The organism is Kibdelosporangium philippinense (assembly GCF_021390435.2).
Lineage (GTDB): Bacteria > Actinomycetota > Actinomycetes > Mycobacteriales > Pseudonocardiaceae > Kibdelosporangium > Kibdelosporangium philippinense.
The window spans coordinates 286,407-382,500 of sequence record NZ_JAJVCN010000005.1 but is presented as its reverse complement, the minus strand read 5'-3'; the positions used below and the strand labels follow the sequence as shown (position 1 = coordinate 382,500).

Here is a 96,094-nt window from a genome sequence, read left to right as displayed (position 1 = left end):
TGTACAGGCATTGGATCGTGACGGGGTCCTGGAGCCAGCTCATTGCTTCGGCTCCTTTGCCTTGAACATGCCGAGCATTCGGTCCGTCACCAGGAAGCCGCCGACGACGTTGATCGTGCCGAACGCGATCGCGATCACCAGCAGGATCTGGTCCAGGGTTCCGGTCGCGCCGAGGCCGAGCACGATCAGCGCGCCGAGCAGCACGATGCCGTGGATCGCGTTCGTCCCGGACATCAACGGGGTGTGCAGGGTGTTGGGCACCTTCGAGATCACCGCGAATCCCACGAAACCGGCGAGCACGAGAATGGCCAGGTTCTGGACGAGCATCACGACCTCCTCGTCACGCAGGCGGCCGCGACGATCTCGTCGTCGAAGTCGAGCATCAGCCGTCCGTCGGTGATCAGAAGTTCAAGCAGGGCTTGGATATTGCGCGAGTACAGCTCGCTCGCGGACTCCGGCATCGACGCTGGCAGGTTCAGCGGCGCCACGATCGTCACGTCATGCCGTACGACAACTTCGCCGGGCACGCTCAGCTCGCAGTTGCCACCGGTTTCGCCAGCGAGGTCGACCACAACGCTGCCCGCCCGCATCGCGGTCACGGAATCCTCAGTCACCAGGACCGGCGCTTTCCGGCCAGGCACCTGCGCGGTCGTGATGACGACGTCGTAGCCGATCACGGCTTCGTTCAGCCGCTTCAACTGCTCGGCGCGTTCCTCCTCGGACAACGCACGTGCGTATCCGCCCTCGCCGACAGCTTCGATGCCGAGGTCCAGCCATCTGGAGCCGACGGACCGTACTTGTTCTGCGACCTCAGGGCGGACGTCGTATCCCGTGGTCTGCGCGCCGAGACGACGTGCCGTCGCCAACGCCTGCAGGCCCGCGACACCTGCGCCGAGAACCAGGGTTTTCGCCGGAGGGACGGTTCCCGCGGCTGTCGTGAGCATCGGATAGAAGCGCGTCAGGTGTTGCGCGCCAAGCAAGGCAGCGAGGTAACCGGCAACGCTGCTCTGCGATGACAACGCGTCCATTGACTGCGCGCGGGAGATGCGGGGAATGGCTTCCATGGCCATGCCGTGCACATCCCGGTTGATCAGCGCGTCGGCCAATCGATTTTCTTGTGGGTTCGTGCCGAGGAAGCCGATCAGCACGCTGCCAGGTTTCAGACGGCCGATTTCCTCGTCCGTCGGGGCCGCGACTTTGACGACCACGTCGCAGGCCCATGGATCGCCGAGGGTGGCCCCGGCTTCCTCGTAGAGCCAGTCGGACATCAACGCCCCACCACCGGCGCCGGGTTCGACCACGATGTTCAGCCCTGCGGACCGCAGGCGTCCCACGACTTTGGGGACGAGCGCAACCCGTCGTTCTCCAGGGGCCGATTCGCGCGGCACACCGACAACGATGTTCTGGGTATCCGCCATTGGAGACCCTCCCATGGAAACAGAACGTACGTCTTCGGTTGTACCACCGTGTGGCTTGCGCCACACCCACCGAAGGACGGCGTTTCAGTCTCGAACGAGAGTCTTTTTCTGTTCCTGCGGCTCACGGGCGCGCGGGACGACAACCTTCGGCGGTCGCGTGACATACGGACGGACCAACCGGACTACGACCAACCCCAAGGTCAGCACGGGCACCAACGCGGCAATGACCGCCGCGGTCACCCCGGCGCGGATGACGTCACGCGGGACGAGCGTGACGCGGTTGTTCATCACTGAGACCTTGCCTGGCAACGACAGCAGCCACAGGATCGCGATGAACACGGCCATGGCGATGATCGCGCGGAAAATCGCCGGGTGATACCCGATGCCTTCCGCCGCGGCCATCACGATCAGCCAGCCGTACAGGGCCGTGAGCTGGGCACGTTCCGTTGTCGCGGACCACAGCAGGCCACCACACACCGCAAGTACGGAGAACACCCACCAGCGCGACGGGTCACGCGCCCAAGCTTCGGCCGCCTCCAGCCACCCGACCGGCGCGCCCGCCCAGTCCAGGAGTGCTTTCGGCACTTCGAGGGGAGACATGGGTGGCGCGATGCCCTGGCCGACTACCCATGCCAGGGTCCACGCCGAGACGACGCACGCGAACACCAGTTGCCATCGTGGCCGGTCTGTCACGACTGCCCAGATCCGCGCCAGTTCCCGCCGCAAGGACCGCATCGCTACAACACTCCCTCGCCGGCACCTCTCCCACCTAAAATGATCTTTGATCGACTTCGCCGCGTCCAGTGCCGGTCGAGTTGATCACTCGACCGGGGTTCATGATTCCGCGTGGGTCCAGCGCTTGTTTGATCTGGTGGTGTGACCACAGTGCGGCTTCGTCCAGCTCGCGGGCCAGCCAGTCGCGCTTGAGCAGGCCGACTCCGTGCTCGCCGGTGATGGTGCCGCCGAGCTCAAGGCCGAGCCGCATGACCTCGTCGAACGCTTTCTGCGCCGCCTCGGCCTGCGAATGGTCGAACAGCACCGCTGGGTGCATGTTTCCGTCGCCCGCGTGGCCACACGTGGCGATCATGACCCCGTTCTCCGAGGCGATCCGCTCGATTCCGTCAACCAACGCTGCCAGGTTGCGACGGGGTACGCACACGTCGTCGACCAGGGAAGCCGGGTATTCCTCGAACGACAACCCGACCAGCCTCCGGCCCTGCATCAGCAGGTCGGCTTCGGCCGGGTCGTCGGACACGACCACCTCCGTTGCCGCGCATTTACGCGCCGACAGTTCGAAGGCCGCGAGCTCCTCGGGGGCCTTGGTGCCCGCGTCGGACTGGGCGATCAGGACCGCGCCGGTACCGGGCGGGAATCCCAGGTCACGCAGTTTGCTGACGGCTTCAATGGTCGCGGCGTCCATGAACTCGAGCGCGGCCGGACGGAACCCGGCGCCTAAATGGTCAGCGACCGCCCGGCACGCGTCGGCCGTGGTGTCGAAGAACGCGACGGCAGCCAACGGCCTCGCCACGGCGGGTCGTAGAGCGACTGTCACCTCGGTGACCACGCCAAGGGTGCCTTCGGAGCCCACGAACAGATGGGTCAGGTCATAGCCCGCGACGCCTTTGGCGGTACGACGGCCCGTACGCATCACGCGGCCGTCGGCGAGGACAACCTGAAGAGCACGGACGAAGTCGCCAGTCACGCCGTACTTCAGGCAGCACATACCGCCCGCGTTGGTCGCGACGTTGCCGCCGAGCGACGAAATGTCCTTCGATCCTGGGTCTGGCGGGTAGTAGAGGCCCTTTTCGGCGACTGCCGCGGCCAGTGTCGCGTTGATGACGCCTGGCTGGACGACCGCGATCTGTTCCTCGACGTCGATCTCCAGGATCTGGTCGAGCTTCTCCAGATTCAGCAGGACGCAGCCGTCGAGCGCGTTCGCGCCGCCGGACTGCCCGGTTCGGGCGCCTTGGGGCACGACGGGAACGTTGTTCGCGTACGCCCACTTGAGGGTTTGCACGACGTCATCGAGTGACCTTGCCCTGACCAACGCCCTGGGAGTGCCGCTGGGGCAGAAGGTTGCCCGGTCCGTGCTGTACGCGGCAAGAACGTCCGGGTCGTCGATCGTGGCGCTGGCAGGAAGCGAGGTCACTCTTGCGAGATTACTTCAGACCGAAGACCAACAGTACGTTCGCGAAATCACTTAGGTACCAGGTCCGGCGTGCCGTCGTCGTACAGAAGGAGGCACGTGCGGATCGCTCATCCGCACGTGCCGCATTGAAGCCGTGCTCAGAACAGGGTCGGGACGACCGCTTCGATGACGTGTGGTCCTGGCTTGGCCTGGGCCTCGCGGAACTGCTCGGCCAGTTCCTCAGCGGTGGTGGCACGAGTGGCCGCAACGCCCATTCCCGTTGCCAGCGCGACGAAATCGAGGTTCGGCCGGGACAAGTCGAGCCAGTCCAACGCCTTGGGCCCGGTGCTTTCCGCGCCGACCCGCTGCAGCTCCAGCTTCAGGATCGCGTACGAACGGTTCGACAGGATCACGGTCGTGACGTTCAGGTTCTCGCGAGCCATCGTGTACAACGCCGACGCGGTGTACATGGCGCTGCCGTCGGCCTGCAGACAGATGACCGGCCGGTCCGGGCACGCGACCGCGGCGCCGACCGCGTTCGGCAGGCCGAAACCGATCGAGCCACCGGTCAACGTCAACACGTCGTGCTTGGGCGCGCCCGCGGTCGCCATCGGCAACAACAGACCCGAGGTGTTCGACTCGTCGACGATCACCGCGTTCTCCGGCAGTAGCGCGCCGATCACGTCGACCCAGTTCTGCGGGGTCAGGTCACCGGACGGCAATTCGGGCCGCTTCGCCTCCTGCACCACGGGCTCCACGTCCGGCGCGACGATGTCCGCGACGGCTTCCAGGGCCGCGGCGATGTCGTCGGCAGGCTCGGCGAGCGCGTGCACCTTGCAGTTGTCCGGGACCAGATCGCTTGCCTTGCCTGGGTAGGCGAAGAACGACACGGGCGACTTGGCGCCCGCGAGCACAAGGTGGCGCACATCGGTCAGCTGCCACGTGGCCTGCTCAGCCAAATATCCCAGGCGTTCAAGGGCAGGCACGCCCGCGCCGCGCTCGATCCGCGTCGGGAAGGTCTCGGCGAACAACTTCGCCCCGGTCGCCTGGGAAATCCGGTTGGCCGCGCGGATCGCACGCTCCCGCGTCCCCACGTTGCCCAGCAGGATCACGGTCGATTCACCGGACTTGAGCACATCGACGATCGCCTGCACGGTGTTCTCGGCGACGGTCGGGCGCACAGGCGGAGGCAGCGCGGCCGCGGCGATGCCACCGTCGCCCCACGACACGTCCGCCGGCAGGATCAACGTGGCGATCTGACCGGACTGCGCGACCTTCACGGCCTCGGCGGCGTCTGTCGCGAGCGCCTCGGTCGAACCGCTCGTACGTGTCCAGCCGACCGTGTTGGACAGCGACTCGATGTCCGACTCAAGCGGTGCGTCGTACTGCTTGTGGTACGTCGCGTGGTCGCCGACGACGTTGACGATCCCGGTTCGCGCGCGACGAGCGTTGTGCAGGTTGGCCAAACCGTTGGCCAACCCCGGGCCCAGGTGCAGCAGGGTCGCGGCTGGTTTGTCGGCCATCCGGGCGTAGCCGTCGGCCGCGCCGGTGACCGCGCCTTCGAACAGCCCGAGGATGCCGCGCATCTCCGGCACGGCGTCCAGTGCGGCGACGAAATGCATCTCGGAGGTGCCCGGGTTGCCGAAGCAGACGTTCACACCCGCGTCGACGAGCGTGCGGAGGAGGGCCTGTGCGCCGTTCATCTTGTTCAAGAACTCCAACTCAGTCGAAAAGAACACCGGGGTTGAGAATGCCTGCCGGGTCGAACGCGGTCTTGATCCGCCGCATCAGGTCCACTTTGGCCGGATCGGTCAGCGCGAGGAAGCGCTCGGTGTGCTTGCGGCCGATGCCGTGCTCACCGGAGATCGCGCCGCCGAGGTTGATCCCGGCCTCGAACAGGTCGTGCAGCACGCGGTCGCGCACTTCGTGGTCCTTCTGCAGCACCGCCAGGTGCACGTTGCCGTCGCCCGCGTGCCCGCAGCCGATCACGAACGTGTTGTTCTCCTGCGCGATCGCCCGTACGCGCTCCATGAACTGTGGCAACGCGGCGCGCGGCATCACGGTGTCGATGATGTCGTCGGCACCGGCTTCCTTGGCCGCCCAGAACGCTTTTTCGCGCGCGTCGATCAGCTTGTTCGCGGCCGTGCCTTCCAGGACGTAGACGTCCATCGCGCCCAGTTCGGACAGCAGCTCGCCGACATCGGCGATGTCCTCTTCGAGCCGGTCGACGCTGCGGTTTTCCAGCTGGACAACCAAGTAAGCGTGCGCCTTCTCCTTGACCTCGTCCGGAACGCCGAGCTGCAACTGCGCGCGGTAGGTGATCGCGCCCATGGTCAGGCCGTCGATGTATTCGAGGATCAACGGGCCGACGCCACTGGCCACCACCTTCGGCACCGCCCGCACCACCTCGTCGAGGTCGACGAACGGCGCCAGCACGGTGCCCTGGTGCGGCATCCGCGGCTGGACCTTCAAGATCGCCTCGGTCGCCAGCGCCAGGGTGCCTTCCGAGCCGATGATCAGCTGGGTCAGGTCGTAGCCGGTGCTCGACTTGACGAACTTGCCGCCGGTCCTGATCAGCTCGCCGGTCGGCAGCGCGGCTTGCAGGCCAAGGACGTTGTTGCGGGTCACGCCATACTTGATGGCACGCATGCCGCCCGCGTTCGTGCCGACGTTGCCGCCGATGCTCGCACTGAGCTCGCCGGGGTACACGGGATAGACGAGACCGTGCTTGGCCAGCTCGGCGTCCAGGTCTTCCAGGCTCACGCCCGGCTGAACGACGGCGACATGGTTCTCGGTGTCGATCTCGAGGATCGCGGCCATCCGCTCGAACGAGATCAACAGGCCGTTCTCCCGTGGCCGCGCGGCACCGGACATGCCGGAGCCGGATCCACGGGCGGTGACTGGAATCCCGTGCTCGGACGCGGCTTTCAGCAAACCGGCGACCTGCTCGGCGGTGTCCGGGCGGGCCACGAACGCCGGTTTCACCGGCTCGCTGCTCAACGCCTCGTCATGCGCGTAGTCCTCGCCGATCGCGTCCCCTGCGAGCAAATACTCGGCACCGACGATCTCGGACAGCTTGGCTGCGGTGTCCGCCACTGGACGCTCCCTTCGTACCCGGGGGTAACCCTAGTCCGTTGGCAGAAAATTCGATTGTGCCCGGTTGATAACGTCAGCGCCGTGGGATGTCTCTTCGGCGTGGGCCGGCTGCGCAGCCTGTGAGGCGCGCGGCCCGGTTGACCTGCTGATCTTTAGCTGAGTCCGTTTTATCGGGCTTGGCTGGCCGTTGTCGCCTCCAAACAACAGCGCTCATCTGAACCTTCTGTTCCGCGCTGGAGCCGACACATGCATGCCAACCCTTCTGTGCCAATGCTCGACCCTGCAAGCAGGTCTTCGGGCGTCCATTTTCTGTCCGCACACGCCGTGATCCGCCAGTTGATCCGTTCGTCCGGAGTGGGGCCGGGTGATTTGGTGATCGATTTCGGGGCGGGCCCCGGCACGATCACCGCTCCCCTTGCCGCGACCGGGTCACGCATCCTCGCCATCGAGCGGGACGCGGCGTTCGTGCGCAAACTCAACCGCCGGTTCGCCGATCGACCGCTGGTCAAAGTGGTGCACGCGGATCTACGCACGGTCCCGTTGCCCAGCAAAGATTTCTTTGTGGTGGCAAGCATTCCGTTCGCAGTGTCCACAGTGCTGCTGCGACGGCTGCTGTCCCGACGCTCCCTTGTGGGCGCTGACCTTGTGGTGGAGTGGGGATTCGCGCGCCGGGTCGTCGCCGCGCGCACCGCGGAGACCGCCAAGTGGGCCAGGAAATACGAGCTGCGAGTCGCAAGACGGATCCCGGCGAGCTGTTTCCGGCCCGCACCACGGGTTGACGCGGCTCATCTCGTGATCAGAAAACGCCGTTGAACCGGTACGCACCATTCGCTCGTACGGGTAGTGAAGGACTTCCCGCCGAGAGGGCTTCACCATGCGCAAAGCACACAGGAAGATCACCCGCAAAAAGGCGATCATCGCGGCCGCGGGTGTCGCCGTAGCGGCCACAGCCGCCTTCGCGATTCCCCAGGCCAGCGCGCACAATTCGCGCCCAGCCGCGCCGAACCTCACCGAGATGCGCGGCATGGTCGGCACCGCCTGGTCAACCGACCCGGAGACCGGCCAAACCCTGGTCACGGCCGACAGCACGGTCAACACCGAGCAGTGGAACAACTTGCTGACCACGCGTAGCGACAAGGTCCAGGTGGTGCGGGCGCCCGGCCAGTTCCGGTTGCTCGCCGAGGGCGGCGACGCGATCTTCGCGGGCCAGAGCCGGTGTTCGTTGGGCTTCAACGTGACCATGAGCAACGGCGCCCCCGGCATTCTCACCGCCGGGCACTGCACGGCCGCCGGTCGCCAATGGTCGGTGCAGCAGGGCGGCAGAGCTGTCGCGACCGTCCAGCAGTCGACGTTCCCTGGCAACGGCGACTTCGCTTTGCTGTCGTACAACAACGCCAACACCAATGCACCGAGCACTGTGGACACTGGCAACGGCAGGACAGTGCAGATCCAGCGCGCCGCGAACCCGCGTGTGAACCAGAACGTTCTGCGGATGGGCAGCACGACCGGGCTGCGTAGTGGCCGCGTGACCGGGTTGAACGCGACCGTGAACTATCCGGAAGGCCGTGTCACCGGGCTGATCCAGACCACGGTGTGTGCCGAGGGCGGCGACAGCGGCGGTCCACTGTTCACACAGGACGGCACCGCGCTTGGCCTGACGTCAGGCGGTTCGGGCGACTGCAGGCAGGGTGGGGTCACGTTCTTCCAGCCGGTAACTGAGGCCTTGCAGGTCTTTGGGGCCAGGTTGGGTCAATAGGTTGGTCGTGAGTGGTTATCCGTGTTCTAACGTGGATAACCACTCACGAGGGTTCCTTCAGTCCAGGACTTCGGCCACGGTGCCCGCGGCGACGGTGATCCCGCCTTCACGGATGGCGAAGCCCTGCCCCTTGCTCATCGCGACCGCCTTACCGAGCTCCACCACGAATTCCGTGCTGTCACCCGGCATGACCATCGGGACGTCGACGGTCAAGGTGCCCGGCACGTCACTGGTCCGGAAGTGGAACTGCGGCCGGTAGTTGTCGTGAATCGGCTTACGCCTGCCGCCTTCCTGCTCGGTCAGCACGTACGTGTCCGCACGGAACTTCCGGTGTGGCGTAACACTTCCCGGCAGAGCCAGCACCTGGCCACGCCGGATCTGGTCACGCTTGACCCCACGCAGCAGGATCGCCGCGTTGTCACCCGCCTCGGCTCGCTCAAGGGACTTGCCGAACATCTCAAGTCCGGTCACGACACTGGTGAACGTCTCCTCGAGACCGACCACCTCGACGGTGTCGCCGAGCTTGATCGTGCCCTGCTCCACCGCGCCGGTCACGACCGTGCCGCGACCGGTGATGGTCATGACGTTCTCCACCGGCATGAGGAACGGCAGGTCGAGCCGTCGTACCGGGGTCGGCACGTACTCGTCGACCGCCGCGAGCAGCGCCACGATCTGCTGCTCCCACACCGGGTCGCCCTCAAGCGCCTTGAGGCCCGACACCCGCACGACCGGGACCACGTCGCCGTCGAAGCCATAGCGGCTCAGCAGCTCGCGGACCTCCAGCTCGACCAGGTCGAGCAGGTCGCTGTCGGCCACCAGGTCCGCCTTGTTCAGTGCGACGACGATGTGCTCGACGCCTATTCGACGCGCGAGCACAACATGCTCACGGGTCTGCGGCATCGAGCCGTCCTCGGCCGAGACGACCAGGATCGCGCCGTCGAGCTGGGCCGCGCCGGTGATCATGTTCTTCACGTAGTCGGCGTGCCCCGGCATGTCGACGTGGGCGTAGTGCCTGGTCGGCGTCTCGTACTCGACGTGCGAGATGTTGATCGTGATCCCGCGCTCGATCTCCTCAGGCGCACGGTCGATCTTGTCGAAGGCCACGTACTTGGTGCCGTTGCTTTGCGCCGCGAGCACCTTCGTAATCGCCGCGGTGAGCGTGGTCTTGCCGTGGTCGACGTGACCCATCGTGCCGATGTTGACGTGCGGCTTGGTACGCACGTAAGTCTGCTTGCTCATTGTTCGTTGGATTTCTGGAAGCTGGGAGCGCGGAACCCGCGAACCGACAACCCTCCTCCTCGGGCTCCGCGGAGGAAGTGCGGAAGGGAGGAGGGTCAGCTATCCAGGGATGCCGACAGCACGCTCAGCAGGTTCAAGCCTGCCAGCGTCGCCACGTCGATCATCCGGAACATAGCGAAGGACTGTAGCTCGCTGACAGCCCTTCGCCAAATGGTTTTCTACCAGCGGATTTTGGCGATCCGGCCCTTCTCGCCGGACGCCCAGCAGGACGCGTCCCAGCCACAGTCGACGGTGTCGAAGCTGCCGGAGTCGAACTGGTACCAGTGGTTGCCGCCGTCGATGCTGATATCGCTGCCGCTCGGGCCGACAGCCAGGATCCCGGTCGGCACGTACGGGATGTAGGTCGCGCCGGAACGGTATCCCTTGGGCGCCTGCGGCGGCTTCTTCCAGGTCTTGCCGCTGTCGCCGGTGCGTGCCACGGCGTCCTTGGTCGGGTTCTGCGGGTTGAAGTCGCCGCCGATCGCGATCCCGGTCCTGGTGTCACGGAACGCCACCGAGAACACGCCCGCACTCGCGCCACTCTGGATCGGGGTGTCGCTGACGGTCCAGTTGAGGCCACGGTCCTTCGTGTGGAACACGCGGGCCTTGGCGTCGCCGCCGCTCGCGATCCACGCGTCCTTGTGGCCCGAGGTGACCAGGCACTGGCCGCTCGCGGCGAAGGCGAACTCCGCTGGTTGCGCTGCGGGCATGCCGTCGGTCGGCAGGACCTTCCAGCTCTTGCCGCCGTCGCTGGTGGACAGCAGGCGGAACTTGCCGTCGACCGGGTCGCTCAGCGCCAGGCCGTTGCGACGGTCGAAGAAGGCGATGCAGTCGTAGAACGCCTTCGCGTCGGGGTTGCGGAACGACTCGGTCCAGGACTTTCCGCCGTCGGTGGTGGTGTAGATCCGGGAGTCCTCGCCGCTGCCGATGGACAACGCGACGGCCGTGTTCGCGTCGAAGGCTTCGATGTCACGGAACTGCAGCGTCGCGGTGTCCGGCGGGCCGACACTTGCCCACGTCTGGCCGCCGTCCGTGGTCCGCAGCACGGTGCCGAGGCTGCCGCTCGCCCACGCGGTCTTGCCGTCCACAACGGACAGACCACGCAACTGGGCTGTCGTTCCGGTCTGCAGCAGCTGCCACTGGGGTCCATGGGACGCGTTCGCTGGTGTCGCACCCGCTGTGACAATGCCACTGAGCAGGGCGATCACGGATAAACCGGCAATCAACCTCATGCGGCCGCAAGCTACCGGATCGGCGGCACACCGGCCACCGCCAAGAGTCGTAAGGACCCGGTAAGGGCGTTTCCTCGCCTTTTGCCGGTCTAATGGACACATGCGAGCACTGTTTCGACGGAAGGTGACGTGGGCGGTCCTTGCCGTCCTCGCGGTCGCGGGCGCCTTCGCGCTGTGGGCGTTCCAGCCGTGGAAGTTGTTCACCAGCAGCACGATCGACGAGGCCCTGCCAGTCGCGGAAACCCAAGCCGCGCCAACGGCCACCAACGCCACCTCGGCGACACCTGCACCACCGAGAGAGCCGAAGGAACTGACTTCCGGCACGTTCGTCTCGCAGGAACACGCCACGTCCGGCCAGGCGACTGTGCTCGAACTTCCGGACGGGCAACGGGTACTGCGGTTCACCGGACTGTCCTCATCAGACGGACCCGACTTGCACGTCTGGCTGACCGACGCGACCGCTGGCGGCGACTGGTTCAAGTACGACGACGGCCGGGCGGTCAAACTCGGCGAACTCAAAGCCACCCACGGAAACCAGAACTACGTGATCCCGCCTGGCACCTCGCTCGACGGCCTGCGCAGCGTGGTCATCTGGTGCGACCGGTTCAACGTGGCCTTCGGCTCGGCGCCACTTCAGCTGTAGACCAGGGTGTCGCCGCGCTCGAAGTCCAGCAGGAACCGCTTGCGCTCGATCCCGCCACCGTAACCGGTGAGGTCGCCCGTCGAGCCGACAACACGGTGACACGGCACGATGATGCTGATCGGGTTCTTGCCGTTCGCCAGGCCAACGGCTCGTGAAGCCGCCAACGTCTTGCCGAGCCGCAACGCCAGCTCGCCGTAGGAAATCGTTTCGCCGTAAGGGATATCGCACAGGGCCTGCCAGACAGTGCGCTGAAACTCCGTGCCCTCGAACGTCAGCGGCAGGTCGAACGTGGTCCGCTTGCCCGCGAAGTACTCGGTCAGCTGCTCGATGACCGGCCCGAACGGCGAAGGGTCGGGGTGGCCGAACGTCTCGAACGGCGGCAGGTGACGCTGCTTCTCCATGTACAGGCCGCTCAGCACACCATCGGTGGCAACCAGCGTCAGCTGACCGATCGGCGTGTCCATAATCGTGTGGCACTTCATGGGACCAGTGTGGCCCTTCGCTGCCAGCGGGACTGGCGGTATTCGGACATCACCATCCCGGGTACTGACCGGTCAACGCCCACGCTGCCTGACGCGCCGCACCCAGGGCCACGTACTCGGCGGTGGCCGGGACCTCGACCGGAACACCGAAGATCTCCGGCGCGATCGCCCGCACGGCAGCCGACCGAGCGCCACCGCCGATCAGCAGGATCCGTTGCGCCTCAAGGCCAACCGCACGCACCGCATCGAGTCCCGCGCCGAGGCCGCCGAGCATGCCCTCGACCGCGGCACGGGCCACGTTCTGGGGAGTCATGTTGTCGCGCCGCATGTTCAGCAGGGAACCGGTGGCGTCCGGCAGGTTCGGCGTGCGTTCACCGTCCAGATAGGGCACGAACTCCAAGCCGCCCGAGTCCCGCACGGACAACGCCAGTTCGTCCAGTTCGGACAGTTCGACGCCGAGCATCTTCGCGGTCGCCGAGAGCACGCGAGCGGCGTTCAACGTGGCCACCAGGGGCAGAAATCTGCCTGTGGCGTCGGCGAATCCGGCGACCGCGCCGGAGATGTCGGGCGTGAAGTTGTCCGTCACACCGAAGACCGTGCCGCTTGTGCCGATGGACACGACTACGTCGCCGACTTCGAGACCGAGCCCGAGCGCGGCCGCCATGTTGTCGCCCGTACCTGCCGAAACCAGCATTCCATCCGGCGTTCGACCCGCGGCGTCGTCGGGCGCGAGCACCCGTGGCAGGTGTGGGACTCGACCGAAAGCCTTCTGCAGCAGGTCTTCCCGGTAGACGCCATCGGTCGCGGAGTAGTAGGCCGTGCCGGACGCGTCGCCGCGGTCGGTAACCATTTCGCCGGTGAGCTTCCAGGTCAGCCAGTCGTGCGGGAGCATTGCGGTCGCCACGCGCGAGGCGAGTTCGGGTTCGTGCTCGGCCAGCCAGCGCAGCTTGGTCACGGTGAAGCTGGCGACCGGGACCGATCCGACGGCATTCGCCCATTCGGCCGGACCGCCGAGTTCACGGATCAGGTCCTCGGCGGCTTTCGCTGAGCGCGTGTCGTTCCACAACAACGCGGGCCGGACGACTTCGCCGTCCGCGTCGAGGGTGACCATACCGTGCTGCTGGCCACCGATTCCGAGCGAGGCGACGCCGTCGAGCAGGCCGTCGGACGTGGCCTCCTGGTACGCCCGCCACCACTCATCCGGGTGAATTTCGGTGCCGTCCGGATGTGTCGCCCTGCCCTGGCGGACCACCTGCCCGGACTCCGCGTCACACACCACGACCTTTGTGGACTGCGTGGACGAATCCACGCCCGCGACCAACGCCATCCGCCCATCCTAGGGCCAAATTCGTTTACCGACTGAACTGATTGCGGGTCATTGACACCGGGTGTGAGCGCAGTCACCATCGGTATTCCTACTCCCGAGTAGATAACGGAGATCCCTGTGCGTCCAGCTCTCCTCGGCAGCGTGGCCGTGGTGCTGGCACTGGCCCTGCTTTCTCCCAGTGCCGCCGCGGACCAGAAGTATCCCGTCTCCTACGGCGTCGCCGGACTGGCCAAAGCCGCCGAAGCCCAGCTGACCAGGCCAGGCTCGGCACCGCCCGGCGCGAACAACTTCTCGTGCAAGCCGTCGGCCGCGCATCCCGACCCGGTCGTGCTCGTGCACGGCGCCAGCGCGAACATGACCGCGAACTGGCAGACGATCTCTCCCCTGCTGAAGAACAACGGCTACTGCGTCTTCGCGCTGACCTACGGCGTTCCCGCGGGCACCCCGTTCCCGATCAACCAGATCGGCGGCCGTAACCCGATGGAACAGAGCGCCGTCGAGCTCAGCGCGTTCGTCGACCGCGTGCTGGCTGCCACCGGTGCGCGCAAGGTCGACATCGTCGGCCACTCCGAGGGCAGCCTGATGCCCAACTACTACGTGAAGTTCCTTGGCGGAGGGGCGAAAGTCAGCGACTACGTCGGCCTGACTCCGCTGTGGAGCGGCAGCAACGTCGCCAACCTGGCGAACTTCTACAGCCTGGCCCGGATGTTCGGCCTCGGCCCAGTGGTCGATCAGTTGGTCGACGCCGTTTTCCCTGCCGCACGGCAGTTCCTGCGTGGGTCGGACTTCCTGGCCAAGATGGCTGAAGGCGGCGTGGCCCACCCGAGCGTGAAGTACACGACGATCATGACCAAGTACGACGAAGCCGTGGTCCCGTATTCCAGCGGGTACCTCAAGACGCCCAACGCGACCGATGTCGTGCTGCAGAATCTGTGCCCGCAGGACTACGCCGGGCACGGCATGGTCGCGTTCGACCCGAACGCCACCCAGGTCATCCTGAACGCACTCGACCCGGCCAATGCCAAACCGGTGCGCTGCCACTTCGTGCCGGTCAGTCCGTAACCCGATTCCGCCGAGGGGCCTGGTGGCTCCTCGGCGGAACGTGTGAACATCCGAACTTTGGGAACTCACATGACATGACCGAACAGGACAAAGCCACGCCGATCACGACCGACCCGCCGCATTCCCCTGGCACGCCCGAAGTTCCGGATTTAGACGTCGACGCCAAGAAACTCATGCGCAAGGTCAACCGCGAATACGACGAACACGTTGACGACGAAGGCAAGGAACAGACAGGCTAGGCGGCCGCCCAGCCCGCCAGCCGCGGTGCGATCGCCCGGTAGAACGCCGGAGCCACACCCATTCCGACGTGGTTGGACTGGATCTCGGTCCAGTCTGCGTACGGATCAAGGCACAACTGCCACGGCACAACACCATCGGTCTTGGAATACACCGACACCGCCTGGATCCCCGATGGCAGCGGCGCGTCCAGCGCGGCCTTCGAAGTTCGGAAACACCGTCCGGTAAAGCAATCCTCGCTGAGCAAGCCGGGCAACCCGAGCGCCGAGAGCCGGGTCAGCATTCGCGCGGTCCGTACCGCTTCCGGCTTCGCACCAAGTGGATCCAGCACGGGCGTGCCGAACATGATCAGTCCACGGACCAATCCGGGCAGCCGCGACGCGACTAACCGCGCAAGCCAACCACCGCGGCTCTGGCCAAGCAGGATCACCTTGCCGCCGGTCTCGGCCGCGTGCCGCGTCAAGCCACGCGCCAACCGATCAACCAGATCCGTTGTACAGCCGAGATTGAACCCGATCCGCGAGCCAACTGGACGGTACCCGCGCGCTGCGAGCCAACTGCTTGTCAGCGCCAGACTCCAGTCCGGGAAACCGAATCCAGGAACAAGAAGAACGCCAACCCCACGGCCTTCGCCTGGATCGGCGCTATGCCACACCGGATCACGCAACAGTCCGCGTGCACCCGCCAACGCTCTCAAAACGCTTTCCCCCGAACGGGATCGCGGCTGCAGCAGTGTCCACATTGCTAGGTAATACCCGGGTGGCGGCACTGCAAACGCGTGCCAGCGGCGAAGTCGGGTACCCGGTGAGGGTGAACCATTTTCTAGGCGTGTACCTCAACGACCAACTCGCGATGGGCGTGTTGTGGCGCGACCTGGCCAGGCGCGCCCAACAGGAGAACAGGGACACCGAGTTCGGTGAACCCCTTGCCGAAGTCGCACAGCAGATCGGCGAGGATGTCGAGACGTTCCGTGAGCTCATGCGGCGGGTCGGCGTTCCGATGAACCCGCTCAAGGTCGGCATGGCCGCGGCCGCGGAGCGACTGGGCCGGTTGAAGCTCAACGGCCGCTTGTCGGCGTATTCGCCCTTGAGCCGGTTCGTGGAGCTCGAATTCCTCGCGATGGGCATCGACGGCAAGAAACAGATGTGGGCCACCCTGCGTGACCAGGCTGAGCTGGGCAAGCGGGTACCGGAGGTGGACTTCGACGGGCTGATCGAGCGCGCTGACACCCAACGCAAGCTGCTCGAACCGTTCCGGGCCCGCGCCGGGACCGAAGCGCTGGGCGGGGCGTCATGAGCGAGGTCCGGATGACGATGCCGGTCGCCCGCGAGCACGTCTGGGATGTGCTCGCCGACGGCTGGATGTACGTCTGTTGGGTGGTCGGCGCGTCACACATCCGCGACGTGGACGACAAATGGCCAGCCGAAGGGACGCGGCTACATCACAGCGTGGGCATCTGGCCGCTGGTCGCGCACGACATCACAGTGGTGCGTGCCGTCGAACCGCCTGCCCTGCTTGAACTGCAAGCGCGGCTGTGGCCGCTTGGCACCGCCCGGATCCGCTTGGACCTCAACGAGATCGCACCCAGTCAGACCGAGGTGGTGATGACCGAGCACGGCACGAGTGGTGTCGGCAAGCTCATTCCCGATCTGATCGAGTCGGCTGTGCTTGTGCCCCGTAACCGTGAGTCGCTCAGCCGCTTGTGCGACATCGCCGTCGGCAGGGTCACCCGTACAGCATCCGGTTGAGTGCCTTATTCATCGTGAGGTACGCGCCGCCGGTCCACTTGCTACGCGCCAACGCCGCGCGGGCCGCGTTTCCACCGGCGGCGCCGTGTACCGCACCGCCGGGATGAGCCGACGCGCCCGCGAGGAAAAGACGGTCGATGGGAGTGTCCGCGCGTCCAGTTCCTGGCACTGGGCGGAAGATCAGCTCTTGATGGATTGCCGTGGTGCCCTGGTTGATCGCGCCGTCCACCAGGCTCGGGTTGAGTTCTTGCAGCTCCGCCGGACCGGCCACGACCCGCGCGGTGATCAGGTCACGGAAGCCCGGCGCGTGTTTCTCGATAACTTGCTCGATCCGGTCCGCACGACGTTTGAGCCGGTCAGGGGTCCACTGACCAGCGGGCACGTGCGTGTAAGCCCACATCGCCTCGGTTCCCGCTGGTGAACGGGTCGGATCGGTTGTGGTCATCTGGCCGATCAGCAGGAACGGGTTGCGTGGCACGCGGTTGCAGGCCAGGTCGTTGCTGATCCCGGCGAGCCCGTCGACGTCGCCGCCAAGGTGGATGGTCCCGGCAAGGACGGCTTCCTGCGCGATCCACGGCACAGGCCCGGACAACGCCCAGTCCACCTTGATGGTCGCGTCGTCCCATTCGAACCGTTGCAGGTCAGTCAGCAGCCGGTCCGGCAGGTGCTCCTCGCCGACCAAATCCAAGTACAGCAACGGAGCCGGGACATCGGCGAGCACAGCACGAGTGGCCCTTACCAACTCGCCGTGCACATCACGCACGCCAACAGCTGTCCCAGAGGCTGTGAGCACTTTGGTTACGCGCCTGCCGCATTCAACCCGGCCGCCACGTGCTGTGAGCCGATTGACCAACGCGTCGGTCAGGCATCCCGCGCCACCCTCCGGAACCGGGAAGCCGATGTCCTGGCCAAGCATGGTCAGCAGCCAGCCGAACATGCCGCTCGCCGCCTGGTCAGGGCCGAGGTCGGTGTGCATCGCGTTGCCCGCGAGCAGAACCCTCCCGCCTTCGCCCTTGAACCACTCCTCGCCAAGTTTGCGCACAGGCAGCGTGGCCATCCGCATGAACCGGAGCATGTCGGCCGCGCCAAGCGTGCGTGCCAGGCCGCCAGCCGCGCGGACCGGCGGGAACGGGCCCGTGATGGCGTTCAGGAGATGATCACGGATCCGTTGCCACTTGGCGAACTCGGCTCGCCAGACGTCGCCGTCCTTGGGCGCGAACGTCTCCAGCGACTTGGCGGTGGTGTTCAGGTCACGGGACAGCAAAACCGCGCGGTCATCAGGCAGGACGTGCGCCAGGACTTCGGGGGCGTGCCGCCAGCGCAGTCCGTATCGCTCGAGGTCGAGTCCGGCGATCACGGGTGATCCGGCGCCGAGCGGGTAGAAGGCGCTGAACAGGTCGTTTCGGAAACCGGGAGCCGTGATCTCGCCGGTGCGCACGGCGCCGCCGGGTTCGTCGGCCGCCTCCAGTACCAGCACCGACCAGCCCGCGTCGGCCAGAATGTTGGCCGCGACCAGACCGTTCGGCCCCGCGCCGATGACTACCGCGTCTACCGCCTCGACGTCCCGCATGATTCTGGGTACCACAGGAGCGCGGTTCAATGCCGGTTTGCACGGTTTCCGCCTCACTCCCCTTCGATCCGGGCACGGTCCACTATTGGTTTCCGCCACCCCGACTCCGGACTATCCACATTGGACTCAACGGCCACCGCCTGCCGCACACCCCCCGTCGATCATCCAGCGAGGATCGAATTTCGCGCCGATGACAACCATTCGGTCATCACGGACATTCAGGACAGTTGCTCACCGGCTTCGGTGTTGTAGTGTTCGACCACCGGCCCGCTCGACCGCCGGAGAACCGCAGTCCCTTTGACAAGTCAACATGTTCGGTGGTGATCCCCACCGGATCGGGGTGCCAGCCCGGCCCGGTGTTCACCACCAGCGAGACCCGGCCTTCGGCCCCATCGTCCGATGGTCGCGGTCAAGCCGTGATGCCCGCTCACTCCTCCGCGACCCCTGCGAGCAGGCATCTGAGGCTCCCCAGCTTCAGAACGGACTACACATCCGATGTTCACACGTTCAAAGTGGCTCGGTCCCGGTGCGAACCGAGCGAAGGTCGGAGGGCAGCGCCGCCAGCTCCGACGAAGAGGCGCCTTGGCGATCGGCTCGGCTATAGCCGCGGTCGCCATGGTCAGTGCCGCGTGTACGCAGGCCAGCGAGGGCAAACCGGTCAAGATCCCGACCTTCGGCGGGGTTCCGACCTCGGTCGATCCCACCCCGACCGAGACGACGCCGTCCTGGACACCCACGTGGGAAGCGAGCATCCCGGCGCCGGTGATCAAGCCGACCACCAAAACCACCACCCCACCGCCGACCAAGAAGACGGTCACCCCGACTCCCACCGAACCGACGATCACCATCCCGACGTTGCCCGGCATCCCGTTCGTCAGGGAAGGCGCGCGCTGCGATCAGGAAGGCGCGGTCGGCATCAGCCGTTCCGGCGACCCGCTTGTGTGTATGAACAGCCGCGGCGGTCTGCGCTGGCGCCGCCCCTGAACCGGGCGTCACTCACGTAGCGGTACGTGCATGAATACCTCGTGGCTACCGTGAAAACGTGGGTGCGGCCTGGAAAGGAGGAGCGATGCAAGGTACATGCGGATGTTGCGGTTCGTGCAGCGGTCCCGGATGTGGTTGCTGCTCCAGCTGCTCGTAGGTTCCTGCTACCGCGGCCCCTTGTTCCGATCATCGGGACCAGGGGCCGTCTTTGTTGACTCGCACCCAGTCGATGCATAACGTCCTACCTGTCCGCCGCCAACGGACCATGTCCTTTCACGGAAGTTGGCGATGATGCGACACAGTGTTGTGTCTTTTTTTGGGCCTGTGTTCCTCACCCTGCTCGCCGGTCTGACTGTTTTCCCTGGTGAAGCCGCTGCCGCGACCATCAGAGTGACCAGTTTGACCGCACTGCAGAACGCGTTGAACTCGGCGAATCCAGGCGACCGGATCGAGCTCGCGGACGGCTCGTACAACGCCACGAGCGCGATACAGATCCGACGTTCCGGCACTTCGTCCGCGCCCGTCACGGTGACAGCGGCCAACACCGGCCGCGCCGAGATCCGGGGCTCCACCGGATTCTTGTTCGCCGGTGGCGTGAACAACGTTGTCCTGCAAGGGTTCAATCTGCGGCACGGCGGCTCGCTGTCGGTCCCCTCGGACGCGCACCACATCCGCCTGACCCGCAACACTGTCCAGCTCAGCGGTGGCGGGAACTGGGTGACCATCAACGGAAACGACGTCGAAGTCGACCGGAACACCTTCCAGAACCGCAGTACCGAAGGAGTGTTCCTACAGATCGCCGGGCCGAGCACGGACGTGGCGAAGCGAACCCGGATCCACCACAACTACTTCTACAACCACACCTTCAGCGGCGCCAACGGCGGCGAGTCGATCCGCCTTGGCTACAGCCACAAGCAGTCGTACTCCGCGAACGCGGTCGTGGAGTACAACCTGTTCGAACGCGCGAACGGCGATCCCGAGGCGATCTCGGTGAAGGCGTCCGACAACATCGTGCGCTACAACACCATTCGCGACAGCCGAGGCTTCATCGTGTTGCGCCACGGCCATCGCACGACGGTCGAAGGCAACGTCATCTTCGGCAACTCCGGGATCCGCTTCCACGGCAACGACCACAGGATCATCAACAACTACGTGGCCGCCTCGGGTGGCCGCGCGATCGTGTTCGGCTCAGGTTCCGAGGCGGACAGCGGCCCGACCAGCACCGGTCATGACCGACCAGACCGGGTCACGGTGGCCTACAACACAGTTCTGGGCACGAGCGCTGTGATCGACAGCGACGGCGGAGCATTCAGCCCCAAGGACTGCGTGGTGGCCAACAACATCATCATCGGCACCGGCGGCACACTCGTGGACATGGTCAGCGGTTCGACCGTGCGCTACGAGGGCAACATCGCTTGGGGCGGCAGCGCCGGGATGCCGAACGGGTACCGCTCGGTCGATCCCCGGCTGGTCCGCGACTCGCACGGGATCTCGCGACTGGCCGCGGGCAGCCCGGCCATCGACACCTCTTCGGGCACGTACTCGTACGTGACCTCGGACATAGACCTGCAGACCCGCTCGGGCCGGTTCGACGTCGGCGCGGACGAACTCGGCGGTTCCCGCAAGCCGCTGACCACCGCCGACGTCGGCCCCACCTCGTGAGTGGTTAGCCGCGTTCTAACCCTGCTAACCACTCACGAGGGGTGAGCTGGGGTTTTAGTCGCGTTCGATGATGTGGCCGATGACGTCCGGGCCTGGGTGCGCGTGACCCGAGCCGTCGCGGCGCTCGTCTGGTTCAGGCAGTTCCACGGCTGAGCCGGTGCTGGACGCACCGGCCGGTCGTGGGCCGACCCATGCCAGCACGAGCTTCGTCTCTCCCTTGAGGAACCGGTGCGTACGGACGCCGCCTGTGGCACGGCCCTTCGGCGGGTACTGCGAGAACGGCGTGACCTTGACGCTCATCCCAGTCGACGTCACGACCATGGGCTTGCCGTGCTCGTCGTCATTGGTACGAACCGCCGCGAAGAAGATGGCCTCGGCTTCCTTGCCCAGGTTGATGCCTTGCATCCCGCCGCCCTTCAAGCCCTGCGGCCTGACCAGGGTCGAGGAGAAGCGCAGCAGCGACGAGTCGGACGCGACGAACGCGAAAGTCTCGGTGCCGTCTGTAAGCCAGGTGGCGCCGACGATCTCGTCGCCGTCCTTGAGCGTGATGACGTCGAATTCGTCGGACCGTACCGGCCATTCCGGCGCGACGATCTTGACCACGCCGTGCCGCGTGCCGACGGCCAGACCCGGCGATCCGGCGGCCTGCTCGCCGAGCGGCGCGATGCCGACGACCTTCTCGCCCTTTTCCAGCGGCACAAGTTCTCTGGTCGGCATGCCGCCACCAAGCGACACTGTGCCGGATGCTTCGGGCAGCACGGGCAACGGCAGCACAGCGGTCTTGAACGCGCGGCCTCTGTTGGTCACCAACAAGACCTGGCCACGCGCAGTCGAATGCACGATCGCAGCAACCGTGTCATGCCTGGCTCGGCCGTTGCGGCGCCTCGCCTCGCTTGCCTCTTCGGACTCGGCCGCGGTCCGGGCCACGAGACCGGTCGCGGACAGGATCACCTGGCACGGGTCGTCGGCGACCTCCAGCGGACCGGCGGGCACGGATGCCGCCAGCACCTCCTTGAGATCACCGTCGATCAGCGCGGTCCGGCGCTCGCTCGTCAGGTCCTTGGCGACCTTGCCCAGCTCGTTGGACACCGTGCGGCGCAGCACCGCCGGGTCGTCGAGGATCTTGGACAGCTCGGCGATCTCCGCGTTCAGCTTGTCCTGCTCGCCTTCGAGCTCGATCCGGTCGAACTTGGTCAGCCTGCGCAGCGGGGTGTCCAAAATGTACTGAGCCTGGATCTCGGACAGCTTGAACTGCTTCATCAAGCCGTCTTTGGCGGCCGCGGCGTCCTCACTGTTGCGGATCAGCCTGATCACCTTGTCGATGTTGATCAGGGCCTTGAGCAGACCCTCGACCAGGTGCAGGCGTTCCTCGCGCTTACGGCGGCGATACTTGGTCCGCCGGGTGACGACCTCGTAGCGGTGCTTGAGGAAGACGTCGAGCAAAGCCTTGAGCCCCAACGTCTGCGGCTGACCGTCCACAAGCACCAGGTTGTTGATGCCGAACGACTGCTCCATCGGCGTGAGCCGGTAGAGATCGGCAAGCAGCGCCTGCGGGTTCACGCCGACCTTGCACTCAATGACCAGCCGGGTGCCGTTCTCCCGGTCGGTCAGGTCCTTGACGTCCGCGATCCCGGTGAGCCGCTTGGACTTGTTCACCTCATCGGTGATCTTCTCGATGATCCGCTCGGTGCCAACGCCGTACGGCAGCTCCGTCACCGTGATCGCCTGACGGCCGCGGCTCCCCTCCAACAGACCCGTCTCCGCGCGAGCCCGCATACGGACAACCCCGCGACCGGTCTCGTAGGCCTTACGAACCTCGTCGAGCCCCAGCAACATGCCGCCCGTAGGCAGGTCCGGTCCCGGCACGAACTCCATAAGCTTGTCCAGCGACGCGTCCGGATGGTTGATCAGCCACCGCGCTGCCGCGACGACCTCACCCAGGTTGTGCGGGATCATGTTGGTGGCCATACCAACCGCGATACCCGAGGTCCCGTTCACCAACAGGTTCGGGAAAGCCGCGGGCAGCACGGACGGCTCCTGCAACGAACCGTCGTAGTTCTGCCGGAAGTCGACGGTCTCCTCGCCAAGCTCGCCGACCAGCAGCATCGCCTCCGGCGACATGCGCGCCTCGGTGTACCGGGAGGCAGCCGGGCCGTCGTCGGGCGAACCGAAGTTTCCGTGGCCGTCGATCAGCGGCGAGTTGAGCGAGAAGTCCTGCGCCATCCGCACCATGGCGTCATAAATCGCCGAGTCACCGTGCGGGTGGTACTTACCCATGCAGTTGTGGACGACGAAACCCTCAACGACGAAGGCATGTTCTTCGGTACCGACCTGGATGTCGTACGTCGTGTCCGGCGCGACCGGTTCCACCGACTCGACTGCGAGGAACGACAGCCCGGACAACTCGTCGAACCGCTCCGCGAGGTCGGACCCTATCCGGCGCAGCTTGAGATTCCAGCCATCGGTTTCGGCCCGAGACAACGAGAACGAACGATCAGCGAGTGCTGTGCCGTGCCTGTCCTTGCCGTATCGCACTGGCGCACCACTGTTGGCGGACAATGAAGTGCGGAACGCGGTTCCATCACCATCACGGAACCATCCGCCACCGACATGAGCGGCGGAGAACTCAGCCATGACTGCCCGGTTCGGCAGCCGGTCGTTGCCTTGTTTCCCGCCATAGCGAAGGTCGATCTCAGTAAGCCTGCGGAGCCCTTCGACCTTGTGCGACACCGAACTCCAGTGCAGCAGGGCCTCGGCAAGCACCGCGGCATCCTGTCCGGACACGGACAAGCCCAGCAGCGTCTTGTGGCTGCCAGCACCGGCACGTGACCAGTGATGTCCGTGAATACCGAGATCCGCGAGCATGGAATAGACCTGACGCACCAGCTGCTCGCTCGTGCTGACGAAGACGATCTCGCGATTGTTCTTCCGGACGTAGCCGTCGCCGTCGAACAGTCCGGCGAGGAATGGCATCCATTCGGACCGGTCTTCGATGACGCTGCGCGGAACACTCTTGTGCTCGCTGTGCGGAGTGCCAGCCTCCAACAAACCGTAGTTCCGCGCGAACGTGAGAACGTGCTGGTCACGATGCGCTGGCTGCTGAGCCTGCCTGACTGTCCGTGTGACCTTCACGCCGTTCTCGATGGCCCAGCCATGAGCGACGTCAATGGGCTCCTGGTCGCACATGTGGATGCGCACGCGACCGTCAGCCTGCCTCGCCCGATCCACCGCGAAACCTTCGGCCACGATCAGACCGAGTACATAGCTGCCCATGTCACCGCCGTGCAGCGGCAGGTTCCACTGTCGTTTCTGGCCGAAGCCGACAGTGAGCTGTCCGGTCAGGTCCCTGGCGTCAGTCCAGTCAACTGTCAGATCCTCGGTGACGGTACGGAACCGCTGCCCGGGGGTCACCAGCATGGTGTGCCCGTTGGTCCACTTGATACGGACCAGGTCCGATACCGGGTTCTCGTACACCGCCGTGACGGGGACGTACTGTCCCTTGCCGTCGAGCACGAGGTCACCGACTTCGATGTCCTCGATCGGCATCAGGCCCTCTGGTGTGGACACCAGTGCGCCACGGACGAAGCAGTCGCCTACGACACGTGACGACTTCACGTACGGCGTGCCGGGGCGCTGGCCGTTCTCCTGCATCGAGTACAGGATGCGGCGGTGCACCGGCTTGAGGCCGTCCCGCGCGTCCGGCAGGGCCCGCGAGTGGATGACCGAGTAGGCGTACTCCAGGTAGGAGTCCTCGATCTCGGTCTTCAACGAGTTGTCGATGACGTTGGCGCCCGCGCTGTCGAACGCGCTCGGATCGACCCGGGTGGTCGTGGTGCCTTTGCGGCGTGCCATTGGTCAGTGCTCTTCTCTGTGTCAGACGTCGATCGCTTCACGGTCAACCCGGCTGGACGACTCGACCAGCCAGTTGCGCCGCGGTTCGACTTTCTCGCCCATCAGCAGTTCGAGTGCGTCCTCGGCTGCTTGCACGTCATTGATGCTGATCCGGCGGACCGACCGGGTCGACGGGTTCATCGTGGTCTCCCACAACTCGTCCGCGTCCATCTCGCCGAGACCTTTGAACCGGGGCACCGGGGTGACGACCTGTTTGCCCGCCTTCTCCAGCGCGGCGACCGTGGTCTCCATCTCGCGCTGGGTGAAGGTGAACTTGGTCTGCGGGTTGCGGCCCTTGGTGACGACCTTGTGCAATGGCGGCATCGCGGCGTACAGCCTGCCGTCCTCGATCACCGGCCGCATGTACTTGGCGAACAAGGTGATCAGCAGGGTCCGGATGTGCGAGCCGTCCACATCGGCGTCGGCCATCAGGATCACGCGGCCGTAGCGCATCTGCGTCAGGTCGAACGTGCGGCCCGAGCCAGCGCCGAGCACCTGCACGATCGAGGCGATCTCGGCGTTGCGCAGGGTGTCGGCCAGGCTGGCCTTCTGCACGTTGAGGATCTTGCCGCGCAACGGCAACAGCGCCTGGTACTCCGAAACCCGCGCCATCCGGGCCGAACCGAGCGCGCTGTCACCCTCGACGAGGAACAGTTCGCTGCGGGACACGCCCGTTGTCCGGCAGTCGACCAGTTTCGGCGGCATGGCCGCGCCTTCCAGCGCGGTCTTGCGCCGGGCGGCGTCCTTCTGCTGCTTCTGGGTCAGCCGCACACGCGCCGCGTCGACGATCTTCTGCAGCACGATCTTGGCTTCGGACTTGGTTTTGCGGTCCTCGGTCCACGCCTTGATGTGCCGCTCGACGATGCCCTGGATGACCTTGGTGATACCGGCGGTGGACAGCTCGTCCTTGGTCTGCGAGGTGAACTGCGGCTCGGGGATGCGCACGTGGATGACCGCGGTCATACCTTCGAGCACGTCGTCGAGCTGCGGCGGGTCCTCTTTGGGCTTGAGCAGGCCACGGGTCTTGGAAATGGCCTCCTGCAACGACTTCAGCGCGGCCCGCTCGAAACCCTTGCGGTGCGTGCCGCCGTGCACGTTGCGGATCGTGTTGGTGAAGCACTCGACGACCCGGTCATAGCCGGTGCCCCAGCGGAACGCGACCTCGACCTCGGCCTGACGCTCCACTTTGGAGCGCATCACGCCGTTCTCGTCGGCAGCGTTCTCGAAGTACGTGCCCGTCCCGTTGATCACCATCGTCGCGGTGACCGGCTTCTCGCTGTCCGGAGCGAGAAACTCGACCATGTCGGTCAGGCCCTTGGGGAAGTGGAACGTCTCTTCCTCGATCGCGCCTTGCGTCGCGTCACGCAATACATAGGTGACACCGGGGACGAGGAACGCGGTGTTGCGCAGCTTGGCCCGGACCGCCTCATGGTCAAGCGCGGCGCCGTTCTCGAAGTACCGCGAGTCGTACCAGTACCGAGTGGACGTTCCGGTCTTCTCGCCGCGCTTCATCCGGCCGGTGACAACGAGGCCGGGCTGCTTGGTGAACTTCGCCTTCGGCCCTGGACCGTCGAACACACCGGCAAGGCCCTGTGCGAACGAGATCTCGTGGACCTTGCCCTCACGCTTGACCACGACGTCGTACCGCAGGGACAACGCGTTCACCGCCGAGGCGCCGACACCGTGCAGACCACCGGAGGCCTTGTAGCCCGACCCACCGAACTTGCCACCGGCGTGCAGCCTGGTCAGGACGAGCTCGACACCGGACAGACCAGACTTTTTGTGCACACCGGTCGGGATGCCACGGCCGTCGTCATCGACCTGCACGCTGCCGTCGGCGTGCAGGGTGACGACGATCCGCTTGGCGAACCCGGCGATGCCCTCGTCGGTCGAGTTGTCCACGATCTCGGTGAAGAGGTGGTTGATGCCACGGCTGTCGGTCGACCCGATGTACATCCCCGGGCGCTTGCGGACAGCCTCAAGCCCTTCGAGGTGCGTCAGGTCGTCGGCCCCGTAGATGGTCTCGGCTGTCACGACGTCGCTCTCCCCAAGAGTCGTTTGCTAGGTGCGGCGAGTAGAGAGAGTATCCGTACCCACCGACAGTCTGTTCGAAGACTCTCAGCCTGTCGCGACACTGAGGGGCAGGAACAGACGTTTCCGGTCACCGGGCAGTGACGCTCCGTGCACCATCACCTCGGTCCGCATCCCTCGTGCGATGCCCAGCCCCTCCACCCATTCCCGCAGTTCAGGGTGGGTATCGTCGAGGTCGAGCCGGACCGTGGTGCTGATCCCGGCGGCCAGATCGGAGATCAGGTTCTTCGCCATGGTTTCGTTATCGGCGACAACCGGTCCGATCACCGTGTCGTCAACGTTACGCCAGGCAGCCGCGTATCCACGAATGCCTTCCGTGCCCTCGATCACACGCAGCTGTTCGGTGAATACCGGCAGCCTGCCGAGCACCTCGGGCCGCGGCGCGCCGAAGACCTCGGCATCCAGCGCCGCGATCGCCGCCATGTCCTTTGTGGACGCTGGACGGGAGGCGCCGGACGCGGGTGGCCGGAACTCGCCGCGATAGATGTAGGAATCCCCGATCGAGCGGAACCCGAGTTTCTCGTAGAGCGGCTGGCCGTAGGTGGTCGCGGTCAGCCACGTCGACTCGGTCCCGGCTTCGGCCATCGCGTGCTTCATCAGCTGCCCGCCAAGGCCCTGCCTGCCGAACTTCTCGGCGACGAGCATCATGCCGATACCGGACAACCGTGTTCCGTAGCTGGTACAGACCACGCAGCCGGCCAGTCCGCCGTCGGGATCGTCGATCCCGTAGACGTCGCCGATCTCGAACAACAACCCCCATTTGTGCGGCTCCGCGGACCACTTGCGCCCCGCGGCCAGCGCGAGACAGTCATCCAGCCTTGTCGCGTCGATACGCCTGATCAGCATGGGGGCACCGTACGTAAGGCACGGTGGATTAGCGACTGACTATCAGCCGGAACCCCGCGTCGTACTCGTCGAGTTCCAGCAGGTCCGCGTGCCGTCTCTGCCACGTGCCGTCGATCAGGTCCGCATGGAGCTTGATCAATCCGCGTTGGACCGCGACCTTCGGGGTCTGCGCAAGAGCGGAACACGTGACCCGTGCGGTCAGATAAGCCTCAGGACGCCGCCAGTACGCGGGAAACACCCCATCGGTGAAATCCCACGGCACCGGCAACGGAATCATGTAGTCCGCGCCGAGTTCCTCGGCGATGTCCGGCGCCGACGGCCGGGCCAGCTCCAGTTCGGCGATCTGCGGCACGTACTCCTGGACGAACCAGAACTCGGAGTGCAGCCGGGTGTCGTAGGCCAGCACGACCTGCTGGGACGCGACGCGCTTGAGCTCGGCGATGCCTTTGCGCCAATCCGTCCAATGATGGACGGTCAGCACGGCAAGGACGGTGTCAACCGCGGAATCCCTGAAGGGCAAGGATTCCGCGACAGCGCGGACGACCGGCGGGGCGTCGGGGCCGCGCTGGCTGATCATCTCGCTGGACGGCTCGACCGCGTAGACCGCACGATCCACCGGCTCGTAGCTGCCGGTTCCCGCGCCGATGTCCAGCACGGTCCGCGCTTCCCCCAGTGCCGCAAGGATCGCCGACATCCACCTCGGGTCGGTCCGCCGCGCGGTGGTGTACCCGACCCCAATCGAGTCGTACAGCATCCCCTCAGCTTAGATTCCCGCAATCCGGAACTTCGTTGTATGCGCGGAATGCCGCCGGTTCGGGTGAAAAATCGGTGGCGCGCGGCTCAGCGGTGTTGCTACCTTGCCGGAAATCCGACCCGGGCCCGGTGCGGCCCTAGAAAGTAGATGGTTTATGACCGTGCGCTCCGAGGGCGCCGAGTAAGCGCGTTCCCGGCGTTGTGTGGCTCGACGCCCTCCTTCCGGTGATCTTGGAAGTCGAATCCCGGCTAGGAGCACACAGTTGTCCATCAAGAACCCCTATCTCAGCACGGACACGTTCACCTGTCTCCGATGTGGACTGATCGTGTCCAGGCAGGCCCCGGACGGGCGGCTGCGCAATCACTGCCCCAGCTGCCTGCATTCACAGCACACCGTGGACGCGGAGTGCCAGTCGAGGATGATCCCGATCTCGATCGCCGTGCTGCGCAACGGCGACTGGATGATCATCCATCGGTGCACGAGGTGCGACGAGCTGACCTCCAACTCGATCAGTACGGATGACAACCAGCTCGTGCTGATCCGCATGGCGGTACGGCCGCTGGCTCAGCCACCGTTCCCACTGGAAGCGTTCGGTGGTCTGTGATGCCCAGAAGAAACCCTGGTCGTGGTGTCCCGCAGCGTGCGAAAGACAACCGCCGAGACAACCCAGGCGACGCGTTCCGATGCGTCGGCTGCCGTCTTGACGTGCCCTTCTACGCACCGGGAACCGCGCATCGCAACCATTGCCCGAACTGCCTGACCAGCCTGCACGTCGACGGCCGGATCCCAGGCGACCGGCGGGCGACATGCCGTGGCCGGATGGTGGCGTTGAGCCTGTCCGTCCGGCCTGACGGCGAATGGATGATCATCCATAGCTGCGTGGCGTGCGGCGAGCTCAGCGCCAACCGCGTTGCCGGTGACGACAACGCGCTCGTTCTGCTGCGTATCGCGTTGCGGCCGTTGGCTTCGCGGCTGCCTATTTAGATTGGGGCAGTTTCTTGGAACCGCGCTTGGCGGCGGGAGCGGACGGCGGTGGCACAACCGGTCCGATGTCGCCGTCAGGCGCGGTGTCGAGGTCGACGATCACGGGCGCGTGATCGCTCGGCCCGGTGCCCTTGCGCGCCTGCCGGTCCACCCACGACGCCTGTACTCGTTGGGCCACAGGAGAACTGGCCAGGACGAGGTCGATCCGCATGCCCAAGTCCTGGTGGAACATGCCTGCCCGGTAGTCCCAGTAGGTGAAGACGCGGTTGTCCGGCCATTTGTCCCGCATGACATCGTGCAGCCCCAACGCCTGCAGCTCAGCCAACGCGGCCCGCTCAGGAGGCGTCACATGCGTGTGCCCGATGTAGGCCGCCGGGTCGAACACGTCCGCGTCCGTCGGCGCGATGTTCATGTCGCCGCACACCACAACCGCCGCAGGGCCCGTCTTAACGACGTCACGCAACGCCGCCAGCCACTCAAGCTTGTACTTGTAATGGTCCGAGTCCGGCGTCCGCCCATTGGGCACGTAGACCGAGTGCACCCGTACGCCGTCGCACGTCGCCGACACCGCACGCGCCTCGGTATGGGGGAAACCAGGCGCGCCGGGCAAACCGACCGTCACGTCCTCAAGACCAACCTTGGACAGGATCGCGACGCCGTTCCATTGCACTTCACCGTTCAACGCGACCTCATAGCCACGCTCGCTGAGGTCTTCGCCCAGCAGCGCGGTGAAGGCCTCGTCGGCGAGCTTCGTCTCCTGCAGGCACACGACATCGGGTTGGCGCTGGTCCAGCCATGGCAACAGCCGGGGCACACGCTGCCTGACCGAGTTCACGTTCCATGTCGCTACACGCACGCCGCACACGTTAGCCCTCCGGGAAACAAGCCACAGATCTAAGCGCCGCGCAGAAGCCGTAACTGACCGATCTCCGCCACGTTCTTCATCAACTCGGAATTCACCCAACCGGCCATATGGGCGACGGTCATCGCCGGATCGTCCTGCCACGGAAATGGCGCGGGTGCGGTGAGATCGATGTCGGCGAGCACTTCGATCCACTCGGCCCGCAAGTCCCGCAACCATTTGACGGCGGGATCGCCGTCACCAGGCCAGCCGATCGCGGTGCGATCGCGTGGTGTCCGGCCGCTCGCGTGATCCAGGGTGACCGACCACCACCAGCCGATATGCCAAGTGACCCATGCGATCGTCGGCACTGGGATCGGGTCGGGCTCGGTGTCGGCCCAGTCCGGCACGCCGTCGCGGACCGCCCACGTGTGCGCTGCGGGCTGCCATCGGAAATCGTCGGCCGTCAGCTCGGCCAGGTGCAGTTCCAGCAGGGACCAGGTCAGGTCGAACTGCCACCGCAGCAGGTCACGCATTGCGTAATCGTGTCACGAAAGGGAAGCGGTTTTTCGTACCGGAATGTTCCTGTCGTGTATTGGGATGGGTCCCGGCCGGACCGTGGCACAATCTGCGCTCAACCATTCCAGCTGAGGGGAAACCATGAAGCGCCGTCTCGTCGCCTTACCCGTGCTCGCCATCATGCTGACCGCGTGTTCCATCGCGAATCCGACCTCGAGCGAGGTCTCCTTGCAATACGGCGCCGGTCCGTTCGACTCGCGGAAATTCGTGGAGTGCGAGACCGACCGGGATGTCAGTGACGTCAACGACGATCACTATTACTACCCGAAAGGTCAGCGGGACTTCACCTTCGGCGACGGCGACGGCATCGACTCGGCACCGCTGACGTCGACGACGCAGGACTCGCAGGAGATCAAGGTGACCGGGACGGTCAAGTTCACCCTGAACACGGACTGCACGGAGTTCACCGACCCGACCGGGAAACTGTGGCCTGGCGGGAAAATCCAGATGTTCCACGAACTGATCGCCTACAAGTACGACGCGGCGCCGTCCGACGGCGGCGAGCAGATGCAACCCGGCTGGAACTCGTTGTTGCGCAATTACGTCGGCGCCGCACTCGACCGGGCAACGGACAACGAAGCGCTGAAATACCCGTGGCAGAAGCTGTACACCGACGCGCCATCGAAAGCGCAATGGGAACGGGACGTGCTCAACCAACTGCCCGAAGTGCTCAAGAGCCTGACCCAGGGCGTCGATCTGATCACGATCAATTCGGTGCTGCTGCAGAAGCCAGGCATTCAGCCGGGCCTGGTGCAGGGCCTGACCGACAAGCAAGCGGCGGAGCTGCGCAGCCAGGCGGCGGACGTGGACAAGCAGGCGGCCGCGAACTTCCCCGGCGGAATCCCCGGCTACCAGGCGTATCAGCAACAGCAGGCGGTCAACGAGGCGATCAAGTCCGGCAAGGTGCAGGTGCTGCCGGTGCCGCAGGGATCACCGATCATGGTGTCGCCGAACAAATAGAGTGCGGGTATGGCTGTCGTACGCGCCGAGTTGACCATCGGGGAATTGTCCGACCGCAGCGGGGTGCCCACCTCGGCACTGCGGTTCTACGAGCGTAAAGGCCTGATCCACAGCAGGCGGACAGCGGGAAACCAGCGCCGCTATCGCCGGGAAACCCTGCGGCAGGTGGCGTTCATCCGTGCGTCGCAGACGGTGGGCATGCCGTTGTCGGTGATCGGCGACGTCCTCGGGCTGCTGCCGGAGGGCGTCGCACCGAACCGGGAGTTCTGGGAAAAGGCATCCGCGTGCTGGAGTGCCGAACTGAACTCCCGGATCGAGCGGCTTGAGCGGATGCGGGACAAGTTCACCAGTTGCATCGGCTGCGGCTGCCTGTCGTTCAGGGAATGCGGACTGGTGAACCCCTCGGACGCGTTGGCCGACGAGGGATCCGGTCCGCGCAGGCTGTTCTAGGCCTTCTGCAGCGCCTGGTCGATGTCCTGCCAGAGGTCCTCAACATCCTCAAGCCCAACGGATAGCCGGAGCAGGTGGTCGCTGATGCCCGCGACTTGGCGGTCCTCGGGCTCCATGATGCGGTGCGTGAGCGAGCCGGGGTGCTGGATCAGGCTGTCGACGCTGCCGAGGCTGACCGCGGGCGTGAACAACCTGACCGCGGAGACGACGGCAAGCGGATCGCCGTCAACCTCGATCGACACCAAGGCGCCCCCGATCTTCGGGTAATGCACACTCCCCACCTTCGGGTGATCTCTTAGCCGATCGGCAAGCTCGGAGGCGTTGGCGGACGCCTCACGAATACGGATAGGAAGCGTGGAAAGCCCACGTAGCAACAAATAACCCGCCATCGGGTGAAGAATCCCGCCAGTGACGAACCTCAGCTGACGCAGCGTGCGCGCGTACTGCTCATCACACGCGATGATCCCACCCATCACGTCGCCATGACCGCCAAGGAATTTGGTGGCGCTGTGCAAGACAATCCTGGCGCCGTGCTCAACGGGCCGCTGCAGGACAGGCGTAGCAAAAGTGTTGTCCACCAACAACGGGACATCCCCCGCGGCCACCGCAAGCCGAGCAATGTCCACTTCGGTCAAAGTCGGGTTGGCGGGCGACTCGACAATGACAAGCCCAGTGTCCGGCCTGACCGCCTGCGCAACCTCATCAGGACTGGCCCACGTGACAAAGTTGCCCAACAACCCAGACGCCACAAGATGATCGGTCGTGCCATACAACGGCCGCACAGCAACAACATGCGGCTTACCTTGCACAACCGCAGCTAGCAAACACGCGGACAACGCCGCCATACCGCTGGCGAACGCAACGCCCGCCTCGCATCCCTCCAACTCAGCCAAGGCGGTCTCAAACCTCGCGACCGTCGGATTGCTGACGCGACCGTAGATCGGCAGCCCACCGTCCATCTCCCCGGTAGCAAGGACATCAAGCCGCGCAGCCTCGGCACTGCTGTCCCTAGCCGGGTAGGTCGTGGACATATCGAGGGGAATGGCATGAACGCCCAGGTCAACGAGATCATCGCGACCGGCGTGAATCGCACGGGTGTCGAAAGCCATAAGTCGAGCATGCAAGCCGATCCGGGCAGATAGCGTCTTCACCGAACCCAGTTCGGCCACTGGCCCGGTTCATGACCTGAGATTCGGTTCCCACCCAAATTTTCGCCTGTGAACCGGATACAGTTCGACGCATGCCCGACCTCGACGCGGTAGACGTGGCGATCCTGCGGATGCTGCAGGCCGACGGCCGCATAGCCAACAAAGACCTAGCGGCCCAAGTCGGCGTCGCGCCGTCCACCTGCCTCGACCGAGTGGCCCGCCTCAAACGCCTCGGCGTGATCACGGGCTACACCGCAACCGTGTCCCCAGAGGCCGTAGGTCGCAGCGTGCAAGCGATGCTGGCAGTCCAACTGCAGCCGCACGCGCGACCGTTGATCGACCCGTTCGTGAAACACGTGCAGTCCCTGCCCGAAACCGTGGCCCTGCACCACGTGACCGGCGGCAGCGACTTCATGGTGCACGTCGCCTGCCACAGCACCGGAGACCTGCAACGCCTGGTGCTCGACGAATACACCTCCCGCCGCGAAGTGGGCCGAGTAGAAACCCACCTGATCTTCTCCACCTGGCCAGGCGGCCCAGTCCTGCCACCTCTCAACCAAACCCCTCGGACCTAACCCACCCAGCTATATCAGGACACGTCGAAGACGTGTTCAAAGGTCAAACCACAGCGCCAATTCCTGACAAGCCAAGAGGCTGGAAAGAAAACCAACCGCACCGTGGGGGCTTGGGGGTCGGCCCCCCAAAGTTATGACGGGCGACCCGGCGAAAGTGGCGCAGCCACTGAGCAGGGTCGCCCAGAGCGCGTGGGCCGGGTGGGGCTCGAACCCACGGCCAAGGGATTATGAGGCAACCGGCCAGCCTCGCCCGAGTCGACTACCTGCGGAAACATTCAGAACGAGATCACTGCTGGGTGCGACAGAGGCTCGATTCGACGTTAGTTCGCACCCAAACTCGCACCCAGGACCTTCATTGCAGAGATGACTGAGGCGAAGCAGGCATGCTCGATGACGACATACGCCACGTACTGACTTCGCGTTGGCGCCGCTTGGGCGTTGTCTTGGACGTGGCCAGGTAGGCGGGTAACACCGTTCGCGCCACGGCCCCGCATCATGATCAACGGACACTTCGCTATCCGCGTCATTGGAGTGACGCTGAGGGGCGGATAGGCGCGGTAGCGATGACCTCTCGCGGCAGCCGGGAACTAGTCGGCCAATCTCGGCGATGATTGTGAGCTGATTTCGTCGCGTTGTAGATATGTCTGACATGGCTCAACTCGCGTGCTAATTTACGCAGCGTAAGTGAACGGTGACAGGCACTCCATTGTGGCCATGCTGATTGAGAGCCAGTCCACTAGTGAGTGATCTGGGCGAGCCAGGGTTCTGTCAGGGGAGGACGACTTTGGAGAGTGCAGTTAGTTGGCCGACAGAGGGAACACCGCTGCCAGCGATGTTTCCGCCAATTCTTTACCTTCCGACCGCGGGCGAACCGAACGGCGGCAATCTGACTATCGAGCTGCGCAAGACCAAGGACGGGCGTATGGCGTTATTGGCCTACTCTGCCCTGGACAGGTTGGTGAATTGTTGCGGTGCGGCGCAACCCTGGGTTGTAGTGCCGGTTGCAAACCTCGATAAGATTCAGCAAGCACAGCCATTCGAACTGGTTTTGCTGGACGTTCACATACCAGATGAGCATCGACATGGCGGTGACGCACAGTGACCAGCCAAAATGTAGACCACGGAGTTCTCTCAAACATTGCCAGCACACTGCGGTCCACTAGCTCCGATGTAGATGGTCTAGCAAATTCACTTCCGAGAACGCCTGACGCCGGTAATGGCACGGCTGCCATCGTGGCGATTCTCTCGAAACTTACTGATCACGCTGGACAGTTGGTGGTCGGTGCGGCAGCGGCGGCTGAAACGGTTGCGTCGAATAACGAAACGTACGCAGAGAATGACCGGAGTTCTGCTGAAACGATTACCCGCAGCGGTGGCAAGGTGGTGTGACGTGCCGATTGATACCAAGGTCCAGGGTAATCCAGCAAGTATTACAGGCGTGGCTCATTGAGGTAATCTCACCAAGATTCTGGTTCGTTTGTTGAGCCGCGAAGCTGCTCGGACGAGCGCTGGTCGATGTGCTGGGGAGTGGTGAGACCCGGGGAAAGATGGGCGGGGAGCCCTTGGTAGAACTGGATTGCGAAGATCAAGTCCGGACCAGAAGGCTCCCCGTGATTGCGTATCGTGCCATGCTCGATGTCCCGCGTGAACTGGCCCTCTACCTCAGCCGGCTGCTGCACGCCGAACGCCGCCGACGCGGCACCCGCAAGAACAGCAGGGCGTTGACCTGCTTTCGCCACGCGGTGCTGGGCCTGCGCTGGTTCCGGCAGAACACCGACGTCCCCGCCCTGGCTCGCGATCACGGCATCTCCCGCGCCACCGGCTACCGCTACTTGGATGAGGTCGTCATCGTGCTCGCCGAGCAGGCGCCGGACCTGCATGAGGCCCTGCAGCGGGCCAAGGATGAGGGCACGGCCTACGTGATCCTCGATGGAAAGGTCTTCTCCGCCGATCGCTGTAGCGAGAAAACGTTGAGCGTGAAAGGCGAGCCGATCGACCTGTGGTACTCCGGCAAAGCCCGCGAGCACGGCGGCAACATCCAAGCGCTGTGCGCGCCGGACGGTTTTCCGTGGTGGGTCTCGGATGTCGAGCCCGGTTCACTCCATGACTTGACCGTGGCGCGCGAGCATGTGCTGGGTGCGCTGTACTGGGCCGCCTCGCACCTTGATCTGCCGACGCTGGCCGATGGCGGCTACGACGGTGCCGGCATCGGCGTGCACACCCCGGTCAAACAGCCTGCCGATGGCCAGGTCCTCGACGTGGACACCCGCACACGCAACGCTCTGCTGCGTGGCCTGCGGTGTCTGGGCGAACGTGGTTTCGCCCTACTCACCGGACGCTGGCGCAGCCTGCGGCATCTCACCGCCAGCCCCAGCAAGATCGGCGACATCGTCAAAGCCGCCCTTGTCCTCACGCATTTCGAACACGGCAAGATCGCGTGAAAGTCGCTGAGATCACCTCATTGGGTACGCTCATCATATGCGAGTACGGTTACAAGTGCCGCGTCACAGATCTACCAAGTTCGAAACTCTGCGGACTCGGGGTGGGATAGTCCAGCTGGCGAAGCATTTCGCGCTAAGATGACCAACGGAGCTCAGAAGACCGACGACCTGGCAGCCGCCGCTAATAATGCAGCGCAGCGCTTCGACGAATATTCGGCAGGGCTTCAGCGAATTCAAGGTGATATGGCTCGAATTCGGCAGGCCGGAGCCGATGCGGGTCTGAGAGTTGATGGCGACCTCATTCTGGAACCTGGACCGCCACCTCCAGCGCCTGGCCCTTCGCCGACCGGAGATTCTGCCACACCTGAAGCCGTTGCTGCGCACAATCAGGCAACTGCCGCTCAAAATACGTACGCCAATCTGACAGCAGCGTACGCGAAAGCTCAACAGGAAACTGAATCCGTTCGTCGTGCGCAGAAATTTCTTGACGACACCCTGAACAATGCATGGAACGACATCAAGAGTAAGTGGTTCCTCACTATCGGCGACCTTGCCAATGGCGCGGTCGAAACCTTGCGCACGCTTCATTCTTCAGTGCTGCTCAGGGAGTCGGTCAGGTTGGCTGACGATGCCGCAAAGTTCATGGCGGCAGCCACGTCTGCGTCCGGAGCGGCGCCTGATGTGGTGTACAGGGATGTCGACACTGGCCGGACAATGGCGCAGTCGGCAGACGACCTGGCGAGGGAGTCGGCAGATGCAAAAGCTGGCGCGGGCAAATTTGCGCTCAAAGCTGGGGGTGCGCTGGCGGCGGCTGGGATCATTTACGACATCGCGGTAACGGACAAGCCGGTTGGTCAAGCCATTGTGTCAGGAGCCGGAGGCTTCGCGGCTTCAATTGCGGCTGGCGCAGCAACTGGCGCCATAGTCGGTTCGTTTGTTCCTGTACCTGGTGTCGGGACCGCAGTTGGGGCGGTCGTCGGCACGGCAGTCGGTCTCTTCACCTCAGGTGCAATCGACTCGCTGTATCAGAACGGTATTGGCGCCGTCGGAGATGCCGTCGAGGCGGGTGGCCAAGCGATCGCCAATGCGGGCAAGGCTATCGGTGATGCGGCGGGAGCCGTGGGTGATGCGATTGGAGATGCCTGGGATGCCATCTTCTAACCGGACAACTTGGGTGGCTGAGTGGGGACAACCGCGCCGTGCTAAGTGGTATGCCGGTCTGGCGTGGCTGGCGTTGTTGGCGCTCGTGGCCTTCGCAAGCGCGGGTGTCGCGGCAACAGGTGAGATGACTGGCGCAGTCAAATATCTTCTGCTGTTCGGTGTGCTATTCGTAATTATCATCGTTGTCGGCTTCGACAGTCGGATAAATCTCCGTAAGCATGGGGCGAGTGCGATTCGAAATCAGTCAGGTGCAGGTTTGGTAATCCCTTATAGTCGAATCGGCTTCATTGGATCTGCGCTTATGATGGTCATGTTGGTTGTTATTTTCGCGGCAGCTTCTTATGATTTTGCTCGCAACGTCGAAGGTGACGTAACCTCTCCGATCGCGGCGGCTATCGTATTTGGTTTGATCGCAGCGTTTTTCGCCACCTATCCTCTCCAGATCGTCACAGGAAAGATAGCCCGCGGCAAGGTCATCCTAACTCCCTCTGGAATCGAGCATAGAAGCTGGGGCTACCAGTCCCGGTTGTCGTGGGACGATGTGGTGCATGTGTCCGCAATAAACGGTGACGGCCCGCAGATCTGGCTTAGAGCCAACAGTGGCGCTGTTGAGACCACACGGTTCGCACGTATTTGGGGTGGTAGGCCACGCGACAACTCAGGGATTGCAATCGAAGGTAAGAACCTTTTTGTTGACCCTGCGCTCGTTTATCGGATGGTGAGCTTTTATGTGAGTAATCGGACGGCTCGAACCGAACTAGGTGCAGAGGCCGCCTTGCAACGGGCTCGAACGTCCTCCTATTCCTCACCATAAGTCACATTTCAGCCATCAGGGCTTGCACACGCCGCTGCTGTCTGGCGGAGCCGATGATTTCGGCAAGTCTCGCAGCGTAGCTAGCCTGCCGTCTGGCTTCGTCACGTTCGTCCACTGCGGTCAGCGCCACTGCTAGATCAACCCGCAGTGCTGTTTCGGCCCTCGCGAACGATGGATCGAGCCGGTCAAGCGTGCCGGACAGAACTGTAGCCGCTTCAGCGGGTCGGAGCCGCGCAAGAGCATGACCACGCCACCGGTCCAGGTGGGTCGAATCAAGTACGACGTAGGGGCCGTCATTTATAGCCTTCTCGGCGGTCAGCAATTTTCCCGCGTCATCGAATGCGCGGAGACTGCTCGGACCTTCGCCATTCGCGGCCAGTGCTTCCCCATGTGCAGCTGCGAGCCACGAACGAAGAACTGCGGGCGAGGAAGCCGCTACCTTTGCTCGCGCAGCTGCAAGCAATGCGGTTGCTTCGGCTGGCCTCTCAATATCGATCAGGACGAATGCGTGTTGCGCCGCAGCGTGAGCTTCAAACGCGCGCGAGTTGGACTCCGAAGCCGCATATTTGGCAGTTTCGTAATGCTGCCACGACTCCATTGGGTGTCCAAGGTCGAGCGCCTGCCATCCTGCAAGCATACAGAGCTCGGTCAGCAAGGCAGCCAATCGTGAGCGTGTATCCGGCGAGAGACTGTACGAGAAAAGTAGCTCGACCTGCTCGATTTTGGCTTCTACTTCACTACGCGCAACGATGGCTCCCAATTGACGGTCAAGTCGGCGTATTGCGTCCAGTTGTTCGTGTAGGAGCCGGATAACATTGATGTCTACCCGTTCGGATGTTCTGAGCCTTTCTCGTAGCTCGACACCGGGATTGTCTTCGTTGATCTGCGGATCCGATGTTGACAGCAACGCCTCGATCTTCACATCAAAGATTCGTTCGAGGAGACGGGCGGTTGCAGGCCTGACTCGGCCAAGGGGTCTACCGTCATAGCGGCGACCGGCGACGAGGCGTTGCAGGTGCCCAGCGCTGAGGGTGCCGGGTTCCCCATGCTCCTGGGCGAAGTCCTCGGCAAAGGCGGCGAACTCTTCCAGCGTTTGGTTTCGCTCGCGTATGAGCCGTTCAAGCAGGGTTCGCGCCGGTCGACTAGCGCCGCTAGTACTGGACATCGTCCGCCATGCCTCCCCAACCAAATCGCTGGCTGTCTATAGGCCGTCAGCTGGCCGTACGCAGGCCGTGGACTCCACGTTCCGCTGACGACAAGCTGATTTCAGTCTGACACAGTCGCGAGTCGACTTGTTGGATGGTTCGGCGGTGCGAATCGTGTGCGGTTCGTTGCCTCAGCCGCCGGGCGAGAGGCGCGGCCCGGGTACTTCCGCATTCCTACCTGGCCGCGCCCGCCGTAGGAGAGGTCGTGGCCGGAACCAGGGCTAATCAATAGGCCCATCGGCTCCGGTCACGACTTCCACATTGGACGTCAGCTGAAGGAGCCAGGCCGTGCGAATCGCAACGGAGCAGCCCGGCGCGGTGGATCAATCCCCGCGCCTAGGTATCCCAGACCCCGCAGGCATGCCGCCACTGTGTGACGAAGTGGAGTTCGTCAAGATCGTTGGTGAAGTGGTGGCGAACGACGCGCCCCGCAGGTTCGCCGTGGTAGCCGAATACGGCGACCGAGTGGACGCGATGTGTGTGGCGTGGGGTCTGGCGTTTGAGCGCTTTGCGTTCGCGGTCAGCCTGAACGGTCACAAGCAGTACCTCGCGACCGAGCCTGAGTCCGTCCTGCCGTACTTCCGTGTCGAAGGGCGCGTCACTCCCCGGCTGATATGGCACGACAACGCCGCAGCGACTGCGCCAGAGTCCGAGGACTAAGGCCCATGTGGATGACAAGCATTACCGACGACGCGGACCACGTGGTGTCCAACGACAGTATGGAAGCCGGTTTGACGGCCGGTGAAGGTGTGTACCGCGCGGACTGTGGCTCGATCGTCGTCCCGCCGTCGCTGTGTGAGCCGCCAAGCCACCGCTGTTCATGTTGCAGGGCAGTCCTTCGTGCGCGAGGCAAGCGGGTGCTCGAAATCCAGGCACGGCAATGCGACTCCCGATCGTGGCTGGTGCGTTTCTTGAGGCGGTGTGGCTGATGGATGGCACGGGCAGGCCGTTGAACTTCCATGTTCGCAAGCTGGTTCGGGAGCTGATTCGGCTGCGGCAGGAGGCAGGCCTGATCCAGAAGGATGTGTTCCGCACCACGCGTATGACCCCGTCAAAGATGTCTCGCTTTGAGGTTGGAATCCAGGTACCGAAGTTCTTGGAAACCCAAGCGTTGCTGGACCTTTACGGTGTCCCTGTTTGCGATTGGAAGTACTACCAGGACATTCGTGACCGGGCCGCAGAGAAGCCCTGGTGGGAGGGCAAAGGTCTACAGGACGTCGCGCTCATTAGCGATGAGCATGAAGCCAGAGTCGTCCGAGATGTCCAACTGATGTACTTGCCGGTTCTGCTGCGCACCGAGGCGTACGCCCGGCGCCTGTTGGAAACGACGTCGCCGTCATTGGATGACGAGCGGTTGGCGATGGAACTTGAAGCATGTGTCAGGCGTGGGAAGGTTCTTGACGGTGACGATCCTGTGTATCTGCATGCGCTGATCTATCAGCCTGTCTTGCAGTCTGGTGTGGACGTCGAGCAGCTCCGTCACCTGCGTGATCTGGCTGCGCGACCCAATGTGACGGTTCAGATCATCACGCATCCCACTGACCCGCGTAGCGACATGAAGACCTCGTTCACGCTGGTGTCCTTCCCAGACAAGGAAGACCCGGATGTCGCTTACACGGAGGGTCTGGTTGGCCCAGCTCAGACCGAGGATGCGAAGCAGGTCGGGGCGCTGCGATCGACCTTTGAGAATCTGGTGAAGTTCGCGATGTCGCCGGAGGAGTCGCTGACTCATCTCAACATCCTGCTTGAGCGAGCGCGGGACGAAGCACCATGACCGGCGATGCCTTTTCGTCTGTGCCGTGTTCCAGCTGCGAAATGCCTTTGCAGCGCGGGGTTCTGGATGAGTATCCGAGTGATGGACCACTGCGGCAGCCGACACCGTTGTTGAGGTTGGCGGCGTTGGCGGAGCACGTGGGTGTCGTCTTGGCGGACATCGTGGCGGATGACGCGACTGGGCTTGCCGGAGCTATGGGTGTCGGTTTTGAGGACGATGGGCAGTTGCGTGCGTTGGTAGGCCTTGCCGAGGACTTTGACGACGGCCTACGCACGGATGTGCTCGCGTTCGCTCTGGCGTTGTTCACCGGTGAGCCTCAACGCCTCGTCAAGGCGCCCGGCGGACGGCTTGGCATTGGCCGGAGACGACTGACACCCACTGCGGGAGTAGGGCACTTGGCGTTCCACTTGGCCTACAGCTGCGGCAGGGACACGTCATCGGCGACGTTCGAACTGATCGCGCTTCCGAGCGTCTAGTGACGGGTGTGACGGGTCATCTAGCGACCCGTCACACCCGTCACTGCAATATTAGCCCAGCTCAACGGATACATGTACCCGTCACGGCGGATGGGACAGGTTCTGCCCGTCGTGACGGGTTTCGCCATGTCCTGTGACGGGTCCACCGTCGCGGGCAGCGGCGCGGATGTCGGCGGTGAGGTACCCGCGTACTTGCCGCATAGTCCCGTCAGCGGCGGGGATGCGTTCGCGGCGCGATCCGCATCCCAGGTCAGCCATCTGCCGCCCGAACGTGGTCGGTTCCACTCCCAACGCCTCGATCAACTCTGCCGTCGGCACGAACGTCCGGCTGTCCACATCGTCACCGAGATAGGCCAGCACGGACGCGAGCGGCTCAGCCACATCCCACGCCGCCGCATCGCCGTCTTCGTTCGTGCCGCTTCCGATGGCTTTGACCACGGCCACGTGATCAAGTTCCGGCGTGGTGTCTTGTCCCGCCGCGTGTCCGGTCAACGTTCCGGCTGCTTCGCGTAATGCCCTGCCGCGTTGGCAGATGGTCTGCCAGTCCTGGTTGGACATGTAGTAGGTGCGCAGTGTTGTAGCCAACACGTCGCCGTGGCTGGTTTCGCCATCCGGCCGGAGAATCCCGACGCCTTTGTGTGAGGCGAGCAGGGTTGAGGCGTCGTAGCCTCTGGTGTTCATCTGCTCGCCTAGGATGATGTTCGAGTCTCTCCAGTCCATCACCCGCAACGCGAACCGTGACCCCAGCACTGCCCGCAACCGCGATGGGATGGTGTTCGAGTCAGGGCGTTGAGTCGCAGCGATGACGACAATGCCCGCCGCCGGTCCCTTGCGCACTAGCCATGTGAGCAGGTCGCCGATGTAGTCGCCGAGCTTCGTCTTCTTGCCGTTGACTTCGATGATTGTCTTGTCTTCCAACGGGATATGGGCTTCGTCGATGATGACCGCGGTGACCGGCATGTCCAAACTCGACGTACGACTAATCGCCGGAGTGATCTTCGATTCCGGGCAGATCTCATCGTCCAACTGCTGCATCCGCGCGTACCGCGCTTGCACGTCAACCACGAGCGATTCCAGCCACGCCTTGAACATCAGGACGTGGTCGGTGTCGTCGCCAGGGAAGAACCGGTGCGCGCACTGCTCGCACGCTTTCCAGTCCTTGCCGCCCTTGAAGTCCGCGACGTACAACCGTGCGTGCGGATCGAGGATCAACCCAGCGGCGGCCAACCGCCCCGCCATGGTCTTGCCATGCCTCGGCAGTGCACCGATTAACAGCGAGGTCCACACCAGCGGCAGGTCCACCCGCCGGTCACGTGGGTCACGGCCGAACGGCACCGGACGCCACGCGTCCCAGGACTCCACCCGCAACAACGGCGTCAGCGGCGAATCCTTCGCATACGGATCTGAGTCAGCAACCCACATCGCCACCCGACCGGCGTGGCCGCCCGCACCGCGTACCCGCTCCACAATCAACTGGACCTCGTCCACCGCGAGCGCGGACGCCAAGGCTTCCCGGTGCTTGATCACGTCAGCAGCTTTACGGGTGGCCGGAAGATCCACCGTGATCGCCCACCCACACACCGGTACGCACCTGATACCGCGCGGTGACCTGCTCCGCACGCAAGATCGCCAACAACACCAACGACACCGTGGGATCGAGCAGCCACGCCGCCAGCCACGGCAGCGACCACGCGGACGCTCCGGCGGCGGCGAACTGCTGGACGTTGGTCATGGTGAACGCCAGACCGAGCATGATCCCGGCCCAGCACAGCCGGTCCACTTGCGACCGAACCTGCTCCACACGCAACGCGATCACGTCCGGATGTGTTTGGTACGCGCGGAACTCCGCCGCTTCGGCAGCATCCTGCGCCAACTGCTCGACACGGTTACCGGACCGGCCGGCTGGCCGCCCGAAGGCAGCCAGCCTTTCCGATTCCTTTTGCTGTGCAACATGTTTCGCGTTCATCGTCGGTCACCGCGGCTTCGGCGATGTCCGTCCATGGTGGACACGGTCAACGCTTTGGTCAGGACGTACCCGGCGAACAGATCCGGCACCGCGAGCACCACCAACAGCAGAGTGACGTTGCCCGGATGCGTGATCACCAGCCACTGCACACCAACCATCACTGCTGCGGTGAACGCCACCCGACCGGCCAACGACACCAACCGCGCACCGGTCCGTGCCGCGTCCACAGCTGCCCGCGTACGCTTCGCGCCAACCCGCCACACCATGAACAAGGCCAGCAGAATCCCGACGCCAGCAAGAACCTGTTGAGGGGTAAGGCTAATCGTCATCCCGACTCACCCCCGTCAGGGCGCTCGCCGGAACGCTCACCACGCGCCCGCCACAGTGGATAGAGCGCCCGCCGATCATCTTCCGGCATCGCACCCCAAATCCCCACCGTCTCCGCGCCGTGCAGCCGCAGTTCCCACTCCAGGCACTCGTCCTGCACTGGACACCCCGCGCAATACCGCAAGGCCAACTCACGGTCAGGAGTGTCGAACCCGGTCAACAGATCCGCCGGGTCATCGTCGCCGTAGGCCCACATGCACAGGCCATTCCACCTAACAATGTCGGCAAGGACGCTCGTCGGCACGTTGCGCAACCGATCCAACCGCGCGGCAATCTCCATCAGCCGCTTCTCGTCGTCTGGGTTCACCATTGCGCACCGCCGGTCAACCGATCGATCTCACGGGCTGTCCGGCGTTCCGCCGCCATGCGGGCAACGTCAACGCAACCACCTGACTCAGCGGCCTCGTTGATGAGCTTGTCCAGTGCAGCGGACGGGATGACGTAGCGAGCACGTACCCGAATGGCCGGGAACGCGTCTTCCCTGATCGCCCGGTACAGGGTGGCCGGGTCCACGCGCAGAATCCGCGCGGCTTCTCGGACTGTGTAGAACGCCGGAGGACCGGCGTTAGGCATAGCTGTACTCATTGATGAATTCCTTAAGATTGCGTTCGGCGCAATTTCAGCCGAAAAATCGAGCTTGTATCAGCTCATTGAGGCACGAATGGTCCAATCGCGGGCGCAATTGCTTGGCCTCGCCCACCGAATCGCGGAGTACGACTAATCTCGGCGTTGAGGCGGAGCGCGGAGGAATACGTGACGGAAGATTGGGCGGCGGTCGCGAAGGCCATCAACGAGCGCGTGAACGAGCTCGGGATAAAGCAGCGCGTACTTGCTGAACGCTCCGGCGTCTCGCAGGCCATCATTCGCGAACTTCAGTACAACACCGTCGAACGCCGACGCGGTTCCCGCACGCTCGAAGCCCTCGCGGTTGCCCTCGGCTGGCACCCGCAGCACCTCACTGCGGTGCTCAACCGACGCAAGCCACCTGCACCCGGCGACCCGATCGAATACGTGGATGATCCGGTGGCAAACCGCTTGTCCGCCATAGAAGAGCGGCTCGACGAGATCGCCGAACGACTCGACACGATCAGCAGCAATCTCACGACAGTGATCGACCGTGCAGAGCAGAACCGGCAGCAGTAGGCCCCGCTCCGGCGGAGTCGCCAGCAACCCGCACTGGGTTGCTGACCGGTCATTGCGTGTTGCGTTCATGCCTATAGAGAACGGCATTTCCGCGCGCTTCCACAGTTGGCTGCGGTTAACAAGCTGCCCATTAACTCGAATTAACTTCGCAGGTCAGAGCAGTTATTCGGCCGGGGGGAGAGATGGTGGGGACGAGACTTCAGGCGGTGAGAAAGCAGCTCGGCTACTCGGCTGACGAAGTGATCCGGATGCTTCTGCGTCGCGCTGATGCACTCGCAGTTCCGGTCATGTCAGCGACGAGTTTGAAGACAAAGGTGTCTCGCTGGGAAAACGGTCACGAAGCTGTCAGCGCGCAATATCAGCGCTTGTTCCGCGACATCTACGGCCGGACCAACGAAGAGGTCGGCTTCCTGCCGGAGCAGGACGATAGCGACGCTGACGAGCTCGTCGCCCGCATCACCGTCGCGCGCAGAATCGACGCCGACATGGTGGAGCGGTTCCGTCAGCAGGTCGAGAACGCCCGGCATGTCGACCGGCGGTTCGGCGGGGTCGTCCTGCTCGACCAACTCCGTAGCACCATCAAGCAGTTGGAGGGACTGCTGACGTTCAGCACGGCGCAGGGCCATCGTGAAGCACTCGCCGGGATCCTCACGGAAGCGTCCGCCTTGGCTGGTTGGGAAGCACTGGATCGGGCCGCGTTCAACCAAGCATGGGATCACCACGAGCGTGCCAAGGCTGCCGCGCACCAAGCTGAGTCGCCCGTGTTGCTCGCGCACGCCACGGCGCAACAAGCGTTCATCCTCATCGATCTCGGCGAGATACGCGGCGCGGTGGACCTCCTGGAATCCGCTCGATCTGTCGCCGAACACACGGCGCCGTCGCTGTTGCGCGCGTGGCTCGCAGCCGCACACGGCGAGGGGCTTGCAGCCGCCGGTCGGCGGGATGACGCGCTACGAGCCTTCGACACGGCCAACGCACTCGTACCGACCGATCCCGTAGACCCTGCTTGCCGTACCTGTTTCTCGCCGAAGCTCACCTAGCCCGATGGCGCGGCTATGCCCTTGCACGACTCGGCGAACCGGACGCGATCGACCAACTCGATCACGCGCTGCTCCGCCTGCCCGCCGAGTTCATTCGCGGCAAAACCGGACTGCTCGTGGACCTCGCTTTTGCCTACGCCGCTGCCGGGGACCGAGATGCTGCTCTTGCCCACGCGCGCGAGGCAAAGCGGCTTGCCGCCCAGATCAAGTCCGACCGACAGCGACGGCGACTCAGCGGCCTAGTCTTGCCCGGCAGCGCCGGGATTGCGTGACGCCACGTAGTACAGCAACGGAACGATTGCTCCCGCCCCCAGAAGCTGTTGCTGTACAGCCAGTTCCGGTATCCGGCTCAGCGGAACCCACTCCAGGCGGCCAACTTCCTCTGTGTCCGTTGGCTCGCCTATCTTCTCGGCGTTGCGCCATAGGTACACGTCTGTCTTGGCCGTCACTTGGCCCGGCAACGGCTCGAAGCCAATGAGGTGCTCCGGCTCGCCGACCGGTCGCCACCCGCTCTCTTCCTCAATCTCGCGTGCCGCCGTAACCGCCGGGGCTTCGCCGTCTTCCACCAGACCACCGAGCAACTCATACCCCCACTGCTCGGTGGCGAACCGATACCGCCACAGCAACAGGACCTCATCCTGTTGGTTCACAACCATTCCGATAGCGATCGGTGCCAAGTGGACAACGTGATAGTCCCAACGCTCCCCGTTTGGAGCCTCGACGTCCACGAGCCCCAACCGAACCCATCGATTGTCGTAAACCAGCCGCTCGCCGTATGTCTTCCACGAACCATGTGCCTCAGTCACAGACGCAGCCTACGGTGGAAGGACGATGCCAAGCCCGAAGTCCTCGCCCCAACAATCCACCAGGCAACACCCTACGTTCACAAACTGCGATCGACGCGTGCTATCCGATTTTATCTAAGGAGGAAAGGCATGACGGCCGGAGCGTAGCGCGTGAGAAGATCAAGCGCATCATGAGAAAAATTTTCAGCCGCTTCTTCATGTATGTATGAACCGTGAATATTGTTGCGAAACTTTTGCAGCTGCTTGAATATCTTGACATCCTCGTTCGCCGTCTGCGGACTACAAGCAAGTGCGACCGCTGCAAAGTAGAAGACCATATTCCTGTATGGATCTCGGCTTGGCTCATCATCCATACGACTAACCTGCGTCTTTCGCGCGAAATAGTGCGACACGGGCTATAGATGCACGGAAGTGCCGTCCTGCAAGGGAAACTGTTGTTTGCGATGACAGCAGATCCCAAGCAGAAGGGCACTCCGTAGGTGAAGCGTAGCAAGCGGTCGAGGCGGGTCAAGGTCAGTGCTGATGGGCGTGGTGTGGTGTCGCATGCCGGGGTGGGGATGTTGCGGGAGTTGGCCCAGGACACCGGCCTGGTCGCGGGGGTGAACGAGGCGTTGGTCGACACGTATGCCGGTCCGTGGATGCATGCACCAGGACAGGTGTTCGCCGACATGGCCGTGGCCATCGCCGATGGCGGCGACTGTGTCTCGCACATCGAGGTCTTCGGTGACCAGCATGCGGTGTGCGGGCCGGTGGCCAGCATGCCGACCGCCTGGCGGATGCTGGACCGGATCGACGAAGCGCATCTGCCGGGGATACTCGCCGCGCGGGCGGCGGCCCGAGAACGGGCGTGGGCCGCGGGTGCCGGCCCGGACCTGACCGGGCTGCTGCGGATCGATTTCGACGCCACGGTCACGATTTCCCATGCTGAGGACAAGGAGAACGCGGCCAAAACCTGGAAACGGACGTTTGGTTTTCACCCGTTGTTGGCGTTTCTGGACCGCCCAGAGGTCTCGGGAGGCGAAGCACTGGCGGGCCTGCTGCGGGCGGGTAACGCCGGGTCGAACACGGCAGCAGACCACATCGCGGTGCTGGAGCGGGCGTTGGCGTCGTTACCCGCCCATGCCCGGCCACGTCCGGGTGATCCGGACTCGGTGCGGGTGGTAGCCCGCTCGGACTCCGCCGGTGCCACCCTCGCGTTCGCGCAGGCGTGCCGGGAGCGGGGAGTGTGGTTCTCCTTCGGGTTCCCGGTGGATGCCCGCATCCAGGTCGTGGTCGATCAGATTCCCGACCAGGCATGGGAATCGGCCATCGACCGTGCGGGCGGGATCCGGGATGGTGCCTGGGTCGCCGACATCACCGGAATGCTCGACCTGTCGAGTTGGCCTGCCGGATCGAAGGTCATCGTGCGTGCTGAACGTCCCCATCCCGGCGCCCAGTTGAGGTTCACCGATGTGGACGGGCATCGGATCACCGCGTTCATCACCGACATCCCCGACCGGGTCATCCCCGGTCAGACCGCCGGTCTGGAACTGCACCACCGCCAGCACGCCCGGGTGGAAGACCGCATCCGCCAAGCCAAGGCCACCGGCCTGCGCAACCTGCCCTGTCGTGGGTTCGCGGAGAACACCGCCTGGCTGGAGACGTTACTGGCGGCCACTGATCTGGTGTGTTGGGCGAAAATCCTGGGTTTCACCGGCACACCCGTGCTGGCGCGCGCCGAGATCGCTACGTTCCGGAACTTGGTGCTGCACGTGGGCGCCCGAATCACTCGTGGTGCCCGGCAAGTCCGGATCCGCATCGATGAAACCTGTGCCTATGCCCACGCGATCGCCCAGGGCTGGTTGAAGATCCGCGCCGCCTTCACCTGATCCGCACCCCTGTCCCTACGATCGGCAAGAACCGGAGCGGCCGACACAAGCAGGTCGGCGGGCTAGCCACGCTCACAGTCGGAAACACTCACGGCAAGATCGACAAAACCACAAGCAAGATCAACTAAATACTGCGCGAAAGGCCGAGGCTAGTACTCCAGTCGTAGATCGTGATCTTCATGGTTCCTGGAGCGATTGGTGCTGGTAGTGGGCTTGCTGGGCTCGGTATTGGTGTCGCCTGCGCCAGTGTGAGCAGTGCAGGACGTGCCGGATGTCTGTGGCCGGAGTGAGCACCAGTGCGTTGTAGAGATGGCGGATTTCGTTGAGTGTCAACGGAATCAGCCCGTCCGCAGCGGGTCTGGCGCGGGCGGTGACCGTCACGATCGCGAGGAAGACGTGGGCGAGCAGCACCAGGGTTGTCCAGCGATACCAAGATGTCCACGTGCGGACTTGGTGTTCGTCCAGACCGGTTTGGCCTTTGCCGGTTTGGAAGGACTCCTCGACGGTCCATCGGCGCCCGGCCACCCGCACCAGCGTGGCCAGCGGCACCCTTTCGGGCGCGTAGCAGCGGTAGAAGGCACGTTCGCCGGTGCGGCGGTTGCGCCGGACCAGCAGCCACCGATGCCCGGCGGGCTCGTCATCACCGCTGGTGAGACTGATCCAGGCCCAGTCGTAGAACCGGTGTCCTTTCACGCCTTTGCCCGCGGACAGTCGCTGCCAGGCACGTTTCGGTAGCCGCGCGAGCAGTTCATCGGCCCGATAGGTGCCCGTGGCGGTGCTGACCCGGTGGTCGCAGGCCACCGCGAGCACGTACCCGACCCGCCGTTTCTCCAGATCGCCACGCAGCGTCGGATTGCTGCCGTAGACCTCGTCCGCGGCGACCCACCCGGCGGGCACACCACCGTCGAGGGCACGCAGAATCATGCGCGAGGCCAGCGCGGGCTTGGTCGCGAACCCGGTGTCCTCAGGGACCCCGGCCGCCGCGCACCGATCAGGATCACCGGTCCAGGAGCGCGGCAGGTACAGCTCACGGTCGATCAGTGTGTGCCCGACCTTGGTGGTATAGGTCAGAAACACCCCGACCTGGGCGTTCTCGATCCGCCCGGCGGTACCGGTGTATTGGCGCTGGGTCGCGACCGTGCACGTCCCTTTCTTGACGTCGCCGGTCTCGTCCACGACCAGCATCGCGTCGGTGTCACCGAGATATTCCACCGCGGCATCCCGCACGTCGTCGCGCACCTCATCGGCATCCCACACCGCCCGCGACAGCAGGTGCTGCATCCCGTCCGGCGTCGCGTCCCCGGCGTGCTCGGCGATCGTCCAGCAGTTCTTGCGCGGCAGGTCGGCCAGCAGCCCCTCCACGAACGCTCGTGCTCGCCGGCGCGGTTCCACCCGCTTAAACCGCTTCGCCACCCGAGCCATCAGCCCGTCGAACTTCTCCCGCCAGCCAACGGGATCCACACCCTCAACGGGGTTTACGATGGCGCCCGCGGCCACCACACGATCTTGAGTTGTCCACACAACTGCTCATGATCAACTGGTGGCCGCGTCCGTATTCAGGGACCCTCACCAGCCAAGATCACGAAGTCCGGCTGCCGTACTAGGGGCTGGCCATATAAGTTCGCGAACGGCAATACCTGCTACATCCTCACCTTCATCTACAGAGAATCTCAACTTGTTCGCAATGATATCCGGGTTCTTCGAAACAACCTTCTTCACCAAGACTTCGATCCCAATAAATCCCCACATAAACTTTTTGAATGGATCCGACTCCGCAAGCCCCAGCGACATCCACCGACCTATGGATACAGCAGCCGGATTGTATCGGAAATCGTCGACCGTAAGCTTTTCAAGCTCTCCAAAGGGGAGCGTTTCGGGTGAGTTGATTCTAATGGCCACTGCTCGGCCTGCACGAAAAATGGGGACCGGCTGACTCGGCTTCCCATCGGCAATGATATAGGCCCGAGAATCAAAGATCTGTCTAGCGACGATTTCGCGACCAAATTTCACCAATACGATCAGACTCATCTCATCAAGCAAGTCTCTCGCCTTTGACGTAGCGCCCTCGATTACCTTTTCCGCCTCCAGATACTCGTACCAAGCGTAAGCCTCCCCTTCCGCACCATCCCTCACCGGCAGGTCTACACTAAACTTAACCCCCAGACAAATGTAGGCGGTTTCCTTACTCACCCAGTCCACAGGAGGATCTTTACGCTCAATCTCACAAGACCGATCAATGAAATAACGGAGCACGCTTGAAGATCGACCATGAGCATCGAGAATATCTTCCGGAACATCGCCCATGCTAACAGTTGCAGCAATCGACGGCGAGATAGAAAATTCCCGACCTTGGACAATCGATGTTGACCGAGTGTAATAGTCATGCGTGGTGTAGATACGGAAGTACCAGATCTGCGCTTTCATGGCATCAATTATGCACGGAGCAGTCAACCTGGTTTGCTTAGCTGACGATGTGACGCTTCACCCTTAGAGATCCCCTCGCTTGGGTAGGCGAGCACCGAGGAATTCAGCAGCCTTGCGGTCCGCCGCCGCAACCCACGCCGCGTATACCCGCAATGTAGTGGCTCCACCCCCACCATGCCCTAGTCGCCCTGAACCGCACCGGGATCGATAGAGGCTACCTCGATATCGTCTTGGCTACCGTATCAGATGTTTCTTGGGCGTAGTAGAGGGTCTCGTATTCGGCTGGCGGGATGTTGCCGATCGCGCTGTGCAAACGCCGATGATTGAACCAGTCAACCCACTCAAGAGTGGCGATTTCCAGTTCGTCCACGGTCTTCCATGGTCCCTTCCTTCGGACCAGTTCGGTCTTGTACAGTCCGATCGCTGACTCGGCGAGAGCGTTGTCATAGGAATCGCCGGTTGTGCCGACCGAACACTCAGCACCGGCCTCAACGAGCCGCTCGGTGTAGCGAATTGACGTGTATTGCGTGCCACGGTCGGAGTGGTGCACAAGCGTGTCAAGCCGGTCATTACGTGCCCAGATCGCCATGTCCAGCGCGTCCAACGGCAGATCTGTGGTCATGGACGTCGAGGTGCGCCAGCCGACAATCCGCCGCGAATAGACGTCGATGACGAACGCGGTATACACGGTGCCGGCCCACGTGGCGCAGTAGGTGAAATCCGCGACCCACAACCGGTTCGGCGCGGCTGCGGTGAAGTCGCGTTTGACCAGGTCCGGAGCCCGTCGGGTGCTCGGGTCGGCGACCGTCGTCCGGCGGGTTTTCCCGCGCACCGCACCGGACATCCCCAGCGTGCCCATCAGCCGCTCGACCGTGCACCGGGCGACCGTGATGCCCTCGCGGTTGAGCTGGCTCCAGATCTTCCGGGCGCCGTAGACGCAGTAGTTTTCCTCGTAGACGCGGCGGATCTCGCGTGCCAGCTTCTCGTCGCGGACCGATCGGGCAGACGCTGGCCGGGTGAGCGCGGCATAGTACGTTGACGGAGCGACCTGTAATTCACGACAGATCGGCTCGACTCCGAATTCGTTCTTGTGACCGTCGATGAATTCGACTAGCGTGGCGGTCGCGGGTCGAGCTCCCGCGCGAAGAAAGCAGACGCGGCTTTCAAAATCTCGTTAGAGCGTCGGAGCTCTCGGTTCTCACGCTCCAGCTCGGCGAGTCGCTGCGCATCCGCAGTCGACGTACCCGGCCGACCACCGTCATCAATTTCAGCCTGCTTTACCCACGCCCGAAGCGATTGGTCACCGATCCCCAAACGAGCGGCGACCTCAGGGATCACACCATGCGAGCTACCACGTTCACGACGGATCTCGAACACCAAACGAACCGCACGCTCACGCAACTCGTTCGGGTACTTCTTGGGCGCAGACACGATCTAATTCTCCCATAGGATCAGAGTCTCCATCGATCCCGGGGCGGTTCACCCAGCAACGGTTCGAAGGTCGACACCGGCCGTAAGCAGTTCGGTCGCAGAGAAGTGCCGAAGGGCATGGATATGTGTGTTGATATCTAGAGCAGCAGCCATCTTTTTATATCGACGCGAGATAGCGTCGGGCGAGTAAGGCTCCGCGGCGTTGATTTTGCGAGCACTCATGAAGACGAACATTTCGTCGGTCAACTCGACGTTGACCTTAGCCAGTTCTATGCGGCACCGTTCCTTGTGCGACCGCAACAAAGCCACCGTCTCGGAATCCAGAGCCACTCGCCGCATTTGATGCGTCTTAGTGTCCTTCTCCCTGCCCTTCCCCTTACTCATAACGTAACTCCGCCGGATCTCGACCACTTCGGTATCCAAGTCCACACGGGACCAACGCAGACCAGCGACCTCCGCACGGCGAATGCCGGTCGTCATCACGAGCCAAACAAGCGTGCCCCAGTCTTCGCCCATCTCGAAGGCGCGATCGACCAGGCGCGCAGCGTCTGCTGACGATGGCGGATCTGGCTCAGGCGGTTTTTGCTTGGGTCGCTTAGCGACCTTGGCAGGGTTCGAGGAAATCCAATCCCATCGAACAGCAGCGTTCAGCACGCCGCTGATGATGGAGTGGATTTGGCGGACCGTCGAAGCAGCCATCGGCTTGCACTTATGCGGCTGGCATCCGGCTTTGACACAGTCGTGCTCGTCTTCAGCTTTGTGCTCAATGAACGGACGGCCGTCACAGCGGGTGCGGCAGCGTCGCAGCACCGAATAGAGCGTTTCTAGATCCTTCGTGCTCAGCTTATTGATGGCGGTATCGCCAAGAACCGGACGGATGACGCGATCGATGTAACCCACGTACCCGTCACGTGTGCTGGTCTCGATGTCGGCGGTACGCAGCCACTCATCGATGGCGTAGCCGAGGCTGACAGAGGACGTCGGGGCACGAAGCTTGTCGATCTCAGCGGAGAGGCGTGTCAAGGCGCGCTGAGCGCGCTTGTAGGCGGCGGAATCGGTGCCCTGGATGGTTTCTCGGAGGTATGAACGGCGGCGAGTGACCGGGTCTAGGCCCGCGTAGACGACGACGCGGAGGGTGTCGCCGCGTTCCTCGATCCGACCTCGGCGCCGCCCTTCGGGGCGCGAAGCGCTCATGGGCCCGAGGGTACTCGCACCCTGGGCCGCACCCAATGATCAACATCGTTGATCTTCTGAAGTTGTTTTTGCTGGTAGATCTGGTGGGCCTAACGTGGCACAATCCGAACTCTTTGGTCCTCGTCGAGGGCCCGGAGATCGAGATCAGGCCAGTAGCCATCCGACGCCTCCCGTCAGCAATTGCGCAGGTCAACCGCCGAGGCGGTGACGCCTGATGGCCACTGCCACGCTCACCCGGCAAGCGTCCTCGACCGGCAACCAGGCGGCCGTGGTTCGAGCCGTCACGGTCATCGTGGGAACGGTCGTGGGGCTGACCTTCCTGTTCGGCTTCGGGTGCGCCACGAGGCGCTGTTGTTTACGGATGGAGGTGGAAGACCGTCCATCGCTCCGTCGTCGTAGCGGCGGGGTGAAGCTGGAGGCAGCCGGTCCCAGGGGTCGCTGGGTTGGGTGGGAGCAGCCTCGACAAAGTCGCGTCGGCTTGGCACTACCGGACGGGCCGGGCGCGGTGAGCGAGACGGGAAGGTGTACGCGAGGAACCGGTTTCGTTACGCCTCTTCACGAATAGCCAGCTCTAACCCGGTGGATTCGGGCTGGTGGGCGGTGCGCACCCACCCTGGAAACGGGGTGGGGAACTCCAGGTCGGGCCTCCGAAGTCTGGGCCTGGAGGCCACGGTGAAGGTCTACGGCGTAGCCGTGGCGATGCCGCAGGGGTATAGCCGGACGCCTCACCCGTCAACCGGACAACAGTGAACGTGGGAACCACCCCGGTCGCGATCCCCGACGCGCCGCGCAGCCAGCGAAGTGGGCGGGGATAGACGCGACGCCTGTCGAAGGGCCGGGGTTGGGGCGGAGTCGCCGTAGTACTCCGAGCCGGGGAAAGCCCGTGCACATGGGGAAGGGCGACAGTGCGTCAGATAGAGAGGGAAAGCAATGTCCGAAGACGCGCCGGTGAATACCGGCGCCGTGGTCTGGCCGGATGTCGAGTCCGCGGCGATCACGGTACGGAGGATGCAGACCAAACTACATCGCTGGGCGACCGAGCAATCGGGTCGCCGGTTTGGTGATCTGTTCAACCTCGTTGCTGATCCTGCGTTCCTGGTGTGCGCGTGGGAACGCGTCACGACCAACAGGGGCGCGCGGACCCCGGGCATCGACAAGGTCAGCGTTGGCTTGGTCGAGACCTGGGTAGGGGCCGAGGCTTTCCTAGCCCAGATCCGGGACGCGCTCAAGTCGAGAATGTTCCGTCCGGTCGCGGTGCGGCGGGTGATGATCCCCAAGGGGAGCACGGGGAAGTTCCGGAAGCTCGGGATTCCCACCATCACTGACCGGGTGGTCCAGGCGAGCCTGAAGTTGGTGCTCGAACCCATCTTCGAAGCAGACTTCAAACCCTGCTCGTATGGGTTCCGTCCGAACCGGCGCGCGCAGGACGCGGTGGCCGAGATTCACTACTACGCCTCGAAGCCTCGGAACTATCACTGGGTGCTGGAGGCGGACATCGAAGCCTGTTTCGATGAGATATCGCATCGGGCGTTGATGGACCGTCTGCGGGCGAGAATCACGGATAAGCGGATCTGCGCGCTGGTGAAGGCGTTCCTGAAAGCCGGGGTTCTAACCGAACTCGGGAACCGGGAAGAGACCCTGACCGGAACACCGCAAGGCGGGTTATGTTCAGCTGAACATAAGGAGCCTTATGAACAGCGCTGGGTTATGCGCAGTGTCGGTCGGTATGGCCTGATGACAGCGATTTCGGGGGTCGAGCACTGCGCATAACACGCGGATCCTCTGATCAGGAGGTCCGGCATGGTGCCGGGCCGGCACGATCGGAGGTCGGTTGTCATGGCGAGGTTGTCTGCGTTGGTGTCGGGCCTGGAAGCGGAGTTACAGCGTCTGGGCTACAAGGAATCGACGCTGGTCTGGTACCGGGGGTGCTGGCGGCGGATGCAAAAGTACTTCGCTGCAAGGGGTGTCGAGGAGTTTTCCTTGGATGCGGCGATGGCGTGGGTCGACGACGCGTGCGGGTTCTTCGGCAAGGAGCGCGCCGGAACCCTGAAGCAGACCGATGTGTATCTGTTCAGGGTCGCTGCGATGCTGGACGATTACGCGGTCCACGGGGCTGTGCTGCGCCGCTACAGCCGCTCGGTGAGCAAGCTGGACGAGGCTGGCGTCGAGACGGTGGCCCGGTTCCAGGAACAGCTGCGCTCGGCTGGGCGGTCGGTGTCGACGGTGCGGACCTATGGGACGCTGGCCGGGGAGTTCGTCGCGTTCACCGGCACCCGTGGAGGGTTGGGCTGCTGCGACGCCGCGATGATCGGGGCATTCGTTGCCACGCTGACCGGCTACCAGTTCAAGACCGTTGAGCAGAAACTCTGTGCGGTGCGGTCGTTCCTGCGGTTCGCCTCCGCCGCTGGCTTGGTCGACGAGGCGTGCCTGGAGGCGGTGCCAGCGGCACGCTCGTCCCGGCAAGCCAGGATTCCGTCGGTGTGGGGTCCAGGCGAGGTGGCCAGGATCGTGGAAGCGATCGACCGGGACAACCCTTGCGGGAAACGCGATTACGCGATCATCCTGCTGATCACCAGGCTCGGGCTGCGCGGCGTGGACATCAAACGGCTGGAGTTCGCCGACTTCGACTGGCCGGGCAACCGCCTATTCGTGACGCAGGCCAAGACCGGTAACCGAGTGCAGCTACCGCTGCTGAAAGATGTCGGCTGGGCAGTGATCGATTACATCCGCCACGGCCGGCCCGACTGCGAGCACCCGCAGGTGTTCGTGCGACATATGGCCCCGATCGGCCCGTTCTCCGATCAGGACCATCTGCATCAGATTCTGGTCAAACATGCTCGGGCAGCGCATGTTCCGGTGAGTGAGAAACGCCGACACGGCATGCACTCCTTGCGGCATTCGCTGGCAACCCGGCTGATGGAAAGCGGCACACCGGTCGAGCAGATCGCCGACATCCTCGGTCACCAGGACGTCCGGTCGACCGGTGTCTATCTGAAATCCTCCCTGGTCCTTTTGGCCAAGTGCGCGCTGGACCCGGACGCGCCCACGCAGGGGGTGCCGCGATGAACGTCAGCATCACGATGACCGAGGCGATTGGTGCCCTGGTCACCGAAAAACACGCCACCGGTTACAAATACGGCGCCGAGGAGCGGGTGCTGACCCGGTTCGCCGCGTTCACCGCCGCCCGGTTCCCCTGTCAGCAGGCACCCACCCAGGAGTCGGTCGAGGCATGGATCGCAGCCGCCCGTCGGCGCGAGGTCACCCCATCGACCCTGCACGGCTTGGCCGCGCCGGTGCGGGAGCTGGCCCGCTGGCTGGGCCGCCGGGGCGTGGTGGCCTATGTCCTGCCGGCCGGGGCACTGCCCCGCCCCGCCCGCTACGTCCCGCACATCTACACCGACCAAGAGCTGGCCGCGGTGTTCGCCCAGACCGACCGCTGCCACTACGACTCCCAGGTCCCGTTCCGGCACCTGGTCATGCCCGTGCTGTTCCGCACGATCTACGCCTGCGGCCTACGCGCTTCCGAAGCCCGACTGCTGGCCTTCGGCGACGTCGATCCCGAGGCCGGGGTCCTGACAATCCGCGACGGCAAGGGCGGCAAAGACCGGCAGGTCCCGGTCAGCGCACCGCTGCGCGAGCGACTGGCCGACTACTACGACCACGTCGCCGGGCGCACCGGCGCGGACTGGCTGTTCCCAGGCACCACCGGACGCCCGCTGACGATCGGCAACATCGACAAGAACTTCCGCCGGTTCCTCTGGCAGGCCCGCATCCCCCACGGCGGCCGGGGCCGTGGCCCGCGCGTCCACGATCTGCGGCACACCATGGCAGTCAACAATCTTCGGGCCTGGTTCGCCCACGGCGAGGACATCGCGGCGCTGCTACCGATCCTGCAGACCTACATGGGGCATTCGTCGGTTGCCGACACCGACTACTACCTGAGGCTGACCGCCGAGTCCTACCCGCACATCGCCGCCCACATCCAACACGCCTACGGCGACATCGTCCCGCCTATCACGGAAGGCCCTCGTGATGGCCACTGATTTCGCGGTGTTGCTGCACCGGTTCCTCACCTCACACCTGGCCGGGCTGCGCGGCTGCTCACCCAACACGATCGCCTCCTACCGTGACACCTTCAAACTTTTGATCGCCTGGTTCCGCGACCACAAATCCGTCCCGCCCGACAAACTCGCCCTCGACCGCATCGACTCCGACGCGATCACCGCATTCCTCGACTGGCTGGAAACACAACGGCACAACAGCATCTCGACCCGCAACCAGCGCCTGGCCGCGGTCAGCTCGTTCTTCCGATGGCTGCAATCCCACGACCCGGCCCGAATGGCCGCCTGCCAGGACATCCTCGCCATCCCCGCGAAACGCAAGACCCAACCGGGCGTCCATCACCTCACCGTCGCCCAGACCCGCCGCCTGCTCGCCGGCCCCGACCGGTCCACCCGGCCAGGCCGCCGCGACGCGACCCTGCTGGCCGCCCTCTACGACACCGCCGCCAGGGTTTCCGAATTCACCGACCTGACCGTGGGTGACATCCGCCTGCAACCCCCGGCCCTGGCGATGCTGACCGGCAAGGGTCGCAAAATCCGCCACGTCCCGCTCGGCGACAACACCGCGGCCCTGCTGAAGGCCTACCTGGCCGAACACGGCCTCGACACCCCCGGCCACGACGAGCACCCGCTGTTCACCAACCAGCATCACCGCAAGCTCAGCCGCGGCGGAATCGCTTGGATCATCAGCAAATACCGGGCTCGCGCCGACGACTCGGAACTGACCGGCGCACACCTCGGCCCGCATACCCTGCGCCACTCCAAGGCCATGCACCTCTACGAGGCCGGTGTCCCGCTGCCCTACATCCGCGACATCCTCGGACACATCGACCTGACCACCACCGAGATCTACGCCCGCGCCTCCACCGAGGCCAAACGCAAAGCCCTCGAAGCCGCCTACACCGAAATCGTCACCGACGAACTACCCGAATGGAACCACGACACCGGGCTGATCAGTTGGCTCGCCAGCTTGTGAGCCCAGCACGCCTCACGAAGGTTATGCGCAGTGCTCGACCCCGAAATCGCTGGCCCCCAAGCCTTGTCGCCCGCACTGCGCATAACCCAGCGCTGTTCATAAGGTGGGATCTTGTCTCCGTTGCTGGCCAACATCGCCTTGTCCGCTTTGGACGATCATTTCGATCGGCAGTGGCGGGCGATGGGCAGTAGATACCAGCGGGCCAAACGCAAGGCAGCTGGTCACGGCGTGTGCAGACTCATCCGCTATGCGGATGATTTCGTGCTGATGGTCTGGGGCGAGCGGCATCATGCCGAGGCGTTGCGGGAGGAGGTGTCGGCCGTGCTGGCCCCGTTGGGGTTACGGCTGTCGCCGGACAAGACACGGGTGGTCCACATCGACGAGGGCTTCGATTTTCTCGGGTTCACTCTTCGCCGCCAGTGGAACCGAGGAACCCGAAGGTATTGCGTCTACACCAGGCCGTCCAAGAAGGCGATTCAGTCGGTCAAGGACAAGGTGAAGGCGCGAACGTACAGATCGACCCGATACCAGGATCTGGATGTGGTGCTGAGAAGCGTCAACCGGGTCTTGGTGGGGTGGGCGAGCTATTTCCGTCACGCGGTGGCCAAGGTGGTGTTCAGCGCGATCGACAACCATGCGTGGGGTCGGTTGATGCGTTGGGTGCGTGCCAAGTACGGCGGCCAACGTCGGATGGGAATGGTCCAACTCCGACGTCGTTTCTGTGACAGGGGGTGGCGATTCGCCCACAACGGGGTCGTGTTCACCGGCGCATCCAGCGTCACGGTGACCCGCTACCGCTATCGCGGCAGCACCATCCCGACCCCGTGGACTGTCAGACCAGCAGCTGCTGTGAGTGGCTGACCAGCGGGTAAGACGCATGGAGCGCCCGGTGCGGTGAAAGCCGCACGCCGGGTGCGGGAGGGGGCTTGCGGGAAACGACCGGTGGCAACACCGACACCGCGCCCGCAGGCCTACCTCACCAACGTCCTCAACCTCGCTCTCCGCCTGGGTGTGCCCATCTGGGTCGCGCCACTGGTCGCGCCTGCAGTCGACCTCTCGATCCTCGGGCTGTTGCTCGGCACCCGGTACCTCGCACTGCGCGGTGCCACCCTCACCCAGCTTCGGCCAGCGCGCCGACTGCTGAACTTCGCTAGCCTCGCCACCCTGGCGCTCAACGTGGCCGACCCTATTGTCGCAGGTGAGTATGGCAAGGCGGCGTTCGACGCCGTAGGACCACTGCTGCTGATCGGCTGGGCCGAGGTGGGCCCCGGCTTTCTGCAGGCCATCAGCGCAACGAGTCCCCAGGCGCACGAGCCCGACACGGAGCGGGAGGTTCACGTGCGGCAGTCGATACCGGGGAGCGACGAGGGTAAGGTCAGCCTGGGCGAGACCGTGACCAGTACGCGAGCCGTGAAGCGGACCACGCGCACGTCGAGTGAGGCGCACTCGGCCGGTATCCCGAACGACCTGTTGGAGCGCGCGAGGCAGGAAGACGCGATCCACCGCGCCGTCCATCAGCGGCCGATCTCCGCCGACACGCTGCGCAGGCAGTTGGGGATTGGCGCCAAGCGGGCGCGGCGGCTTGTTGCTCTCGTGCGGTCCGAGGCCCAAGTGCAGGCCACGGTCGAGTTGGCCAAAGACGAAATTGGATCCGACGGCAACGGCTCCGGGGTCACGCTGGCGGCTTGATCGTTGCCGTTGGCGGGCGGTCAGCGTTGGTAGGGCACGAGCCGCGTCCACTCGCCGAGCCTCCAGGCGAACTCGTCGTCGTTCAGGTCGAGCTTGCCGAGGATCTCCGCTACACGGTCATGAGGAGCGTGGGTCGGAAGGCGGTGCACGGAGAAATGGAGCGGACGCGGGCGAACGTCCACACGCTACCCGACACGACTTTGATTTGGTGCTCTGTCCGCGTTCTGCGCTGCCGGACAGTGGACGGGCCGGGGCATAGTTCTCATTTCTGTGCATCCGGACTCCTGTACGGGCGCGGCGCCGGCAACGGTAGCCGGAGTGGATCCGTGGGGTCAGTCCCAACGAGCCGGTCAAGGACGACAGAGTGTTCCTGAAAAACCACGTATCCGTCGTGGTCTGTATGGGCATTTGTGTTGGGATCTATCGGCTGGGGGCGTGGGCCGCGAAGCCGTACGCGAGACGGCCCGTCAAGCACTGGGACGGTGGGCGGTTGGTTTGCCAGCGGCCCGGCTGCTTCGGCGGCTCGGGCTGTCTGCTCGTCCATGTGGACGATTTGGCCTCCATAACGACTTCTGACCGACTCGGCGATGGCGTGGCCTGACTCGTCGAGATCGCCGGCGTATCGGATAGGAATCCCGGCGTCGTTCGCGAGGGCGAGCACGACATGATCGACCGCGCTCAACGAGCCTGCGGTGCACACGATTGGTTCTGTCGTATGGCGGATGAGTGCCTCGTCGACCACCGACTGGTTCTCGACGACGAGCCACGGTTGGCCTGCCGCGAGGGTTGGTGGGCTACACGTCAGGTCGTACAAAGTGAGGTGGAGCGGCCGGCGATCCACTCGGGCGAGCCGCAGTGCGCGATCAACTGGTCCGTCGCCAACAGCATCGACGTTGAGCGTGAGCACCGTTTGAGACAGACGGTCCGCGAAGACGCCAACGCGTGCAAGCGTCGCCCGCGCGGCTGCGGGAGTGTCGGGCTGTGGGGCGTCAAGGAGCTCCACGGCGAGCAGGACCAACTTGGCGCCATGGCAGTCCTCGGTGAGGTCGAAGAAGTGCGGGTTCCCGGCGCACGCAAGTGCCAGCCGGGCGAGCGGGACGGGGCGGGCGAGGGGCAGCAGCGCACGTGCCCGTGCTAGCGCATTGATCAATGATCGGAGGTCGTCTGCCTTGTCGTCCTTGACGCCCGCGGCGCGGAGCCGGGCCAGAAGACGCGGTGCGTCGCTAAGGACGATCTCGGCGTGGTTCCACAAGTCGTTTCGTAGTCGGGCTGCTCGTAGCCGCTCACCTGCAAGATCGGGAAATGGCCCCGCCAGTTGCGGGACAACTGCAGGCAGGTCCTCGGCGACGAGACCAAGTGCTTCGAGCACGCGCGGGAGCGGGATGACAGTCTTGCCGTCGACGATGGCGAGTTGTCGTCGCCGTCGGGACGCGGGCTCGTTCTGCACCAGCCAACCTGTGATCAGTGCTCGTCCGGTGCGAGATAGTTCGGCTTTGACCACGCGAATGCTCGTGGGGTCGGCGCCGTTGGCCAGTCGAGATGCGACTGCTTCCCAGAGCGGCTTGACGTCGGGGTCCGTCGCGTCGGTGTCGATCACGAGTCAGCCTTTGGGTGGTCAGGCTGTGCGCTGTTTTGTGCAGTGTCAGACGGGTCGATGTCCGCCGATTGTGCGTGTGCAACAGCGATGCGGGCGGTTGTTGGTTGGCCCGTGCCATCCCAAATGCACGGGATGCTGAACCGCACGCCTTCCTGTTGCGCCATGATTTCGTGGATGGCGATTGATCCTGTCTCAGCGACAAGAAGCGGGCTGGTTGATGGGAGTGTGGCCAGTACGTCGAAGTCCCAGGTGCGGAGCAATGCGAGGACCATGCGGAGATTTGCTGTGTCAAATGCCGCATTCAACTCGTCGACGAAGATCATTCGCGGTCCGCTGTAGTCCTTGACTGAGTAGAATGCGCGAATGGCGGCGAGCATTGGAAGCATTGTTGCCAAGCGTTTCTCCCCGGCGGACAGCACGTCGAGTGGGTTCCGATGTGCTGCGACGGCGCGGAATACGGGCTCACTGTCCTCAGTATCGGCGAAATCAACGTGCGTTAGGTGGATTTCCCAGTCATACCAGTTCCTGTAGTCGAAGACTTGGTAAACGTGCTCCATCCAGCTTGATGCGTCGGATTCTGATCCAACGCTGCTGGGTTCAACGAATTGTCGCACGAAAAATTCGTACATGCGGTCAAAGGCGCCTGCTCGGTCTGGTTTCCGAATGAGCGAGATCGCCTCTTGGGCGATAGGATCCTTCTTACGTGGGCCCCAAGAGAGCCTTACTCCGACGCGAGCGACTCCGGTGCGAACCGATGCGAGAGTCGTGCGGATGTCCTCGACGATCTGTTCCGCGAGGTCGATGCGTATGCTGATGTGTTTCCGCAGTTCGGTGAAGACTGCGCCTTTGATCTCAGTGCGGACCTGCTCGTTGAAGTCGGATTCTAGAGTTCGGATGGACCTTTCGAGCTCCTTCAGTGCGACCCTGAGTGACTTGGTATTGGTTCCGGTCAGCGCAACGTCGGCCGAGGAGGTGCTCTGTTCCGTGATCGTAATCCGTTTCCAGCCACCCGGTATGTCTTCCAGCTGTAGATGTCGGCCGAGTCGGATGAGTTGGTCACGGACTCGTCGCACCCTGGGGTCGAGTTCGCGCAATGCTCGGTCCACGGCCTCGCGTCGAACATCGATGTCGCCTCGGTTCTTGGCGTCTCTGGTTCCGGCAAGGCGGTATGCGGTTTCGATCCCCTCGGGTACTGTTTCCGGCCGAGCTAGCTCGGCATCTTGCTCTAGTTCGATCACAAGTCCCTGGTCGAACAGAAGTTGCATGTCCGCCAGGGACGCCGTTGTCTGCTGATCGGCTTCCTGAAGAAGCTCTTCTGCGCGGGCGAGACCGGCTCGTGTTTGAACTGCGGCGAGCTCGGCAGATCGAGCTGATTGTTCCTCCCTCGTGATGCGCTCTCGAACTTGATCATGCTTGGTCCGCTGTTGTTCGAGCTCGTTGAGCAGCTCTTGATAGGGACGCTCATGCAGGCGAACCTCTACGTCGTATCGATGTTGCGCCTGCTGCGCTTTCGCCGTGGTTTGTTCGGCGCGTTCCTGTGCTTCGCGGTGGTGATCTTCCGCCCGCTCGGTCACGGCGCGTTGATGCTCCGCGAACTCGGTCAAAGTGTGAGTTCTCGTAACGGCGCCTGCCCAGCCACCGATATCGTCTCGCATCGTGGTAAGGCGACGACGGAGGCCGACGATCGCGTCTTGATCTGTGGGCAGCAGGCGTCCGCGAGCCCGTGCGACTTTGTTGAGGTGAGCGAAGGCTGAGCGTGCGGCGTGGTCGCATCGATCGAACTCGGCTCGGGCGTCTATTGCGAGTGCATGTGCGAGTTCGGCTTCGTGGCGGGCGGTGTGTGCTGACTGGCGGGCACGGAGTGCTTCGGTGACGTTCGGCAGCTGGTTGTACTCACGGTTCGCTTCGTCGGCGATTGTTCGCGCTGTCGCCAGCATGCGTCCGGCGTCCTGGCTGCGGCTGAGCAGCACGTTCGCGTGAGCGACTGCCTCGTTCCGTGCTGTGAGAGCGTCGACGGCGGTTTTGCCAGCGAACTCGGCGCGGCTCGCACGGTCGGCCAGTTGGGAACAGATGTGGACGGCGGCCTCGACTGCGGAGAGTGCAGGTTCGACATGGATCGATCGGCATGCGTCGCTCGCGGCGGACCAAGCCCGATCAGCGAGTACTGACGATCCGTCGGCGACCGCCCGCGCTGTCGACGCCGCCGTCTGCAGCCGATCTGCATCCGCCAGGATCGTCGCGGCCTGCTCCCGTCGACGCATGAACTCCGTAGCCGGCGGCAACCCGTTGGCTTCCTGCTGCGCTTGGGCAATCTTGTCCGACGCGTTTCGCACTTTGTCCACCGCCTGTGCATGAGCAGCGCTCAGCTCGGCGTGTCGCGCCTGCAGTTGGCTTAGCCGGCGTTGTCGGTTCCGCTCGCGTGCAGTCGCACCGATGTGCTGCGGCGCCCAGTCGGCCGGACTGACCGCGTGGACTACTCCGGAGCGGACTACGCCGCCGAGCTCGAACACCAGCGAGGCGCGGGCCTCGTCGTCGGCACCAGCTTCGACTACTTGGATCGAGGACAGGATCGCCCGGATGTAGTCGGCCGGGACGGCACAATCGCGTTCGGGGACCAAGAAGTCGGCCAGGGTGGTACCGGACAGCGGCTCACCGGCGCGTAGATGCACGTCCCCGTCGGTCAGATCTCCGTCGTCAGAGACCCACGCGTCCAGGATGCCGGCAGCAAGTAGAGCGCCTTCCAACTCTCCAGCCAGGTGAGCAGGGACATCGTCTGCGAAGTCGACCAAGGTCCACAGCGGTGCTCCGGTCCGATCGGCTCTCGTCGCGCGCCAGGACGGCGCGTCGGGGGTGGGCTCGGTTCGCGACGTCGCGGCGATCTCGTCCTCAAGTTCGGCCAACCGCACCCGGATGGCAGCGGCCTCTGCTTCCGCGGTCGTGTGTTCGGCCGTGAGCACGTTCGTCGTCTCCCGGTACGCCGTCTCCAGGCTCGATGTCAACGGAGCGGGATCAGCTGACGCAGGCTCGTCGCGGTTGGGCAACCGCAGCTGCGCGGAACCGATCAATGCGAGCCCATCGACCCACGCGTGAACGGCGTTGACCCAAGCGGTGGCTTCGGCGATGGCGCCTTGGGCGGCAGCTTCGGCTTGACGTCCAGCCAAGTGCGCGTCCTGCTCCGCGGCCTCGGCCGATGCCGCATCGCGGCGGGCACGTTCTTGTGCGTGGGTCCAGTCCGCCAGCAGCGTTGTGGCCTGCCGCAGTCGACCTTGTCGCTCAGTCACTTGCCGCCGCGCTTCTTCGGCTGCTGTTTCAAGCCGGTCGCGAAGCGTGTGGAGCAGTTGCGCACCACACTCGGGGATCTCGGTCAGTGCCGCAGTCAATTCCCTGACGGCAGTCAATTCCCTGACGGCTGGCGGTGCTTCTCCCAGCGACGCGCTCTCGTCGACGAGGCATGTGGCCTGCTCGGCGACGGTTGTCGTAGCGCGCGTGGCAGCCGCGATTGCTTGATCCGCGCTCTGGTGGGCTCGGTCGGCGGCCTCACGTGCGGCCTCGGCGCGCGACTCAGCTCCTGGTACATCGGCTGCGGCCAGAACCTGGGCGAGTGCTCGTTCTGCCCACCGCGGGATCGCGTCGAGGTCCAGTGGCTCGGTCTCGAACATCGCGTCGGGAGGTCTGGGCATCCTTGTCAACGAATCGGCAACCGCCACCAGCCGGTCCAGAACCTCGTTATCGGCCTGTTGAGATGCCTCCGCAGCTTGCTGTGCTGACGTTGCTTTGGTGTCAGCCGCTGCTTGAGCCGTCGCGTACCGCTGATCGGCCGCATCACGGGTATCGCATGCAGAGCGATGCTGCGTAATAGCGTCGAGAACCTCTTGGAGCGCTGAAAGCTGGTCGTCTATCCACGCGTAGAACGCCGCCTTCGCATGCTCGACCCGTTGGTCGAATCCCGCCGCAGGAAGGGTAGGGAAACTCGAAGAGAGTGAAGCTGATTCCTTTTCGAGGGTATCGAAATACGCGCTAGCGTAGAGATCACTAGAGTCTTGTGCCAGCTGGGAAAGTAGTGTTCGGAGAGCGGCGGAGGCGTTCGCGGCATCGGCGTCCCGCTCGCTGCTGTTGCTTCGCTGCTGGTCGAGCAGCGTTCCCGCCTTATCCGCTTCGTTCTGTGCGGTGTTCGCGATGCCGGCGAGTTCTGTCAAATGTTGACGGAGTTCATCCAGTCTTGCTCCGGCGTGTCCGCGTGCCTTGTTCTGGAGGACTTCGACCGTGGCTGCGATCTTGTTGAGTTCCTTGGTTAGCTCCTCAGCTTTGCGATTACTGTCGTCCTGCGTGCGTTCATGGGAGTCCAATGCCTTGGTGAGATTGTCCCGCTCCTTCGCGCGGAAAGCGTGGTCGCGGTTCGCTACAACAAGTGCGACAGACACGAGGGTGGCGACCGCGGTCGCATATCGACGGTAGCCGCTGGATATCTGCGCCAGACTGTCCCGTTCCTTCTTGGCGGTTTCCAGTCTGGTTCTCATCTGCTCGGCTTTGGCCAGAGCTTCTGCGAGACGCCTTACGCGATCCACATCAAGCGCGGGCAGTGCTGAAGTCAGGGTCGCTTTCATCTGCTCGGGGCTAATCCGATCGTTGACTTGCACGCTCCGAAGCGCGCGTAGCACGTTGGCGAGTGCATTCATTTGATCGGAGTCCAACGGATCGTACAGAGGCTTGCGGATGGCCTCTGCGAAATCGTCTTCGGCGAGGACGATAGTGAGGTGCCGGGACGCGACTCGATGCAGACGCTCATGCGAGGTGAAGAACTCACCGTCAATGGAAGCCAACTGTTGGGCCAGGTCGTCGATGTCTATGGGAGTCCGCTCCCGCTCGAAGACAAGGTCTTGGTCGACACGGCCTGGCGCAATGAACCAGCCACGTTCGAGGACGGTTCGGTCACCGCCACTGCTGCGCAGCCATAGCCCAACGGTGATCCAGCGTGTCACAGCCGAGTCGTCTTGTGTCGGGTGGTCGGTGCGGCCGAACTCCTGCCACCACAGTCCGACCTTGGGTTGACTGGTCTTCCAGCAGGTATGCCGCTGCGTAAGCGTGTCGCCGGACCGGCCCGAGACAGCCAGAGCTTTCTGCGAGACGGCACCATCCATGAAGGTCGGGAACAGGGTGGAGCCGGTCAACGATTTTCCAGAACCGTTACGTCCCACCAGGCCGAGCCAACCGTTTCTGAACAGGAACTGCTCGCTTGCCCATTGCCACGAGTTAACTGCCCCTGCCCTGGTTGGCTGCCATCGCCCGACCACGCCTGGTTGCGGATCGACAAGCGTTACCTGACCGTCGACACCAAACAGACCAGCGAGTGCGGTGAGATCGATCTCGGCCTTGCGTCGACCGCTCATAGCAGTTCCTTATCCTCAATCAGGTCGGACTCATCCAGGACGGAGCTGGAGTGCTGCTGCTGCGGGTTGATGATCCGAATACTCCACAGGTGGATCGCGGAAGTTGGCTGCCAGCTGTTCATCTCTGGAGTTGGAGGCTCCAGTACGCCGGCGTCCGCGAGCTGCTGGCATGCAATCTCGGCAAGCCGTCCGGGACCACGCTGGCCGCGGTAGCGGCGCGCCCACCATGGGGCCTGCTCAAGGTGCTTCCGAAGCAGTGCCGCTGCCAGTTCAACACTGACGGGCGCGGCCGGGTCCTGTCGATGAGCAAGCTCGAAAAGCAGTACCAAGGCGGCCTGTTGTTCCTGAGTCCGTACACGGGGGAACTCGCACTCCGTAGTACCGCCCTCCGGATCGGCGACAGTCCACCAATCTCGGCGAATGACGCAGACGAGGCCGGCCGCGGCTGCCGCCGTTGTGGCTCGGCGACGCCCAGCTGGTGACGTGAGGTAGCGGCCGACGTCGTGAGACGAGTCAATGGGGACGCCGGGGTCGTCGAGTACAGCGCGCAAGGAGAGGTGACGCCGACGGCGCTCATGTTCACGCATCGAGACGTGTTCTGGAAGGTCGGCTTGATCCGAACACAGCAATTCAATATGCGTTTCTGGCTTCGTAAGGTCAATGTTCAGCAGCGTCGGTGACGGACATGCTTGCAAGGCAATCAGGCGCTCTCGACGTGCTGAGATGAGAAGGTCAGCACGATCGTCTTGCTCGGCAATGTCTACCGGCCTGTCAACCTTGATAACATGCCACTTGAGCAGTAGGCGCACGGCGTCGACGAGCGCGACACGATGGGTGTTTGCGCGAGCGTGTTCCTCACCTGCCTGCGCGACGGGTTGAAACTGTGGAAGTCTGCCCTCGTCAGCTTCAGTGGCACATGTCTGCGCAATATCACGCTGCAGGTCGTTAAAACTCGTCTCAGGGTTGCGCCAGAGCTGCTCGCAGACCAGACACAACAACGTGAGCACCAGTGGAGAGGCAGGGCGTCGTCCGGCGCGTTGCTGGCGGACAAGCAACGGAACTCGGTCGCAGGGAGGCACTCGCCGACGTTTATACAGTCGACATACTCCGTCCGCGGGATGCACCTCTAGACGCCACCCTGTCATCTCGCGGAACCACCGGACAAGTTCGTCATCGTAGAGAGTCGCGAGCCGGAAGAGGTCGGAATCGGCATCCTGGGTAAGCAGAGGGTTCCGCAGCAGCTCGGCAATAACCTGACCACATTCATGATCAACCGAAGACTCGGTCACAATGTCGGGACCGAGAAACTCGTCTTCAAGCATCAAGCCACCTCAACTTTTCCGTGGCTATCTGCATCCAATGATCGAATCTCCACCCGGAGGTCGGGGGCTGTGAGGGTTCCTTCTGCTAGCTGCACTGTCACTTTGCGTCCGGGCTCGCCTACACACAGCCGGAGTTGGCATCGCAATGTAGCCGCAACGCCAAACCCAGTCGAGGTATCGAAAGCAACCATGGCTTCTTCAATGAGTTCGACCAGTACCGTTGTGTGTTCGGCATCCAAATTGGTGAAGTGCTCCAGAGTGACGACGCCCGGAGTGATGAGATCAGCTGAGAGATCCGACAGGCGAAGCAGTTCAAACATCTTTTGTGCTTCAGCAGCTTCACGAACCTTGGCGACGTCCGGAATCTTGCGTGGCCGTCGTGACGATTGAGCGCCAGCATCATGCTCCCGCAGTGTTACATCGGCGCGATCCGGTGTGCTATCAGCGGCGCGCACTGCCGTGGCGATATCTTCAACGGCGGGACGCCGGGGATGGGACGCTGGCCACATACCGAAGGCTGCCGAGAACACCTGATACGCGGCGGCGTCGGAGGGCTGAACGTGAAGCATGCGAGCAATCTGGCGAAAGTCGGAACCGAGGTCACTACCGCGCGTGTTCGCATAGTAACGACGATCAATAGCGCCCAGTAGCGTATGAATCGCGCCCGCCGCAGAGTCAATCAATCGCTCGATGGATCCCCTCGGTTCAAACCACCGGTCGAGATCGTCCAGATGCTGCTTCATTTCGTCCGCCCACGCCTGCTGCCCGTACGGGTCGAGCACTCCAGCGCCACGAAGACCGCGTTCAACCAGGCGGACATGACCAATGGCGCGTAGCTCCATCAGGGCGTCGCGCACTCGAACCAGAGAACGCTCGGTCGAGCGAGCGAATTGACCCAGAGCCGAAAGAATTCGCTCTCGACTACTCAAGAACACTGTGTCATCAGTGACGTCGAATTGAACCAGTGCCGCTACAGCGCCGTAGAAATCACCTGTAGCTGAGACAAGCTGATCGAGGTGCGCGCGTACCTGGGCGAGGTCGGTCGCCAATCGATCAACGTCGTCTCTCGAGTGTTTTATCAGATCATGGACCGTATCGTGGACTGCGTCCAAGAGCCTGGGCGGAAGCTGCAGAGTGCGATCGAGGCTGCTTACAGCATTGCGAACAGCGCGGACAATGACCCGTCCCTTCTTGGTCAACGCCCACGCTTCCTGTCGACGCGTTCCATCGCTCAGCGAGGCCACAGGAGCTGTGTAATCCTTGAACGGCTTGACAAGTTCGGCGTCAACAAAATGGTCGAGGATGTCACGGAGCTCCTCGTTGCTCATACGATCGCGGAACCCGAGATCAACAAGCAAGACCTGGATCTCGGTCAGCGTGACCATCGGAGCGCGTGTGCTAGCCACCAGCAACGCACCCAAGATGGCAGCATGCGCCTCCCGAACCGGCTCGGACGGCGTCGACGCAAACCGCCACAGGTCCGGCTCGATCCGTCTCCACCAGGTGGTCATAGTCCGCTCCAGCCATCAGCCCATGCCTGACATGCGGCGGCGCGCCGCTAAGGGGTCAGTCGTCGTCCGATGGCCGGATAGTGACACCCGCCACCGACAAGATCGGGATGCGGCGAGCGCGGGTGGGTTACCACGTGTTGCAGAGTCTCGTCGTCGTTGCTCTGGTCGGTTTACTTCCGGTAATCCCAATGCCGTAGCCACATTGCGGAAGGTGTAGCTGACTCCGATGCCAGACTGCTGCGAACGCGTTACGTCCTCACACGATCGGGTTGCACACGCGGGTTGGCCAGGCAGGTCCTTAGTGGCGATGTTCGGCGGGGTCGTATTGGGCCGCAATGCGCTTTCGCGTCTCCAGGGCGTCCTGCCGGTTCTCGCAGGGCCAGGCTTTCCATGATCGCCAGGTCACGCCGTCCCGGTAAAGCCTCTTCAGGTGCGCCCGGAACGCTTGGGTCATCCCGAGGCGCACTGGCGTACTTCCAGGGCCGAAGAGGACATAGACCACTTGGGTGCCGCGGAGCGGGATGACGGACCCGTCGAGTCCGTCCCAGCCGGTGTCACCGCTCCAGGTGCCGTCTGGGCTCCTGGGGGTGGCCTCGGCCATCCGTCGAAGTGCGTGGCGGTCGAAGGGGATGACCTTTCTCCAGCGCGCGGCGAATCCGGTGATCCCCCCTTCCCGGACGAGGTCGTAGGCGTCGAGCAGGCCCCATGCGTCCAATGTTCCGGAGCGGTGTGCGGCGGCGGCCTGGCGGATCAGCTCCTCCTCGGCGGCGAGCAGCTGTTCCTGCAGGGCCGCGCGTTCGTCGTGCAGGCGTTGCACTCGCGCGGCAGCCGCTTCGAAAGCCGGCATTTCAGAACTCATCGACCTGGCCTCCAAACTCGCGTAGTCAGGAGCTTTTGCCGCGCCGTGACAGCAACTCGTCCGCCAGGCGGTGTCCCAGCGCGATGCCGATGCCAGTGATCAATCCAGCGGTCAATCTGTCCAGCGGCTGGCGCGTGGGGCGGCCCTCTCGATACCGCATCGGAGCTGCAGCGTCCGGTAGCGCGGTGGGCATGGTGGGCTCGGCGGTGGATGCCTCGGCACCTGGCCGGGGCAATCGGCGAACGTGGTTGACCACTTGTTCGAGTTTCGTACTCACGGGTTGTCCCTCCCAGATCAGCACGTCCACCTGGGCGGACTCGCCGTTGGTCAACGAGGCGAAAGCGCGATCGCTGGAGCAGATCGTGAACAGCATGCAGCCCTCGGCCTGCATCCGTCTCGCGTGAGCCAGCAGCGCGGTTTCCGCAGCGTCCGGGCGAGGCGGCACCCGAAGTGGCGCTACATTCAGGCAGGCGAGCGCGGAGGCCGTAAGGTCGTCCTCGGCATCGTCGGCGGCGTAGGCCGCCACGGCGTGATGGTGTGGTCCGGCGGCGTCGAGCAGGGCGGTGATCCGAGCGCGCAGAGTGCGGGGTTTCGGGCGAAAGCCGACCACGTTCTCCAAGTCGATGAGGACCAGCCGGTCTGTGGGCAGCATCAGCGGTCAGGCCCTCTTCTTCGTGTTCTTCGTGCGTTTGCGCTTGGTGTTCTTGCCCGATTGCCGGCGAGGTCGACCTGCGGCGCTCAGGTCGCGGGAGCTGTTGAGGAAGGAGCTCAGCCGGCCTTCCCAGCAGCGCCCGAGTTCGTAGGCGAGCCGGGTGCCGTGTTCGCACGCGACCCGGTCAGCGGGATCCTCGGCGTGCTCGGCCGCCTGCGGCAGCAGCGTGTTCAAACTCCAGCGCCAATGCCAGGATGCCGCCACGCACAATCCCCGCTGCGGATCGGTCCACCGGCTGGTCCGAGTCGTGGTAGACGATCGCCCGGTCGTCGACGGGAATCTGGAGGTCGTCAGGGACCAGACCGTCCACGGTCTCGATGATCTCGTCGGTATAGGGCAGGGACGGAGCCTCACGCAGCCGCACGGCCACGGCCGCCATCACCGGTCGGGCGTTCCGGGCCAGGACGGCATCATCCAGGTTGTCCTGGGCGAGGAACCCTCCGGCCGCCTCTGCCGTACCGAAACCATGCCACGCCGCCAGCAACGACGCCGCCGTGTCGCTCGGATCTGTCGACCGCAGCCGGGCCATCGCCTCAACGACCAGATCCAGCGCCGTACGCGAACGATCAGCGGAAGGTGTGATGGTCACAACCAGGGACGGTAGTCACCAACACCGTGACACGAACGAGCGAACCCAACCAGAGAACGGTCAATTCAGACCCCAGGCGTAACGTTCACTCGTTCGTGTCGATGTGCCAGTCGGGCTGGCGGCATTGCGCCAGTCAGCCGGTAATGTCGCGCAGCGCGCGCGTCCACGGGCCGGACTGCACCGCCGCGTGACTGATCCCGTTCGTCGATCAGGGTGCGTAGTGCTGGCCCGGCGGCCAGACCGCTCCGACCGCAGCCTGGGACGAACCGCTGGATTCGCGGGTCCGGGCCACCACGCACGACTTGCATTGTGGTGATCCTCTTGTCGCCCTAGAACGGTAGGGATCACGTCTGGATCGACATCGGCCGGTCGGCGGTGGAGCGGAAGATGCCCGTCGGCATTGCACCGAGGATCATGTTCTCGAGGCCAAGAACAGGGCGATCCGCTCGACCCACGGCCAGGAATCGTCCCGTATGCCACCGCTCGAGCCGCCGGGGCGACGCTTCTGCTCGTAGTCACGGCTGGTCTGGCTGGCCTACCGCCGTGGAGGTGGGCAGGGGCAGGAGGTCCTCGCGCACTGCGCGGAGTACTGCGGCGTCGGTCTTGTCCTGGTTGTGGTCCTCGCCGCAGGGGCAGCTGGACCATCGCCGCTGCTGCAGGTTGTCACCGAAGGCGGCGAGCGCGTCCCTGGTCCAGGCCAGGATGTCACCTCCGACCGTCACCGTGGAGTTGATGTCGGAGCGTGTGGTGAGGGCCAGCCCGAGGCCGCTGACGGCCTCGCTGGCTTCCTTCGGGTTGAACCTGCTGGTCGGGTCATCGGCCGCGTCGTTGATGGTGAGGTAGAGCAGGGCCTGCCCTAGCGCTGCGACCAGCCTGCCGACCGCCTTGAGCGGCACCTGCTGGTTCGGGGCGGCGTGGATGTGCGCGTCGCGCTCCTGCATCTGTCGATAGGTCTGGCGCGCCATTTCGCGGCCCCAGTCGTCTTCGATGTAGTTGCGGAGGACCGTGGCCTCGGTGACGTGCAGTTGGGTCGCGATGGCCCGGATGCGGTGCCGCAGTTCGGTCGCCACAATCTCCGGGTCGATGGTGCCGCCCAGCTCTGCGGTCGTGCTGACGAAATCCGACACGAGGGTCCGGAACTTCTGCTCGCTGCCGGTCACGGATGCCGCCACGGTCATGCCTCTTTTCGCGGCGCTGACGACCGTGGTGTCGATCGTCCGGTATTGCTGACAGTGTTCACCAGTACGTCCTTACGCGTTCCCGTCAGCTCTGTGCTTCCAGGCGAGCCCGGAGTTCTTTCAGGGCTTCGTCAAGCGTGACGAGGGCCAGGTCGAGAACGTGGACGCCGTTGCGGTAGTGCTCGAATCCGAGCTGCGCCCATACCTCGGACAAGCGAGCGGTGGCGGCCCGGCGGACGGCGTCGTCGAGGTCGTCATTGTCAGCCAGCGGTGCGGGGTAGCAGACGACCGCGCGGCAGCCGCCGGACAGGCGTTTGATCGCCAGCCCGGTGAGTATCACGCCGTAACCGAAGCCGCGCCATTGCGGGGCAAGTTTGGCGCGGTTGAGGATCAGCAGGCCAGTGCCGAAGGACTCCAACCGCTCGTCGAGGTCGGGGGCCAAGTCGCCCCGGCCCCTCCTGCCGCTGAAGATGGTTTCGGCGATTACGCCGAGATCACCGTCGTGACCATCGAGCACGCCGAACGGATCGCGCGTATCGAATAGATCCATCAGCACGAACTCGATGTCCCCGACATGCGAAGCCGCGGGCCGCGGGCCTTCATCACCGCCCTCGTCGTCGCGAATGTCCGCACTCACCCGCCAGAACGCCGGGCCGTCGTCGGGGTCTGCCGCCCAGTGGTGCTCGTGTGCATAGGACAGGCGAATATCCCACGGATCAGCTGGCGGCGTGCGATCGGCAGTGGTGCGGGTCACCGCAGTGAGTCTTCCAGAGCCGTCGGCCGCTTCGGAGACGGGACCGCCGCCGAACTCTTGACCTTGTCCCTGCCCTCCTCCAACGTGTGGAAGCAGGCGGAGAGGATCTCGGCGTCGGGAACACCATTCCCACCAGGTCGGTCTCGTCCAGCTCATGGTGAGTGCCGACGCGGGGACGAGCACTGTCGGTCTGTGGCCGACGCTTACACCCGCCTGGTGCGGTCGCGGACTAGCAACCCGAGCCGTCATCCAAAGCCCACGTGGATGCCTGTCGATCCCGACGGGATGTCTGGCCGTGCGCGCTGTGGAGGGCGCGTCGCGGCTGATTCCTGTCGGGGGTCTCGCCCAGAATCGACAACCGGGCTCACTCGACCGGGCCCACACCCGTCATCAACCACCGCACGAACCCCCGTCACGAAAGGCGCTGATGAACGCCATCGTCACCGAAACGTCTCCCGAAGCCCTGCGCGAGGCCATGATCGACAAGGTCAAGGATGCCGGCTACGCCCGTAGCCGGTCCGTGGAGGAGGCGTTGCGGGCGGTCGAACGCCATCACTACGTCCCCGACGTGGATCTGGCTGCCGCCTACGCCAACGACATCGTGGTCACCAAACGAGGCGCCGACGACGCGGTCCTCAGCTGCGCATCCCAGCCTGGGATCGTTGCCCTGCTCCTTGACCAACTCGACGTCCAGCGCGGCCATCGCGTGCTCGAGATCGGCGCTGGTACCGGGTACAACGCCGCGCTACTCGCGCACCTGGTCGGCGAGGACGGCCATGTCACGACTATCGACGTGGACGCCGACATCGTCGAACACGCTCGCGAACGCTTGGCCGCCACTGACATCGACAACGTCGATGTCGTGCTCGGCGACGGTGCCTGCGGCCACCAGCCCGGCGCACCCTACGACCGGATCATCGCCTCCGTCGGCGTCTACGGGATACCCGACGGTTGGCTGTCCCAGCTCGTATCCGCCGGAAGGCTGGTGATACCGGCGAGGATTCGCGGAGGTGTGTCTCGTTCGCTCGCGTTCGAGCGGGCTCCCGGCGGAGGCTGGCGCAGCGTCGACGACGCAATGTGCGGGTTCGTCCCATTGCGCGACGGAGTCGCCGACGACCCCAGGCGCAGGGTTGACCTGACCGGCGACAACAGCGTCAAGCTCCAGATGCACCAAGAGCACACCTTCGACCTCGGACGGCTGGCCGGCGTGCTCGACCAGCCGCGAACCGAGGTGTGGACCGGCGTGAACTTCGGCTGGATGGAATCGTTGGAGTGGATGTACCTGTGGCTCACCTGCACGATGGACGGCGCCTTGTGCAGCATGCCTGTCGAGCAGGCGGCTATCGACTCCGGCCTGGTCACTCCGATGTTCCGCTCGGCAATGGCCGTGCCCGGCGAAGGCGAGCTTGCTTACCTCGCCGGCCGCCCCGCTGGACAAGACAGCAACGGCCGTGGACTGACCGAGACCGGCGTCGTCGGCCACGGCCCGGCGGGTAACCGACTGGCGCACCGCGTCGCCGACGAAATCCGCACCTGGGACAGGAACTTCAGAAACCGTGCGGTCCGGTTCGAGGTTCCCGCTGACGACACGGACTTGTCCCACCCCTCGCGCGGCCGGTTCTTCCTCGACCGACCTCATCACCCCATCGCGGTTGTCTGGCAGTAGACCGAGCCACAGGAGAAAGGGTGACCTCTCGGATCATGACCTGGCCTCAGGAGTTTCAGTGACGCCCTCGGCGTGTCGAGCGGCAGGCCGAGAAGCATTTCCCCTTACCGTAAAGTCGGTGGCCGCTGGGCACGGCCCGCGGAGAGGATGTGTCGACGCCGCCGACGAACGCCACTGGAGCGCCGTGCCTGAGCCAGCATTCGCCCCCGAGGACCTGTTCGATGAGGACTACCTGTACTTCTACGCCGAACGGACCGACGAGGCCCACAGCGATGCCGAGACTGACCTGATATGGAGCCTGCTGGACCTCAAGCCGGGTATGGACGTGCTCGACCTGGCCTGCGGACATGGGCGGATCGCCAACCGCCTGGCCAAGCGTGGCTGTCACGTGACCGGACTGGACTCGGCATCCCTGTTTCTTGACCGGGCACGCCAAGATGCTGCCGCCCGCGGTGTCACCGTCGACTATGTCCAGGGCGACATGCGCCACCTGCCGTGGACGGGACGATTCGACCGGGTCATCAACTGGTTCACCGCATTCGGCTACTTCACCGACGGTGATAACAAACGGGTCCTGGCCGAAGTCCTGCGCACGCTGAGGCCAGGTGGGCGGTTGGTGCTCGACCTGAATCACTACGCCTGGTTGATCCGCCATTACCAGCCGGCCAGTGTGAGGGAACTGGATGGTGACCTGCTCATCGATCAAAACCGCCTGGATGTACTGACTGGCCGCAACATCGTTCAACGCACCGTGATCCGTGCCGGCCGCACTCGCCAGGTGCCGTTCTCCGTGCGCCTGTTCACCTTCACCGAACTCCGGGACTGGCTGCTCGACGCGGGTTTCACGAATGTGGCCGGCTACGGCGAGGACGGTACCCCGCTGGCGCCGGAGAACCGGCGCATGATCGTTGTTGCTCAGCGTTGACCGCCATCGGCAACCGAGCCGCCTCGACACGAGCACTTGCGATGCATCGCCGAACGTCGCGAGGACCGCTGTGTCAGGGTGCGGCCAGACGTGGAAACAGCGCTTGAAGATCGCGGGATACCCGGTGTGCGAGTTGCTCGGCGTCGGGCGAGGTCCATTCGTGCCGTGCGCCGACGGTGTGAGGGTCCGTGAGGCGAGCCTCCGCGTTGGTGGTGAACGCGCCCGTCTCGATCGTGGCCATCCAGAGCGGTGCCGGCGGGCGGGGCAAGATCAGCACGGGGTCGCTGCGGTCAGGCGAGAACCGACTCATCCTCTGTCCCGCGGAGGAGGACCAGAATCCCGCAGGCGGAACCATTCCCACGTGGAGGACGAGCCAGCAGGGTGTGGTCGCGCCGGGATCGGTGGCGACCCACAGTGCGTAGCTTCCGGCCATAGTCGCCCCGATCCCCGACCAGCACTCCGCCCGCGGATCCAGGTTCTGCGCGCCGTCTCGACGGAGTCCCAGCATCGCGACTTCCATGGGCCGCAGCAGGTCTGGGTATGCCTCCCGGAGCACGTCCGCCGCGGCGTCGCGCAGCGAGAGATCGCGGTCCGGACGCACGTGCCAGTCGTCCAGCCCTTTCGGCAGTTTTGTCCGCAAGTAGTCCCACAGAGCGGCGACGGCGATCGGCACCCCATGCTCGTTGCGCCGCAGGTGCTCACCTCGCGGGACGCGAACTGACCAGGAGTAGTAGGTGCCTTCCGGTGTCAGGTCGTAGGAGTCGTCATCGACGCAGTGGGAGAACACACAGCCAAGGGAACCGGCCATCTCCGTCATCGCCTGCTCGGTACGCGCCCCGATGTCTGGCGCGGCGCGTTGCTCTGGGTCGCGGACCTCGATGGTCCACACGATCCAGCCCAGGCGTGCCAGATCAGCATCCTCGCCATCGTCCATCCAGTCATTGTTGCGACCGGTAAGCGGTGGGGCGTGCCGGGGTGGCGGCGTCCGACTCGTCAGGACCTTCACTCGTTCGTGGTCGACGCGACGGGTCACGCGAGCAGGCACGGCACCCCTGATTCGGGCAGGATCGAGTCCACCGAGGGCGTTGGTCACCGTCGCCGACCGGCCGCAGCGCCTGGAGCTCGGCGTTTGATCCACCTGATCTGCGGGACGTCCGTTGCCCTGCAATTCAGCGCCCCGGAGCGTCCTGGCGGTCTTGCCGGTGCGCTCCCGCTAGATTGGACATTTCAACCGGGAGGCCATCGTGGGACCGCGTGTTCAGCCAGGCCGCGACGACCTGGGAAGCACCTACCTCCAGGCTCATCCGCGGGGTATGGAGTGGCTGCAGCTGGAGGCGACCGTAGCCGCGTTGACCTTCGAGCAGCTGGCGCGCTTGGCCGAGACGTGGGTCAACGACCGACCCCGGCAACAGGCTCGCCGTCGGGCCATCGCCGCACTGGGTTTCACCCACGGTCGGATCGCGTCCCGCTGGGTCCGCTGGGCGGACACGTTCGGGCTTCCCCACCCGCCCCTGACCGCCGAGCCCACCGACATCCTCGATCACCCCTATCGTCTGGTGGACGATGACGAGGTCGGCATCTACGTGGCGGGGCTGCTTCCGCTGTACGACGCGGCCCTGGCAATCCTGGCCAGCGACCACACCACGGGCGGCGACTACGAGCTGCTGTCCGCCTCATGGCGCCGGGTCTGCCTGCCTTCCCGATTCACCCCGGCCACGCTGTACGGCCCCCACACCCAGACCGCGCTGGCGTCCCTGTCCTCGGCGTGCCGTTTTCCGCGATCGTGCTTGACTCGCATGGTGCGCGCCCGCCGAGCCATCAGCACCGACGACTGGGACTCGGCTGCCGACACGGTTCACCAAGCAGCCCTGAAGCTGGGCTTTCCCTACCGAGGCAAGTGCTTGTACTGGGAGGCCGTGGCCAGCGCCGAGACCGCGATGGATCAGTCCCCAGCCCACCCCGAGCTCGCCCACGCCCTATGGGGATATGCCGCCGTCCAAGTGTTCGCCGGCCAACTCCCGACCGAGTCCGCGGCGATGCTGGCCACGCCGTACCGAGCAGGCGGGCGCACGCGCCCCCCAGCCTGATCCGGACCGGCCTGCAGGTGCCGCCGACTGGGGTCGCGGGGTGACATATCTTAAGTGATGACCACGGACCCCGGTGAGTTGTTGGAGCGCGACCACGCCGAGCACGGCGGCGAGATCCTCACCTACAAGCCGGATCTCGGCGCGCGGCCCGCCATCCGGTCGTGGTTGGGGTCGAGGCGAGGAGCGACGGACAGCACATCGCCCTCCGGTCAGGCGACATCCATGATGCTCACGACCTTGTTACGGCCGGTGTCCTTGGCCTTGTACAGGGCCTTGTCCGCCGCTTGGAGAAGCCGTTCGACGGCGGCGCCTGCATTCGGGTACGTCGCGACGCCGATGGACGCCGACAGGTCCTTGATGACCATCCTGTCGTCCCCATCCGCAATTTCGACCTGAAGCTCGGCAATGGCCTCCCGGATACGCTCGGCCACCATGATCACATCCGCTTCGGCGATGTCAGGTAGAAGGACAACGAACTCCTCACCGCCGAAACGACCGACTGAGTCATAGTCGCGAACCGCGCTGGTGATCGCCGCAGCCACCGCCTTGAGCACCTGGTCGCCGACCAGGTGGCCGTAGGTGTCGTTGATCTGTTTGAAGTAGTCGAGGTCGACCATGAGTACGCCGAAGCTGGCGTGGGCCTTGCGCTTCGCTCGCGTGAGTTCGTGAGTGGCCAGGTTGTGCCAACCGACGGTATTGAACAGGCCGGTCTTCTCATCCGTCGTGGCGGCGACTTCGAGCTGTTTGACCAGCACCCCGCGGTGGAGAAGGAGCAGGGGCGGGATGACGACCAACACGAGAGCCGGCAACGTCGCCAGCGCCAACGCGGTGAGAATGCCCAAGCAGAGGGTTGCGACTTCGAGCAGGTTGTCCGCCCAACCGCCGAACAGTTCCTGGAAGGTGCGTGATCTGGTGGTCAGGCCGGGCACGGCGACCAACGCGCCGACGACGAAGTAGGTGATGGCCGCGAGCGCGATGACACCTACGCTTCCCCATCCAGCGTCGAGGGCACCGTACATACCATCGATGCCGCTGCCCGAGAGCACAACCTCGGCGGCGTAGCAGGTCAGTATGACCAGGCACGAGTTGAACACGGTGCGGAACGCAGGCACACGGCGCAGGCGGTACCAACTGCGCACGGCGAGATGGAAGTAAAGCGTCGCGACCAGGACGGCGACAAGCGCCGCCGGGAGCAGCAGCACTCCGGCGAAGGTCCACACCGAGGTCATGTTGATGTGCGGGGTGCCGTTCACGCGTCGGCGAACGCGCTCGACCTGGCGACCGAGTTCGGCTTGCAGGATCCCCATCCCGGCGAGGCCGGCGAGGATCACGCCGTCTCGTGGTTGGACCGGCTCGGTGGCGGCCATCGTCACGGTGGCCGCCACCGCGGCTGCTTCGACGACGACGATGTACGCGATGAGGCTCGACCGCTGCGTCCAGAGGGCCCATCGGTGGGGTGACAAGACATCACGGATGAGCACCACGGCTCTGAGAGCCGAGCTGGTGTCATCCATACTCATGGCAGTGCATCCCTAGGTGATGTCCACGAACAGTGTCCACCCAATCACAGCCAGCGGCTAGGAACGATGTTCGTAACTCGTCCGGAGCAGTGAAGGGAGGGGTCGCCATCATGCGTAACCGCGACACGTGAGTCACCGTGATTCCTCCACTTCAGATCGCGCCGGACGAGCCCGGCTCCACCCCACCGCGATGGGAATGGCCACGATCGCCCCGACGAAACCGGCCAGGGCGATGGTGTGGGCCGGGCCGATCTGGTCCGCGAGCGCCCCCGCTGCAAGGGCGCCAAGTCCTTGGACCGTGATGAGGCCCGAGGACAACAGGCCGGAGCCCTGTGCGCGCTGCGCGTCGGGGAGCCGGCGAACGAACGAGGCGGTGCCCTGGATGTTGTACGCCGTGGCGAACATACCCGACAGGGCAAACAGAGCCATCGACGTGATCAGTCCTGGGTGCAGAACGCAGAGCACCAGCGGCAGCCCGGCCAGGACGCCCAGCACGCCAATCACCCGGATCTGGACGCGCTCGGGCACCCACTTGCCGAACACGATGCCTCCGATCACACTGCCCACCGGATCGCTCGCCATGATCAAGCCAACGGCGAACGCGCCAGCTCCCAAACCATCGGCGTAGGGCGCGGCCAGCGCTTCGGGGACGACGTAGAACCCGGCAAGCCAGCACAATGCGATCAGGACACGCAGACCAGGATCGCGCCATACCAAGCGAGCACCCTCGGTCGTCGCGGCAAAGAATGACGTGCGCGTCGACTCCGTCGAGCTCGACGTGGGTGCGGGACGGTGCCGAACTCCACGCCGCAGGACCAGTGCGGATGCCAGGAAGGTGGTGGCGTCGAGCGCCAGACCGACCGGAGGGTTGATCGCGGAGACCAGCGCTCCGCCGCCAGCGAAGCCGACCAACTGGGCGGACTGACTGGTGATGTTCCGGATCGCCATGCCGACTGTGTACTTCTCATCAGTCAGCACGTCCGGCAGGAGGGCCTGCTGGGCGGCCTTGAAGGGCCCGTTCAGCAGCGTCATCGCGGCCACCAGCACGCACAGCAGCCACAACGGGATGCCCGGCACGACCATCAGGCCGACCAGCACCGCACGCGCCAAATCGGCCGCGACCATGACATCCCGCCGGGGGTATTGATCACCCAGGCTTGACAGCAAGATTCCGCCGACCAGCGCAGGCACAAACGTCAGGGCGTATGTCAGCCCGGTCAAGAACGCGGAATCGGTCCGCTGAAAGACCAACACCGACAGCGCGACGCGGGCCAACTGGTCTCCGGCGATGGACAGCAACTCGGCCGCCCACATCGCCCGGAATTCAGATACCGCCAGCACGGAGCCGAACGTGACGCGTTCCGTGCCCTGACCCATGACACCCCCTTTGGCCCGTCTCTGACCTGCGCTAATCCGGCGTCCCCTCCACCGTCTAACCGACCGTAGCCGTCTCACATCAAGCAGTCAGCGACGGCCCCACCCGTCCTCGCCTATGGGCTTGCTCCACGTCGGCCACGGTGGTGGTCTGCGGTCGGAATGTCGAACGGTTGGCCGAGATCCCAATAGCCGTGTCGCTTGTGCGCCGCGCGGGACTGTGGGCTGCTGCATCCAGATAGGCCGCGGCACAGATCTCGTCGAGCCGCTGGCTGTGCCGCAGAAGGGACGGAACCCGGACCCCGACTATGCAGGTCCGGCCGCACCGCGAGGAACGCCAGGTGATGGTGTGACAGGTCGTGCAGATGGTGAGCCTCGAACGCCGCGTCGAGGGCGCAGGACCGGTCAGTGTGGGGATCGCAGGCGGCAGTCAACCGGGTGTCATAGTCAGCAGGCAGAGGTGCACCGCTAGGACTCACGGCCCGTGGGACCACCACGGCGAATCCGGGTCGCGCCTCGATTTGCCCCCGAGTCGGCCGCACCTGCCAAAGAGCCGGCAGGACAAACCGTGTCATCAGCCGAGCGTCAGCGTGGCTGGAGCCTGGTTGTCGGCCGTGCAGATCATCCACGCGAGCTGACCGTCCTACCACGGCTAGTTGATATCGGGTTGCCAGCGCGACGCATCATTAGTGGGGGCCACCCAACGCTGACCGGCACCCAGTCGACGTTCTCGCACGCAGGCGACGTCCGGGTCGCCGCGTTCATCACCATCACCTCGCCGCTCCTCGGCTGTGAGTGGCCACGGGCGCCCGGTTTCCCGGAGGGGGACAGCGCCCGTGGCCGGTGCCGGTGGCTCGCAGTCACTCAGCGGGGAGACATGACCACCGGCGGCGATCAAGCTAGCGAGGCAAGGTCAACGACGGGTAGGACATGGTGTCCCACTACCCGACCGGCCTACAGCCACTCCCAGTTGGCCTATTGCGATGTCACGCCCAGTCGTTGCGCGAGCGCCCGCAGCGGTGTTCGACCTCGGCGCTCTCGCTCCATCAGTTCAGCGACCACCTGCCGCGGCAGCGTCTGGTAGCCAATCCAGTCCGGTGCCATCTGCTCCATCGTCAGCAGGGTTGTGACCGCGGCGTCATCGTGCCCAAGCCGAGTGTGGGCATAGGCCACATCGGCGAGGTGACGCGCGCGACTGGCCAGCGGCAAGGCGGCGTCGCGAGGCAGAGCCTTGGCGGCGGTCAACGCCTGTCCGAACTGCTCCTGCACGACGTGGCAGTCCACCGCGAGCATGGCCACCTTGGCTGGGCCAAAGGTGGTCTGGTGCTCGGCACGGTCGGAACCCAGCCGGCCTGCCATCTCTCCAGCGACACCGAGCAGTTCGTCGGTAGTGTCGGCCTTTTGGGCACGAGCCGTGGCGGTTGCCGCGGTCACCGCGAGGAGCCCATATGCGGACATTTGCGGTAGCGGGACGTCACCCTTGGGCTCGATCTCGTGTGCTGCGGTCACCGCAACCTGCTCAGATTCGCTGTAGCGTCCCGCAACCAGTAGTTGCCACGCGACCGAGACGCGCATCGCGGCGTAGAGCAGCGGATCATCACCGCGGCGGGCGGCCTGGAGTGCCTCACGAATTGCCAGCCAGGCGGCATCGCGGTGCCCGAGGTGGACCAGGGTGTCGCCAGCCGCCTGGTAGGCGCGCGCCAGCGCCTCGGCGGCCGGGGCTTCCTCCTCCGTCGACGCGGCGTGCAACGTGGCGCGCAGTTGCATCAGTGCGTTCGGCAGGAGCGTCCCGAGCACCTCGTAACGTCCCGCCCAGTAGGCACCCCAGAGGTAGTCCGCCGTGCGCTTGGCCTCGGCGAGGGGCAGCGGCTCGACGTCCATCACGGCCCCGTCGATGAGGTCATCGACGGGGGTCAGGGCGCGGCGGATTGCCTCAACGCCCTCGTCCTGGCTGCTGCTGGGTAGGGAGTTCCGCTTGCCGAGCAGGTCGGCGATGTCGACATCGAGTGCGCGTGCGATGCCGTGGAGGCTGGCAATCGAGGCGGTATGGCGGCGGCCCTGCTCGAGCTTGCGGATCAGATCTACGCCCACGCCTGCGGCGTCAGCCAACTCGCGCTGGGTGTATAGCTTGCCGCGCAGCCGCCGAATCCGTTCACCTATGGTCATGGTGCTACCCGCATCGCCAGTTGATCGACCAGCGGCCATCGCAGACCCGCCCATCCTCGTCGAGGTACCTGTTCACCGCCTGGGCTGTGCTTCGCGACGATGTTGGTTTCAGGGTAGCCGGACATGACTGGACGAAACGGCCGGGATCGCCACCAGCCGTTCCGGCCATGGCCAGACGCTGGCCGCACTCAGTATCAGGCGATCACTGCCTGATCTTCCGCGCGCCATCGCGCCAGTAGCCCTCCATCAACCGACCTCCAGAGCGGTTGAGCACCACCTCGGCGGCCTGGCGGAGGACCACCGAGTCCCCGCTCGCTACCAGTTGCCGATAACCGGTCAGTAACTGACGGCATACGGTGGAATCGGCGTCCCGCAAGCGCCGCAGCAACCACTTGCCATGTCCCAGCCACACTCGCTTCTCCGACAGCACGAGCTCGCAGACCGAAATCAACAAGCGATCGGCGATAAAGATCAACTCGTCAGGATCCTGGCATCCATCGAGATCGTCCAGCAGGTCGCTGATCAGATAGCGTTGATCCTCCCGTTCGGCGACGGACAGTGGCGCTGGCCCCGAGGTGAGTCGTGCCCGTGCTTGTTCTCGCATCTCGACAGCACCGCCGTCGCGGTCAACCAGCACTTGACCAAGCGCGCACATGTGCAGCAACGGCGGCCGTCTCACGCTCCACGAAAGCGTCGAAGGACGCCGCCGTGTGCGCGAACACCTCGACCAGCCAACCCTCATGCCAATCGGTATGTCGGAACGGAGCAGGCCCCCCGTCCAGCACCACGACAATGTCGAGGTCTGACGTCGGAGTCTGCAGCGCCGTGCCGGTGCTTCCGCCAAGGTACGCGGCCCAGGCGCTCGGGAAACGATCAGCAACGTAAGCGCGAGCGGCACCGACTGGATCCATCTGGGCAGGATGCCCCATATCCGGCGCGTGATCGACCAATTTTCCTGTACGCGCGGCCAGGAATCCGCGCCAGCATCAAGCTCGGGCTCACCAGTTCCGACCTAATCAGGAACACAGGTCATGGCAAGCGCATAACGCCAACACTCATTGGCGACCCAAGAACCGGCTACTTTGAGGCCCGTGCCCTGTCCGCTCTTATAGGGAGTCCCGCATATAGCTCACACAGGCCGCATATAGATGCGTCCGCACCATATCCGTTATGCGCATTCGTCGATCCGACATTCTGAAGCGCCTCAACAATCGTAGCGGCCAAGGAAGCGCTGTCCATTGGTCGGGCGAGAAAGACGCTGGCACCACCCTTCGTTAGCTCGCGCGCGTAAGGTGAGTCAATTGAGACCACAGGTGTACCTGCGGCAATCGCTTCGGCAAAGACACGAGGATAACCCTCATACAATGAGGGATGCACTAACAGATCAGCCCAATCAAACAGCCGTGCAGGACTATTCGATTCGCCCGTGAAGACTACGCTATCCATAACACCGAGCTCCGCCACAAGGCGGGCGAGCTGATGCCGCTCCGATCCCGAGCCGAGCACCACCAGTCTGACCTTCGGCCACTTGTCACGGATCGCTGCGACCGCGCGGATCACGTCGTCTACGCGTTTGTGCGCCAGCAGCCGGCCAACATAGAGCAGCTTGGGCCAAGCATGAACCAAACCCTCCAGAACCTGTAGGTCGTGTATCGCCTCACCAGATGCCGGGCGTGTAACGCGATAAGGAATGGCGTGGACACGGTACGCTGCGTAGGGGTATTCTCGGAGAAGCTGTGCGGCTACACTATTGGAAACGGCATGTAGCGCTTCACACTTTTTCGCCAGGAACTCTTCGAGCCGAGACTTGACATGGTCCCACAACGATCGCGACTCCAATGGTCTCTGAGTATGAAGACAGTTTGTGTAACTGTACACTATTGGACAGCGAGAAATACGAGCCAAAAACAGTCCCAACAAACCTGCGGTGGGCATAGCCGCGTGTATCACGGTGTGGGTGCTATCGGTGAGCCAGTCACGCAAGCGTCGGAGTCCCCGGAGTGATGTCAAGCGTATGACGTCAATGTCAGATTGCCGCAAACGCTCCTCGAGACTGTTGTCGATTGTTCGTAGAAACGTGACAACAACGACGTGGTGGCCTTCACAGACAAGGTGTTCCGCGATGTGAACCGTTCGCGTGGCGGCGCCCGATAGCGGCAGATCAGGCAATACGAAGACGATGCGCATGCTGCTCCCTGCTGTAGTCCACTACCGTGGTGACCCCATAATTCGTTCACGCCACTCAGGGTAACAATGCTGGGCGGAGAGATTATTCTCCACAAACGCCCGCCCGGCTTGGCCAAGGCGGACCCGAAGCTGCTGGCTTCGGGACAGCGCGATAAGAGACGTAGTCCAGTCCTCCGAAGTTGTCGCTACTAGCCCGGTCAGGTCATGACGCACCATCACGCCTTGCGCGCCAACAGATGAAGCGATAACGGGCACGGCCGCCGAGAAGTACGCGAGGATCCGCCCACCGCACTTCGCTCGTGTCCACGCGTTATCGTCTAAAGGTGCCAGAGCAATATCCGCCCTGCCGAGTGCGATGGATTCGCTATGCTCCGACCATTCGGTCAGCCGCAGATCAAATCCGCGCAGCAAGTCAGCTGGTAGATCGGCCAGCCGAGTTACGATTTCTATATGGAACGGGACGACGCTCCGAAGCTGGCGCAAGGAGTCATGAATCAACGCAAGATGTCGAGCGTTGCTTGCTGTTCCCGTCCATACCAGTCGAACCGCTGTCTCCATTATCTCGTAGGTTCTGACCGGACGTTCGCGGAGCATGATGCAGGTAGGCGCGAGCCAGAGCTCGTTACTGAAAGGGCGAAGTTGGCGAGCAATGGGGTCGGATCCGGCCAGCACAGCCGTCGCACCGCGTGCTGTGGCTTCGATCTTCGAGCGCATGTGCGGTAAGGCGTTGACTGAGGTCCCGAGATAGATCGGGTCATCGATGTCGAATACCACCCTGACTTGACACAGCCTGGCTACGGCGATGAGCAGTCGCTCAAGGATGTCGATGCGTGATCGAAAGAGAAAGTCTTTCTGAAGAAGCACGACGGTAGCCCTGGGCACCACTGTGCATATTTGCCAAATGCGCTGTGCGGTTATCGCCATTACACCGAGCACAAGATAGAGAAGCCGCAGCGCCCCCCGGCCCGGAAGCCACTGCGGACGCGGCAGGTACTTCGACGGTCGCGTTGCGCAGACTCGGACGACTATACCGTCTCGTACAAGAAGGTCAGCGTACTGAAGCGCACGAAGACGGCTTGACGCAGACACTCGATCCGCCACGAACATCGCTACCGCTGGCACGCGAGCCCGAGTCATCGAAAACATACTCAGCATAGTGATGCCAGCAGCTCTCCGTAAGAACGCAGTAGGCGCTCGGGATGGTGTATTTCGACTGTGCGTCGGGCGGCGGCACGCATTGATTCTCGTTGAGAGTCCAAGGCCAGAAACCGCTCGATGGCTTCAGCCAAGCTGGGCTCATCGGCAGCCCGAGAGAGCATTCCGTTAACCCCATCATCCACGAGATCGCCAACCGCTGTTCGCGTGCCGATGACAGCCAGACCGGCAGCAGCAGCCTCGAGAGTGGCGTTTGAACAACCCTCCATGACTGATGGAAGGATGAACACATCGTGTGATGCGTATAAGTCAGGGATACGAGTGTGTGGCACTCTTCCTAGGAACTTAATATCAGCGTTCGTGGCGAGCGCGGCCCGCTGAAGATGTGAACGCTGGGATCCATCTCCGACAATTGTCAAGGAGCACTGCTTCGAGATCTTACTGGTGACCGTCGCAAACGCTGCGATCAACTTTTTGACACCCTTGTGCGATTCAAGTTGGCAAACCGTGAGAAATCGGGTTGTGGTGTCGTCATGACCCCGTGGCGTCACAAAGAATTGCCGCCCCACTGCATTTGGTATTAGATGGGCCCGCTGCTCGATGACGTATCGGTCAATCAAGGCTCGTTCGAGCTTCGATTTGATTACGACCGCGTCCGCACCGCGGAGCAGTCGTTTCGTTAGTGGCTTCGATGCCAACGTGATAAGCGGAAATCTGCTCCACTGGCGCGCAAGTTCTGGACCACAGGTCCTTACGATGTGTGGCACACGGTATAGCTTCGAAGCCAAGGCTCCCATTGCACCTGCTGGAATTGGCTGCCAGCTGATCACAACGTTCGGCTTAGAGATTGATTCGGTCATGATACGCCAAGATCCCAGCATGGCGTAGCCAAGTATTTGCCCCCGACGATTCCTAATGCCGAGCCGGGGGATCGAAAGCACCCGGACGCGGGAAGCCGCATTCGCCTGGCCGTCCTGGGCCGACCTTGGGACAACTAGCGTCAAGCGCCACGAAGAGTACTCCAAGGCGGCATCAATGAACGTGCGCAGAGCTGTGGCTGACCCGTAGCCTTCGGAGAGGCATTCCGCAGAGAAAATGAGGAGATGAAGATCCCTTCCTTCGATGGCTGTCAATGCGTTCTGCATCCCTTCGTGTAGATGATACATTACCTGGCAGCCGACAACCACTACAAGCTGTCACCTACAGCGGAAGCATCCCGCTGGTCTCCTTCGGTAGTCCCAGCTCCTTGAGGAACCCAATCCGCGAGTTGATTGACGCAGAGAAGTGCCTCCAGTCGAGGCTCTCCAGCGGCTCGACCGGCTTGGGGTCGGCAGCAGAGGACGTCACATAGCAAATCGAGTCGTAGATCCGTTCCTCCATGAGGCGCTCGCAGAACACTGCGAAGCGTTTCTGGTACGAGCTTTCGTGCCAGATTTTCTCGACAGGGAATGCCCCCTTCTCGAGCCTGACCGGTGACCGTGAGCCAGATCCGTCTTCCATGATGAAGAAGTATCCCAGCCACGGCTTCTCGCCGGGGAACAGCTTCTCCAGCGCAGCTCGCCGCAGATCGACGGCGCTGCCGAGGGCTTCTTCCACTCGGTTGTTGTAGTTGTTGCCGAACGACGGTCCGCCAAGGGCCTTCAGCTCGAACGCTGCGACCAAGGTGTTCTCGTGCGCGACCACCAGGTCCCACTGCTTCTGCGGACGGTAGTAGCCTGGCAGCTCAAGTCGCTGGCTCTTGGTGACTCGAATGTCCTCGGCCGGATAGCCGGCCTCAAGGAAGAACTTGGCGATCAGCGCCGCGATGCTGTCGAAGTGCTTACCGCCTCGAACCGACCCCGCGGTCCCGGCGCCCACCTTGTCCTTGATCTTTGACAGCTCGTTCTGAGTCTGCTTCGCTCCCCAATATGCAGTAACGGCGTCTTCAAAGTCCTGGCGGGTGACCGTCAAAACAACCTCTCCTAATCAGGTAATTCGGTGAGTCCGTAGGCGCTCAGGGCGGCAGTAGTGGCGGCCTGCACATCGCGCCGGTCGAACGCATCCGCCAGAGCGGCACGGTCACCCTCGCTGATTCCCGCAGGGTCAGGCACGCGAATTTTGCGGAGGTACTGGGCTTGGAACCGAAGGGTGCCACCGCGCATCTTCACGGCGTAGGCAGCGACGAACGCCTCGGCCACCTTCGACAGCAGCAGGCCGCCGAGCACTCGGAGGTCCCACATGTCCGAGACGATGAAGTACAGGTTGTGATGCGGGTACAGGCCGCCCTCATCCAGGACGGGATGGATGGTCAGCTTCATGTCGGGAAACAGAAGCTTCGGCCTTGCGGTCAAGCGATGGTCAACCTTGTCGATCGTCTTGTACCAGCGATCGGGCTGCTTGACTGCGATGTAGCGTTTGCGCAGGTCAGCGCCGTATCGCGCGAAGTAGCGCGCCATGCGTGGATAGTCCGCAAGGCTGACCAGGTTCCCCTCTGGGCTCCAGGGGTTCACCAGGTAGGTGCCGTGCCAGTCGATCACACCGCTCCTGGTGTCACGCACCATTGCCATCGGGAGGAGACGATCGTCCTCCACATCCGCGTCGTCCCTGCTCTGCACGACAAAGATCTTGTCGGCGCCCGTCGCGATACCGATCCCGACCCGCGTGCCTGTTGCCTCGTCTTCAAGCAGCCGGAACCGGTCGCCGAGGTCTTCGAGCATGGCAAGCCGCGCCGGCGAAGCTGCGGGCCACGAGTCGTCTCCCGCGAACCAGTGCGGCAGGCGGGCTGCATGGTACGACGGCGCGTTGATCTGCGGCTGTTCCGGCCTCGCCACCCAGGCAAGGAACGTCTTGGCCTGCTCAGGACCGAAGGCGTGCGTGGTGTCAGCTGCGACGGCCTCACCTTGAGGCCGGTTGCTGATGATCGTGATCGCCGGGTAAGCGGAGACCTGCTCCTTGAAAGCGTCGACGTCATGCATGACCAGGACCAGGTCCATGCTGTACCGACGGGCCACGAGCTCACGAAGCTTGCGTCCGTACTGGTTGCGCATCCAGCGGTCCGCGCAGATGAACCCGAGCTGACCGCCTGGCTTGAGGCTGCGCAAGCCCACCTCGTAGAAGCCGACGTAGATGTCCGCGCGGCCTCCCATCGTCGGGCAGTTCGCGCGGTAGGCACTCATACGCGCGTCGGGCACGTCTTCCAGTCGGATGTACGGCGGGTTCCCGACCACGAAGTCGGCGCTCTGCGCGGTGTACTCCCTGAGCAGGTAGTCTCCCTGCCCGATCCAGCTGTGTACGACCTTGGCAACCTCGGATGACTCCCAGTCATCAGCAAGCAAGCGCTCCGTGACGAGATCGCGGCTCCGTTCGACGTTCCGGTCGAGCAGATCGAACGCCTCGACCGCGGCCACGGCGTCCAACAGTGAGCGGCCGTGGTTACGGCAGGACGCGCTCAGGCGTTCCGTGATCGGTCCCAGGAAGGCACCCGCGCCGCAGGCTGGCTCCACGATGACCATGTCCGCCAGGTCCCGATCAGCCGTGTACCCGACTAGGTCGAGGATCGACTCGACTACCCAGCGACGCGTGAACACCTCGCCGTGCTCAATCGCGTCTTGCAGCGACTCGGGCAGGTGGAGGGTGTCGAGGCCGAACAGCTCGCGGGTAACCACGACTCGAGACGATATCCACCTCGAGTCGTGCCTTCGAGCATTGGGGCGCTGACCGGCGCGCCGCTACCAGACGCTGGTCGAACCCACCGTTCGCCCGTCCGTAAGTTGTTCGCCGTGACGGAACAGTTGACGGTAGCGGTGGGGCGCCGCGCCGCGCGGGCGATCCTGATCGACGATGACGGCCGGTTGGTGTTGATCAAGCGGACGAAGCCGGCGCAGGCGCCGTACTGGACCGCACCCGGAGGCGGAGTCGAAGAGACCGACCCTTCGGTCGAGGCAGCCTTGCACCGGGAGCTGGCCGAGGAGCTGGGCGCCGAGGCTGCGGACGCCTCGCAGGTGTTCCTGTTCAGCTCACCGTCTGACACCGGCGTCGCGGTGCAGCACTTTTCATCGCGCGGCTGACCAGCCTGGACGAGTCAGCCCGCAGCGGCCCGGAGTTCAGCGACCCGTCGCGCGGTGGGCACGCGCTGGATCGCGTTGACCTGCGCGGGGACGATCTGGCGGCGATCGACTTGAAGCCGACCGCGCTCAAGGAGTTCATCCTTGCCAACCGCGAAGCCTTGCTGGTCGAGGCCGGCGCCGTCGCCTGATCTGCGGGGTTCCATGCCCCACCGACGAATATGACGGCTCGGGCAGGCCGATCCGGTACAACGGGCTGGAACCGTTACCACGATGGACGCGGCTCTGCGCGCTGGTCACCTCCGCGTGTTCGGTCTTGGCATCACGCTCGACGTACTGACCTTCACCGGAGACATACTTACCGTCGCAATCATCGCTCCGGACACCTACGACGAACGGTTCGCGAATGCGGTCGAAGCCAACTCGGAGGGCTCGATGCCCGCGAGGGCATTCCCATTCGAGGAGAATACCCTCACATGCCTCAGCGAGTCTTAAGAGACTGTCTACCGGCGCAGCGGCGGCGTTGCATCTTGCTTGGACGCGCCGCAAGCTTCTGCTTGATTAGCAAGCCACCTGTAGGGCCTACCTATCAATAGGCAAGGGGTGACCAACATCTCATAATACGCGGCTCTGCACCAGTAATTACTATGCTGACCCGCGGCACGCCGTCAGTAGTGGCCCAGCTTCCCTATGTCTGCCGAGTGCTTGTCAATCTCCTTCCAGTCGGATACGAACGCGGGCGCGTAGCTGAAGGCGAGTACAAGCCTTTCTCCCTCGGTAGTTTTGGGGAGGGTTCCGTGGAGAAGCGCCTCATTGAGGATAAGCGCGTCCCCCGTGTTCGCGGGAACATACTCAAGCGATGGAAAGTTCTCTTGGGTGAGGGCCGGCCGAGCTTCCGCCGACTCGGGATCGCGAAACCAGGGAAGGTTGGCCTTGTGCGAGCCTTGAAGGTAACAGAACGGTCCGCCTTCCTGTTCGCGTACGTCGCTAAGATACACCAGGACCTTGACGAACATGCAGAATAGCTTGCCGTCGTGAAAGGTGTGAGTGAAGCTCATGTTGCGCTGCACTGAACGGTTCTCTCCGTACTGCAAGATCTCGCTGTTGCCATTGTGCAGGTAAAAGATGCTGTCGCCTTCTCGACGCAGGGCGTAGCTCTCGATGAGTCGGAGCGGCTGGTTGATGACAGGCTCCACGCAGGCGAGCATGGCTTCGCTTCGCGCCAGGTCGTCGAAGTGTGAACTGCGGGACACCAGGTCGTCGAAACGTTCCTTGTCGCCCCTGCCCTCCATACGCCGCGAAGGTAGCCGAACCACCTCGGAGCGGCATTCTTCCGCGACTTCGCGTGATAGGAATCCCGGGACTCGAACGAATCCCATAGTGTCGAACAGGTAGAGTTCCTCGGCGGACAGGGCTTCCGTTCGGTTCGGTGTGAACTTCATAGGGTTTGGCCTCCGTTGAGATAGGGACCTGGTTTTGGCCGTGATTAGACGTGGTCAACGATGCTGAGAGTATTGTTCGAAGGGCTCATTTAGCTGAGCCTGACAGCCAGGGGTGTTGCTGACGCCGATGATGGTGACTGTCTCGGCCGTGCCCAGATGGATATTGACGTGTACTGCGCCGCTCTGAGCTTGGAGCCGATCGGCGAGACGCCCATCGATGTAGACGTAAAATGTCGCGTCAGCCTGGTCTTCCTGCTCTTGTTGGGATGTCCGAGCGAGCGTGGCAACCATTTGGAAGCCCTTGCCCCCTTTTGGCACCAGCCACGACAGCGCGAATGGGACGGGCACTGTCAAGCCCTCGTGGGACGTGGAAGGTGCTGGCAGGGAGACTCGGTGCGGCCACGCGCCGCGGACGAGCGCCGGACCTGTTGCGGGGTCAACTCGGGCGACTGTCCCCCAGGCGCATGATGAGCCAGTTCGGTCTGTTGGGGGAAACAACTCCTCGCGTCGAGAGAGTATGAGTGCTTTTGCTCTGTGTCCTCCGTAGTGCGCGGCGCAGCCAAAGATCCCGGCATCCTTCTGAGCGTCAGTGATGTAGTTCCATTCATGCCCAAGAGCCAGCTGCCGTTCCCACAGCGGGCCACCTTGTCCAAGAAGGGCGGTGACGATGCACATGTCGTCCGACGGGAGGTCGGGAAGGTGACCTGCTCTCGCGGCGCTCACTGCGAAGTCCCAGAAGAGGTCATAGAAGTCGCCGTCGTCAGTTGGGTTTGTGAAGATCAGCCCCGCCTGCAAGAGCGGTCCACTCGCTCCCGCGGCCGGGAGCATCGTCGACGCGGGATGGGAGGCGAGCACTCCGAGCTGCTGGTAGTGGTCCAAGCTGGACTCGTCGACCGCGGCGGCGATGCGGCCATTTGCCAGTGGCCCCAGCAACGACATCAGATCCATGGGCCGGAGGAAGATGATGTCTGCGTCGGAGTACACGTCGTACCGGTCGGACGGCGGTAGAGCGCTACGAAGCTTGGGAGAGTGGCGCCAATAGAAGAGGTGCTGACGTGAGCCTCGCCCGACGGCGCGCGCCACATCATCGTCATCGGGCGGGGCGTGAACGATCTCGAGGTCATTCTCGACGCCAAATAGGTCCTGCTTGAGGATTGGCGTGTCGTTGGCGTCCACCAGCAGGATGCCTGTGTTGGGGTGGCACCGGATCAACGACTTCACTGAGAGCACTACGAGGGCGTTGGCTTTGTCGCCGCGCGCGACCATCCGGAATCGGAACCGCGCCGACGCAGGACGGTCAGGTTCGACGAGCCGTCTCTGTGTTGGGCCTATCTCCACGATGCTCAATCGGTCTCCTGTTCATTGGGGCGACCGCTCCGCTCACTGGCTGGATTGGCCTCGGTCCCAGGGCTGTCGGCACCGCGCTGGACGCGCCGGCCATTCTCACCGAGCCCACAGCAGCTCAGGTCAGCTCGCCGGCCGTGGTTCCATCGGTTGCTGACGGTGTCCAGCCTCGGTGCCGCCGGTGAGGTAGTCGTTACGGAAGGTAACGACTTGTCGATCGCCGCTCTCGGCCCTTCGGCAAGGATCAGTGTTTGAACCAGGGCCGACGCACCTGCTTGCCTTCGATCAGCGCATCGGCGAGCGAACGACCAACCAGTCCCTGCTCTCCGTATGCCTCGAGAACGAGGCGGGCCAGCTCGCCTCGATCGAACACCGGCGGTGGGCCGTCATCGGCGCCATCATCTGGCCCAGCGAAGCCGTCATGCGCCAGGACAATGGTCCCGGGAAGGCCGCCCTTCAGCGCAGCCGCCACACGTTGCGTCTGCGGTACGTCTTGCCAGTCCAGCATGTCCCGGCCCCACGACACTGAAACCAACCCACAGCGGTTGATCGCCCGCCAGATCCCGAAGGTCTGCTTGCCGTACGGCGGCCGAAACCACCTGATGCCGCGCCCGATGAGATCTTCCAGCTCCGCCTTGGCATCCCGCGTGCGTCGCTGGACCTCCGTGGGCGTGAACCCCGTGAGCCTCCGGTGATCGACGCCGTGCAAGCCGATCTCATGCCCTGCCGCTACCACCTCAGCGAGGAGTTGGGGATGCCGGCGCGCCCTGGAGAGCAAGGCAAAAAAGGTTGCTGTGGCGCCGTGGTCCGCCAGCGCCGCAAGCACCTGCTCGGTTCCCCCTGGATCGGGTCCGTCATCGTAGGTGAGCACCACCTGCGGTGCTGCGGTTCTGACTTCGCACAGTGACCCAATGACACTGCCGCAACGACGTGCGACTGGCGCGATGGCTTGGCGCGCGGCACGAGATACTTCTAACACGGCGAACCGCTCCCTGCCTCTTCGCTGTGCAGGGCCACACAATGCCGCAGCGCCTCGTCAAGTTGGCGCGTGTCACACGACAATGTCCCGATGTGTCGCCGCCATTGAATTGTTCCCTTGGCCAACCCTAACGTCGCGCCGGTTGACCTGAGGGCGTGAACTACTGATTGGCGCCGTAGATCACGTGGTTCGCGGGCGGACATGACGACCCTTACCAGCAGGCCGGCAAGGACAAGGACTGCGCGGGCCAGGCGGTCCAGCGTGTCCTTCGCGGAGCGGAACCTGCTACCGGTATAGGTTGCTGCCAGCTCACGAACAAGGCGCTTGGAGACCTGCGCGCGGTAGCCGACACGGTAAGCGCTCTTCCATGTCATGTTTCTCCGATAGGAGACGACCGCGTCGTTTACATACGCGACCGCACCACCTGCCATGACGTAGTCAACGACAAAGGCGCGGTCTTCCGCATATAGAAGGTCGCGAAACGGATGGTTCGCCGCGACATCTCGCCGGATCGCACATGCCGAGTTGGAGAACAGGGCCAACTCGTACGGGTCTGAACCGTCATGGCACTTGTCGATGAACTGTTTCCGGTCCACAACTGCATCGCTCGTCGGAAAACATGCGAAGCGACGCAGTTCCAAGCGTGACACACGTGATGGCGGGATCTGACGGCAAAACGCGGCGCCGATCGAGGGATTG

The 96,094-nt window shown here is 64.0% G+C and carries 93 protein-coding genes, 2 pseudogenes and 1 other annotated feature (2 of these 96 only partly in view); of the genes and pseudogenes, 35 read left to right on the top strand and 60 right to left on the bottom strand.

Features of this window, described 5'->3' with window-relative positions:
• From LWC34_RS55000 to LWC34_RS54970, 7 genes are all read right to left on the bottom strand, one after another.
• A protein-coding gene (locus LWC34_RS55000; protein WP_233734663.1) for an NAD(P)(+) transhydrogenase (Re/Si-specific) subunit beta crosses the window boundary here: on the bottom strand, positions 1-43 show its 5' end (the start). Its footprint begins 1,355 nt before the window's first position; the window shows 43 of its 1,398 coding nt (coding positions 1-43); the start codon lies at positions 41-43; its stop codon lies off the left edge, out of view.
• Positions 40-327 carry an NAD(P) transhydrogenase subunit alpha part 2 gene (locus tag LWC34_RS54995; RefSeq protein ID WP_233734661.1) on the bottom strand — a complete coding sequence of 96 codons (288 nt, stop codon included), beginning with the start codon at positions 325-327 and terminating at the stop codon, positions 40-42. The genes LWC34_RS55000 and LWC34_RS54995 overlap by 4 nt, the downstream gene beginning before the upstream one ends.
• Positions 327-1,418, bottom strand: coding sequence for an NAD(P) transhydrogenase subunit alpha (locus LWC34_RS54990; protein WP_233734659.1), 1,092 nt, complete (start codon positions 1,416-1,418; stop codon positions 327-329). Before LWC34_RS54990 ends, LWC34_RS54995 begins: the two co-directional genes overlap by 1 nt.
• Before the next feature lie 84 nt (positions 1,419-1,502).
• Entirely contained in the window at positions 1,503-2,153 is a 651-nt protein-coding gene (locus LWC34_RS54985) for a hypothetical protein (protein ID WP_233734657.1), read from the bottom strand.
• A gap of 34 nt (positions 2,154-2,187) precedes the next feature.
• A complete protein-coding gene (locus LWC34_RS54980; RefSeq protein ID WP_233734655.1) occupies positions 2,188-3,567 on the bottom strand; it encodes an FAD-binding oxidoreductase in 1,380 nt (459 codons plus the stop codon).
• A gap of 137 nt (positions 3,568-3,704) precedes the next feature.
• Entirely contained in the window at positions 3,705-5,249 is a 1,545-nt protein-coding gene (locus LWC34_RS54975; protein ID WP_233735026.1) for an acetolactate synthase large subunit, read from the bottom strand.
• A 19-nt stretch (positions 5,250-5,268) separates the two neighbouring features.
• A complete protein-coding gene (locus LWC34_RS54970; protein WP_233734653.1) occupies positions 5,269-6,642 on the bottom strand; it encodes an FAD-binding oxidoreductase in 1,374 nt (457 codons plus the stop codon).
• Positions 6,643-6,888: 246 nt separating this feature from the next.
• Between LWC34_RS54970 and LWC34_RS54965 the strand changes: the two genes are divergently transcribed.
• On the top strand, positions 6,889-7,455 hold the full coding sequence (locus tag LWC34_RS54965) for an rRNA adenine N-6-methyltransferase family protein (RefSeq protein ID WP_308200315.1): 567 nt from the start codon (positions 6,889-6,891) through the stop codon (positions 7,453-7,455).
• A 61-nt stretch (positions 7,456-7,516) separates the two neighbouring features.
• Positions 7,517-8,398, top strand: coding sequence for a S1 family peptidase (locus LWC34_RS54960; protein ID WP_233734651.1), 882 nt, complete (start codon positions 7,517-7,519; stop codon positions 8,396-8,398).
• 57 nt (positions 8,399-8,455) lie between these two features.
• Here LWC34_RS54960 and tuf read toward each other — a convergent pair whose 3' ends face one another.
• Positions 8,456-9,637, bottom strand: coding sequence for an elongation factor Tu (gene tuf / locus LWC34_RS54955; protein ID WP_233734650.1), 1,182 nt, complete (start codon positions 9,635-9,637; stop codon positions 8,456-8,458).
• 218 nt (positions 9,638-9,855) lie between these two features.
• The gene (locus tag LWC34_RS54950) at positions 9,856-10,908 is read right to left on the bottom strand and encodes a WD40/YVTN/BNR-like repeat-containing protein (RefSeq protein WP_233734648.1); all 1,053 of its coding nucleotides are present in this window, start codon (positions 10,906-10,908) and stop codon (positions 9,856-9,858) included.
• A gap of 100 nt (positions 10,909-11,008) precedes the next feature.
• On the opposite strand from LWC34_RS54950, the gene LWC34_RS54945 reads away from it, so the two are divergent.
• A complete protein-coding gene (locus tag LWC34_RS54945) occupies positions 11,009-11,551 on the top strand; it encodes a DM13 domain-containing protein (RefSeq protein WP_233734646.1) in 543 nt (180 codons plus the stop codon).
• Here the strand turns inward: LWC34_RS54945 and LWC34_RS54940 are convergent.
• Both LWC34_RS54940 and xylB read right to left on the bottom strand, forming a co-directional pair.
• Positions 11,542-12,033 (bottom strand): methylated-DNA--[protein]-cysteine S-methyltransferase, encoded by a 492-nt coding sequence (locus LWC34_RS54940; protein WP_233734644.1) that lies wholly within the window; start codon positions 12,031-12,033, stop codon positions 11,542-11,544. The genes LWC34_RS54945 and LWC34_RS54940 overlap by 10 nt on opposite strands.
• A 49-nt stretch (positions 12,034-12,082) precedes the next feature.
• Positions 12,083-13,360 (bottom strand): xylulokinase, encoded by a 1,278-nt coding sequence (xylB, locus tag LWC34_RS54935; protein ID WP_233734643.1) that lies wholly within the window; start codon positions 13,358-13,360, stop codon positions 12,083-12,085.
• Between the two features lie 117 nt (positions 13,361-13,477).
• On the opposite strand from xylB, the gene LWC34_RS54930 reads away from it, so the two are divergent.
• Positions 13,478-14,422, top strand: a complete 945-nt coding sequence (locus LWC34_RS54930; RefSeq protein WP_233734641.1) for a lipase family alpha/beta hydrolase — start codon at positions 13,478-13,480, stop codon at positions 14,420-14,422.
• Between the two features lie 74 nt (positions 14,423-14,496).
• A complete protein-coding gene (locus tag LWC34_RS54925; protein WP_233734639.1) occupies positions 14,497-14,661 on the top strand; it encodes a hypothetical protein in 165 nt (54 codons plus the stop codon).
• Here the strand turns inward: LWC34_RS54925 and LWC34_RS54920 are convergent.
• Positions 14,658-15,356, bottom strand: coding sequence for an esterase/lipase family protein (locus LWC34_RS54920; RefSeq protein WP_233734637.1), 699 nt, complete (start codon positions 15,354-15,356; stop codon positions 14,658-14,660). The genes LWC34_RS54925 and LWC34_RS54920 overlap by 4 nt on opposite strands.
• A gap of 62 nt (positions 15,357-15,418) precedes the next feature.
• Here LWC34_RS54920 and LWC34_RS54915 point away from each other — a divergent pair, with 62 nt between their 5' ends.
• Both LWC34_RS54915 and LWC34_RS54910 read left to right on the top strand, forming a co-directional pair.
• The gene (locus tag LWC34_RS54915; RefSeq protein ID WP_250109484.1) at positions 15,419-15,955 is read left to right on the top strand and encodes a hypothetical protein; all 537 of its coding nucleotides are present in this window, start codon (positions 15,419-15,421) and stop codon (positions 15,953-15,955) included.
• Entirely contained in the window at positions 15,952-16,407 is a 456-nt protein-coding gene (locus LWC34_RS54910) for an SRPBCC family protein (protein ID WP_233734634.1), read from the top strand. Before LWC34_RS54915 ends, LWC34_RS54910 begins: the two co-directional genes overlap by 4 nt.
• On the opposite strand, the gene LWC34_RS54905 is transcribed toward LWC34_RS54910, so the two are convergent.
• A complete protein-coding gene (locus LWC34_RS54905; RefSeq protein ID WP_233734632.1) occupies positions 16,385-17,977 on the bottom strand; it encodes a phytoene desaturase family protein in 1,593 nt (530 codons plus the stop codon). The two genes, LWC34_RS54910 and LWC34_RS54905, sit on opposite strands and share 23 nt — an antisense overlap.
• Before the next feature lie 582 nt (positions 17,978-18,559).
• Between LWC34_RS54905 and LWC34_RS54900 the strand changes: the two genes are divergently transcribed.
• Both LWC34_RS54900 and LWC34_RS54895 read left to right on the top strand, forming a co-directional pair.
• Positions 18,560-18,961 (top strand): hypothetical protein, encoded by a 402-nt coding sequence (locus LWC34_RS54900; protein ID WP_233734630.1) that lies wholly within the window; start codon positions 18,560-18,562, stop codon positions 18,959-18,961.
• Positions 18,962-19,252: 291 nt separating this feature from the next.
• The gene (locus LWC34_RS54895; protein WP_233734628.1) at positions 19,253-20,623 is read left to right on the top strand and encodes a polysaccharide lyase 6 family protein; all 1,371 of its coding nucleotides are present in this window, start codon (positions 19,253-19,255) and stop codon (positions 20,621-20,623) included.
• Positions 20,624-20,677: 54 nt separating this feature from the next.
• Here LWC34_RS54895 and LWC34_RS54890 read toward each other — a convergent pair whose 3' ends face one another.
• From LWC34_RS54890 to LWC34_RS54875, 4 genes are all read right to left on the bottom strand, one after another.
• Entirely contained in the window at positions 20,678-24,475 is a 3,798-nt protein-coding gene (locus LWC34_RS54890; RefSeq protein ID WP_233734626.1) for a DNA topoisomerase (ATP-hydrolyzing), read from the bottom strand.
• Positions 24,476-24,496: 21 nt separating this feature from the next.
• Positions 24,497-26,548 (bottom strand): DNA gyrase/topoisomerase IV subunit B, encoded by a 2,052-nt coding sequence (locus tag LWC34_RS54885; RefSeq protein WP_233734625.1) that lies wholly within the window; start codon positions 26,546-26,548, stop codon positions 24,497-24,499.
• Positions 26,549-26,632: 84 nt separating this feature from the next.
• Positions 26,633-27,451 (bottom strand): GNAT family N-acetyltransferase, encoded by an 819-nt coding sequence (locus LWC34_RS54880; protein WP_233734623.1) that lies wholly within the window; start codon positions 27,449-27,451, stop codon positions 26,633-26,635.
• A 28-nt stretch (positions 27,452-27,479) separates the two neighbouring features.
• Positions 27,480-28,205: a class I SAM-dependent methyltransferase gene (locus tag LWC34_RS54875; RefSeq protein WP_233734621.1), complete on the bottom strand. Its 726-nt coding sequence runs from the start codon at positions 28,203-28,205 to the stop codon at positions 27,480-27,482.
• Between the two features lie 262 nt (positions 28,206-28,467).
• Here LWC34_RS54875 and LWC34_RS54870 point away from each other — a divergent pair, with 262 nt between their 5' ends.
• Positions 28,468-28,809 carry an RNHCP domain-containing protein gene (locus tag LWC34_RS54870; protein WP_233734619.1) on the top strand — a complete coding sequence of 114 codons (342 nt, stop codon included), beginning with the start codon at positions 28,468-28,470 and terminating at the stop codon, positions 28,807-28,809.
• Positions 28,809-29,189 carry an RNHCP domain-containing protein gene (locus LWC34_RS54865; protein ID WP_233734618.1) on the top strand — a complete coding sequence of 127 codons (381 nt, stop codon included), beginning with the start codon at positions 28,809-28,811 and terminating at the stop codon, positions 29,187-29,189. Before LWC34_RS54870 ends, LWC34_RS54865 begins: the two co-directional genes overlap by 1 nt.
• Here the strand turns inward: LWC34_RS54865 and LWC34_RS54860 are convergent.
• The gene (locus LWC34_RS54860; RefSeq protein WP_443667764.1) at positions 29,182-30,045 is read right to left on the bottom strand and encodes an exodeoxyribonuclease III; all 864 of its coding nucleotides are present in this window, start codon (positions 30,043-30,045) and stop codon (positions 29,182-29,184) included. The two genes, LWC34_RS54865 and LWC34_RS54860, sit on opposite strands and share 8 nt — an antisense overlap.
• Positions 30,046-30,083: 38 nt before the next feature.
• Positions 30,084-30,566, bottom strand: a complete 483-nt coding sequence (locus LWC34_RS54855) for a DinB family protein (protein ID WP_233734614.1) — start codon at positions 30,564-30,566, stop codon at positions 30,084-30,086.
• A 124-nt stretch (positions 30,567-30,690) separates the two neighbouring features.
• Between LWC34_RS54855 and LWC34_RS54850 the strand changes: the two genes are divergently transcribed.
• Both LWC34_RS54850 and soxR read left to right on the top strand, forming a co-directional pair.
• On the top strand, positions 30,691-31,569 hold the full coding sequence (locus tag LWC34_RS54850; protein WP_233734613.1) for an SPFH domain-containing protein: 879 nt from the start codon (positions 30,691-30,693) through the stop codon (positions 31,567-31,569).
• Between the two features lie 9 nt (positions 31,570-31,578).
• Positions 31,579-32,019 (top strand): redox-sensitive transcriptional activator SoxR, encoded by a 441-nt coding sequence (gene soxR, locus LWC34_RS54845; protein ID WP_233734611.1) that lies wholly within the window; start codon positions 31,579-31,581, stop codon positions 32,017-32,019.
• Here soxR and LWC34_RS54840 read toward each other — a convergent pair.
• Positions 32,016-33,128 (bottom strand): trans-sulfuration enzyme family protein, encoded by a 1,113-nt coding sequence (locus tag LWC34_RS54840; protein ID WP_233734609.1) that lies wholly within the window; start codon positions 33,126-33,128, stop codon positions 32,016-32,018. The genes soxR and LWC34_RS54840 overlap by 4 nt on opposite strands.
• A 131-nt stretch (positions 33,129-33,259) precedes the next feature.
• On the opposite strand from LWC34_RS54840, the gene LWC34_RS54835 reads away from it, so the two are divergent.
• From LWC34_RS54835 to LWC34_RS54815, 5 genes are all read left to right on the top strand, one after another.
• Complete coding sequence (locus LWC34_RS54835) at positions 33,260-33,742, top strand: Lrp/AsnC family transcriptional regulator (protein ID WP_233734607.1); 483 nt, start codon at positions 33,260-33,262, stop codon at positions 33,740-33,742.
• A 784-nt stretch (positions 33,743-34,526) separates the two neighbouring features.
• Positions 34,527-34,844, top strand: a complete 318-nt coding sequence (locus LWC34_RS54830) for an SAV_915 family protein (RefSeq protein ID WP_233734605.1) — start codon at positions 34,527-34,529, stop codon at positions 34,842-34,844.
• Positions 34,845-35,352: 508 nt separating this feature from the next.
• Positions 35,353-36,183: a transposase family protein gene (locus tag LWC34_RS54825; RefSeq protein ID WP_233722715.1), complete on the top strand. Its 831-nt coding sequence runs from the start codon at positions 35,353-35,355 to the stop codon at positions 36,181-36,183.
• A gap of 138 nt (positions 36,184-36,321) precedes the next feature.
• Positions 36,322-37,344: a hypothetical protein gene (locus tag LWC34_RS54820; protein ID WP_233734604.1), complete on the top strand. Its 1,023-nt coding sequence runs from the start codon at positions 36,322-36,324 to the stop codon at positions 37,342-37,344.
• Positions 37,307-38,158: a hypothetical protein gene (locus LWC34_RS54815; protein WP_233734602.1), complete on the top strand. Its 852-nt coding sequence runs from the start codon at positions 37,307-37,309 to the stop codon at positions 38,156-38,158. The genes LWC34_RS54820 and LWC34_RS54815 overlap by 38 nt, the downstream gene beginning before the upstream one ends.
• Before the next feature lies 1 nt (position 38,159).
• Here the strand turns inward: LWC34_RS54815 and LWC34_RS54810 are convergent, their stop codons facing one another.
• Entirely contained in the window at positions 38,160-39,323 is a 1,164-nt protein-coding gene (locus LWC34_RS54810; protein ID WP_233734601.1) for an NsdA family TPR-like regulatory protein, read from the bottom strand.
• Between the two features lie 328 nt (positions 39,324-39,651).
• On the opposite strand from LWC34_RS54810, the gene LWC34_RS54805 reads away from it, so the two are divergent.
• The 3 genes from LWC34_RS54805 to LWC34_RS54795 all read left to right on the top strand — a co-directional run bounded on the left by LWC34_RS54805 (position 39,652) and on the right by LWC34_RS54795 (position 41,613).
• Entirely contained in the window at positions 39,652-40,023 is a 372-nt protein-coding gene (locus LWC34_RS54805) for a hypothetical protein (RefSeq protein ID WP_233734599.1), read from the top strand.
• A gap of 220 nt (positions 40,024-40,243) precedes the next feature.
• Positions 40,244-41,137 carry a helix-turn-helix domain-containing protein gene (locus LWC34_RS54800; protein ID WP_233734597.1) on the top strand — a complete coding sequence of 298 codons (894 nt, stop codon included), beginning with the start codon at positions 40,244-40,246 and terminating at the stop codon, positions 41,135-41,137.
• A 125-nt stretch (positions 41,138-41,262) separates the two neighbouring features.
• Complete coding sequence (locus LWC34_RS54795) at positions 41,263-41,613, top strand: hypothetical protein (RefSeq protein ID WP_233734595.1); 351 nt, start codon at positions 41,263-41,265, stop codon at positions 41,611-41,613.
• Between the two features lie 81 nt (positions 41,614-41,694).
• Here the strand turns inward: LWC34_RS54795 and LWC34_RS54790 are convergent.
• The 5 genes and pseudogenes from LWC34_RS54790 to LWC34_RS54770 form a co-directional block, all read right to left on the bottom strand.
• Positions 41,695-43,188, bottom strand: a pseudogene (locus LWC34_RS54790) (cell division protein FtsK); the annotation flags it as partial.
• Positions 43,184-43,579: pseudogene (locus tag LWC34_RS54785) on the bottom strand (hypothetical protein); the annotation flags it as partial. The pseudogenes LWC34_RS54790 and LWC34_RS54785, both read right to left, overlap by 5 nt.
• On the bottom strand, positions 43,576-43,908 hold the full coding sequence (locus LWC34_RS54780; protein ID WP_233734593.1) for a hypothetical protein: 333 nt from the start codon (positions 43,906-43,908) through the stop codon (positions 43,576-43,578). The gene LWC34_RS54780 and the pseudogene LWC34_RS54785, both read right to left, overlap by 4 nt.
• Positions 43,905-44,273 carry a WhiB family transcriptional regulator gene (locus LWC34_RS54775; RefSeq protein ID WP_308200313.1) on the bottom strand — a complete coding sequence of 123 codons (369 nt, stop codon included), beginning with the start codon at positions 44,271-44,273 and terminating at the stop codon, positions 43,905-43,907. The genes LWC34_RS54780 and LWC34_RS54775 overlap by 4 nt, the downstream gene beginning before the upstream one ends.
• Complete coding sequence (locus LWC34_RS54770) at positions 44,270-44,551, bottom strand: helix-turn-helix domain-containing protein (protein ID WP_233734591.1); 282 nt, start codon at positions 44,549-44,551, stop codon at positions 44,270-44,272. Before LWC34_RS54770 ends, LWC34_RS54775 begins: the two co-directional genes overlap by 4 nt.
• A gap of 168 nt (positions 44,552-44,719) precedes the next feature.
• Between LWC34_RS54770 and LWC34_RS54765 the strand changes: the two genes are divergently transcribed.
• Together LWC34_RS54765 and LWC34_RS54760 are read left to right on the top strand one after the other, a co-directional pair.
• Positions 44,720-45,109: a helix-turn-helix domain-containing protein gene (locus tag LWC34_RS54765; protein ID WP_233734589.1), complete on the top strand. Its 390-nt coding sequence runs from the start codon at positions 44,720-44,722 to the stop codon at positions 45,107-45,109.
• A gap of 206 nt (positions 45,110-45,315) precedes the next feature.
• Positions 45,316-46,149 carry an NsdA family TPR-like regulatory protein gene (locus LWC34_RS54760; protein ID WP_308200312.1) on the top strand — a complete coding sequence of 278 codons (834 nt, stop codon included), beginning with the start codon at positions 45,316-45,318 and terminating at the stop codon, positions 46,147-46,149.
• Here LWC34_RS54760 and LWC34_RS58590 read toward each other — a convergent pair.
• The 3 genes from LWC34_RS58590 to LWC34_RS54750 all read right to left on the bottom strand — a co-directional run bounded on the left by LWC34_RS58590 (position 46,146) and on the right by LWC34_RS54750 (position 47,308).
• Entirely contained in the window at positions 46,146-46,322 is a 177-nt protein-coding gene (locus tag LWC34_RS58590; protein ID WP_308200311.1) for a hypothetical protein, read from the bottom strand. The genes LWC34_RS54760 and LWC34_RS58590 overlap by 4 nt on opposite strands.
• 66 nt (positions 46,323-46,388) lie before the next feature.
• Positions 46,389-46,955 carry an NUDIX hydrolase gene (locus LWC34_RS54755; protein WP_233734587.1) on the bottom strand — a complete coding sequence of 189 codons (567 nt, stop codon included), beginning with the start codon at positions 46,953-46,955 and terminating at the stop codon, positions 46,389-46,391.
• 110 nt (positions 46,956-47,065) lie between these two features.
• The gene (locus tag LWC34_RS54750; RefSeq protein WP_233734584.1) at positions 47,066-47,308 is read right to left on the bottom strand and encodes a hypothetical protein; all 243 of its coding nucleotides are present in this window, start codon (positions 47,306-47,308) and stop codon (positions 47,066-47,068) included.
• A 126-nt stretch (positions 47,309-47,434) separates the two neighbouring features.
• On the opposite strand from LWC34_RS54750, the gene LWC34_RS54745 reads away from it, so the two are divergent.
• Positions 47,435-48,823, top strand: coding sequence for an IS1380 family transposase (locus LWC34_RS54745; RefSeq protein WP_233724823.1), 1,389 nt, complete (start codon positions 47,435-47,437; stop codon positions 48,821-48,823).
• A gap of 177 nt (positions 48,824-49,000) precedes the next feature.
• On the opposite strand, the gene LWC34_RS54740 is transcribed toward LWC34_RS54745, so the two are convergent.
• The 4 genes from LWC34_RS54740 to LWC34_RS54725 form a co-directional block, all read right to left on the bottom strand.
• The gene (locus LWC34_RS54740; protein ID WP_233726375.1) at positions 49,001-50,245 is read right to left on the bottom strand and encodes an IS701 family transposase; all 1,245 of its coding nucleotides are present in this window, start codon (positions 50,243-50,245) and stop codon (positions 49,001-49,003) included.
• Positions 50,246-50,389: 144 nt separating this feature from the next.
• Positions 50,390-51,247, bottom strand: a complete 858-nt coding sequence (locus LWC34_RS54735; RefSeq protein WP_233734582.1) for a hypothetical protein — start codon at positions 51,245-51,247, stop codon at positions 50,390-50,392.
• Between the two features lie 214 nt (positions 51,248-51,461).
• Positions 51,462-52,678, bottom strand: a protein-coding gene (locus LWC34_RS54730; RefSeq protein WP_233722954.1) for an IS3 family transposase whose coding sequence is annotated in 2 segments (ribosomal slippage) — positions 51,462-52,399 and positions 52,399-52,678 — 1,218 coding nt in all. Because the reading frame shifts where the segments join, the coding sequence is not laid out codon by codon here.
• Positions 52,287-52,400 (bottom strand) — a sequence feature (AL1L pseudoknot). Its footprint overlaps the gene before it by 114 nt.
• Before the next feature lie 48 nt (positions 52,679-52,726).
• Positions 52,727-53,872, bottom strand: a complete 1,146-nt coding sequence (locus LWC34_RS54725) for a site-specific integrase (protein ID WP_233734580.1) — start codon at positions 53,870-53,872, stop codon at positions 52,727-52,729.
• Between the two features lie 930 nt (positions 53,873-54,802).
• Here LWC34_RS54725 and LWC34_RS54720 point away from each other — a divergent pair.
• From LWC34_RS54720 to LWC34_RS54695, 6 genes are all read left to right on the top strand, one after another.
• Positions 54,803-55,642, top strand: a complete 840-nt coding sequence (locus tag LWC34_RS54720) for a reverse transcriptase domain-containing protein (RefSeq protein WP_233734578.1) — start codon at positions 54,803-54,805, stop codon at positions 55,640-55,642.
• Positions 55,643-55,708: 66 nt separating this feature from the next.
• Positions 55,709-56,938 carry a site-specific integrase gene (locus LWC34_RS54715; protein ID WP_233728709.1) on the top strand — a complete coding sequence of 410 codons (1,230 nt, stop codon included), beginning with the start codon at positions 55,709-55,711 and terminating at the stop codon, positions 56,936-56,938.
• Positions 56,935-57,915 carry a tyrosine-type recombinase/integrase gene (locus tag LWC34_RS54710; RefSeq protein WP_233734576.1) on the top strand — a complete coding sequence of 327 codons (981 nt, stop codon included), beginning with the start codon at positions 56,935-56,937 and terminating at the stop codon, positions 57,913-57,915. Before LWC34_RS54715 ends, LWC34_RS54710 begins: the two co-directional genes overlap by 4 nt.
• Entirely contained in the window at positions 57,905-58,909 is a 1,005-nt protein-coding gene (locus LWC34_RS54705) for a tyrosine-type recombinase/integrase (protein ID WP_233728740.1), read from the top strand. Before LWC34_RS54710 ends, LWC34_RS54705 begins: the two co-directional genes overlap by 11 nt.
• A gap of 111 nt (positions 58,910-59,020) precedes the next feature.
• Positions 59,021-59,770 carry a group II intron maturase-specific domain-containing protein gene (locus LWC34_RS54700; RefSeq protein ID WP_233734575.1) on the top strand — a complete coding sequence of 250 codons (750 nt, stop codon included), beginning with the start codon at positions 59,021-59,023 and terminating at the stop codon, positions 59,768-59,770.
• A gap of 81 nt (positions 59,771-59,851) precedes the next feature.
• Positions 59,852-60,598, top strand: a complete 747-nt coding sequence (locus tag LWC34_RS54695; RefSeq protein ID WP_233734574.1) for a hypothetical protein — start codon at positions 59,852-59,854, stop codon at positions 60,596-60,598.
• A 20-nt stretch (positions 60,599-60,618) separates the two neighbouring features.
• Here the strand turns inward: LWC34_RS54695 and LWC34_RS57820 are convergent, their stop codons facing one another.
• From LWC34_RS57820 to LWC34_RS54645, 11 genes are all read right to left on the bottom strand, one after another.
• Positions 60,619-60,747, bottom strand: a complete 129-nt coding sequence (locus tag LWC34_RS57820; protein WP_284051993.1) for a hypothetical protein — start codon at positions 60,745-60,747, stop codon at positions 60,619-60,621.
• 113 nt (positions 60,748-60,860) lie between these two features.
• The gene (locus LWC34_RS54690; RefSeq protein ID WP_233734573.1) at positions 60,861-62,195 is read right to left on the bottom strand and encodes a DUF2399 domain-containing protein; all 1,335 of its coding nucleotides are present in this window, start codon (positions 62,193-62,195) and stop codon (positions 60,861-60,863) included.
• Complete coding sequence (locus LWC34_RS54685; RefSeq protein WP_233734572.1) at positions 62,192-67,015, bottom strand: SbcC/MukB-like Walker B domain-containing protein; 4,824 nt, start codon at positions 67,013-67,015, stop codon at positions 62,192-62,194. The genes LWC34_RS54690 and LWC34_RS54685 overlap by 4 nt, the downstream gene beginning before the upstream one ends.
• A 563-nt stretch (positions 67,016-67,578) precedes the next feature.
• Positions 67,579-68,904: a DUF2398 family protein gene (locus LWC34_RS54680; RefSeq protein ID WP_233734571.1), complete on the bottom strand. Its 1,326-nt coding sequence runs from the start codon at positions 68,902-68,904 to the stop codon at positions 67,579-67,581.
• Positions 68,904-70,415 (bottom strand): DUF2397 family protein, encoded by a 1,512-nt coding sequence (locus LWC34_RS54675; protein WP_233734570.1) that lies wholly within the window; start codon positions 70,413-70,415, stop codon positions 68,904-68,906. Before LWC34_RS54675 ends, LWC34_RS54680 begins: the two co-directional genes overlap by 1 nt.
• Before the next feature lie 298 nt (positions 70,416-70,713).
• A complete protein-coding gene (locus LWC34_RS54670; RefSeq protein WP_233734569.1) occupies positions 70,714-71,274 on the bottom strand; it encodes a hypothetical protein in 561 nt (186 codons plus the stop codon).
• 25 nt (positions 71,275-71,299) lie between these two features.
• On the bottom strand, positions 71,300-71,926 hold the full coding sequence (locus tag LWC34_RS54665; RefSeq protein ID WP_233734568.1) for a hypothetical protein: 627 nt from the start codon (positions 71,924-71,926) through the stop codon (positions 71,300-71,302).
• Between the two features lie 6 nt (positions 71,927-71,932).
• Positions 71,933-72,160: a hypothetical protein gene (locus tag LWC34_RS54660; RefSeq protein ID WP_233734567.1), complete on the bottom strand. Its 228-nt coding sequence runs from the start codon at positions 72,158-72,160 to the stop codon at positions 71,933-71,935.
• A complete protein-coding gene (locus LWC34_RS54655) occupies positions 72,111-72,575 on the bottom strand; it encodes a hypothetical protein (RefSeq protein WP_233734566.1) in 465 nt (154 codons plus the stop codon). The genes LWC34_RS54660 and LWC34_RS54655 overlap by 50 nt, the downstream gene beginning before the upstream one ends.
• A gap of 515 nt (positions 72,576-73,090) precedes the next feature.
• Positions 73,091-73,753 carry a hypothetical protein gene (locus LWC34_RS54650; RefSeq protein WP_233734565.1) on the bottom strand — a complete coding sequence of 221 codons (663 nt, stop codon included), beginning with the start codon at positions 73,751-73,753 and terminating at the stop codon, positions 73,091-73,093.
• An 85-nt stretch (positions 73,754-73,838) separates the two neighbouring features.
• Positions 73,839-74,507 (bottom strand): hypothetical protein, encoded by a 669-nt coding sequence (locus LWC34_RS54645; RefSeq protein WP_233734564.1) that lies wholly within the window; start codon positions 74,505-74,507, stop codon positions 73,839-73,841.
• Between the two features lie 427 nt (positions 74,508-74,934).
• Between LWC34_RS54645 and fxlM the strand changes: the two genes are divergently transcribed.
• Together fxlM and LWC34_RS54635 are read left to right on the top strand one after the other, a co-directional pair.
• Positions 74,935-76,173, top strand: coding sequence for a methyltransferase, FxLD system (gene fxlM / locus LWC34_RS54640; RefSeq protein WP_233734563.1), 1,239 nt, complete (start codon positions 74,935-74,937; stop codon positions 76,171-76,173).
• Positions 76,174-76,291: 118 nt separating this feature from the next.
• Positions 76,292-77,098, top strand: coding sequence for a class I SAM-dependent methyltransferase (locus LWC34_RS54635; RefSeq protein WP_233734562.1), 807 nt, complete (start codon positions 76,292-76,294; stop codon positions 77,096-77,098).
• A 73-nt stretch (positions 77,099-77,171) separates the two neighbouring features.
• Here LWC34_RS54635 and LWC34_RS54630 read toward each other — a convergent pair whose 3' ends face one another.
• Complete coding sequence (locus tag LWC34_RS54630) at positions 77,172-78,032, bottom strand: hypothetical protein (RefSeq protein WP_233734561.1); 861 nt, start codon at positions 78,030-78,032, stop codon at positions 77,172-77,174.
• Between the two features lie 310 nt (positions 78,033-78,342).
• On the opposite strand from LWC34_RS54630, the gene LWC34_RS54625 reads away from it, so the two are divergent.
• The gene (locus LWC34_RS54625; RefSeq protein WP_233734560.1) at positions 78,343-79,185 is read left to right on the top strand and encodes a hypothetical protein; all 843 of its coding nucleotides are present in this window, start codon (positions 78,343-78,345) and stop codon (positions 79,183-79,185) included.
• Positions 79,186-79,394: 209 nt separating this feature from the next.
• On the opposite strand, the gene LWC34_RS54620 is transcribed toward LWC34_RS54625, so the two are convergent.
• The 10 genes from LWC34_RS54620 to LWC34_RS54585 form a co-directional block, all read right to left on the bottom strand.
• Positions 79,395-80,699, bottom strand: coding sequence for a GGDEF domain-containing protein (locus LWC34_RS54620; protein ID WP_372496877.1), 1,305 nt, complete (start codon positions 80,697-80,699; stop codon positions 79,395-79,397).
• A gap of 138 nt (positions 80,700-80,837) precedes the next feature.
• Positions 80,838-82,082, bottom strand: a complete 1,245-nt coding sequence (locus LWC34_RS54615; RefSeq protein ID WP_233734558.1) for an MFS transporter — start codon at positions 82,080-82,082, stop codon at positions 80,838-80,840.
• Between the two features lie 972 nt (positions 82,083-83,054).
• Positions 83,055-84,245: a helix-turn-helix domain-containing protein gene (locus LWC34_RS54610; protein WP_233734557.1), complete on the bottom strand. Its 1,191-nt coding sequence runs from the start codon at positions 84,243-84,245 to the stop codon at positions 83,055-83,057.
• Between the two features lie 202 nt (positions 84,246-84,447).
• The gene (locus LWC34_RS54605) at positions 84,448-84,882 is read right to left on the bottom strand and encodes a hypothetical protein (protein ID WP_233734556.1); all 435 of its coding nucleotides are present in this window, start codon (positions 84,880-84,882) and stop codon (positions 84,448-84,450) included.
• Positions 84,872-85,156 carry a nucleotidyltransferase domain-containing protein gene (locus LWC34_RS54600; protein ID WP_233734555.1) on the bottom strand — a complete coding sequence of 95 codons (285 nt, stop codon included), beginning with the start codon at positions 85,154-85,156 and terminating at the stop codon, positions 84,872-84,874. Before LWC34_RS54600 ends, LWC34_RS54605 begins: the two co-directional genes overlap by 11 nt.
• 166 nt (positions 85,157-85,322) lie before the next feature.
• Positions 85,323-86,432, bottom strand: a complete 1,110-nt coding sequence (locus LWC34_RS59255) for a glycosyltransferase (RefSeq protein WP_372496858.1) — start codon at positions 86,430-86,432, stop codon at positions 85,323-85,325.
• Between the two features lie 21 nt (positions 86,433-86,453).
• Positions 86,454-87,296, bottom strand: coding sequence for a glycosyltransferase family protein (locus tag LWC34_RS54595; RefSeq protein ID WP_233734554.1), 843 nt, complete (start codon positions 87,294-87,296; stop codon positions 86,454-86,456).
• Positions 87,297-87,580: 284 nt separating this feature from the next.
• Positions 87,581-88,732 (bottom strand): glycosyltransferase family 4 protein, encoded by a 1,152-nt coding sequence (locus LWC34_RS59250; RefSeq protein ID WP_372496857.1) that lies wholly within the window; start codon positions 88,730-88,732, stop codon positions 87,581-87,583.
• 55 nt (positions 88,733-88,787) lie between these two features.
• On the bottom strand, positions 88,788-89,537 hold the full coding sequence (locus LWC34_RS54590; protein WP_233734553.1) for a PaeR7I family type II restriction endonuclease: 750 nt from the start codon (positions 89,535-89,537) through the stop codon (positions 88,788-88,790).
• 11 nt (positions 89,538-89,548) lie between these two features.
• The gene (locus LWC34_RS54585; RefSeq protein ID WP_233734552.1) at positions 89,549-91,231 is read right to left on the bottom strand and encodes an Eco57I restriction-modification methylase domain-containing protein; all 1,683 of its coding nucleotides are present in this window, start codon (positions 91,229-91,231) and stop codon (positions 89,549-89,551) included.
• 114 nt (positions 91,232-91,345) lie between these two features.
• On the opposite strand from LWC34_RS54585, the gene LWC34_RS54580 reads away from it, so the two are divergent.
• Entirely contained in the window at positions 91,346-91,633 is a 288-nt protein-coding gene (locus LWC34_RS54580; RefSeq protein WP_233734551.1) for an NUDIX hydrolase, read from the top strand.
• A 14-nt stretch (positions 91,634-91,647) separates the two neighbouring features.
• Here the strand turns inward: LWC34_RS54580 and LWC34_RS54575 are convergent, their stop codons facing one another.
• Complete coding sequence (locus tag LWC34_RS54575; protein ID WP_233734550.1) at positions 91,648-91,836, bottom strand: hypothetical protein; 189 nt, start codon at positions 91,834-91,836, stop codon at positions 91,648-91,650.
• A gap of 67 nt (positions 91,837-91,903) precedes the next feature.
• Here LWC34_RS54575 and LWC34_RS54570 point away from each other — a divergent pair, with 67 nt between their 5' ends.
• Positions 91,904-92,125: a hypothetical protein gene (locus LWC34_RS54570; protein ID WP_233734549.1), complete on the top strand. Its 222-nt coding sequence runs from the start codon at positions 91,904-91,906 to the stop codon at positions 92,123-92,125.
• 173 nt (positions 92,126-92,298) lie between these two features.
• Here the strand turns inward: LWC34_RS54570 and LWC34_RS54565 are convergent, their stop codons facing one another.
• From LWC34_RS54565 to LWC34_RS54550, 4 genes are all read right to left on the bottom strand, one after another.
• A complete protein-coding gene (locus LWC34_RS54565) occupies positions 92,299-93,072 on the bottom strand; it encodes a phytanoyl-CoA dioxygenase family protein (RefSeq protein WP_233734548.1) in 774 nt (257 codons plus the stop codon).
• A gap of 54 nt (positions 93,073-93,126) precedes the next feature.
• Positions 93,127-94,419, bottom strand: a complete 1,293-nt coding sequence (locus LWC34_RS54560; protein WP_233734547.1) for a hypothetical protein — start codon at positions 94,417-94,419, stop codon at positions 93,127-93,129.
• 241 nt (positions 94,420-94,660) lie between these two features.
• Positions 94,661-95,395, bottom strand: a complete 735-nt coding sequence (locus LWC34_RS54555; protein WP_372496856.1) for a polysaccharide deacetylase family protein — start codon at positions 95,393-95,395, stop codon at positions 94,661-94,663.
• Positions 95,389-96,094 carry the 3' portion of a glycosyltransferase family 2 protein gene (locus LWC34_RS54550; protein WP_233734545.1) on the bottom strand. Its footprint extends 326 nt past the window's final position, so the window shows 706 of its 1,032 coding nt (coding positions 327-1,032); its start codon lies beyond the right edge, outside the window; its stop codon occupies positions 95,389-95,391. Before LWC34_RS54550 ends, LWC34_RS54555 begins: the two co-directional genes overlap by 7 nt.

Bases quoted from the DNA above. Each gene is read 5' to 3' on its own strand.
- LWC34_RS54715 (WP_233728709.1), top strand. From the start codon at position 55,709: ATGGCGAGGTTGTCTGCGTTGGTGTCGGGCCTGGAAGCGGAGTTACAG.
- LWC34_RS54675 (WP_233734570.1), bottom strand. From the start codon at position 70,415: ATGACCACCTGGTGGAGACGGATCGAGCCGGACCTGTGGCGGTTTGCG.
- LWC34_RS54905 (WP_233734632.1), bottom strand. From the start codon at position 17,977: ATGCGGGACGTCGAGGCGGTAGACGCGGTAGTCATCGGCGCGGGGCCG.
- soxR (WP_233734611.1), top strand. From the start codon at position 31,579: ATGGCTGTCGTACGCGCCGAGTTGACCATCGGGGAATTGTCCGACCGC.
- LWC34_RS54610 (WP_233734557.1), bottom strand. From the start codon at position 84,245: ATGACCATAGGTGAACGGATTCGGCGGCTGCGCGGCAAGCTATACACC.
- LWC34_RS54995 (WP_233734661.1), bottom strand. From the start codon at position 327: ATGCTCGTCCAGAACCTGGCCATTCTCGTGCTCGCCGGTTTCGTGGGA.
- LWC34_RS54975 (WP_233735026.1), bottom strand. From the start codon at position 5,249: ATGAACGGCGCACAGGCCCTCCTCCGCACGCTCGTCGACGCGGGTGTG.
- LWC34_RS54600 (WP_233734555.1), bottom strand. From the start codon at position 85,156: ATGGATCCAGTCGGTGCCGCTCGCGCTTACGTTGCTGATCGTTTCCCG.
- LWC34_RS54925 (WP_233734639.1), top strand. From the start codon at position 14,497: ATGACCGAACAGGACAAAGCCACGCCGATCACGACCGACCCGCCGCAT.
- LWC34_RS54855 (WP_233734614.1), bottom strand. From the start codon at position 30,566: ATGCGTGACCTGCTGCGGTGGCAGTTCGACCTGACCTGGTCCCTGCTG.
- LWC34_RS54735 (WP_233734582.1), bottom strand. From the start codon at position 51,247: ATGAAAGCGCAGATCTGGTACTTCCGTATCTACACCACGCATGACTAT.
- LWC34_RS54780 (WP_233734593.1), bottom strand. From the start codon at position 43,908: ATGACGATTAGCCTTACCCCTCAACAGGTTCTTGCTGGCGTCGGGATT.
- LWC34_RS54800 (WP_233734597.1), top strand. From the start codon at position 40,244: ATGCGACTCCCGATCGTGGCTGGTGCGTTTCTTGAGGCGGTGTGGCTG.
- LWC34_RS54850 (WP_233734613.1), top strand. From the start codon at position 30,691: ATGAAGCGCCGTCTCGTCGCCTTACCCGTGCTCGCCATCATGCTGACC.
- LWC34_RS54670 (WP_233734569.1), bottom strand. From the start codon at position 71,274: ATGAGTTCTGAAATGCCGGCTTTCGAAGCGGCTGCCGCGCGAGTGCAA.
- LWC34_RS54985 (WP_233734657.1), bottom strand. From the start codon at position 2,153: ATGCGGTCCTTGCGGCGGGAACTGGCGCGGATCTGGGCAGTCGTGACA.
- LWC34_RS54630 (WP_233734561.1), bottom strand. From the start codon at position 78,032: ATGGACGATGGCGAGGATGCTGATCTGGCACGCCTGGGCTGGATCGTG.
- LWC34_RS54575 (WP_233734550.1), bottom strand. From the start codon at position 91,836: ATGGAACCCCGCAGATCAGGCGACGGCGCCGGCCTCGACCAGCAAGGC.
- LWC34_RS54990 (WP_233734659.1), bottom strand. From the start codon at position 1,418: ATGGCGGATACCCAGAACATCGTTGTCGGTGTGCCGCGCGAATCGGCC.
- LWC34_RS54710 (WP_233734576.1), top strand. From the start codon at position 56,935: ATGAACGTCAGCATCACGATGACCGAGGCGATTGGTGCCCTGGTCACC.
- LWC34_RS54740 (WP_233726375.1), bottom strand. From the start codon at position 50,245: ATGGCTCGGGTGGCGAAGCGGTTTAAGCGGGTGGAACCGCGCCGGCGA.
- xylB (WP_233734643.1), bottom strand. From the start codon at position 13,360: ATGGCGTTGGTCGCGGGCGTGGATTCGTCCACGCAGTCCACAAAGGTC.
- LWC34_RS54650 (WP_233734565.1), bottom strand. From the start codon at position 73,753: ATGACCGTGGCGGCATCCGTGACCGGCAGCGAGCAGAAGTTCCGGACC.
- tuf (WP_233734650.1), bottom strand. From the start codon at position 9,637: ATGAGCAAGCAGACTTACGTGCGTACCAAGCCGCACGTCAACATCGGC.
- LWC34_RS54890 (WP_233734626.1), bottom strand. From the start codon at position 24,475: ATGGCACGCCGCAAAGGCACCACGACCACCCGGGTCGATCCGAGCGCG.
- LWC34_RS54965 (WP_308200315.1), top strand. From the start codon at position 6,889: ATGCATGCCAACCCTTCTGTGCCAATGCTCGACCCTGCAAGCAGGTCT.
- LWC34_RS54565 (WP_233734548.1), bottom strand. From the start codon at position 93,072: ATGAAGTTCACACCGAACCGAACGGAAGCCCTGTCCGCCGAGGAACTC.
- LWC34_RS59250 (WP_372496857.1), bottom strand. From the start codon at position 88,732: ATGCAGAACGCATTGACAGCCATCGAAGGAAGGGATCTTCATCTCCTC.
- LWC34_RS54570 (WP_233734549.1), top strand. From the start codon at position 91,904: ATGGACGCGGCTCTGCGCGCTGGTCACCTCCGCGTGTTCGGTCTTGGC.
- LWC34_RS54910 (WP_233734634.1), top strand. From the start codon at position 15,952: ATGAGCGAGGTCCGGATGACGATGCCGGTCGCCCGCGAGCACGTCTGG.
- LWC34_RS54950 (WP_233734648.1), bottom strand. From the start codon at position 10,908: ATGAGGTTGATTGCCGGTTTATCCGTGATCGCCCTGCTCAGTGGCATT.
- LWC34_RS54725 (WP_233734580.1), bottom strand. From the start codon at position 53,872: ATGAGCGCTTCGCGCCCCGAAGGGCGGCGCCGAGGTCGGATCGAGGAA.
- fxlM (WP_233734563.1), top strand. From the start codon at position 74,935: ATGAACGCCATCGTCACCGAAACGTCTCCCGAAGCCCTGCGCGAGGCC.
- LWC34_RS54620 (WP_372496877.1), bottom strand. From the start codon at position 80,699: ATGGATGACACCAGCTCGGCTCTCAGAGCCGTGGTGCTCATCCGTGAT.
- LWC34_RS54880 (WP_233734623.1), bottom strand. From the start codon at position 27,451: ATGCTGATCAGGCGTATCGACGCGACAAGGCTGGATGACTGTCTCGCG.
- LWC34_RS54835 (WP_233734607.1), top strand. From the start codon at position 33,260: ATGCCCGACCTCGACGCGGTAGACGTGGCGATCCTGCGGATGCTGCAG.
- LWC34_RS54875 (WP_233734621.1), bottom strand. From the start codon at position 28,205: ATGCTGTACGACTCGATTGGGGTCGGGTACACCACCGCGCGGCGGACC.
- LWC34_RS54865 (WP_233734618.1), top strand. From the start codon at position 28,809: ATGCCCAGAAGAAACCCTGGTCGTGGTGTCCCGCAGCGTGCGAAAGAC.
- LWC34_RS54810 (WP_233734601.1), bottom strand. From the start codon at position 39,323: ATGTCCAGTACTAGCGGCGCTAGTCGACCGGCGCGAACCCTGCTTGAA.
- LWC34_RS54665 (WP_233734568.1), bottom strand. From the start codon at position 71,926: ATGCTGCCCACAGACCGGCTGGTCCTCATCGACTTGGAGAACGTGGTC.
- LWC34_RS54750 (WP_233734584.1), bottom strand. From the start codon at position 47,308: ATGGATGATGAGCCAAGCCGAGATCCATACAGGAATATGGTCTTCTAC.
- LWC34_RS54840 (WP_233734609.1), bottom strand. From the start codon at position 33,128: ATGGCTTTCGACACCCGTGCGATTCACGCCGGTCGCGATGATCTCGTT.
- LWC34_RS54720 (WP_233734578.1), top strand. From the start codon at position 54,803: ATGTCCGAAGACGCGCCGGTGAATACCGGCGCCGTGGTCTGGCCGGAT.
- LWC34_RS54940 (WP_233734644.1), bottom strand. From the start codon at position 12,033: ATGAAGTGCCACACGATTATGGACACGCCGATCGGTCAGCTGACGCTG.
- LWC34_RS54895 (WP_233734628.1), top strand. From the start codon at position 19,253: ATGCGACACAGTGTTGTGTCTTTTTTTGGGCCTGTGTTCCTCACCCTG.
- LWC34_RS54945 (WP_233734646.1), top strand. From the start codon at position 11,009: ATGCGAGCACTGTTTCGACGGAAGGTGACGTGGGCGGTCCTTGCCGTC.
- LWC34_RS59255 (WP_372496858.1), bottom strand. From the start codon at position 86,432: ATGCGCATCGTCTTCGTATTGCCTGATCTGCCGCTATCGGGCGCCGCC.
- LWC34_RS54615 (WP_233734558.1), bottom strand. From the start codon at position 82,082: ATGGGTCAGGGCACGGAACGCGTCACGTTCGGCTCCGTGCTGGCGGTA.
- LWC34_RS54680 (WP_233734571.1), bottom strand. From the start codon at position 68,904: ATGCTTGAAGACGAGTTTCTCGGTCCCGACATTGTGACCGAGTCTTCG.
- LWC34_RS54705 (WP_233728740.1), top strand. From the start codon at position 57,905: ATGGCCACTGATTTCGCGGTGTTGCTGCACCGGTTCCTCACCTCACAC.
- LWC34_RS54820 (WP_233734604.1), top strand. From the start codon at position 36,322: ATGACCAACGGAGCTCAGAAGACCGACGACCTGGCAGCCGCCGCTAAT.
- LWC34_RS54960 (WP_233734651.1), top strand. From the start codon at position 7,517: ATGCGCAAAGCACACAGGAAGATCACCCGCAAAAAGGCGATCATCGCG.
- LWC34_RS54770 (WP_233734591.1), bottom strand. From the start codon at position 44,551: ATGAGTACAGCTATGCCTAACGCCGGTCCTCCGGCGTTCTACACAGTC.